The 115,343-nt window shown below is 74.1% G+C and carries 102 protein-coding genes and 3 pseudogenes (1 of these 105 running past the window's edge); 25 read left to right on the top strand and 80 right to left on the bottom strand.

Annotated elements, in window-relative coordinates; genetic code table 11:
• Both EFE23_RS02075 and EFE23_RS02070 read right to left on the bottom strand, forming a co-directional pair.
• A protein-coding gene (locus EFE23_RS02075) for a sugar ABC transporter substrate-binding protein (RefSeq protein WP_123239147.1) crosses the window boundary here: on the bottom strand, window positions 1-344 show its 5' end (the start). Its footprint begins 904 nt before the window's first position; 344 of the gene's 1,248 nt are visible here — the first part of the coding sequence; the start codon lies at window positions 342-344; its stop codon lies off the left edge, out of view.
• Between the two features lie 26 nt (window positions 345-370).
• Entirely contained in the window at window positions 371-1,348 is a 978-nt protein-coding gene (locus EFE23_RS02070) for a LacI family DNA-binding transcriptional regulator (protein ID WP_233600823.1), read from the bottom strand.
• Between the two features lie 158 nt (window positions 1,349-1,506).
• On the opposite strand from EFE23_RS02070, the gene EFE23_RS02065 reads away from it, so the two are divergent.
• On the top strand, window positions 1,507-3,639 hold the full coding sequence (locus EFE23_RS02065; protein WP_123239145.1) for an amylo-alpha-1,6-glucosidase: 2,133 nt from the start codon (window positions 1,507-1,509) through the stop codon (window positions 3,637-3,639).
• Between the two features lie 130 nt (window positions 3,640-3,769).
• On the opposite strand, the gene EFE23_RS02060 is transcribed toward EFE23_RS02065, so the two are convergent.
• The 8 genes from EFE23_RS02060 to EFE23_RS02025 form a co-directional block, all read right to left on the bottom strand.
• On the bottom strand, window positions 3,770-4,237 hold the full coding sequence (locus tag EFE23_RS02060) for a GNAT family N-acetyltransferase (protein ID WP_123239144.1): 468 nt from the start codon (window positions 4,235-4,237) through the stop codon (window positions 3,770-3,772).
• A 70-nt stretch (window positions 4,238-4,307) separates the two neighbouring features.
• Entirely contained in the window at window positions 4,308-5,081 is a 774-nt protein-coding gene (gene dapB / locus EFE23_RS02055; protein ID WP_123239143.1) for a 4-hydroxy-tetrahydrodipicolinate reductase, read from the bottom strand.
• 198 nt (window positions 5,082-5,279) lie between these two features.
• Window positions 5,280-6,647, bottom strand: a complete 1,368-nt coding sequence (locus EFE23_RS02050) for a M16 family metallopeptidase (RefSeq protein ID WP_123239142.1) — start codon at window positions 6,645-6,647, stop codon at window positions 5,280-5,282.
• Between the two features lie 170 nt (window positions 6,648-6,817).
• Complete coding sequence (locus EFE23_RS02045) at window positions 6,818-9,172, bottom strand: polyribonucleotide nucleotidyltransferase (protein ID WP_123239141.1); 2,355 nt, start codon at window positions 9,170-9,172, stop codon at window positions 6,818-6,820.
• 220 nt (window positions 9,173-9,392) lie between these two features.
• Window positions 9,393-9,659, bottom strand: coding sequence for a 30S ribosomal protein S15 (gene rpsO, locus EFE23_RS02040; protein WP_123239140.1), 267 nt, complete (start codon window positions 9,657-9,659; stop codon window positions 9,393-9,395).
• 195 nt (window positions 9,660-9,854) lie between these two features.
• A complete protein-coding gene (locus tag EFE23_RS02035) occupies window positions 9,855-10,781 on the bottom strand; it encodes a bifunctional riboflavin kinase/FAD synthetase (protein WP_123239139.1) in 927 nt (308 codons plus the stop codon).
• A gap of 44 nt (window positions 10,782-10,825) precedes the next feature.
• Entirely contained in the window at window positions 10,826-11,710 is an 885-nt protein-coding gene (gene truB / locus EFE23_RS02030; protein WP_123239178.1) for a tRNA pseudouridine(55) synthase TruB, read from the bottom strand.
• Window positions 11,711-11,841: 131 nt separating this feature from the next.
• The gene (locus tag EFE23_RS02025; protein WP_123239138.1) at window positions 11,842-13,167 is read right to left on the bottom strand and encodes an MATE family efflux transporter; all 1,326 of its coding nucleotides are present in this window, start codon (window positions 13,165-13,167) and stop codon (window positions 11,842-11,844) included.
• A gap of 104 nt (window positions 13,168-13,271) precedes the next feature.
• On the opposite strand from EFE23_RS02025, the gene EFE23_RS02020 reads away from it, so the two are divergent.
• Window positions 13,272-14,018, top strand: a complete 747-nt coding sequence (locus EFE23_RS02020; protein WP_123239137.1) for an MIP/aquaporin family protein — start codon at window positions 13,272-13,274, stop codon at window positions 14,016-14,018.
• 116 nt (window positions 14,019-14,134) lie between these two features.
• Here EFE23_RS02020 and EFE23_RS02015 read toward each other — a convergent pair whose 3' ends face one another.
• The 11 genes and pseudogenes from EFE23_RS02015 to rimP all read right to left on the bottom strand — a co-directional run bounded on the left by EFE23_RS02015 (window position 14,135) and on the right by rimP (window position 24,257).
• Window positions 14,135-14,653, bottom strand: a complete 519-nt coding sequence (locus EFE23_RS02015; RefSeq protein WP_123239136.1) for a P-loop NTPase family protein — start codon at window positions 14,651-14,653, stop codon at window positions 14,135-14,137.
• Window positions 14,654-15,168: 515 nt separating this feature from the next.
• Window positions 15,169-15,378, bottom strand: coding sequence for a DUF6186 family protein (locus EFE23_RS02010; RefSeq protein WP_199736891.1), 210 nt, complete (start codon window positions 15,376-15,378; stop codon window positions 15,169-15,171).
• Entirely contained in the window at window positions 15,378-15,785 is a 408-nt protein-coding gene (locus tag EFE23_RS02005; protein ID WP_123239134.1) for a hypothetical protein, read from the bottom strand. The genes EFE23_RS02010 and EFE23_RS02005 overlap by 1 nt, the downstream gene beginning before the upstream one ends.
• A 65-nt stretch (window positions 15,786-15,850) precedes the next feature.
• Window positions 15,851-16,897 carry a DHH family phosphoesterase gene (locus tag EFE23_RS02000; protein ID WP_123239133.1) on the bottom strand — a complete coding sequence of 349 codons (1,047 nt, stop codon included), beginning with the start codon at window positions 16,895-16,897 and terminating at the stop codon, window positions 15,851-15,853.
• Between the two features lie 92 nt (window positions 16,898-16,989).
• Window positions 16,990-17,454, bottom strand: a pseudogene (gene rbfA / locus EFE23_RS01995) (30S ribosome-binding factor RbfA); the annotation flags it as partial.
• 202 nt (window positions 17,455-17,656) lie between these two features.
• Window positions 17,657-17,950 carry a DUF503 domain-containing protein gene (locus EFE23_RS01990; protein WP_123239131.1) on the bottom strand — a complete coding sequence of 98 codons (294 nt, stop codon included), beginning with the start codon at window positions 17,948-17,950 and terminating at the stop codon, window positions 17,657-17,659.
• A 33-nt stretch (window positions 17,951-17,983) separates the two neighbouring features.
• Window positions 17,984-19,036 (bottom strand): TRM11 family SAM-dependent methyltransferase, encoded by a 1,053-nt coding sequence (locus tag EFE23_RS01985; protein WP_123239130.1) that lies wholly within the window; start codon window positions 19,034-19,036, stop codon window positions 17,984-17,986.
• Between the two features lie 79 nt (window positions 19,037-19,115).
• A complete protein-coding gene (gene infB, locus EFE23_RS01980) occupies window positions 19,116-22,124 on the bottom strand; it encodes a translation initiation factor IF-2 (protein WP_123239129.1) in 3,009 nt (1,002 codons plus the stop codon).
• Window positions 22,125-22,217: 93 nt separating this feature from the next.
• Window positions 22,218-22,553 (bottom strand): YlxR family protein, encoded by a 336-nt coding sequence (locus tag EFE23_RS01975; protein ID WP_123239128.1) that lies wholly within the window; start codon window positions 22,551-22,553, stop codon window positions 22,218-22,220.
• Window positions 22,554-22,569: 16 nt separating this feature from the next.
• Window positions 22,570-23,613 carry a transcription termination factor NusA gene (gene nusA / locus EFE23_RS01970; RefSeq protein ID WP_123239127.1) on the bottom strand — a complete coding sequence of 348 codons (1,044 nt, stop codon included), beginning with the start codon at window positions 23,611-23,613 and terminating at the stop codon, window positions 22,570-22,572.
• Window positions 23,610-24,257 (bottom strand): ribosome maturation factor RimP, encoded by a 648-nt coding sequence (gene rimP, locus EFE23_RS01965; protein WP_123239126.1) that lies wholly within the window; start codon window positions 24,255-24,257, stop codon window positions 23,610-23,612. Before rimP ends, nusA begins: the two co-directional genes overlap by 4 nt.
• Before the next feature lie 234 nt (window positions 24,258-24,491).
• Here rimP and EFE23_RS01960 point away from each other — a divergent pair, with 234 nt between their 5' ends.
• The 7 genes from EFE23_RS01960 (at window position 24,492) to EFE23_RS01930 (ending at window position 30,913) form a co-directional block, all read left to right on the top strand.
• Window positions 24,492-24,938 carry a hypothetical protein gene (locus tag EFE23_RS01960; RefSeq protein WP_233600826.1) on the top strand — a complete coding sequence of 149 codons (447 nt, stop codon included), beginning with the start codon at window positions 24,492-24,494 and terminating at the stop codon, window positions 24,936-24,938.
• Complete coding sequence (locus EFE23_RS01955) at window positions 24,938-25,390, top strand: ferritin-like domain-containing protein (protein ID WP_123239176.1); 453 nt, start codon at window positions 24,938-24,940, stop codon at window positions 25,388-25,390. Before EFE23_RS01960 ends, EFE23_RS01955 begins: the two co-directional genes overlap by 1 nt.
• A gap of 69 nt (window positions 25,391-25,459) precedes the next feature.
• A complete protein-coding gene (locus EFE23_RS01950) occupies window positions 25,460-26,041 on the top strand; it encodes a PadR family transcriptional regulator (RefSeq protein ID WP_123239125.1) in 582 nt (193 codons plus the stop codon).
• A gap of 43 nt (window positions 26,042-26,084) precedes the next feature.
• Entirely contained in the window at window positions 26,085-26,801 is a 717-nt protein-coding gene (locus tag EFE23_RS01945; protein ID WP_199736890.1) for an ABC transporter ATP-binding protein, read from the top strand.
• The gene (locus tag EFE23_RS01940) at window positions 26,798-29,497 is read left to right on the top strand and encodes an FtsX-like permease family protein (RefSeq protein WP_123239123.1); all 2,700 of its coding nucleotides are present in this window, start codon (window positions 26,798-26,800) and stop codon (window positions 29,495-29,497) included. The genes EFE23_RS01945 and EFE23_RS01940 overlap by 4 nt, the downstream gene beginning before the upstream one ends.
• A gap of 54 nt (window positions 29,498-29,551) precedes the next feature.
• Window positions 29,552-30,019 (top strand): nitroreductase family deazaflavin-dependent oxidoreductase, encoded by a 468-nt coding sequence (locus EFE23_RS01935; RefSeq protein ID WP_123239122.1) that lies wholly within the window; start codon window positions 29,552-29,554, stop codon window positions 30,017-30,019.
• Between the two features lie 156 nt (window positions 30,020-30,175).
• On the top strand, window positions 30,176-30,913 hold the full coding sequence (locus EFE23_RS01930) for a nucleotidyltransferase domain-containing protein (RefSeq protein WP_123239121.1): 738 nt from the start codon (window positions 30,176-30,178) through the stop codon (window positions 30,911-30,913).
• Window positions 30,914-31,078: 165 nt separating this feature from the next.
• On the opposite strand, the gene EFE23_RS01925 is transcribed toward EFE23_RS01930, so the two are convergent.
• Entirely contained in the window at window positions 31,079-31,795 is a 717-nt protein-coding gene (locus tag EFE23_RS01925) for a VIT1/CCC1 transporter family protein (RefSeq protein WP_123239120.1), read from the bottom strand.
• Window positions 31,792-32,649: a type I methionyl aminopeptidase gene (map, locus tag EFE23_RS01920; RefSeq protein ID WP_123239119.1), complete on the bottom strand. Its 858-nt coding sequence runs from the start codon at window positions 32,647-32,649 to the stop codon at window positions 31,792-31,794. The genes EFE23_RS01925 and map overlap by 4 nt, the downstream gene beginning before the upstream one ends.
• Window positions 32,650-32,744: 95 nt before the next feature.
• Here map and EFE23_RS01915 point away from each other — a divergent pair, with 95 nt between their 5' ends.
• Entirely contained in the window at window positions 32,745-33,059 is a 315-nt protein-coding gene (locus EFE23_RS01915) for an STAS domain-containing protein (RefSeq protein ID WP_233600822.1), read from the top strand.
• 13 nt (window positions 33,060-33,072) lie between these two features.
• On the opposite strand, the gene EFE23_RS01910 is transcribed toward EFE23_RS01915, so the two are convergent.
• The 13 genes from EFE23_RS01910 to pcaF form a co-directional block, all read right to left on the bottom strand.
• Window positions 33,073-36,729 (bottom strand): SpoIIE family protein phosphatase, encoded by a 3,657-nt coding sequence (locus EFE23_RS01910; protein ID WP_123239117.1) that lies wholly within the window; start codon window positions 36,727-36,729, stop codon window positions 33,073-33,075.
• A gap of 236 nt (window positions 36,730-36,965) precedes the next feature.
• Entirely contained in the window at window positions 36,966-37,670 is a 705-nt protein-coding gene (locus EFE23_RS01905) for a gamma-glutamyl-gamma-aminobutyrate hydrolase family protein (protein WP_233600821.1), read from the bottom strand.
• A 56-nt stretch (window positions 37,671-37,726) separates the two neighbouring features.
• The gene (locus EFE23_RS01900) at window positions 37,727-38,494 is read right to left on the bottom strand and encodes a 3-oxoacyl-ACP reductase (RefSeq protein WP_123239115.1); all 768 of its coding nucleotides are present in this window, start codon (window positions 38,492-38,494) and stop codon (window positions 37,727-37,729) included.
• Window positions 38,495-38,499: 5 nt separating this feature from the next.
• A complete protein-coding gene (locus EFE23_RS01895) occupies window positions 38,500-39,855 on the bottom strand; it encodes an aldehyde dehydrogenase family protein (RefSeq protein WP_123239175.1) in 1,356 nt (451 codons plus the stop codon).
• A 134-nt stretch (window positions 39,856-39,989) separates the two neighbouring features.
• Complete coding sequence (locus tag EFE23_RS01890; RefSeq protein WP_123239114.1) at window positions 39,990-41,354, bottom strand: glutamine synthetase family protein; 1,365 nt, start codon at window positions 41,352-41,354, stop codon at window positions 39,990-39,992.
• A 60-nt stretch (window positions 41,355-41,414) separates the two neighbouring features.
• The gene (locus EFE23_RS01885) at window positions 41,415-42,224 is read right to left on the bottom strand and encodes a FadR/GntR family transcriptional regulator (RefSeq protein WP_123239113.1); all 810 of its coding nucleotides are present in this window, start codon (window positions 42,222-42,224) and stop codon (window positions 41,415-41,417) included.
• A 71-nt stretch (window positions 42,225-42,295) separates the two neighbouring features.
• Window positions 42,296-43,861, bottom strand: coding sequence for an amino acid permease (locus tag EFE23_RS01880; protein WP_123239112.1), 1,566 nt, complete (start codon window positions 43,859-43,861; stop codon window positions 42,296-42,298).
• A gap of 349 nt (window positions 43,862-44,210) precedes the next feature.
• Window positions 44,211-45,125, bottom strand: a complete 915-nt coding sequence (locus tag EFE23_RS01875; RefSeq protein WP_123239111.1) for a UbiA family prenyltransferase — start codon at window positions 45,123-45,125, stop codon at window positions 44,211-44,213.
• Window positions 45,126-45,160: 35 nt separating this feature from the next.
• A complete protein-coding gene (locus EFE23_RS01870) occupies window positions 45,161-45,949 on the bottom strand; it encodes an MBL fold metallo-hydrolase (RefSeq protein WP_123239110.1) in 789 nt (262 codons plus the stop codon).
• A gap of 34 nt (window positions 45,950-45,983) precedes the next feature.
• Window positions 45,984-46,484: a DUF456 domain-containing protein gene (locus tag EFE23_RS01865; RefSeq protein ID WP_123239109.1), complete on the bottom strand. Its 501-nt coding sequence runs from the start codon at window positions 46,482-46,484 to the stop codon at window positions 45,984-45,986.
• Window positions 46,481-48,640 carry a putative bifunctional diguanylate cyclase/phosphodiesterase gene (locus tag EFE23_RS01860; protein WP_123239108.1) on the bottom strand — a complete coding sequence of 720 codons (2,160 nt, stop codon included), beginning with the start codon at window positions 48,638-48,640 and terminating at the stop codon, window positions 46,481-46,483. The genes EFE23_RS01865 and EFE23_RS01860 overlap by 4 nt, the downstream gene beginning before the upstream one ends.
• A gap of 6 nt (window positions 48,641-48,646) precedes the next feature.
• Complete coding sequence (locus tag EFE23_RS01855) at window positions 48,647-49,465, bottom strand: SAM-dependent methyltransferase (RefSeq protein WP_123239107.1); 819 nt, start codon at window positions 49,463-49,465, stop codon at window positions 48,647-48,649.
• 127 nt (window positions 49,466-49,592) lie between these two features.
• Complete coding sequence (gene pcaF, locus EFE23_RS01850) at window positions 49,593-50,798, bottom strand: 3-oxoadipyl-CoA thiolase (RefSeq protein WP_123239106.1); 1,206 nt, start codon at window positions 50,796-50,798, stop codon at window positions 49,593-49,595.
• Between the two features lie 108 nt (window positions 50,799-50,906).
• On the opposite strand from pcaF, the gene EFE23_RS01845 reads away from it, so the two are divergent.
• From EFE23_RS01845 to EFE23_RS01835, 3 genes are all read left to right on the top strand, one after another.
• Complete coding sequence (locus EFE23_RS01845) at window positions 50,907-51,872, top strand: glutathione S-transferase family protein (RefSeq protein WP_123239105.1); 966 nt, start codon at window positions 50,907-50,909, stop codon at window positions 51,870-51,872.
• A gap of 311 nt (window positions 51,873-52,183) precedes the next feature.
• On the top strand, window positions 52,184-53,482 hold the full coding sequence (locus tag EFE23_RS01840) for a dicarboxylate/amino acid:cation symporter (protein WP_199736889.1): 1,299 nt from the start codon (window positions 52,184-52,186) through the stop codon (window positions 53,480-53,482).
• 90 nt (window positions 53,483-53,572) lie between these two features.
• The gene (locus EFE23_RS01835) at window positions 53,573-54,640 is read left to right on the top strand and encodes an NADH:flavin oxidoreductase/NADH oxidase (protein WP_123239103.1); all 1,068 of its coding nucleotides are present in this window, start codon (window positions 53,573-53,575) and stop codon (window positions 54,638-54,640) included.
• Window positions 54,641-54,745: 105 nt separating this feature from the next.
• Here EFE23_RS01835 and EFE23_RS01830 read toward each other — a convergent pair whose 3' ends face one another.
• From EFE23_RS01830 to EFE23_RS01785, 10 genes are all read right to left on the bottom strand, one after another.
• Complete coding sequence (locus tag EFE23_RS01830; RefSeq protein WP_123239102.1) at window positions 54,746-58,243, bottom strand: ATP-binding cassette domain-containing protein; 3,498 nt, start codon at window positions 58,241-58,243, stop codon at window positions 54,746-54,748.
• Between the two features lie 76 nt (window positions 58,244-58,319).
• The gene (locus EFE23_RS01825; protein WP_123239101.1) at window positions 58,320-58,913 is read right to left on the bottom strand and encodes a TetR/AcrR family transcriptional regulator; all 594 of its coding nucleotides are present in this window, start codon (window positions 58,911-58,913) and stop codon (window positions 58,320-58,322) included.
• A 10-nt stretch (window positions 58,914-58,923) separates the two neighbouring features.
• Entirely contained in the window at window positions 58,924-61,074 is a 2,151-nt protein-coding gene (locus EFE23_RS01820) for a YhgE/Pip family protein (protein WP_123239100.1), read from the bottom strand.
• Window positions 61,071-61,790, bottom strand: coding sequence for an ATP-binding cassette domain-containing protein (locus EFE23_RS01815; RefSeq protein WP_123239099.1), 720 nt, complete (start codon window positions 61,788-61,790; stop codon window positions 61,071-61,073). The genes EFE23_RS01820 and EFE23_RS01815 overlap by 4 nt, the downstream gene beginning before the upstream one ends.
• Before the next feature lie 115 nt (window positions 61,791-61,905).
• Window positions 61,906-62,745, bottom strand: a complete 840-nt coding sequence (locus EFE23_RS01810) for a GNAT family N-acetyltransferase (protein ID WP_123239098.1) — start codon at window positions 62,743-62,745, stop codon at window positions 61,906-61,908.
• 66 nt (window positions 62,746-62,811) lie between these two features.
• Complete coding sequence (locus tag EFE23_RS01805; RefSeq protein WP_123239097.1) at window positions 62,812-64,038, bottom strand: MFS transporter; 1,227 nt, start codon at window positions 64,036-64,038, stop codon at window positions 62,812-62,814.
• A 156-nt stretch (window positions 64,039-64,194) separates the two neighbouring features.
• A complete protein-coding gene (ispG, locus tag EFE23_RS01800; protein ID WP_123239096.1) occupies window positions 64,195-65,367 on the bottom strand; it encodes a flavodoxin-dependent (E)-4-hydroxy-3-methylbut-2-enyl-diphosphate synthase in 1,173 nt (390 codons plus the stop codon).
• Between the two features lie 9 nt (window positions 65,368-65,376).
• Window positions 65,377-66,624, bottom strand: coding sequence for a M50 family metallopeptidase (locus EFE23_RS01795; protein ID WP_123239095.1), 1,248 nt, complete (start codon window positions 66,622-66,624; stop codon window positions 65,377-65,379).
• Window positions 66,624-67,835, bottom strand: coding sequence for a 1-deoxy-D-xylulose-5-phosphate reductoisomerase (gene dxr / locus EFE23_RS01790; RefSeq protein ID WP_123239094.1), 1,212 nt, complete (start codon window positions 67,833-67,835; stop codon window positions 66,624-66,626). Before dxr ends, EFE23_RS01795 begins: the two co-directional genes overlap by 1 nt.
• A gap of 133 nt (window positions 67,836-67,968) precedes the next feature.
• Window positions 67,969-68,508 (bottom strand): GNAT family N-acetyltransferase, encoded by a 540-nt coding sequence (locus EFE23_RS01785; protein WP_123239093.1) that lies wholly within the window; start codon window positions 68,506-68,508, stop codon window positions 67,969-67,971.
• A 51-nt stretch (window positions 68,509-68,559) separates the two neighbouring features.
• Here EFE23_RS01785 and EFE23_RS01780 point away from each other — a divergent pair, with 51 nt between their 5' ends.
• Together EFE23_RS01780 and EFE23_RS01775 are read left to right on the top strand one after the other, a co-directional pair.
• Window positions 68,560-69,441, top strand: coding sequence for a YhjD/YihY/BrkB family envelope integrity protein (locus EFE23_RS01780; RefSeq protein WP_123239174.1), 882 nt, complete (start codon window positions 68,560-68,562; stop codon window positions 69,439-69,441).
• Between the two features lie 11 nt (window positions 69,442-69,452).
• The gene (locus EFE23_RS01775) at window positions 69,453-71,054 is read left to right on the top strand and encodes a phytoene desaturase family protein (RefSeq protein ID WP_123239092.1); all 1,602 of its coding nucleotides are present in this window, start codon (window positions 69,453-69,455) and stop codon (window positions 71,052-71,054) included.
• On the opposite strand, the gene EFE23_RS01770 is transcribed toward EFE23_RS01775, so the two are convergent.
• Window positions 71,035-72,627: a Rieske 2Fe-2S domain-containing protein gene (locus EFE23_RS01770; RefSeq protein ID WP_123239091.1), complete on the bottom strand. Its 1,593-nt coding sequence runs from the start codon at window positions 72,625-72,627 to the stop codon at window positions 71,035-71,037. The two genes, EFE23_RS01775 and EFE23_RS01770, sit on opposite strands and share 20 nt — an antisense overlap.
• Before the next feature lie 272 nt (window positions 72,628-72,899).
• Here EFE23_RS01770 and EFE23_RS01765 point away from each other — a divergent pair, with 272 nt between their 5' ends.
• A complete protein-coding gene (locus EFE23_RS01765) occupies window positions 72,900-73,124 on the top strand; it encodes a DUF2631 domain-containing protein (protein WP_123239090.1) in 225 nt (74 codons plus the stop codon).
• A gap of 78 nt (window positions 73,125-73,202) precedes the next feature.
• Here the strand turns inward: EFE23_RS01765 and EFE23_RS01760 are convergent, their stop codons facing one another.
• The 8 genes from EFE23_RS01760 to EFE23_RS01725 all read right to left on the bottom strand — a co-directional run bounded on the left by EFE23_RS01760 (window position 73,203) and on the right by EFE23_RS01725 (window position 82,235).
• Window positions 73,203-74,387, bottom strand: a complete 1,185-nt coding sequence (locus EFE23_RS01760; RefSeq protein ID WP_123239089.1) for a DivIVA domain-containing protein — start codon at window positions 74,385-74,387, stop codon at window positions 73,203-73,205.
• 22 nt (window positions 74,388-74,409) lie between these two features.
• Entirely contained in the window at window positions 74,410-75,555 is a 1,146-nt protein-coding gene (gene rlmN, locus EFE23_RS01755; protein WP_123239088.1) for a dual-specificity RNA methyltransferase RlmN, read from the bottom strand.
• A 104-nt stretch (window positions 75,556-75,659) separates the two neighbouring features.
• Window positions 75,660-77,144, bottom strand: coding sequence for a phosphatidate cytidylyltransferase (locus EFE23_RS01750; protein WP_123239087.1), 1,485 nt, complete (start codon window positions 77,142-77,144; stop codon window positions 75,660-75,662).
• 261 nt (window positions 77,145-77,405) lie between these two features.
• Window positions 77,406-77,963 (bottom strand): ribosome recycling factor, encoded by a 558-nt coding sequence (gene frr, locus EFE23_RS01745; protein WP_123239086.1) that lies wholly within the window; start codon window positions 77,961-77,963, stop codon window positions 77,406-77,408.
• Between the two features lie 85 nt (window positions 77,964-78,048).
• Window positions 78,049-78,816 carry a UMP kinase gene (gene pyrH / locus EFE23_RS01740; protein ID WP_123239085.1) on the bottom strand — a complete coding sequence of 256 codons (768 nt, stop codon included), beginning with the start codon at window positions 78,814-78,816 and terminating at the stop codon, window positions 78,049-78,051.
• A gap of 165 nt (window positions 78,817-78,981) precedes the next feature.
• Entirely contained in the window at window positions 78,982-79,809 is an 828-nt protein-coding gene (tsf, locus tag EFE23_RS01735; RefSeq protein ID WP_123239084.1) for a translation elongation factor Ts, read from the bottom strand.
• A 135-nt stretch (window positions 79,810-79,944) separates the two neighbouring features.
• Window positions 79,945-80,772, bottom strand: a complete 828-nt coding sequence (rpsB, locus tag EFE23_RS01730) for a 30S ribosomal protein S2 (RefSeq protein ID WP_123239083.1) — start codon at window positions 80,770-80,772, stop codon at window positions 79,945-79,947.
• 464 nt (window positions 80,773-81,236) lie between these two features.
• Window positions 81,237-82,235, bottom strand: coding sequence for a hypothetical protein (locus EFE23_RS01725; protein ID WP_123239082.1), 999 nt, complete (start codon window positions 82,233-82,235; stop codon window positions 81,237-81,239).
• Between the two features lie 219 nt (window positions 82,236-82,454).
• On the opposite strand from EFE23_RS01725, the gene EFE23_RS01720 reads away from it, so the two are divergent.
• From EFE23_RS01720 to EFE23_RS01710, 3 genes and pseudogenes are all read left to right on the top strand, one after another.
• Window positions 82,455-82,814 (top strand): YraN family protein, encoded by a 360-nt coding sequence (locus tag EFE23_RS01720; RefSeq protein ID WP_123239173.1) that lies wholly within the window; start codon window positions 82,455-82,457, stop codon window positions 82,812-82,814.
• Window positions 82,815-82,816: 2 nt separating this feature from the next.
• Window positions 82,817-84,337 carry a YifB family Mg chelatase-like AAA ATPase gene (locus EFE23_RS01715; RefSeq protein WP_123239081.1) on the top strand — a complete coding sequence of 507 codons (1,521 nt, stop codon included), beginning with the start codon at window positions 82,817-82,819 and terminating at the stop codon, window positions 84,335-84,337.
• Window positions 84,334-85,528, top strand: a pseudogene (locus EFE23_RS01710) (DNA-processing protein DprA). Before EFE23_RS01715 ends, EFE23_RS01710 begins: the two are co-directional and overlap by 4 nt.
• Before the next feature lies 1 nt (window position 85,529).
• On the opposite strand, the gene EFE23_RS01705 reads toward EFE23_RS01710, so the two are convergent.
• On the bottom strand, window positions 85,530-85,871 hold the full coding sequence (locus tag EFE23_RS01705; protein WP_123239080.1) for a hypothetical protein: 342 nt from the start codon (window positions 85,869-85,871) through the stop codon (window positions 85,530-85,532).
• Window positions 85,872-86,596: 725 nt separating this feature from the next.
• Here EFE23_RS01705 and EFE23_RS01700 point away from each other — a divergent pair.
• Window positions 86,597-87,733 (top strand): annotated as a pseudogene (locus EFE23_RS01700) (tyrosine recombinase XerC); the annotation flags it as partial.
• Window positions 87,734-87,808: 75 nt separating this feature from the next.
• Window positions 87,809-88,990, top strand: coding sequence for an aminotransferase class V-fold PLP-dependent enzyme (locus tag EFE23_RS01695; RefSeq protein ID WP_123239079.1), 1,182 nt, complete (start codon window positions 87,809-87,811; stop codon window positions 88,988-88,990).
• Here the strand turns inward: EFE23_RS01695 and EFE23_RS01690 are convergent.
• Window positions 88,924-89,703, bottom strand: a complete 780-nt coding sequence (locus EFE23_RS01690; protein WP_123239171.1) for a murein hydrolase activator EnvC family protein — start codon at window positions 89,701-89,703, stop codon at window positions 88,924-88,926. The genes EFE23_RS01695 and EFE23_RS01690 overlap by 67 nt on opposite strands.
• Before the next feature lie 128 nt (window positions 89,704-89,831).
• Between EFE23_RS01690 and EFE23_RS01685 the strand changes: the two genes are divergently transcribed.
• Window positions 89,832-90,482, top strand: coding sequence for a methyltransferase (locus EFE23_RS01685; protein ID WP_123239078.1), 651 nt, complete (start codon window positions 89,832-89,834; stop codon window positions 90,480-90,482).
• A gap of 155 nt (window positions 90,483-90,637) precedes the next feature.
• Here the strand turns inward: EFE23_RS01685 and EFE23_RS01680 are convergent, their stop codons facing one another.
• From EFE23_RS01680 to proS, 12 genes are all read right to left on the bottom strand, one after another.
• Entirely contained in the window at window positions 90,638-90,961 is a 324-nt protein-coding gene (locus tag EFE23_RS01680) for a DUF2469 domain-containing protein (RefSeq protein WP_007075222.1), read from the bottom strand.
• Window positions 90,958-91,914: a ribonuclease HII gene (locus EFE23_RS01675; protein WP_123239077.1), complete on the bottom strand. Its 957-nt coding sequence runs from the start codon at window positions 91,912-91,914 to the stop codon at window positions 90,958-90,960. Before EFE23_RS01675 ends, EFE23_RS01680 begins: the two co-directional genes overlap by 4 nt.
• Window positions 91,908-92,378, bottom strand: a complete 471-nt coding sequence (locus EFE23_RS01670) for an NUDIX hydrolase (RefSeq protein WP_123239076.1) — start codon at window positions 92,376-92,378, stop codon at window positions 91,908-91,910. Before EFE23_RS01670 ends, EFE23_RS01675 begins: the two co-directional genes overlap by 7 nt.
• Before the next feature lie 48 nt (window positions 92,379-92,426).
• On the bottom strand, window positions 92,427-93,059 hold the full coding sequence (gene lepB / locus EFE23_RS01665) for a signal peptidase I (protein ID WP_123239075.1): 633 nt from the start codon (window positions 93,057-93,059) through the stop codon (window positions 92,427-92,429).
• On the bottom strand, window positions 93,056-93,937 hold the full coding sequence (gene lepB / locus EFE23_RS01660) for a signal peptidase I (protein ID WP_123239074.1): 882 nt from the start codon (window positions 93,935-93,937) through the stop codon (window positions 93,056-93,058). The genes lepB (EFE23_RS01665) and lepB (EFE23_RS01660) overlap by 4 nt, the downstream gene beginning before the upstream one ends.
• A 169-nt stretch (window positions 93,938-94,106) precedes the next feature.
• Window positions 94,107-94,466, bottom strand: coding sequence for a 50S ribosomal protein L19 (gene rplS / locus EFE23_RS01655; RefSeq protein WP_123239073.1), 360 nt, complete (start codon window positions 94,464-94,466; stop codon window positions 94,107-94,109).
• Between the two features lie 170 nt (window positions 94,467-94,636).
• Window positions 94,637-95,425, bottom strand: coding sequence for a tRNA (guanosine(37)-N1)-methyltransferase TrmD (gene trmD / locus EFE23_RS01650; protein ID WP_123239072.1), 789 nt, complete (start codon window positions 95,423-95,425; stop codon window positions 94,637-94,639).
• 15 nt (window positions 95,426-95,440) lie between these two features.
• Window positions 95,441-95,980, bottom strand: coding sequence for a ribosome maturation factor RimM (gene rimM / locus EFE23_RS01645; protein ID WP_123239071.1), 540 nt, complete (start codon window positions 95,978-95,980; stop codon window positions 95,441-95,443).
• On the bottom strand, window positions 95,980-96,240 hold the full coding sequence (locus EFE23_RS01640) for an RNA-binding protein (RefSeq protein WP_030500803.1): 261 nt from the start codon (window positions 96,238-96,240) through the stop codon (window positions 95,980-95,982). Before EFE23_RS01640 ends, rimM begins: the two co-directional genes overlap by 1 nt.
• Window positions 96,215-96,676 carry a 30S ribosomal protein S16 gene (rpsP, locus tag EFE23_RS01635; RefSeq protein WP_123239070.1) on the bottom strand — a complete coding sequence of 154 codons (462 nt, stop codon included), beginning with the start codon at window positions 96,674-96,676 and terminating at the stop codon, window positions 96,215-96,217. The genes EFE23_RS01640 and rpsP overlap by 26 nt, the downstream gene beginning before the upstream one ends.
• 239 nt (window positions 96,677-96,915) lie before the next feature.
• Window positions 96,916-97,536, bottom strand: coding sequence for a ribonuclease FAU-1 family protein (locus EFE23_RS01630; protein WP_123239170.1), 621 nt, complete (start codon window positions 97,534-97,536; stop codon window positions 96,916-96,918).
• Window positions 97,537-97,585: 49 nt separating this feature from the next.
• A complete protein-coding gene (proS, locus tag EFE23_RS01625) occupies window positions 97,586-99,001 on the bottom strand; it encodes a proline--tRNA ligase (protein ID WP_123239069.1) in 1,416 nt (471 codons plus the stop codon).
• A gap of 91 nt (window positions 99,002-99,092) precedes the next feature.
• Between proS and EFE23_RS01620 the strand changes: the two genes are divergently transcribed.
• The gene (locus EFE23_RS01620) at window positions 99,093-99,785 is read left to right on the top strand and encodes a TetR/AcrR family transcriptional regulator (protein ID WP_123239068.1); all 693 of its coding nucleotides are present in this window, start codon (window positions 99,093-99,095) and stop codon (window positions 99,783-99,785) included.
• A 186-nt stretch (window positions 99,786-99,971) separates the two neighbouring features.
• Here the strand turns inward: EFE23_RS01620 and EFE23_RS01615 are convergent, their stop codons facing one another.
• The 11 genes from EFE23_RS01615 to ftsY form a co-directional block, all read right to left on the bottom strand.
• The gene (locus EFE23_RS01615) at window positions 99,972-101,051 is read right to left on the bottom strand and encodes an amidohydrolase family protein (RefSeq protein WP_123239067.1); all 1,080 of its coding nucleotides are present in this window, start codon (window positions 101,049-101,051) and stop codon (window positions 99,972-99,974) included.
• Between the two features lie 104 nt (window positions 101,052-101,155).
• Complete coding sequence (gene ffh / locus EFE23_RS01610; RefSeq protein WP_123239066.1) at window positions 101,156-102,709, bottom strand: signal recognition particle protein; 1,554 nt, start codon at window positions 102,707-102,709, stop codon at window positions 101,156-101,158.
• Window positions 102,710-102,837: 128 nt separating this feature from the next.
• Window positions 102,838-103,494, bottom strand: a complete 657-nt coding sequence (locus tag EFE23_RS01605) for a response regulator transcription factor (RefSeq protein ID WP_123239065.1) — start codon at window positions 103,492-103,494, stop codon at window positions 102,838-102,840.
• Window positions 103,495-103,540: 46 nt separating this feature from the next.
• A complete protein-coding gene (locus EFE23_RS01600; RefSeq protein ID WP_123239169.1) occupies window positions 103,541-104,668 on the bottom strand; it encodes a sensor histidine kinase in 1,128 nt (375 codons plus the stop codon).
• Window positions 104,669-104,688: 20 nt separating this feature from the next.
• Window positions 104,689-105,510, bottom strand: coding sequence for an ABC transporter permease (locus EFE23_RS01595; protein ID WP_123239064.1), 822 nt, complete (start codon window positions 105,508-105,510; stop codon window positions 104,689-104,691).
• Entirely contained in the window at window positions 105,500-106,402 is a 903-nt protein-coding gene (locus tag EFE23_RS01590; RefSeq protein ID WP_123239063.1) for an ABC transporter ATP-binding protein, read from the bottom strand. Before EFE23_RS01590 ends, EFE23_RS01595 begins: the two co-directional genes overlap by 11 nt.
• Window positions 106,403-106,539: 137 nt before the next feature.
• A complete protein-coding gene (locus tag EFE23_RS01585) occupies window positions 106,540-108,963 on the bottom strand; it encodes a [protein-PII] uridylyltransferase (RefSeq protein WP_123239062.1) in 2,424 nt (807 codons plus the stop codon).
• A gap of 10 nt (window positions 108,964-108,973) precedes the next feature.
• A complete protein-coding gene (locus tag EFE23_RS01580; protein ID WP_013284578.1) occupies window positions 108,974-109,312 on the bottom strand; it encodes a P-II family nitrogen regulator in 339 nt (112 codons plus the stop codon).
• A gap of 25 nt (window positions 109,313-109,337) precedes the next feature.
• On the bottom strand, window positions 109,338-110,696 hold the full coding sequence (locus EFE23_RS01575) for an ammonium transporter (protein WP_123239061.1): 1,359 nt from the start codon (window positions 110,694-110,696) through the stop codon (window positions 109,338-109,340).
• A gap of 248 nt (window positions 110,697-110,944) precedes the next feature.
• Window positions 110,945-111,811, bottom strand: coding sequence for an aminoglycoside phosphotransferase family protein (locus EFE23_RS01570; RefSeq protein ID WP_199736885.1), 867 nt, complete (start codon window positions 111,809-111,811; stop codon window positions 110,945-110,947).
• Window positions 111,812-111,818: 7 nt separating this feature from the next.
• Entirely contained in the window at window positions 111,819-113,009 is a 1,191-nt protein-coding gene (gene ftsY, locus EFE23_RS01565) for a signal recognition particle-docking protein FtsY (RefSeq protein ID WP_123239059.1), read from the bottom strand.
• A gap of 147 nt (window positions 113,010-113,156) precedes the next feature.
• Between ftsY and EFE23_RS01560 the strand changes: the two genes are divergently transcribed.
• Together EFE23_RS01560 and EFE23_RS01555 are read left to right on the top strand one after the other, a co-directional pair.
• Window positions 113,157-114,869 carry an alkaline phosphatase D family protein gene (locus tag EFE23_RS01560; protein WP_123239058.1) on the top strand — a complete coding sequence of 571 codons (1,713 nt, stop codon included), beginning with the start codon at window positions 113,157-113,159 and terminating at the stop codon, window positions 114,867-114,869.
• A gap of 14 nt (window positions 114,870-114,883) precedes the next feature.
• A complete protein-coding gene (locus tag EFE23_RS01555; protein ID WP_233600819.1) occupies window positions 114,884-115,321 on the top strand; it encodes a MarR family winged helix-turn-helix transcriptional regulator in 438 nt (145 codons plus the stop codon).
• Window positions 115,322-115,343: the final 22 nt, after the last annotated feature.

Here is a 115,343-nt window from a genome sequence, read left to right as displayed (position 1 = left end):
GCGCCGACGCTGGCGTAGTCGGCGAAGCGGCTGGCGTCGACGTAGAAGACGTCCGGCGGGGTGCCGCCGGCGAGCGCCTGGCCGAGCTGCTGGACGAGGTCCTGCGCCGGGGTGACGGTGGCGGTGTTGCCGGTGGCGGAGGCCCACTTGGCGGCGGCGTCCTGGACCGCCTTGGTCTCCGCGTCGCCGGAGGAGCCGATCATGATCTGCAGGCTGGCCGGGCCGCTGGACTGCTTGGCGTCGCCGCCCTTGTCGTCGAAGCCGCTGCCGCAGGCCGCGGTGCCGAACAGGGTCACGGCGGCGAGTCCGGCGACCGCTGCCCGGGTGAGGGTGCGTGGTGTCATCTGATTCTCCTGGTGGGGGATGCGATTCACGCGGTGTGCCGGAGCACGAGCGTGGGGGTGAGCAGCACGTGGGGGTCCGTGGGCTGCCCGTCGAGCAGGTCGGTGAGCAACTCGACGCAGCGGGCGGCGGCCACCGCCAGGGGCTGGCTGAGGCTGGTCAGCCCGACCGCCGCGGCGACCGGGGTGTCGTCGAAGCCGATGACGGCGACCGGCGTCGCGGCGTCGCGGACCGCCTGGAGCGCGCCGAGGGCGAGCGAGTCGCTGGCGCAGACCACCGCGGTCGGCGGTCCGTCGTGCGCGAGCAGGTCGCGCATCTCGCGCTCGCCGTTCGTGATGCCGTCCTCGGTCTCGCGATCGAGGGCGGCACCGTCGAGGCCGGCCGCCGCCAGGGTGGTACGCCAGCCGGCGCGCCGGTCGTCGCCGACGCCGGAGCCCGCCGGCCAGCCGAGGAAGGCGATCCGGCGGTGGCCGGTGTCGAGCAGCCGCCGGGTGGCCTGGGCGGTGCCGGCGGCGCCATCCACGTCGACCCAGGGGTGTGCCTCGGGGGCGTCCCAGGGCCGACCGAAGGTCACGAAGGGCACCTCCCGCTCGGCGAGCCAGGCGGTGCGCGGGTCGCCGTGCTTGGTGCCGGTGAGCACGAACGCGTCCAGGTCGTACGCGCCGAGCAGGTCGTCGTAGGTGGCGATCTCGTGGTCGTCGTCCCGGGCGGTGTAGAGCAGGACCCGGTAGCCGGCAGCGTCGGCGGTCTCGGTGAGGCCGTGCAGGAACCGGTCGAGCACGGAGCCGTTGATCCCGTCCCGGGTGGGTTCGATGCGGACCGCGAGGAGCCGGGACCGGCCGGTACGCATCTGCCGGGCGGCCTGGTTGGCCCGGTAACCGAGCGCCGCGATCGCCTCCTGCACCCGCCGCCGGGTCTCCTCGCGGACGATGTGCGGCGCGTTGAGCACGTTGGAGACGGTCTGCCGGCTCACCTGGGCGTGCCGGGCCACCGTCGCGATGGTCACCTTTTCAGCCACTAAATCCCTCTCGAGGCCTTGAACGATCCAATTTGGATACGGCAGGATTGGATCGTTCAAAGTTTCTGGAATGTTTCGCACTCTGCACCGGGCCGGCGGCATCTGTCAAGACGTCGCGGGCCACCGATCAGCACCGGGAGTCCCCCTTGACCGAACGCCACCTGCAACCGCTGCTGCACGACCTGGTCGGGGTGGTGCACGCCCCCACGAGCGCGCTGGGCGACGCGGCGGGTCAGATCCGGCCGAGCGGCGTCCAGGGCGTCTTCCACGCCGACGCCCGGGTGCTCTCCCGCGCCGAACTGCGCGTCGACGACCGGGAACCGGAGGCGCTGACCCGCGGGGCGGCCGGGACGCACGGCGCCCGCTTCGTCGGCCTGGCCCGCTGGCTCGGCGACCCCACCCCCGATCCGACGGTCCGGATCGACCGCACCCGGCAGGCCGGCCCGCACGGCCTCACCGAGGAGATCCAGCTCTCCTCCACCGCCTCCGCGCCGGTGCACGCCACGGTCAGCGTCGACCTCGGCTGCGATCTGGCCCCGATCGAGGTGGTCAAGTCCGGCGGCGGCGGCGCACCGCTGGCCGCGGAGGCCGGCGAGCCAGGCCAGGTGCGGTGGGCCGCCGAGGGCGTCGCGGTGACGGTGACCGCGCCGGCCGCCACCGTGGACGCCGCCGGCGACCGGGCCACCGCACCCCGGTTGAGCTGGCCGGTCACCCTCGCCCCCGGCGAGTCGGCGACGCTGCGCTGGCGGCTCGCCGTCACCGACCCGAAGGCCGTGGTGGCCGCCCCGCCGGCCGGTCCCGAGTGGTCCGTGCCGGAGGTACGCGCCGATGACCGCCGGCTGGTCCGGCTGCTCGACCGGGCCCTGGCCGACCTGCGCGGCCTGCGGCTGGTCGAGCCCGCGCACCCCGGGGACGTCTTCCTCGGCGCCGGGGTGCCCTGGTTCCTCACCCTCTTCGGCCGGGACAGCCTCTGGGCCGCCCGGATGATGCTGCCGCTCGGCACCGACCTGGCCGCCGGCACGCTCCGGGTCCTCGCCCGCCGGCAGGGCGCCCGGGTCGACCCGGCCACCGGCGAGGCGCCCGGCAAGATCCTGCACGAGCTGCGCGGGCACGAGTTCGCCCTGGCCGACGGAGGGCTGCGCCTGCCGCCCGCGTACTACGGCACGGTCGACGCCACCATGCTCTGGGTCGGGCTGCTGCACGACGCCTGGCGCTGGGGGCTCCCCGCCGAGCAGGTCGAGCCCCTGCTGCCACACCTGGAGGCCGCGCTCGGCTGGCTCGGCGAGCACGCCGACGCCGACGGCGACGGCTTCGTCGAGTACGTCGACACCACCGGCCACGGCCTGGCCAACCAGGGCTGGAAGGACTCCGGCGACGCGGTGCGCTTCCGGGACGGCCGGCTGGCCGACCCGCCCATCGTGCTGGCCGAGGTGCAGGGGTACGCGTACCAGGCGGCGGTGAACGGGGCGGACCTGCTCGACGCCTTCGGCCGGCCCGGCGGCGACCGCTGGCGCGGGTACGCCGACCGGCTCGCCCGACGGTTCCGCGAGGCGTTCTGGGTCGACGGCCGGTACGGCCCCCAGCCCGCCCTCGCGCTGGACCGGGACAAGCGCCCGGTCGACTCGCTGACCAGCAACATCGGCCACCTGCTCGGCACCGGGTTGCTGTCGGACGCCGAGTCGGCGCAGGTGGCGGCGCTGCTCTCCACCGAGGCCCTGGCCGGCGGCTTCGGGCTGCGCACCATGTCCACCGGGGACGCCGGGTTCAGCCCGCTGTCGTACCACTGCGGCTCGATCTGGGCGCACGACACCGCGATCGTGCTGGGCGGGCTGGCCCGGGCCGGGCACCGGGAGGCGGCGCTCCGCCTGGCCGAGGGCCTGCTCGGCGCCGCCGAGGCGTTCGACTACCGCCTCCCCGAACTGTACGGCGGGGACGACCGGACGGCCCTCGGCCGCCCCGTGCCGTACCCGGCGGCGTGCCACCCGCAGGCGTGGTCGGCGGCGGCCGCGGTGCTGCTGCTCCAGGCCGGTGTCGGCCTCTACCCCGACGTCCCGGGCGGGCGGGTGCGTCTGGACCCGCTGGCCGGCCCCGAGTTCGGCGCCCTCGCCGCCGACGGCCTCCGGATCGCCGGCGCCCCGGTGACGGTGACCGTCGACCACACCGGCCACCCCACCGTCCGCAACCTCCCCCCCAACCTCACCCCCACCCACCCCACCCACCCCACCCACGTCCCCACCCCCCGCCCCCCGACCGAAACCCGGTCGCCCGCATCGAGTTGATCAAGGGGTTTGCGTCGCCCGAAGGCCGGATCCTGACGCAAACCCCTTGATCGACGCGCGGGCGTGGAGGGCGGCCGGGGTTTGGGTGCGTTTCTTGTCGCTGGGGCGACAAGAAACGCACCCGAAGGGGTCAGGCGGGGGTGAGTTCGGCGATCAGTTCGTCGTCCTCCATGAGGCCGGTGGGGTGGAAGCCGAGGGAGCGGTAGAGGGCGGCGGCCGAAGTGTTGTCGGGGTGGTAGCTGAGGCGGATCGGCTCACCCGCCGTGGCCAGCCAGTCCACGAGGGTACGCACAGCGGCCCGGCCGACCCCCCGGTCCTGCTCGGCGGCGTCGATCAGCATGCCGCCGATCCACCGGGAGGCGTCGTCGTCCACCCCCCACATGACGTGCCCGACCACCGTGTCGTCCGCGTACACGGCGAGCGAGGTCCACACCTCGGACCGCATGGTCAGCAGCAGGTAGCGGGCGGCCAGGGCCGGCACCCAGGACCGCTGGTCGTCGCGGGGCGCGACGTCCGCCACGGCCCGCCAGTTGTCGTCGTCCACCGGCCGCAGCGTCACGTGGCGACCGGCGCGGTCGCGCATCCCGGAATCGATCATGAAGCTGAGCCTAGGCGCGTCCCGTCCGCCCGACGACCGGTTTCCGCCGTCAGCCCGCCGTGCGGGACGGTCAGTCCAGCAGGGGGTCCAGGCCGACGGTGAGGCCCGGCCGGTTGCGCACCGCGCGCACGGCGAGCAGCACGCCCGGCATGAACGACGCCCGGTCCAGCGAGTCGTGCCGGATGGTCAGCGTCTCACCGGTGGTGCCGAAAAGCACCTCCTGATGCGCGACCAGGCCGGCCGCGCGGACCGCGTGCACGCGGATCCCGTCGATCTCGGCGCCGCGCGCGCCGGGCACCTCGTCCTTGGTGGCGTCGGGAGCGGGGCCGAGACCGGCCTCGGCGCGGGCCTGCGCGATCAGCCGGGCCGTGTGCGTGGCGGTGCCGCTGGGGGCGTCCAGCTTGCGCGGGTGGTGCTGCTCGATGATCTCGACCGACTCGAAGTGCCGGGCCGCCTTCGCGGCGAACTGCATCATCAGTACCGCGCCGATGCCGAAGTTGGGGGCGATCACGACGCCCACCCCGGGCTTGCCCGCCAGCCAGCCGCGCACCCGCTCCAGGCGGTCGCCGGTGAAGCCGGTGGTGCCCACCACCGCGTTGACGCCCTGGTTGACGCACCAGTCCAGGTTGTCCATCACGACGTCGGGAGTGGTGAAGTCGACGACCACCTCGGCGCCGGCGTCGGCGACCGTGGACAGCGGGTCGCCCTGGTCGACCATCGCGACCAGGTCCAGGTCGGCGGCCGCGTCGACCGCCTTGCAGACCTCCATGCCCATCCGGCCGCGGGCGCCCAGCACGCCGACCCGGATCGGCTCGGCCGGGTTCTTCTCCAGCTCGTCAGTCACGGGGCACAACCTATCCCAATCGGGACGCCCCACCCCTCGGGACCTCCGGCCGTCCCACCCGACGAGCGTGACCGACCCAGGCTGCGGCAACCCGGGCTCTTACCCGGCCACGGAGACACCGCTCTGCCGCATCCCGAGCCGAGCGCCCGAGCGGGACGAGCGGGACGAGCCAGGCGCCCGACGAGGACCGGCCGGCGGTCAGGCGGTGAAGGCGGACTCGTCGAACGGGCCGACCACCGCGAGGGACATCGGTCGGCCGAGCAGGTCGGCGGCGAGCGCGTTCACCTCGTCCAGGGTGACCGCGTCGACCCGGGCGAGCAGCTCGTCCACCGGCATCAGGTTGCCGTAGAGCAGCTCACCCTTGGCCAGCCGGCTCATCCGGGAACCGGTGTCCTCCAGGCCGAGGACGAAGGAGCCCTTGCTCATCCCCTTGCCCCGGGCCAGTTCATCCGCGGTGATGCCGTCGGCGGCCACCCTGGCCAGCTCGGCCCGGGTCAGCGCCAGCACCTCGTCCACCTTGCCCGGGGCGCAGCCGGCGTAGACGGCGAACAGCCCGCTGTCGGCGTACTGGCTGGCGTACGAGTAGACCGAGTACGCCAGGCCCCGCTGCTCGCGGATCTCCTGGAACAGCCGGCTGGACATGCCGCCGCCGAGCACATTGTTGAGCACGCCGAGGGCGAAGCGCCGCTCGTCGAGGCGGTCGATGCCGGGGCAGCCGAGGATGACGTGCGCCTGCTCGGTCTCCTTCGGCTCGACCAGCGTGGTGGCCGGCTTGGTGCGTACCGTCGGGGTGGCCGGCCGGTGGGCGGCCGGCGCCGCCGGGTCGGTGTCCAGCGGGGTGCCGCGCAGCGCCTGCCGGACCAGCTTGACCACGGCGGCGTGGTCGAGGTTCCCGGCGGCGGCGACGACGATCTGCGGGGCGGTGTAGCGGCGACGGTAGAAGCCCTGGATCTGCCGCCGGGTCATCGGGGTGACCGTCTCCTCGGTGCCGGAGATCAGCCGGCCGAGGGGGTGGTCGCCGTAGACGGCGGTGGCGAACAGGTCGTGCACCTCGTCGCCGGGCTCGTCGTCGTGCATGGCGATCTCTTCGAGGATGACCCCGCGCTCGGTTTCCACGTCGGCGGCGGCCAGCACCGAGTCGGCGACCAGGTCGCACATGACGTCGATGGCCAGCGGCAGGTCCTCGTCCAGCACCCGGGCGTAGTAGCAGGTGTATTCCTTGGTGGTGAAGGCGTTGGTCTCGCCGCCCACCGCCTCGATCTCGGAGGAGATCTCCAGTGCGCTGCGCTTGTTGGTGCCCTTGAACAGCAGGTGCTCCAGGAAGTGCGCCGCGCCGGCCTGGGGCCCGGTCTCGTCGCGGGAGCCGACGGCGACCCAGATGCCGAACGAGACGCTGCGCATCGCCGGGATCGCCTCGGTCAGCACGCGCAGCCCGCTCGGCAGCACGGTACGGCGGACGGTGCCGCCCAGCGGGTCCTCGCTGAGGGTGCGGGTGACCGCCCGCGCCGCCCCGCCCGCGGGCCGGGTGGTCGCGCTCGCGTGCCGGGCGGCACCGGACGGCGTCACCCCCCGTCGACCCGCAGGGAAAGACGAACGCCCGGTCCGGCTCACGAAAACCTGCTCTCCGTACGACGAGGGGTGGGTGGGGATGTGCGACGGCTCCAGCCCGCGCACGCGACCTGGAGCCGTGGACCGGCCCGGGGACGCCGTCGGCGTCACCCGGGCCGGTCGGTGGATCAGCTGTGCCGGGTCCGGCGACGCGGGCGGGACTCGCCGCCGCCCTCGCCACCCTCGCGCGGACCGCGGTCGCCGCCGCGCTCGCGGTCGCCCCGGTCGCGCGGGCCGCGGTCGCCGCGGTCCCGGCCGGCCGGACGCTCGCCACCGGCGGCCTCACCGGCGGCCGGCGCCTCGGCGCCCTCCGGGCGGACCTTGTCCAGGTAGATCTTGCCGCGCTGGTCGATGTCGGCGATCTCCACCTCGACCTTGTCGCCGACGTTGAGGAAGTCCTCGACCTTCTCGACCCGCTTGCCGTCGCCCACCTTGGAGATGTGCAGCAGGCCGTCACGGCCCGGCAGCAGCGAGACGAAGGCGCCGAACGCGGCGGTCTTCACCACGGTGCCGAGGAACCGGTCGCCCACCTTCGGCAGGGTCGGGTTGGCGATCGCGTTGATCCGCTCGACCGCGGCCTGGGCCGACGGGCCGTTGGTCGCGCCGACGTAGATGGTGCCGTCGTCCTCGATGGAGATCTCGGCGCCGGTCTCGTCCTGGATGGCGTTGATGGTCTGCCCCTTCGGGCCGATCACCATGCCGATCTTGTCGACCGGGATCTTGACGGTGGTGACCCGCGGGGCGTAGTCGCTCATCGCGGCCGGGCCCTCGATCGCGGACTGCATCACGTCGAGGATGGTCTGCCGGGCCTCGTGCGCCTGCTGGAGCGCGCCGGCCAGCACGTCCGACGGGATGCCGTCGAGCTTGGTGTCGAGCTGGAGCGCGGTGACGAAGTCCCGGGTGCCGGCGACCTTGAAGTCCATGTCACCGAACGCGTCCTCGGCGCCGAGGATGTCGGTCAGCGTCACGTACCGGGTCTTGCCCTCGACCTCGTCGGAGATGAGGCCCATGGCGATGCCGGCGACCGGCGCCTTCAGCGGCACACCGGCCGACAGCAGGCCCAGCGTGGAGGCGCAGACCGAACCCATCGAGGTGGAGCCGTTGGAGCCGAGCGCCTCGGAGACCTGGCGGATGGCGTACGGGAACTCCTCGCGCGACGGCAGCACCGGGATCAGCGCCCGCTCGGCGAGCGCGCCGTGGCCGATCTCGCGCCGCTTCGGCGAGCCGACCCGGCCGGTCTCACCGGTCGAGTACGGCGGGAAGTTGTAGTTGTGCATGTAGCGCTTGGACTTCTCCGGGGAGAGGGTGTCCAGCGACTGCTCCATGCGCAGCATGTTCAGCGTGGTGACGCCCAGGATCTGGGTCTCGCCCCGCTCGAACAGCGCCGAGCCGTGCACCCGCGGCAGCACGCCGACCTCGGCGGTCAGCGGGCGGATGTCGCGCGGGCCGCGGCCGTCGATGCGGACCTGCTCGCGCAGCACCCGGCTGCGGACCTCGGACTTGGTCAGCGAGCGGAACGCCGCGGAGAGCTCCTTCTCCCGGCCCTCGAAGCGCGGGCCGAGCTCCTCGGCGACCTTGGCCTTGACCCGGTCCAGGGCCTCCTCGCGGTCGTGCTTGCCGGCGATCTTGAGGGCCTCGGCGACCTCGGCGCGGGCCAGCTCGGCCACGGCGTCGTACGCGTCGTCCTGGTAGTCCAGGAAGACCGGGAACTCGGCGACCGGCTTGGCGGCCACCTCGGCCAGCTCGCTCTGCGCCCGGCACAGCTCGCGGATGGCCGGCTTGGCGGCCTCCAGGCCGCTGGCGACGACCTCCTCGGTCGGCGCGGGCGCGCCGCCGGCCACCAGCGCCACGGTGTGCTCGGTGGCCTCGGCCTCGACCATCATGATCGCGACGTCGCCGTCCGGCAGGGTCCGGCCGGCCACCACCATGTCGAAGGTGGCCCGGGCCAGCTCCTCGTGGGTCGGGAAGGCGATCCACTGGCCGTCGACGTGCGCCATCCGGGTGGCCCCGATCGGGCCGGAGAACGGCAGGCCGGAGAGCTTGGTGGACATCGAGGCGGCGTTGATCGCCACCACGTCGTACGGGTGCTGCGGGTCGAGCGCCAGCACGGTCTCGACGACCTGGACCTCGTTGCGCAGGCCCTTGACGAAGGACGGGCGCAGCGGCCGGTCGATCAGCCGGCAGGTGAGGATGGCGTCCTCGCTGGGCCGGCCCTCGCGGCGGAAGAACGAGCCGGGGATCCGGCCCGCGGCGTACATCCGCTCCTCGACGTCGACGGTGAGCGGGAAGAAGTCGAACTGCTCCCGCGGCTGCTTGCCGGCCGTGGTCGCGGAGAGGACGACCGTCTCGCCCAGCTGGGCGATGACGGAGCCGGCGGCCTGGCGGGCCAGCCGGCCGGTGGAGAAGGTGATCTCGCGGGTGCCGAACGACCCGTTGTCGATCACGGCGGTGCGGGATTCGGTGCCGAGGTTGGTCTCGGTCATGTGCTGTGGTGCTCCTTCGCGTCGTCGGCCGACGACACGGGGAACTGCTCAGGCGGCCGGTCTTCGATCGAAGCGCCCGGGTGGCCGGCATGATGCCGGGAGTCCCGGGGGCCACTACCGGAGACCGGTGCTGACCGGCTCCCTCTCGGGTTGTCGCGCGGCCGGGTTCTTCGGTGGTACTGGAACGGGGGAGCGGCCGAGCGGCCACTCCCCCGTCACGTCATCGGCGCAGGCCGAGCCGCTCGATGAGCGACCGGTAGCGGTTGATGTCCTTCTTCTGGACGTAGTTGAGCAGCCGACGGCGACGGCCGACCAGCAGCAGCCCGCGGCGGCTGTGGTGGTCGTGCTTGTGCACCTTCAGGTGCTCGGTGAGCTCGGCGATCCGCTTGGTGAGGACCGCGACCTGCACCTCCGGCGAACCGGTGTCGCCCTCGGCGGTCGCGTACTCCGCGCGGATCTTGGCCTTGGCTTCCTGGTCGAGCGCCATGTTCTCCCTGTTTCGTGGAACGTTGGATGGGGGCCGTCGGAGCGGTCGGAGCGACCGGGGGACGGACTGGTTCCTCGCACCCGCGGCGTCGTGCAGGCACGCGAGGCCCCGCGTCGGTCAGCCGACGTCCCTGCCAGACTACCAGCCCGGTCGGCCACCGCCCGGTGAAGGGCCGCGCCACGCCCCCGGAGGACCTCAGCCCAGCGCCCGGCGGGTCCGCTCGACGTCCTCGGCGATCTGGGCCACCAACGGTTCGATCGAGTCGTACGTCCGTTGTTCCCGCAGGTGCGCCACGAAGTCCAGGGCCAGCCGCTCGCCGTACAGGTCGCCGGTGAAGTCCAGCGCGTACGCCTCCACCCGGCGCTCCCGGCCGGAGAAGGTCGGGTTGGTGCCGATCGAGACGGCCGCGGCGAGCGGCTCGGCGCCCCGGCGGACCAGCCGGGCGGCGTAGACCCCGTCGGCCGGGACCGCCGCGTACCGGTGGCAGAGCAGGTTGGCGGTCGGGTAACCCAGCTCACGTCCGCGCTGGTCACCGCGGACCACCACGCCCTCCACCCGGTGCGGGCGGCCGAGCGCGGCGGCCGCCGCGGTCACGTCGCCGGCGTCGACGCAGGAGCGGATGTACGTCGAGGAGAAGACCGTCCCGGCCTCGGCGACCAGCGGCGCGCCCTGCACCGCGAAGCCGAAGGTGCGGCCGAGCCGCTCCAGCAGGGCCACGTCCCCGGCCGCCTTGTGCCCGAACCGGAAGTTGGCGCCGACCACCACCAGCGTGGCGTGCAGGTGCTCGACCAGGATGTCGTGCACGAACGCCTCGGCGGGCAGCCGGGAGAACTCCGGGGTGAACGGCACCACGCAGAGCACGTCCACGCCGAGCGCCTCGATCAGCTCCGCCTTGCGGGCCGGCTCGGTGAGCACCGCCGGGTGCGAGCCGGGCCGGACCACCTCGGCCGGGTGCGGGTCGAAGGTGACCACCACCGATTTGACCCCCAGCTCCCGGGCGCGCGCCACCGCGTGCCCGATGGTGGCCTGGTGCCCCTTGTGCACCCCGTCGAAGACGCCGATGGTGACCACCGAGCGGCCCCAGCCGCCCGGTGCCGCCTCGTACCCCCGCCACCGCTGCATTCCCAGCTCCTCCCCTGGTCGCCAAACGCTGTGCGCCACCGCCGTCAGGCCGGGGCCAGCACGATCTCCGCCCGGGCCCGCCCGTCCCGCTCGCTGACGATAGCGATCAGCCCGCCGCCGGGGCCGAAGACCGCGTACGGCCCGGTGATGCCGGCCGGGTCCAGCGGACCGCCGTGGGAGAGGACCTTCGCCTCGTCCGGCGTGGCGTCCCGGCGCGGGAAGAACCGGTCGGCGGCGGCGTCCAGCGGCAGGCTGACCACGTCGGGCGCGCGCTGCTCCAGCTCGTCGAGGGTGGCGGCCTCGGCCAGCCGGAAGCCGCCGACCGCGGTGCGGCGCAGCGCGGTCAGGTGGCCGCCGACCCCGAGCGCCAGGCCCGCGTCCCGGGCGATGGCCCGGATGTACGTCCCGGACGAGCAGGTCACGTCCACGTCCACGTCCACCACGTCCGGGGTGTCCCGGCGGACGGCCAGCACGTCCAGCCGGGAGACGGTGACCCGGCGGGCGGGCAGCTCGACGCTCTCCCCCTCGCGGACCCGCTTGTACGCCCGCACCCCGTTGATCTTGATGGCGCTCACCGCGCTCGGCACCTGGTCGATCTCGCCGGTGAGCCCGGCGAGCGCGGCCCGGACCGCCTCGTCGGTGACACCGACGGTGGATGCGGTGGCGATCACGTCGCCCTCGGCGTCGTCGGTGACCGTGGCCTGGCCGAGCCGGATCGTCGCGGTGTAGCTCTTGCCCGCGCCGATCACGTAGGTGAGCAGCCGGGTCGCCCGGCCCACCCCGATCACCAGCACCCCGGTGGCCATCGGGTCCAGCGTGCCCCCGTGCCCCACTCGCCGGGTACGCGCCAGCCGCCGGATCCGCGCCACCACGTCGTGCGAGGTCATGCCGGCGGGCTTGTCGACCACGATCAGACCGTCTGTGCTCACGACCGCCAAGCCTGCCAGACCCCGGCCGCCGCCCGGCCGCGACCTCCCCGCGGCCCGCGCCGCTCAGCGGACCGCGCCGCTCAGCGGACCGCGCCGCTCAGCGGACCGCGCCGCTCAGCGGACCGCGCCGCTCAGCGGACCGCGCCGACCACCGCCCAGCCGCCCGAGCGCAGCCGCAGCAGCAGCGCGACCAGCCGGAGCACCACGAACAGGGTCAGCCCGGCCCAGATCCCGCCGAGGCCGAGGTCGAACGCGTACGCCAGCCAGATGGCCGGCAGGAATCCGCCCAGCGCCGCCACGATGGTGAGGTTGCGCAGGTAGCGGACGTCCCCCGCGCCGATCAGCACCCCGTCGAGCGCGAACACCACGCCGCCGATCGGCTGGAGCGCGACGAACCAGGGCCAGGCGATCAGCGCCTGCTCGCGTACCTGCGGGTCGGAGCTGAACCAGGACGGCACCAGGCCGGCGCCGGCGGCGATCAGCACCGCGAAGGCCACACCGCACAGGCCGCCGAGCAGGGCGATCCGGCGGGCGAGGAACCGGGCGCCGGCCGCGTCGCCCGCGCCGAGCGCGGCGCCGATCAGCGCCTGCGCGGCGATCGCGAGGGCGTCCAGCACCAGGGCGGTGAAGAACCACAGCTGTACGGCGATCTGGTGGGCGCCGACCGCGGCGGCGCCGAACCGGGCCGCGACGGCGGTGGCGGAGAGGAAGCTCGCCTGGAAGGCGACGCCCCGGACGAGCAGGTCCCGACTGAGCACGAGCTGCTGGCGGATCATCCGGGGGCGGGGCCGCAGGGACACCCGCTCGCGCACCAGCGCCGCCGCGAAGAGGCCGCCGGAGAGGGTCTGCGCGACGGCGTTCGCCACCGCCGAGCCGGTCAGCCCGAGCCCGGCCGGATAGACCAGCAGCGGGCAGAGCAGCGCGGAGAGCAGGTTGGGCGCGAGCACGAAGAGCAGCGGGCGGCGGGTGTCCTGGATGCCGCGCAGCCAGCCGTTGCCGGCGGCGGCGAGCAGCAGGCCGGGCGCGCCGAGCGCCGCGATCCGCAGCCACGCCGCGGCCGCGTCGGCCACCGCGCCGGGGCCGCCGACGAGGGTACGCGCCAGCCAGCCGCCGCCGACCCCGATGGCGAGCGCCACCAGCACGCCGACGCTCACCGCCAGCCAGGACGCCTGCACGCCCTCGGCCACCGCGGCGGCCCGGTCCCCGGAGCCGAACCGGCGGGCCGACCGCCCCGTGGTGCCGTACGCGACGACGGTGCCGAGCCAGGCGGTCAGCGTCATCACCGTGCCGCCGACGGCGAGCGCGGCGAGCGGGACGCGGCCCAGGTGCCCGACGACCGCGGTGTCGACCAGCACGTAGAGCGGCTCGGCGGCGAGCACCACCAGGGCGGGCAGGGCGAGCGCGGCGATCCGGCGGGGTCCGGCGGCGGTGGGGGCGGCGGTGGCGGTCTGGCTCATCGACGCCGATCCTGGCACGCGTTCGGTAAGGGACGCAAGCACCTGCGTCACTTACGCAGCCGTACCGGGCCGGGGCGGCGTCCCGACGTCGTACGGTGAGGGCCATGAGGGCCAACGGCGACCCGATCGTCGGCGGCGCCAGCCCCGCCTGGTGGCGCCGGGTCTTCGGCGAACTGCTCGGCACGTTCTTCCTGGTGCTGGTCTCGGTCGGCCCCGGGGTGGTCAACCAGCGGATCGACGCCGAGGCGGTGAGCCGGACGGCCGCCGTGGTCGCCCCGGGGCTGATGGTCGCGTCGATCATCCTGTTCATGGGGGCCGTCTCCGGCGCCCACCTGAACCCGTCGGTCACCCTCGCCTTCGCGCTGCGCCGGGACTTCCCCTGGCGGCGGGTGCCCGGCTACCTGATCGCCCAGTTCACCGGGGCGGTGGCCGCGGCCAGCCTGTTGGCCGGGACGCTCGGCGGGCACGGCACCGCCGGCCTGACCCTGCCCGGCCCCGGCGTCGACGCCCCGCTCGCCCTGCTCTGGGAACTGGTCCTGACCGTCGGGCTGATCAGCACCATCCTCGGCACCGCCTCGGGCTCGCAGAACGTGGGGCCGCTCGCCGCCGTCGCGGTCGGCGGCTACCTGGCGCTCGCCGGGCTCTGGGCCTCACCGCTGACCGGGGCGTCGATGAACATCGTCCGCTCGCTCGGCCCGGCCCTGGTGTACGGGCAGCCCCGCGCCTGGTGGGCGTACCTGCTCGGCCCGCTCCTCGCCGTCCCGGTGGCGGTCGGCTTGGCCGCCCTCCTCCGTGGCCCCGGCGGCGGCCGCATCAGCCGCCGGGTGGCCCAGGGCACGGTCCGCCACTGACCCCCCACCCCACCCCCGCTCGCCGCCGTCGATCATGAAGTTAACGGCGGTGTCGATCTCCGAAACTGCCGCAAACCTCATGATCAACACCAGGGCGGGGGTGGGGGTGGGGGTGGTCAGGGCGGCGGGGTGGGGAGGGTGGCCAGGAAGCGGCGGGTGTCGGCGGGCGTGCGGAGGCGGACCACCGGGAGGTCGGGCGCGATCGTGGCGGCCGCGGTCAGCACCCGGGGCCGGGAGCGGCGGGGATAGCTCCAGAGGTAGCGGAGGAACTGGAGGTCGAGCTGCTCGGGGCAGCCCGGCGGGAGGTCCGGCCGGGGCGTGGCGCGGCCGGCCCAGCGGCGGCGGAGCACCCGGGCCAGGCAGCGCAGCCGGGGCGGGTCACAGAGGATCAGCAGGTCGGCCCGGGGCAGGCGCAGATCGAGGGTGCTGGCGTAGTTGCCGTCCATCACCCAGGCCGGGCGAGCGGCGAGCGCGGTCACCTCGGCGCGGAAGTCGGCCTCGGCGGGGGCGGTCCAGCCCGGGCGCCAGTAGTGCCGGTCGAGGTGGATCAGGGGAAGGTCGAGCCGTCGGGCGAGCTCACGAGCGAGGGTGCTCTTGCCGGCACCCGAGCTGCCGACGACCAGGATGCGGCGCACCGGGCGACGGTAACGCCGGGGACGTCCTACGGGAAGGTGGGCGACCGGTGCGGCGGTGACGTCGGTGCGGCCCGCGTCACCGCCGCGCGGTCGGCTGCGACGACTTCAGCTCGGCGCGCCTGGTGCCGCGCGGCGACCTGAAGCCCGTCGTCACTGACGGGTGTCCATCGACGTCTGCAGCGCGCGGCGCATCTGCTCGCGCGCCTCGTCGGTGGTGGTGTCGGTCTGCGGCTTGTGCTTGGTCGCCATCGGAGTTCCCTTCCAGGGTGCGCGGACCACCGGCACGGTGGCCCTCACGGGCGTGTGGAGGACGCCCGGCAGCGGTCCGGGATCACCGGAGCGGCTCGCCTGGCAGCGTGAGCCCGGGTCGGTCCGACCCTGGAGGGAGGCGGCACCGGGTGTGGCGCCACCGCCCGTGACCAGCGCCGGAGAGCGCCGGTCACGCACCCAAGTTAACGTTCATTTTCCACCTGGTGCCCACTGTTCCCGCCATCCGGACACGCGGCGGTGACGGGTCACCGGGCCAGGAAGTGCCAGCCCAGCCACCACCAGAAGCCGAACAGACCGATCCGGCCCACCGGCACCGGACCGACCTCGTAGCGCATCACGAAGGCGCAGACCTCGGCGAGGGACGGGATCCGCGACCCCTCCCGCCGGGCGGCCCACTCCACGGCCGCGAAGAGCAGCAGCGCGGTCAGGAATCCACCGATCGCCAGGGCGCGCATCATCGGCGGGCCAGTCCCCAGAACGCGGACAGCCAGCCGAACCAGGCCGCCGAGCGGACCAGGTGGTCCTCCAGCAGCGGGTCGGCCAGCCGGGAGAAGGTGGGGAACTCGTCCCCCACCGCCAACACGAAGGTCACCCCCTCGAACACCCCGAAGACGGTGACCGGCAACAGCCACCAGACCGCGCCCCGGGGCAGCCGGCGGGGGGCGGCCCGGCGGGGCACCCGGTTGCTGAGGCCGATCCAGATCAGCGCGCCACCGGTGCCGAGCGTGTAGAGGTTGGCCTGCGCGGAGAAGGACGGGAGCTGGCCACCCACCAGGGAGAGGCAGACCAGCACCGGCACGGAGACGATCGGACGGTCCCAGGCTCGGGGCGCCTCGACGGTGAGCTCTCGGGGGTGATCCATCTCCCGATTGTCCTCAGCGTCACGGAACGCGGGAAGAGCGGCACGCCCCGGAGTAATCCCTGATCTCAGCCGGTCAGCAGGGCCCCGCCCAGTTCGGCGCGGATCCGGTCCACCACCTCGTCGACGCTGCCCCGCCCGGTGAACCCGGCCGCGAACCGGTGGCCACCGCCGCCGAGCGCCACCGCCACCGCGCTGACGTCCACCGCGCCCTTGCTGCGCAGCGAGACCGCCCACTCGGCGTCAGCCACCTGCTTCACCACGCAGCTCACGTCGGCCTCGGCCGTGCAGCGAACGGAGTCGATCAGCGCCTCCAGGACGTACGCGGGCTGGTCGTGCCGGGCCAGGTCCTCCCGGGTGGCGTACGTCCAGACCAGCCCGCGCCCGGCGGCGGCCGCCCGCTCCAGCCGGGCGCGGACCAGCACCTCGCCGAAGAGCCGGACCGCGCCGAACGGCCGGGTGTCGAAGATCAGCCGCGAGATGTCCCCGGGGCGGATGCCGGTCGCCAGCAGCCGCGCCGCCATCTCGTGCACCGCGGGGGTGGTGGCCTCGAAGCGGAACGAGCCGGTGTCGGTGCTCAGCGCCACGTAGAGGCAGGCCGCGATCTCCGCGTCCAGCGGCACCCCGAGCCGGTCCAGCAGCCCTTCGGCGACCACCGAGGTGGCCGCCGCGTGCGGGTCGACCAGGTGGATGCCGCCGAACCGGGTGTTGGAGGCGTGATGGTCCAGCACCAGCGCCGCCCCGGCCTTGTCCAGCCGGTCGACCAGGTCACCCAGCCGCGACTCGCTCGCCGCGTCGAAGCAGATCACCAGATCCGGATCCAGGTACGCCTCGTCCTGCGGAACCAGCAGCTCCAACCCGGGCAGCCAGCGGAACGGCTCGGGCACCCCGGGCGGCCCGGGGAAGGTCGCCTGGAGATTCCGTACGCCGAACCGGCGCAGGCCCAGCCCGAAGCCGAGCATGCTGCCCAGCGCGTCGCCGTCCGGGTTGACGTGGCAGATCAGCAGCACTCGGGCGGCGGCGGGGAGCGCGCGTACCGCCGCGACGGCGGCCGCCCAGTCGGCGTCGGTGGGGCCGGCGCCGGCCGGCGCGCCGCCCTCGGCGGGAGCGGTCACCGGCCGACGCCGCCGCGCGGCTCGTCGTCGCCCTCGGCACCCTCGCCCTCGGCACCGTCGCCCTCGGCACCCTCGCCCTCGGCACCGTCGCCCTCGGCACCGTCGCCCTCGGCACCGTCGCCGGCGTCCTCGGCGTCCTCAACGTCCAGCCGGTACGGCTGGGCCTCGCCGGCGTACTGCGCGCCGGCGGCCAGCCGCTGCACCTCGGCGTCGGCGGTCCGGGCCGCGGCGAGCAGGTCGTCGATGTGCTTGACCTGGTCCTGCACGTCGTCGAGGACGAAGGTCAGGGTCGGCGAGTGGCGCAGCCCGAGCGCCTTGCCGACGGTGCTGCGCAGCATGCCCTTGGCGCTCTCCAGGGCGGCGGCCGTGCTGGCCTGGGCCGCCGCGTCGCCGAGCACGGTGTAGAAGACGGTGGCGTCGCGCAGGTCGGCGGTGATCCGGGCGTCAGTGATGGTGATCATCCCGAGCCGGGGGTCCTTGATCTGGCTCCGCACCACCGACGCGACCAGCTCACGGATGCGCTCCGCGTGCCGGCGTACCTTGGCCGGATCCGTCATGTCCCCCACCTCCAGGATCACCCTGCTACCCACGACGGCCGGGCACGACGGCGCGGGCGCCGCCGGGTCCGACCGCCCAACATCTCGAACACTACCCGCGCCGCCCCGCCACCCGCGCAGGGCCGCCGGGTGTAAGGAAGGGCCCCCTGTTAACGCCTCATGCGGGTAAAGGGCCCCTTCCTAACCGCTTGGGCGGCGCGGCTCAGTCCTCCGCGCCGTAGAGGCGGCGGCGGACGGAGAGCAGCTCGGTCTCCGGGCGGGCGGCGACCAGCCGCTCGCACGAGTCGAGCACCTCGCGGACGTGCGCCGCCTCGGCGGCCACCACGGCCACCCCGATCTGGGCCCGGCCGTGCAGGTCGAGCGCCCCGACCTCGGCGGCGGACACCTCGAACCGGCGCAACGCGGCGACGATCGGCCGGACGTACGACCGCTTGGCCTTCAGGGACCGGGAGTCCCCCGGCAGCAACAGGTCGAAGTGCGCGGTTCCCGTGTACACGGCGAGCAACGGTACGGCAGCGGCGCGCCCCGGTCACCCGTTTTCCGCCGCCACGGCCACCAGCACGTCCCGCTCGATCGCCTGGTCCACCCGGTGCGCCAGGCCGAGGTAGCCCGGCCCGTCCACCACCCGCAGGCCCGCTCCGGTCAACACCGCCTCGGCGGCGGCCCGGGGTGCCACGTGGGTGTTCCAGGACAGCCCGAGCGCCCCGCCGGGGCGCAGCAGTTCCCGCCAGACCGGCACGGCGGCGGTGAGCAGGTCGAGCGGGCTGCGGGACAGGCCCTGCCCGGTACGGCTGCCGTGCGCCACCCCGTACGGGGCGTCGGTGACGATCACGTCGGCGCAGCGGGGCCGGAGCACCTCCCGGGCCCGGGTGGTGTCGGTGTGCAGCACGGTGACCCGCTGGGTGGCTCCGGCCCGGTGCGCGTCGTGGGAGGGGGCGAGCACCGCCTCGAAGCGCCGGGCGACGAGCTTGCGATCCCGGCGCACCGGCACCGTCTCGGCGGTGTGCTTGTGCCGCTTGCGCCGCAGCCAGGTACGCAGGAACGCCGCGTACGCGTCCACGTCCTTGCCGTCGTGCTCGACGCCGATGCCGTCGTAGCCGTACATCAGGGCCTGGTTGAGGGTGGTGCCCCGGCCGCAGAGCGGGTCGAGGACCACCAGCTGCCGGTCCAGCATCGCGCCGGCCGACGCGGAGGCGAGCACCGTGGCGTTGAGCAGCAGCCGGGTGAACTGCTCGTTGGTCTTGCCGGCGTACTTCGGGATGGTGATCAGATCGGAGTCGTACCGGGCGAGCGGGTGCAGCGGCACCGGCCGCAGCAGGTCCTCCCCGACCCGCTCGAACAGCGCGTACGCCGCCGACAGGTTGGCCAGGTAGGCCAGGTCGCGCCGGCCCGGGCCGGGCTCCGGGGCGGCGAAGGTCAGGTACTCCACCCCGCCGATGCGCTCGACCGCGGCGTCCACCGGAGCCGTGTCGAGCACTCCCGCCCCGGCGAAGATCTCCAGCTCGGCGCGGGCCAGCCGGCCGGCGGCGTCGGCGTAGACCCGGTTGGCGGACGGGGCGAGAAGCAGCGCGTACCTGAGCACGTCGGAGATTGTTCCAGCCTGCGGAAACGGCGACGGCCGGGGCCCGGAGGCCCCGGCCGTCGCCGGTCGTTCACGCCGCTCAGGCGCGCGGCTTCTCGCGCATCTCGAAGGTCTCGATGATGTCGCCGACCTGGACGTTGTTGAAACCGCCCAGCGTCAGACCGCACTCGAAGCCCTCGCGGACCTCCGTCGCGTCGTCCTTGAACCGCTTCAGGGAGCTGATCGTGAGGTTGTCCGCCACGACCGCCCCGTCCCGCAGCAGCCGCGCCTTGGCGTTGCGGCGGATGAGGCCGGACCGGACGATGCAGCCGGAGATGTTGCCGATCTTGGACGAGCGGAAGACGTCGCGGATCTCCGCGGTCCCCAGCTCGACCTCCTCGTACTCCGGCTTGAGCAGACCCTTGAGCGCGGCGTCGATCTCCTCGATGGCCTGGTAGATGACCGTGTAGTACCGGATCTCCACGCCCTCGCGGTCGGCGATCTCGCGGACCTTGTTGGCGGCCCGCACGTTGAAGCCGATGATCGTGACCGCCTCCGACGAGGCGCTCGCGAGCATGACGTCGCTCTCGGTGATCGCACCCACGCCCCGGTGGATGATCCGAAGCTGGACCTCCTCCGGGATGTCGAGGTTGAACAGCGCGTCCTCGAGGGCCTCCACGGAACCGGAGACATCGCCCTTGAGCACCAGGTTGAGCGAGGTCTTCTCGCCCTCCTTGAGCTGCTCCATGAGCGTCTCGAGGGTCGCCCGGCCACGGGAGTTGGCGAATGCCGCCGCCCGCCGCCGCGCCTGCCGCTGCTCGGCGATCTGCCGCACGGTCCGGTCGTCCTCGGCGGCCAGGAAGGTGTCACCCGCTCCCGGCACCGTGGTCAGACCGAGCACCATGACCGGACGCGCCGGACCGGCCTCGTCGACCGGCTTGCCGTTCTCGTCGAGCATGGCCCGGACCCGGCCGTGCGCCCCACCGGCGACGATCGAGTCGCCGGCCCGGAGGGTGCCCTTCTGCACCAGCACCGTCGCCACCGCACCGCGGCCCTTGTCCAGGTGCGCCTCGATCGCGACACCCTGCGCCGGCCCGTCGATCGGAGCGGTCAGCTCCAGCGACGCGTCGGCGGTCAGCAGCACGGCCTCGAGGAGGTCCTCGATGCCGATGCCGGGCTTGGCCGCCACGTTGACGAACATGGTGTCGCCGCCGTACTCCTCGGCGACCAGGCCGTACTCGGTCAGCTGCTGGCGGACCTTGTCCGGGTTCGCCTCCGGCTTGTCGACCTTGTTGACCGCGACCACGATCGGCACGTCCGCCGCCTTGGCGTGGTTGAGCGCCTCGATGGTCTGCGGCATCACGCCGTCGTCGGCCGCCACCACCAGGATCACGATGTCCGTGACCTGGGCACCACGGGCACGCATGGCGGTGAACGCCTCGTGACCCGGGGTGTCGATGAAGGTGACCGCGCGGTCCACGCCGTCGTGCGGGACGTGCACCTGGTAGGCACCGATGTGCTGGGTGATGCCGCCCGCCTCGCCGGCCACGACGTTCGCCTTGCGGATCGCGTCGAGCAGCTTGGTCTTACCGTGGTCGACGTGACCCATGACGGTCACCACCGGCGCACGGCTGACCAGGCGGTCCGCCGCCACCTCGGCGTCGAGGTCGATGTTGAACTGCGCGAGCAGCTCGCGATCCTCGTCCTCCGGGCTGACGATCTGCACGTCGAAACCGAGGTGCTCACCCAGCAGCAGCAGGGTGTCGTCGGAGCACGACTGGGTCGCGGTCACCATCTCGCCCAGGTTGAACATCTCCTGGACCAGCGAACCCGGGTTGGCGTTGATCTTGTCGGCGAAGTCCGACAGCGAGGCGCCACGGGACAGCCGGACGACCTGACCCTGGCCCCGGGGAGCACCCGAGGACATGGTCGGGGCCGACAGGTTGTCGAACTCCTGTCTGCGCTGCTTCTTGGACTTGCGACCGCGGGTCGGCCGACCACCCGGACGCCCGAAGGCACCCGCGGCGCCGCCGCCACGGCCACGACCGCCACCACCCGGACGGCCGGCGCCACCGGCCGGACCACCCGGACGGAAGCCACCACCGGCACCGGCACCGCCGCCACCGCCGGGGCCGCCACGGTAGCCACCGCCACCGCCGCCACCACCGCCGGGACCGCCACGGTAGCCACCGCCACCGCCGCCACCACCGGGACCGCCACGGTAGCCACCGCCACCGCCGCCGGGACGACCCGCGCCGCCACCGGGACCGCCACGACCACCACCGGGGCCGCCGGGGCGACCCGTGGTCGGACGCTGGCTCGGCATCGACGCCGGGCTGGGCCGCGGCGGCATGGAGGCCGGGCTGGGCCGCGGCGGCATGCCGGCCGGGCTGGGACGGGGACCGCCCGCACCGGCGGCCGGCGGCCGCTGCTGGCCACCCTGGATGCCGAACGGGTTGTTGCCGGCGCCGCGCGCCGGCGGACGGCCACCCGGACGTCCGCCCGGACCCGGGCTCGGCGCGCCGGGACGACCGGCGGCCGGGGTACCCGGACGCGGCGGCACGGCGTTCGGGCCGGGACGCGGACCGGGACGGGGACCGCCCTCGGTCGGCGGCTCCCGGCGGACGTTCTCGCGCTGCTGCTGGCGGGCGGCCTGAGCGGCCTTCACCGCGGCCTCCTGCTCAGCCTTCAGCGCGGCGGCGCGTGCCTCGGCGGCCGCCACCTCGATGTCGTGCGCGCTCGCCGGCTTGGCGACCGGGGTCGCCGGCTGCGGCGGGCCGGGGACCGGGCCCTTGGGCTTCGGTCCAGGGGTCGGCGCGGCCGGCCGCCGGGGCGGCATCGGCTTGGCCGAGACCCGGGGGGCACCCGGGGTCGGGGTCGGCGTCGGGGTCGGTGCCGGGCTCGGGGCGGCCGCCGGCGGGGCGGTCGGCGCCGAGGAACCACCGGCGGATGCGACGAAAGCGCCACGCAGCCGTCGGGCGACGGGCGCCTCGACGGTGCTGGACGCGGACTTCACGAACTCGCCCATCTCCTTGAGCTTGGCGAGAACGGTCTTGCTTTCGACCCCGAGCTCTTTGGCAAGCTCGTGTACGCGGGCCTTACCTGCCACTGCACTCCTCACTCCGAGGTCGTGCGGGCAGCACCCGCAGCGACCTCACTCGTGCACTTGAAGCCTGGTCATTTCAGGGACTTCATCGTGTGCTCATGTCGGTCGTCCTACCTTGCTAGCGACCCTCGACCGGTCGGGTTGACCGGTCGTCGGGGGTTGCGCGTCAACGTGCTCCGCCAGCGCACCGTGATCGACGATCCCGGTGACACGCAGCGCCCGCCCGAAGGCGCGGCGCCGCACCGCTTGCGCGAAGCAGGCCGGATCCGGGTGCATGTTCGCTCCCCGACCCGGCAGTCTGCGGGCCGGATCGGCCCGGAGGCTGTAATGACCAGCCTCGTCGCCGACCGCGACGATCCGCAGCAACTCGCTGGCCGGCGCCCGCTTCCGGCAGCCCACACAGGTGCGTTCCGGTAGCGCGCGTCGTGCCACTGGAGGAAGTCTACCCCTAGCTGTTCGAGATCGCGCCGCCCGGCTCGGGTACGTGATCAGCTCCGCTCCGCGCGGCCCCACCCGGCTGCTCGGCGTCGGAGCGGATGTCGATCCGCCAACCGGTCAACCGCGCAGCAAGCCGGGCATTCTGCCCTTCCCGCCCGATCGCCAGCGACAGCTGGAAGTCCGGGACGGTGACCCGGGCGGTCCGGCTGGCCAGGTCGACCACCTCGACCCGCAGGGCCTTGGCCGGCGAGAGCGCGTTGCCGACGAAGGTGGCCGGATCGTCCGACCAGTCGATGATGTCGATCTTCTCGCCGTGCAGCTCGCTCATCACCGCGCGCACCCGCTGGCCCATCGGGCCGATGCAGGCGCCCTTGGCGTTCACGCCGGGAGCGGTCGAGCGCACCGCGATCTTCGTCCGGTGACCCGCCTCACGCGCGATCGCCCCGATCTCCACGGTGCCGTCGGCGATCTCCGGCACCTCGAGGGCGAAGAGCTTCTTCACCAGTGCCGGGTGCGAACGGGACAACGTGATCTGCGGGCCGCGCATTCCCTTGGCCACGTGCACCACCACGCAGCGGATCCGCTCGCCGTGCGCGTACCGCTCGCCGGGGACCTGCTCGGACTGGGGCAGGACGCCCTCGAGCTTGCCCAGGTCGACGCTGACGATGCCCTTCTCGGCCCGCGCCTCGTGCGCCTGCACCACGCCGGTGACCAGGTCGCCGTCGCGGCCGACGTACTCACCGAAGTGCACCTCGTCGGTGGCCTCCCGCAGCCGCTGGAGGATCACCTGCTTCGCGGTCATGGCGGCGATCCGGCCGAAGTCGTGCGGGGTGTCGTCCCACTCCCGCACCACGGTGCCGTCGGCGTCCACTTCCTGGGCGTAGACCGAGGCGGCCCCGGTCTTGCGGTCGATCTCCACCCGGGCGTGCGGCTCGGCGCCCTCGGTGTGCCGGTAGGCGGTCAGCAGCGCGGTCTCGATCGCCGCGAGGATGGTGTCGAACGGGATCTCCCGCTCGCGCTCCAGTGCGCGCAGCGCCGCGAGGTCGATGTTCACCTCTCCTCGTCCTCCACATCATCTTCGTCGTCGTCACCGAACTCGTCCGCCTCGTCGATCTCGTCGAGGCGGCTGAACTCCACCTGGACCCGGCCGGGTCCGAGTTCGGCGTAGGAATGGTCCACGCGGCCGGCGTCGGTCTCCAGCGCCACGTGTTCGTCGTCCGCCCCGGCCACCCGGCCGGTGAGCTGCCGGTCCCCCTCGGGGCCCCGCACGGTCACCTTGACCAGCCGGCCGACGTTGCGCCGCCAGTGCCGGGGCAGGGTGAGCGGCCGGTCCACGCCGGGCGAGCTGACCTCCAGCTGGTACTCCCCGGCCACGATGTCGCCACCGGCCTCCTCGGCCGCGTCCAGCGCGGCGGAGACCGCCCGGGAGACGTCGGCGACGGCGTCCAGGTTGATCCCGCCGTCGGCGTCCACGATCACCCGGACCACGTGCCGGCGACCGGCGCGGGAGACGGAGAGGTCCTCGAGGTCGTACCCGGCGGCGGTGACCACCGGCTCGATCACCTCGCGCAGCCGGGCCCGGCGGGCGGCCAGGTCACCGCGGGGCGCGCCGCTCGGGTCCCCGGTACGGGGCCCGGCGGACCGGCGGGGTCGCCCGGAGGGCCCCGTCGGCCTGGTGGCACGGCCACGCTGCGTCATCTGCGCACCCTTCTGGTGTTCCGACGGGCCGATCGGCCCGCCATGCCGGCACGCCACCGGGGCGAATGCGCCCGGTGGCTGCGCAGAGCGTAACGCGCGGGCCGGCCGGTGGACCCGGCGGCGCACCGACGCCGATGGGCCCACGACCCGGCACGGATGGTGTTGACTTGTCCGGTGGCGACCGGCAGAACGACACGATCTCAGGAAGCAGCGGGACATACCCGGCGGAATCTCCTGCGCGCCGGGGCGCTGGTCGCGCTCGGCGGCGCCGCCGCGCCGCTGACCGGCTGTGATCTTCTGGACCGCGACGACGACTCCCGCGGACCGGACCCCCTCGAACCGCTCGCCGCGGAGTCGCTCGCCCTGGAGGCCCGCCACCGGGCCGCGGTCGCCGCCGCACCGGACCTGGCCGACCGGCTCACCGCGATCGCCGACGCCCATCGCGCGCACGCGGAGGAACTGCGCAAGGTGATCGGCCGGCCGGCACCCAGCGGCTCCCCCGCCGCCACCCCGACGCCGGCCGGGACCGACCCGGACGGCCTGGTGGCCGGGCTGCGCCAGGCGGAGCAGCAGGGCCGGGCGAACGCGGCGAAGGCGTGTGCCGCCGCGCCGGCCGAGCGGGTCGCGCTGCTCGGCTCGATCGCCGCCGCCCGGGCGACCCACGTGGAGGCGCTGAAGTGATCCCGCGCACCGCACCGACCGGCGGCGGGCCGGCCCAGGCCCGGGCGGACGCGCTCACCGCCGAGTACGCGGCGATCTGGGCGTACGGGGTGATCGGGGTACACCTCGCCGACGACGACCGGCGGGCCGCCCGCAGCGCCGAGGCGGCCCACCGGTCCCGCCGGGACGCCCTGATCCTCCAGCTCAGCACGGGCGGCGGTCAGGTTCCCGCCGACCGGGCCGGGTACGCCCTGCCCTACCCGGTGACCGACCGGGCGAGCGCGGTGAAGCTGGCGGTCGAGATTGAGGAGCGCACGGCCGGCCACTGGCGGGCGGCGCTGCCGCACAGCACCGGCGCCGACCGGAATCAGGCCCTCGCCGCGCTGACCGACTGCGCGCTGCGGGCCACCCGCTGGCGGCGCGCCGCCGGCGTGAGCCCGATCACGATCCCGTTCCCCGGCCGGCCGGTCTGAGCGGCGGCCCGGTCACCCCGCGGATCGCTCCGGTTGCGGTCCGCATACCAGGTATGCATACTCCTCGCCATGTCCATCCGTCACGGCCTGCTCGCCCTGCTCGAACGCGGCCAGATGTACGGGTACCAGTTGCGCGCCGCGTTCGAGGAGTCCACGGGCGCCACCTGGCCGCTGAACATCGGGCAGGTCTACACCACGCTCGCCCGGCTGGAACGCGACGGCCTGGTCCGCCCGCTGCCGGAGAGCGAGGCCGGGCAGCGGCCGTACGAGATCACCGACGCCGGCCGGGCGGACCTGGCGCTGTGGTTCGCGACCCCGATCAGCCACGCCGACCGCCCCCGGGACGAACTGTCGATCAAGCTGGCCCTGGCGCTCACCACCCCCGGCGTGGACGTGCGCGGGGTGGTGCAGACCCAGCGCAGCGCCACCATGCGCGCGCTGCAGGAGTTGACCCGGTTGAAGTACGCCAGCGACAAGCCGGAGGATCTGCCCTGGCGGCTGGTGCTGGACGCGATGATCTTCCAGGCCGAGGCGGAGATCCGCTGGCTCGACCACTGCGAGACCAGCCTGGTCCGCTACCGTCCCGCGACCGGCCGGCCGACCGGCCGCCCCGAGGCGGTGGACCGGACCGACGAGGCGGCCCGCCGGTGAGCCGGGGGCCGGTCCGGCGGGAGACGGAGGAACCGCGGTGAGCGTGGTGCTGGAACTGCGGGAGGCGCACCGGACCCACGGCGCGGGCGCGGCGGCCGTGCACGCGCTGCGCGGGGTCAGCCTGGCCGTCCGGGCCGGCGAGCTGGTCGCGGTGATGGGCCCGTCCGGCTCGGGCAAGTCGACCCTGCTGGCGCTCGCCGGCGGGCTGGACCGCCCGACCGGCGGAGAGGTCCTGGTCGAGGGGGAACCGCTCGGTGGCCTGGGCGCGCGGGAGCTGGCCCGGCTGCGGCGCCGCCGGATCGGGTACGTCTTTCAGGATTTGAACCTGCTCGGCAGCCTCACCGCGGTGGAGAACGTCGCGCTGCCCCTGGAACTCGACGGCGTCGGCGTCCGGGCCGCCCGCCGGGCCGCGCTGGCCGCGCTCGACGAGGTGGGCGTGGCGGGGCTGGGCGACCGGTTCCCCGACCAGATGTCCGGCGGCCAGCAGCAGCGGGTGGCGATCGCCCGGGCGCTGGTCGGCGATCGCCGCCTGGTGCTCGCCGACGAACCCACCGGCGCGCTCGACTCGCAGACCGGGGAGGCGGTGCTGCACCTGCTGCGCCGCCGGGTGGACGCCGGCGCGGCCGGGGTGCTGGTCACCCACGAGGCGCGGCACGCCGGCTGGGCCGACCGGGTGGTCTTCCTGCGGGACGGGGATCTGGTCGACGCGACGGCGCCGCTGCCCGGCGTCGAGCAGCTGCTCAGCGGCAGCGAACGGTGAGCCGGGGCCGGCTCGCCGCCGCGCTGGGCTCCTGGCGCGCCGCGCTGCGGATCGCCCGGCGCGAGGCCCGCCGGGCCCGGGGGCGTACGGCGCTGGTGCTGGCGATGATCACGCTGCCCGTGCTGGGCCTCACCTTCACCGCCGTGAGCTACGACATGGCGCAGCTGACCCGGGCGGAACAGCTGGACCGGCGGCTCGGCGCGGCCGATGTCGAACTGCGCTGGGTGGCCGACAGCGCCCAGCAACAGGACGCCTGGGGCAGCAGCTACTGGCCGGCCGGCGAGGCGGAGAGCGTGCCGCTGACCCGGGCGGTGACGGCAGACCAGGTCACGAGCCTGCTGCCGGCCGGCAGCCGGGTCACCCGGGTCCGCTGGTGGATGTCGTTCGAGGTGCCGTTCGGCAACCGGATCAGGTCGCTCAACGCGCGCGCCCTCGACCTCACCGACCCGCTCGCCCGGCCCCTCGCCAGGCTGCGCGAAGGCCGGCGGCCGACCGCCCCCGACGAGATCGCGGTCAGCCCGCGGGCCCAGCGCCGGCTGGACGTACGCCTCGGCGAGCCGGTGCGCACCGCCGACGGCACGAGCTACCGGGTGGTCGGCGTGGTGGAGTTCGCGGACGACCTCGGGGAACTGGTGGTGCTGCCGCCGGCGGCGCTCCGCGGGCCGGCCGGGCCGGTGGACGACAGCTGGCTGGTGGACCTGCCCGGACCGGCGGACCGGGCCCTGCTGGACCGGCTCAACCAGCGCGGGATCGTGGTCGCCGGCCGGGTCCCGCTGCCCGGCCGGGAGGAGACCGTCACCGGACGGGGCCTGCCCGACCCCGAGCAGGCGGGCAACAGCCTCCTCGTCGGCGGGCTGGGCCTGCTGGAGGTGGTGCTGCTGGTCGGCCCCGCCTTCGCGGTGGGCGTACGCCGGCGGCGGCGGGACCTCGCCCTGGTCGCGGTGGCCGGCGGGGACGCCGCGCACCTGCGCCGGATCGTGCTGGCCGACGGCGTGGTGCTCGGGGCCGGTGGCGCGGCGCTCGGGCTGCTGCTCGGGGTGGGTGCCGCGTTCGCCGGGCGGCCCCTGGTCGAGCAGTACCTGATGTCCGCCCGGTCCGGCGGGTACCGGGTCTTCCCTTCCGCCCTGGCCGCGATCGCCGCGGTGGCGGTGCTGGCCGGCGTGCTGGCCGCGCTCGCCCCAGCGTGGACCGCGGCCCGGCAGGACGTGGTCGCCGGGCTGGCCGGGCGGCGCCAGCCGCCCCGGCACCGCCGCCGCTGGCTGGTACTCGGGGTGCTGCTCACCGCCGCCGGGGCCACCGTCGCCGCGCTCGGCTCCGCCCGGACCTCCCCGACCGTGGTGCTGGCCGGCCTGATCCTCGGCGAGCTGGGCCTGGTCTTCGCCACCCCGACGCTGGTCGGGCTGCTCGCGCGGGCCGGGCGGCTGCTGCCGCTGGCGCCCCGGCTCGCGCTGCGCGACGCCAGCCGCAACCGCTCCTCCGCCGCGCCGGCCATCTCCGCCGTGATGGCGGCGGTCGCCGGCAGCGTGGCCCTGGGCGTCTACGTGGCCGCCGACGACGCCCGCGGGCGGGCGCAGTGGCAGCCCGGCATGCCCCCGGGCAACGTGCTGCTGCTGCGCGGCGGCGACCTGGTCGACGGTGCGCTGCCGCCGGTCCGGGAGGTCGCGGACCGGGTGCGGGCGGTGCTGCCGGACGCGACCGTCGCCCCGCTCGCCGTACCGGACTGCGCGAAGCGGCTGTCCAAGCAGGACTTCTGCCTGGCCTCGGCGGTGCTGCCAGCCGAACGGCGCTGCCCGTACCGCCCGGGCGACACGCTCACCGAGGCCGACCGCACCCGCGCCCTGGCCGACCCCCGCTGCGTCCGGCCGTTCCGCGACCCGACCGGCCTCTACCAGCCCACGTCGGTGGACGACGGCACCGCGCTGGCCGCGCTGACCCACGCCCCCGCCGCGGAGATCGCCGCCGCGACCCGGGTGCTCGGGGCGGGCGGCGTGGTGGTCACCGACCCCCGGCTCCTGGTGGACGGCCGGGTCACGGTCGCCGTCAGCCACGCCGCGCCCGCGGCCACGGCCACGGCCACCTTCCCCGGGTACCTACTGCGCGGTGGGCTGCCGGTCGACCGGCTCGTGCTCTCCCCGCCGGCCGCGGCCGCCGTCGGACTGGTCGGCGGGCAGCTCGGCTACGTGATCGACACCGCCGGGCCACCCACCGCGCCGGAGCGGGAGCGGCTCGCCGTCGAGCTGGCCCCGCTCGCCGCGCTGAACGTCGAGGTGGAGGAGGAGCACCGCACCGACCAGCGGCCGTTGCTGCTGCTGCTCTCCGCCGGCGCCGGGCTGATCACGCTCGGCGCGGCCGGGGTGGCCACCGGCCTCGCCGCCGCCGAGGGCCGCCGCGACCTCGCCACGCTCGCCGCGGTCGGGGCCGATCCCCGGGTACGCCGGCTGCTGTCGATCTGCCAGGCCGGGGTGATCGCCGTGCTCGGCTCGGTGCTCGGGCTGGCCGCCGGCCTCGGCTCCGCGGCCATCATCCTGGTCTCGCTCAACAGCCGGTACGCGCAGGCGTGGCCGGCGCAGGAGCCGTACCCACTGGTGGTGCCCGGGCTGACCGTCGCCGTGCTGGCGGTGGTGCCGCTGGTGGCCATGCTGGGCGCGGGACTGTTCACCCGGTCCCGGCTGCCGGTGGAACGCCGGCTGGACTGAGCGCGGGACGCACAGGGGGTGTCGCGCCGGGGCCGGGGCCGGCACACTGGGCGGGTGTCCGCCCTGGGAAGCCTCACCCGCCGCCTCGGCCACCAGAAGTGGTTCGCCGCCACCATGCGCCTGCTCGTCCCCGCCGACCGGCTGGTCGGCCGGCTCACGAAGGGCCGGGTGATCGCGTTCGGGCTGGTGCCCTCCCTGGTCCTCACCACCACCGGCCGCCGCTCCGGCAAGCCGCGCAGCAACCCCCTGCTGTACGTGCCGGACGGCGACGCGTACGTGGTGATCGGCTCGAACTGGGGACAGCAGCACCAGCCGGCGTGGTCGTTGAACCTGCTCGCCCAGCCCGCCGCCGAGATCGACGTGCGGGGACGCCGGGTCCCGGTCCGCGCCGAACTGATCAACGGCGACGAGCGGGAGCGGCTCTTCGCCCGCCTGGTCGACGAGTGGCCGGCCTACCGGACGTACGTGGAACGGGCCGGCGGCCGCGAGATCCGGGTCTTCCGCCTGGTCCCCACCCCCTGACCGCCCTGGTCCGCGCCCCGCCGCGGCGCAACCGTCCGGGACGTGACCGAGACCGGCCGGGCGAGGCGAACGGGTGGGTCCGCGCCGCCTGGATAGGCTGGTCGACGTGCGCCGGGCCGCCGTCGGGCCGCCCGGTCGCCGGACCGGAGGTGGACCGTGGACACCGGCGGCACCGAGTTGGAGACCGACCGCTACCTGGACGACCCCCGCTGGCGCGTCGCCGAGCGGGTGAGCGACGGGGCGCTGCGCCGGTTCCCCGCGGACATTCTCGCCGTGGCGGTGCACGGGCCGCTCGCGCACGGCGACGACGACGGTGGCGGGGACGGCGAGGTGAGCCTGCTGCTGGCGACCTACCGAGCGGGCGGTGGACCGGCCCCGGCCACCCGGCGGGTGGCCGGGGTGCTGGTCGACCTCACCGTCGCCGGCGCCGACGACTACCTGCGGCAGGCCCGGACGATCACCCCGCTCTGGCCGCTGGCCGCCGACCGGTACGTCACCACCCGGGCGCTGCACGACCCGACCGGCTGGCTGCGCACGCTGCGCGACGAGCACCTGGCCCGGCTGGCCCGGGCCCGCCCGGCGGAGTTCACCGCCGCCGCCCGGCAGGCGTGGTACCGGGGCAGCGCGGCGCACGCCCGGGCGCTGCGGCTCGCCGAGTGGTACGAGACGGATCAGGCGCTGCTCATGCTCGGCGAGGCCCGCCTCGCGGCGGCCACCGTACAGGGGCTGTTCAGCCGCACCTACTTCCGCGACCCGGGCGACGCGGTGCGGCGTACCGGGCTGGCCGGCGCCGACATGACCGAGGTGGGCGCGGTGCTGACCCGGCAGGCCGAGGAGCTGGCCGCCCGGGGCCGCCCGGTCGACGGCACCGTCGACGATCTCCTGAACGGCTGACGCCGTCCCTCGCGCACCCCGCCCTCCGCTGGCTGCTCGGTCAATGCAGGGGAGCACGCCCGATCCTGGATGTGGTGGCCTCGGCGCGGCGCGAGGCCACCACATCCTGGGTTCAGCACGATCTTGGTCGACGGTGCCCGGCGCTCACGGTCACCTGCAGCGTGGTCAGCCGAGGCCGCCCTGGACTCCGATCAGAGTGCCGACCAGGTAGGTCGCGGCGGCGGCCAGCGCCCCGAGCAGGAACTGGCGCAGCCCACTGGACCACCAGGGGCGGTGGGTGAACCGGGCGACGATCGCGCCGGCCACGAAGAGGCCCACCCCGCCGACCCCGAGCGCCAGCCAGAGGCTGGTGAAGCCGAGCAGGTAGGTGATCAGGGGCACCAGCGCGCCCAGCGAGAAGCAGAGGAACGAGGAGACGGCCGCCGCCCAGGGGCTCGGCTGCTCGTCCGGGTCGATGCCCAGCTCCTCCCGGACGTGCATCCGCAGCGCCTCCTCGGGGTTGCGCCGGATCTCGTTGGCGACCTGCAGGGCCAGGTCCCGGGGCAGGCCACGGGCCACCCACGCCTCGGCCAGCTCGCGGGCCTCCGCCTCGGGGTGCCGCTCCAGCTCGCGCCGCTCCTTGGCCACCTCGGCGGCCACCTGCTCGTTGGACGACCGGACGCTGGTGTACTCCCCCAGCCCCATCGAGATCGCCCCGGCGACCAGGCCGGCGGTGCCGGTGAGCACGACGCTGCGCGGGGAGACGCCCCCGCCGCCGACGCCGGCGATCAGGGCGATGTTGGTGACCAGGCCGTCCATCGCGCCGAACACGGCCGGCCGGAGCCAGCCGCCGGCCACGTCCGCGTGGTGCGCCTCGCGCAGCGCCGCCGGGGTCTCGGTCACGGCAGGGTCAGGATCTCGTAGCCGTCGTCGGTCACGACGATGGTGTGCTCGAACTGCGCCGTCCACCTGCGGTCCTTGGTGACCACCGTCCAACCGTCGTCCCACATGTCGTACTGGTGGGTGCCGAGGGTGATCATCGGCTCGATGGTGAAGGTCATGCCGGGCTCCATCACGTCCGTGGGCCGCGGGCTGTCGTAGTGCGGCACGTACAGGCCGCTGTGGAAGGACTCGCCGATGCCGTGACCGGTGAAGTCGCGGACGACGCCGTAGCCGAACCGCTTCGCGTACGACTCGATGACCCGGCCGATGACGTTGATCTGCCGCCCCGGCGCGACCGCCTTGATGCCGCGCATCATCGCCTGGTGGGTCCGCTCCACCAGCAGGCGGGCCTCCTCGCTCACCTCGCCCACGCAGAAGGTGGCGTCGGTGTCGCCGTGCACTCCGCCGATGTACGCGGTGACGTCGACGTTGATGATGTCGCCGTCCTGCAGCACCGTCGAGTCCGGGATGCCGTGGCAGATCACCTCGTTGAGGCTGGTGCAGCAGGACTTCGGGAAGCCCTTGTAGCCCAGCGTCGACGGGTAGGCGCCGTGGTCGCAGAGGAACTCGTGGACCACCTTGTCGATCTCGTCGGTGGTCACCCCCGGCTTGCAGTGCTCGCCGGCGAGCTGGGTGGCCTGGGCGGCGAGCCGGCCGGCGACCCGCATCTTCTCGATGGTCTCCGGCGTCTGCACGTGCGAGCCCCGCCACTCCTGTGGGCGCTTCTTGCCCACGTACTCGGGGCGCGGGATGTGAGCGGGCACCGCTCGCCACGGGGAGAGCGTGCCGGGGGTCAGCGGCGCACGGACGGTCATGGGCACAGCCTATCGCCGCGTGCCGGGGTGACCCCCGCCACGGCCCGCTCGGCCGGGTTGTTGCCGTGCCCCAAGCGCTGTGCCATTGTTGCTCCGTGGATCAAGAAGGCGCATCTTCCGTCTTCTCCGCGACCGCGGAGGTCGACGGTGACCACCTCCGTGTCACCGTGGCCGGCGAGGTCGACATGGCCACCGCCGACACCATGTTCCAGACCGTCCTCCGCGAGCCGGCCCGGCGGGTCACGCTCGACCTGCGCGCGGTCACCTTCTTCGACTCGGCGGCGATCCACGCCGTGGTCCGGCTGGCCCAACGGTTCCCGGGCGCGCTCACCGTGCTGCCGTCCCGCCAGGTGCACCGGGTGCTGGAGATCTCCGGCCTCGGCGGGCAGGACTGGCTGGCACCCGCCTGAGCGGCGGGGTGGCTCAGTCCGCCAGCCGGCGGCGCAGCGTCACCGTGGTGCCGTCGGCCGTCCGGGTGACCGAGAGCTCGCCGAGCGCCTCGATCAGCGCGAGGCCACGACCGCGGAAGCTGGAGCCGCTCGACTCCCGCCACCGCCCGGTGTCCCGGACGGTCGCGATCACCGTCCGGTCCTCGATCGTCACCTCGACGGCGATCACCGCCTCGACCGGGGAGACCGGGTGTTCGATGGCGTTCGCGGCGGCCTCGGAGATCGCCACCGTCAGGTCGAACAGGTCGGTCTCGCCGACGTGGTGCGCGACGAGGAAGTCCTCCAGCCGCTTGCGCAACACGCTCAGCCGGGTCGGATCGGCCGGCAGCCGCAGCGCGAAGCGGTTCAGCTCGGCCGCCTCCAGCGCCAGCACCGCCACATCGTCGTGCCGGGCCCGCCCGGCCACCCGCTCGACCACCGCGTCGACCAGGTCGGCCACGTGCTCGCCCCGGGTGGCCGCGTCGCGCCGCAGCTGGTCGAGGCCGGCGTCGACGCCGAGCCGCCGCTCCTCGACCAGGCCGTCGGTGTAGAGCAGCAGCCGGTCGCCGGGGGCCAGCTCGCCCTCGACGGTCGGGTACTCGGTCTCCGGGATCGCGCCGACCGGCGGCCCGAGGGCGCGGTCGTGCAGCAACGTCACGTCGCCTTCCCGGATCAACAGGGGCGAGGGGTGGCCCGCGCTGGCGTACCGGAGCCGGCCGGTGCGCGGGGCGAACCAGAGGCACAGCACGGTGGCGAAGGAGCCGCCCTCGGTGGAGCCGACCAGATGGTTGAGCCGGGTCAGCGCCGCTCCCGGGGGGAAACCCTCCAGCACGTACGCCCGCAGTGCGTTGCGGAGCTCCCCCATCGCGGCGGCCGCCCGGACCCCCTTGCCCACCACGTCGCCGATGACCAGGACCAGCTCGTCGTCCGGGGTGCGGATCACGTCGTACCAGTCGCCGCCGACCTCGACGTCGGCGCTGCCGGGCAGGTAGCGGCTGGCCACCAGCGCGCCGGGCAGCTGCGGCAACGTCCGGGGCAGCAGGCTGTGCTGGAGCGTCGTGGCGATCCGGTGCTCGGCCTCGTAGAGCTGGGCGTTCTCCAGCCGTACGCCGACCAGCCGGGCCAGCTCGGTGAGCGCGGCCTGCTCGGTGCCGCCGTCCTCCCGGCGCCAGACCCGCAGCTCGCCGAGCTGCTCGCCGGTGGTCCCGGTCAGCGGCAGCACCGCCGACGGCTCGAGCGGAGCGTCCCCGCCGCCGTCCGCCTCGTACCGGGCGCCGGTGGCGGTGACCACCACCCGGACGGCCTCGGCGAGGCTGAGCGCGTGCCGGGCGGCGACCTGCACCACGTCGGCGGTGGACCGGGCGGTGTTGATCGCGACGGCCGCGTCGGCGAGGGCGCGCAGGCGGCGGATGATCTGCCCGCGCAGCTGGCCCAGCTCGACGTTGGCCCGGACCCGGGCGATCAGCTCCTGGCTGGAGAAGGGCTTGGTCAGGTAGTCGTCGGCGCCGGCGGCGAGCCCGGCGACCTCCTCGGCCGAACCGGCCCGCGCGGAGAGCATCACGATCGGCACTCCCCGGGTGACCGGGTTGGCCCGCAGCGCGGTGACCAGACCGAAGCCGTCCAGCCGGGGCATCATCACGTCGGTAAGCACGAGGTCGAACGGCGAGTCGACGGCGAGCCGCAGGGCCTCCACCCCGTCCGGCACGGCAACCACCTGGTAGGCGGGCGAGAGCAGCCGGCTGACGTGCTCGCGCAGGTCGGCGTTGTCGTCGGCGAGCAGGATCCGGCCCGACCCGGCCGGCCCGGCGGTCGGCTCGGGCAGGTCGCCGGGGGACGTGGCCTCGTCGGTCCAGAGCGCCGTCTCGGCCACGTAGAGCCGCGCCTGTTCCGACTCGCTCAGCGGCACCGGCGCGAGCGCGGCCACCCGGTCGGCGGGCAGGTGGCCGTACCCGAACGGAACGGTCACCGTGAACGTGGTGCCCCGGTCCACCGCGCTGTCCGCCCGCACCGTGCCGCCGTGCATCTCCACCAGCTCGCGGACCAGGGCGAGCCCGATGCCGGTGCCCTCGTGGGTACGCGAGCGGGCCCCCGGCACCCGGTGGAACCGCTCGAACACCTGCGGCAGCTCGTCCGGCGCGATGCCGACCCCGGTGTCGGCGACCGACAGGACCGCGGCGCCCTCGTGGGCGCGGATCCGGACCCGGATCTCGCCGTCGAAGGTGAACTTCACGGCGTTGGAGACCAGGTTGAGGACGATCTTCTCCCACATGTCCCGGTCGACGTAGACCGGCGCGGGCAGCGGCGGGCAGTCAACGACCAGGCGCAACCCGGCCCGTTCGGTGGCCGAGCGGAAGGTGCTGGCCAGCCGGGAGGTGTAGTCGGCCAGGTCGGTGGGCTGGTAGCGGGCGGCCAGCCGGCCGGACTCCAGGCGGGAGAAGTCCAGCACCGTGTTGACCAGCTTGAGCAGCCGCAGCGCGTTGCGGTGCATCATGCCCAGCCGCTCGGTGTACGGCGCCGGCAGCGCGGGGTCGGCGAGCAGGTCCTCCAGCGGGCCGAGGACCAGGGTGAGCGGGGTGCGGAACTCGTGGCTGACGTTGGCGAAGAAGTTGGTCTTGGCCCGGTCCAGCGCGGCCAGTTCGGCGGCGCGGACCCGTTCCTGCTCGTACGCGCGCTGCTGGCCGACCGCCCGGGACACCTGGGCGGCGACCAGCTCGACGAAGTCCCGGTAGTCGTCGCCGAACGGCAGCCGACGGGCCACGCCGAGCAGCAGCACGCCGGCCGGCTCGTTGGTGGCGGTGAGGGGCAGCACCAGGGCCTGGTCGGCGGCGTCCGGCGGCACCTCGCCGAGCAGGTCGGCGACGGACACCCAGCGGGCGCCGCTCTCCGCCGGGCCCGGCTCCGGCGGCCCCCCGGACAACGCGCCCGGCGCCACACCCGCGCAACCGGCCAGCGCCGCGCTGCCGTCCCCGTCGTTCAGCCAGATCGCGCTGAACGGCACGTCGGCCCGGTGCGCGTCGAGCACCCGGGCGACGGTCCGGCCCAGCTCGACGGTGCTCTGCACATCGGCGAGCGCGGTGCCCAACTCGGCCAGCGCGCGCAGCCGGCGCTCGCCGAGCACCCGCCCGGTGGTCTCGTTGACGAAGCAGAACACGCCGTTGACGCCGCCGTCGGCCTCGCGGATCGGGTCGTACGAGATGTCGAAGTAGACGTCCTCGAGGAAGCCGTGCCGGTTCAGCACGAAGGGATGGTTCTCGCCCCGGTAGGGCACGCCAGTGCGGTGGACCCCGTCCAGCAGCGGCCCCAGCACGTCCCAGGTCTCCGCCCAGTGCTCGCGCGCCGCCCGGCCGATGACCGCCGGGTGCTTGTCGCCGATGGTCGGCCGGTAGGCGTCGTTGTAGAAGGCGAGGTGGTCCCGGCCCCAGAAGACCACCATCTGCGCCCGGGACGAGAGCATGGTGCTCATCGCGTGGGAGAGCGCCGGCGGCCACGAGTGCGGCGGGCCGAGCGGGGTGGTCGACCAGTCGAAGGCGCGCAGCCGTTCGCCCATCTCGCCGCCGGCGGCGAACGCGGCGGCCAGCAGCGGTGGGAGTCCCGCCTCGCCGGTCCCCGAGGACGCCCGAGTGCCGTCCTCGCCCCCCTGGGCCGAGCCCATGCAGCCTCCTGCTCCGGCCTTGTCGACGACGCCCGGCGCGGGCACGCCGGGCATCCCCGTCTCCTACCCCGACGGAAAGGCAACGTAACGCAGTGCGGCCGGCCGTCGCTGGTTACCTGGGCCTCAACCTGACCTAACCGTCCCCCGCCGGCGAGTCGGGCAGCGCCGCTGATCGGGGGCCGGCCGGCCCGGAAACTACCGCTTCCATTTCACGAAAACCCGATCTGTGATCTGCGCTACACCACGCCCCGGTCGCCGGCCGCGGCCCGGACCAGGGCGGTCACCGGGCGGGGATCCCGGTCGTTCTCCGGATGCCACTGCACCCCGAGCAGGAACCGCCGCGTCGGATCCTCGACGGCCTCGACCACCCCGTCGTCGGCCCAGCCGGTCACGGTCAGGCCGCCCGCGTCCGCCACCCCCTGATGGTGGTACGAGTTGACCCGGTCCACCCCGGCCATCACCGCCCCCGCCCGGCTACCGGCGGCGAACCGCACCGGGTGCGAGCCGTAGACGCCGGGGGCGGGGCGGTGGCCGTCGTGACCGACCACGTCCGGCAGGTGCTGGTGCAGCGTGCCGCCGTACGCGACCGCGAGCAGCTGCATCCCCCGGCACACCCCGAGCACCGGCAGGTCGGCGGCGAGCGCGGCGGCCAACAGCGTCAACTCCCCGGCGTCCCGGTCCGGCCGGCTCTCGGTCCGCGGGTCCGGCGGCTGGCCGTACCGCTCGGGGCCGACGTCGGCGCCGCCGGCCAGCAGCAGCCCGTCCAGCACCCGCAGCACGTCCGCGTCCGCGTCGTCCGGGGGCAGCACCACGGCCCGGCCGCCGGCCGCCGTCACCGCCCGGACGTACGCCTGCGGCACCAGCGTCGCCGGCACGTCCCGCCACACCGCCCAGCCGGCCGGCTCGACGTACGCGCTGATCCCGATCAGCGGCCGACTCACCAGGCCGGTCTCCGTTCGCGACTGCGGGGCTCGCAAACCCGGCTCACTCCTCGCGCTCACAGGGGGGTGACGTACGCGCCGGTGATCCCCCCGTCCACCACGAACTGCGCGGCGGTCATGAACGAGGCGTCGTCGCTGGCCAGGAAGGCGACCGCGGCGGCGATCTCCGCCGGGTCGCCGAACCGGCCCATCGGCACGTGGACGAGGCGGCGGGCGGCCCGCTCCGGGTCCTTGGCGAACAGCTCCAGCAGCAGCGGCGTGGCGACCGGGCCGGGGCAGAGCGCGTTCACCCGGATGCCCTCGCGGGCGAACTGCACGCCCAGCTCCCGGGTCATCGCCAGCACCCCGCCCTTGCTCGCGGTGTACGCGATCTGCGACGTCGCCGCGCCCATCAGCGCCACGAACGACGCGGTGTTGATGATCGAGCCCTTGCCCTGCCGGCGCATGTGCGGGATGACGTGCTTGCAGCAGAGGTAGACGCTGGTGGTGTTGACCCGCAGCACCCGTTCCCAGGCGTCCAGCCCGGTCTCCAGGATGGAGTCGTCGTCCGGCGGGGAGATGCCGGCGTTGTTGAACGCCACGTCCACCCGCCCGTGCCGGGCGACCACCCCGTCGAAGAGGTCCCGGACGGCCGCCTCGTCGGCCACGTCGGCGACCACGAACTCCCCGCCCACCTCCCCGGCGGCCCGCTCACCGGCGTCGGCGTCGATGTCCACGCAGACCACCCGCGCCCCCTCGGCGGCGAAGCGCCGGACCGTGGCCAGCCCGATCCCGCTGCCCGCGCCGGTCACCACGGCCACCCGGTCCGTCAATCGACCCTGCACTCTGCTCACTCCTCCGTGCTGATGAACACGTTCTTGACGTCGGTGAAGGCGTGCAACGCGTCCGGGCCCAGCTCGCGGCCCAGGCCGGAGCGCTTCATGCCGCCGAACGGCGTCCAGTAGCGCACCGAGGAGTGCGAGTTGACGCTGAGGTTGCCGGCCTCCACCGCCCGGGCCACCCGGACCGCCCGGCCGACGTCCCGGGTCCAGATCGAGCCGGAGAGGCCGTACTCGGTGTCGTTGGCCAGCCGGATCGCGTCCGCCTCGTCGTCGAACGGGAGCACCGAGACCACCGGGCCGAAGATCTCCTCGCGCCAGTGCCGGTCGGCCGGGCCGTCGGCGAGCAGCACGGTCGGGGCGTACCAGAAGCCGGGGCCGTCGGGGCGGGAGCCGGTGAAGGCCACCTTCGCCCCGTCGACGTACCCGGCGACCCGGTCCCGGTGACCGGCGGAGATCAGCGGGCCCATCTCGGCGCTCTCGGCCGCGGGGTCCTCGACCCGGAACGCGCGCACGGCCGGTTCGAGCAGCTCCAGGAAGCGGTCGTACACCGGGCGCTGGACCAGGATCCGGGAGCGGGCGCAGCAGTCCTGGCCGGCGTTGTCGAAGACCGCGTACGGCGCGGTGGCTGCCGCCCGCTCCAGGTCGGCGTCGGCGAAGACCAGGTTCGCCGACTTGCCGCCCAGCTCCAGGGTCACCCGCTTCACCTGCGCCGCGCAGCCGGCCATGATCCGGGTGCCGACCTCGGTGGAGCCGGTGAAGCAGACCTTCCGCACGGCCGGGTGCGTGACGAACCGCTCGCCGACCACGTCGCCCCGCCCCGGCAGCACGGTGAACACGTCCGGCGGAAGACCCGCCTCCAGGGCCAGTTCGGCCAGGCGCAGCGCGGTCAGCGGGGTCAGCTCGGCCGGCTTCAGCACCACGGTGTTGCCGGCCGCGAGGGCCGGGGCGAACCCCCAGCCGGCGATGGGCATCGGGAAGTTCCACGGCACGATCACCCCGACCACGCCGAGCGGCTCGTGGAAGGTGACGTCGAGCCCGCCGGGCACCGGGATCTGCCGCCCGGTCAGCCGCTCCGGCGCGCCGGCGTAGTAGTCGAGGACGTCCCGGACGTTGCCCGCCTCCCAGCGCGCGTTGCCGATGGTGTGCCCGGCGTTGCGCACCTCCAGCAGCGCCAACTCCTCCAGGTGCGCGTCCACCACCCCGGCGAACCGCCGCAACAGCCGCGCCCGATCCCCCGGCCCCACCTGCCGCCACGCCTCGAACGCGTCAGCCGCCCGTTCAATGGCCGCGTCCACCTCCCCGACCGTGGCGGGTGCCACCTCGGCCAGCACCTCCCCCGTCGCCGGGTTCACCACCTCACTCACGCCCACCCCTTCCCCAACCCCGACCCGCCCTGGCGATCTTGCACTTGCCGCCCCGACAAAAGCCGCTCATCACCCGCACCGTGGGCCGAAAGCGCAAGATCGCGGAAGCGGGGCGGGGCGGGTGGGAGGCCGGGTCAGAGGCGTTCGAAGCCACGGGTCAGCTCCCAGTCGGTGACGGCGGCGTCGAAGGCGGCTAGCTCGACTCTCGCGTGGTTGGCGTAGTGGGCGACGACGTCCTCGCCGAAGGCGTCCACGGCGAGCGTGGAGCCCTGCCAGAGGGTGAGGGCGTCCCGGAGGGTGCCGGGGACCCGCTCGGCGGTCGCGTCGTCGTACGCGTTGCCCGTGCACTCGTCGTCCAGCTCCAGCTCCCGCTCGATGCCGTGCACCGCGCCGGCCACCAGCGCGGCGATCGCCAGGTACGGGTTGACGTCCGCCCCGGGCACCCGGTTCTCCACCCGCATCCCCTGGCCGTGGCCGACCAGCCGCAACGCGCAGGTGCGGTTGTCGGTGCCCCAGCGCAGCGCGGTCGGGGCGAACGAACCCGGCTGGTAGCGCTTGTAGGAGTTGACGTTCGGGGCGAAGAAGAGACTGAACTCGCGCATGGTGGCGAGCAGCCCGGCCAGCACCCGCTGCCCGGTCACCGACAGATTCGCCGGCCCGTCGCCGAGCATGGCCGAGGAGCCGGAGGCGTCGCGCAGCGAGAAGTGGATGTGGCAGGAGTTGCCCTCCCGGGCGTTCGGCTTGGCCATGAACGTGATCGACATGCCCTCCTGGGCGGCGATCTCCTTCGCCCCGTTCTTGTAGATGACGTGGTGGTCGGCGCAGGCCACCGCCTCGTCGTAGCGGAAGGCGATCTCGTGCTGGCCGAGGTTGCACTCGCCCTTGGCGCTCTCCGGCGTCAGCCCCGCCCCGGCCATCTCGGTGCGGATCCGGCGCAGCAGCGGCTCCACCCGGGCGGTGCCGAGCAGCGAGTAGTCCACGTTGTACTGGTTGGCCGGGGTCAGCTCGCGGTAGCCGCGCCGCCACGCCTCCTCGTACGAGTCGCGGTAGAGCACGAACTCCAGCTCGGTGCCGGCGTACGCGGTCAGCCCGTGGGCGGCCAGCCGGTCGAGCTGCCGGCGCAGGATCTGCCGGGGTGAGGCGACCACCGGACCGGAGCCGTCCAGCCACTCCAGGTCGGCCAGGAGCAGGGCGCTCCCCGGCTGCCAGGGCATCCGGCGCAGGGTGGCCAGGTCGGGCCGCATCGCGAAGTCGCCGTACCCGCGTTCCCAGCTGGACATCGCGTACCCGTCGACGGTGTTCATGTCGACGTCGACCGCGAGCAGGTAGTTGCAGCCCTCGCTGCCGTGCCCGACCACCTGGTCCAGGAAGTAGGGGGCGTGGAACCGCTTGCCCTGCAACCGGCCCTGCATGTCGGTGAGCGCCAGCACCACCGTGTCGATCTCGCCCTCGGCGACCGCGACCCGGAGCTGTTCGAGCGTCAGCGGAGCTTTCCTCATCGGGCCTCCCTAGGAAAGGTCTACTACCAGACCTTTGCATCCGTCAATGGTCGGTCCGGCTCACCCGAGCAGCCCGCGCAGCAATTCCGCCGTGCCGTCGCAGTGCTCCTCCATGGCCGAACGCGCACCCTCCGGGTCGCCCCCCAGGATCGCATCGACGACCCGGATGTGCTGGGCGTCGGAGTGGTCGAGATTGCGGTCGATCACCGGGATCGCGGCGAGCAGCCGGTCGAGGGCCAGCTGCACGTCGGCCACGGCGGCGGCCAGCGACGGCGAGCCGCTGGCCGCGGCGATCGCCAGGTGCAGACGGGAGTCCGAGACGCGCCGGGTGAGCGGGTCCCGGTCCCGGGAGGCGGCCAGCGCGGCGACCAGGTGCTGCCGCTGCGCGGCCGACAGGCTCCGGTTGGCGGCCAGCCCCGCGGCGCCCGATTCCAGCACCCGCCGGAAGTCCAACGCGTCGTGCAGGCGGTCACCCATCTCGCGGGCCAGCTCTCCCGCGTCCGGGCGGCCGTCACCGGCGCCGGGTGCGGGCCGCGCCGACACGACGAAGGTGCCGCCGGTCCGGCCGCGGCGGGACTCCAGGTAGCCGGCGTCCCGCAGGGCCGCGATCGCCTCCCGCAGCGTCACCCGGCTGACCTGGAGCCGGTCGGCCAGCTCGCGCTCGGCCGGCAGCCGCTCGCCGACCCGTACCATGCCGAGCTTGATGGCCTGGACGAGCCGGGCGACGGTGATCTCGAAGGCGTTGCCGCCGCGCACCGGACGCCACACCGGCAGGGCTGGCACGGTGCCGGCGTCCCCCGTCCACAGCCCGTCCCCGCCCGCCGCGCGGGCGGCGGCGGGCGGCCCGGCGGTCCCGGCGTCGGTCCCCATCGGCCGTCCCCTCCCCGCGTCCGGTCGGCGTGGCGGGCGCGCTCCGGCGCCCGCCCGCCACGCCCGGCAACCTACTCGGCGGTGGCCTCGCTGACCGGTTCGGCACCCGCCGCCGGCCGGGGGATCACCGGGTCCGGCACGTTGTGCCGGGGGCCGGTGAACCAGCGCCGGGCACTGAACACCCACCAGAGCCAGGCGCCACCGAGCACGACGCCGACCGCGACGATGGTGTAGTTGAAGGTGCTGGCGGTGACGGGGCTGCTCGTGGGCAGCACGAACAGGACGCAGATGATCGCGACCCAGACGATCGCCGTCCACCCGACCGGCGCGCTCCACCGGCCGAGGTTCCACGGGCCCACCGCGAGGTCCGCCGCGCGCCGGCGCAGGAAGACCGGGGCCACGTACGCGATGTAGAGGCCGATCACGGCGATCGAGGTGGCCGCCAGGTAGGCGGTGGTGTTCCACAGGGACGGCAGGACCAGCAGTGCGGAACACGCCACGCAGAGCCAGATGGAGTTCGTCGGCGTGCCCGTGCGCGGGTTGACCCGCTTCCAGATCCGCGAGCCGGGCAGGGCGCCGTCCCGGCTGAACGCGTACGCCATGCGGGAGTTCGCCGTGACCGACGCCATGCCGCAGAAGAACTGCGCGACCACGCAGATGAAGAGCAGGAACGTGCCGAGGTCGCGGCCGGCGGCGTCGATGAAGATCTGCGCCGGGGGCAACCCCAGCTCCGTCGTGCGCTCCGCCTGGTAGTCCTGGATGGACCAGGTGATGGCGAACAGGAGCACGAAGCCGGCGATGACCGAGACCACCACCGACATGACGATGCCGCGCGGCGCCGAGCGGGCGGCGTCGTGCGTCTCCTCCGCCACGTGCGCGCTCGCGTCGTAACCGGTGTAGGTGTACTGCGCCATCAGCAGTCCGATGAGGACGGCGTACCCGGCCGCGCCGGCGAAGGTGAAGCCGGTCTCGTTGCGTACCTCGAGGAAGACCTCGGAGATGGGCTTGTGCTGGTCGGGCACGATCGCGAGGACGACCACGATGACCGCCACGCCGACGAGGTGCCACCAGGCGCTGATGTCCGACAGGACCCGCACGAGATTGACCCCGAAGGTGTTGAGCAGGCCGTGGGCGACGATGATCAACAGGAAGATCAGGAAGGTGCGTCCGGCGGTCACCTCCATGTCGAAGGCGAGGCTCAGGAAGGCCGCCGTGGTGATCGCGGCGCCGAAGTCGATCGCGGCGGTCACCGCCACCTCGCCGAGGAAGTTGAACCAGCCGACGAACCAGGCCCAGGCGGCCTTGTTGCGCTTGGCCAGTGCGGCGGCCCACCAGTAGAGGGCGCCGGCGGTGGGATAGATCGAGCAGATCTCGGCCATGGCCAGCGCGACGAAGACGACCATGACGCCGACGAAGAGCCAGCCGAGCGTGATGGCCAGCGGGCCGCCCGCCGTCATGGCGATGCCGTACGACGTGATGGCGCCGGCCAGGATGGAGATGATGGAGAACGAGACCGCGAAGTTGGAGAAGCCGGACAGCTTTCGGCGGAGCTCCTGCTGGTAGCCCAGCTGGGCGAGCCGATCCTCGTCGGAGATCGGGGTGGGTCGGGGTACTCCGTCCTCAATCGTTGAGCTCATCGTGTCTCCCTTGGACGGGCGGAGACTGTGACCTGCGTCACCGTCTGACGGGATAATGCGGCCACGGGTAGAACCAGGTCAATGGAGGTCGCCCGAAAAATTCGACCGGGACCAGACCATTGACCGACGCCGGTGTCGCGCCTCCCGGGCCGGCGTCAAATCCGGTTGCCGGACCGGGCGGTCCGCCGGCATGCTTGAGCCCGTGACCAGGCCCGATCGCGACGGGCCGACACCGGGCGCTCGGCAACGCCCGGTCCGCGCCGGCGCGGGGCGTCCACCTCTCTCTCACTGACGTACGGCGATCCGCCGTACCCTTCGGACGCCCCGCGCCGCCGCTCTCTGCCGATCGTCAGGACGGCCCGCCGGCGGCGACCCAGGCCAGCAGGAAGTCCGCGGCCGGCACGGCGAAGAGCAGGCAGACCGCGGCCAGCCGCGGGATGGACGGCCGCCGGACGGCGACCACGTACCCGGCGACCAGCACCGGCGCCCAGACCGTCTGCAGCAGCCAGGAGTTCCGCCGGACCAGCAGGTCCAGGTGGCAGCTGACCAGCCACAGCGCCGTCGCCGCCACCCAGAGGGCGATCCCGGCCCGCCGGCACACCCGGGGCGTCCAGCGGACCGCCGCGGTGGTGTCACCGGCCGCCGCGTCGGCGTCGGCGTCCAGCACCGTCGTCGGCAGATAGAGCGCAGCCACCAGGAGCAGGCCCAGCAGCGCCACCGGGACCGGGTAGTCGGTGACCGGCCGGTGCAGCGACCAGCCCGCCACCGGCGCGAGCACGCCGACGGTGACAGCGTTGGCGGCGACGTCGAGGCCGGGCCGGGCCTTGAGACGGACCGGCGGGGCACTGTAGAGCCAGCCGAGCAGCAGCACCGCGGCGGTGCCGGCGGCGAAGTCCGGCCCGACCGCCGCCGCCACGCCGAGCGCCGCGACGGAGGCGCCGATGTGCCAGCGGACCAGGTCCGCCTCGGTGAGCAGAGCGGTGACCAGCGGCGCGGTGGACTTGCGCGGGTTCCGCCGGTCGCTGGGCAGGTCGTGCAGATCGTTGACCGCGAGGACGGAAGCCCAGACCAGCGGCCCGAGCACGACCAGCGCGGCCAGCGACCGCGGCACCGCCTCGGCGGGTGGCCACCAGCCGCGCGTCGCGAGCACGGAACCGGCGTAGGCGGCCGCCCAGCCGAGCGGCCAGAACCACGGGCGGGTCAGGCGCAGCACCGCCCAGGCCCGGGCCGCTCGCGGGCGGGCGGCGGGACGCAGGAGGACCATGGACCCGACGTTAGGATCCGGCCGGACGGCCGCCCTCACGCTCGCGGGTCGGTCGCCTCCCCCGGCGGAGGGAATTCCGGCTCCGGCACCCGCAGGACCAGACCGGGCTCGGCGACCTGGACCGGACCCGGGTACGACCGGCGGGCCGCCGCGACCGCCGGGTCCGGCGGTGATCCCGGCCAGAGGTGGGTGAGCAGCACTCGCCGTACCCGGGCCGCCGCCGCGTAGCGGCCGACCTCCGCGGCGCTGGACAGGTTGCCGGCGTGCCGCTCGGGAATCTCCTCGGGGTACGTCGCGTCGGCGATCAACAGGTCGGCGTCCCGGGCCAGCCCGACGAGGTCCGGGCTGGACCCGGTGTCCCCCGTGTAGGCCAGCACCGCGTCCCGGCCGGCGAACCGGGCACCGGCGTTGGGCACCCAGTGCGGCAACGACCAGGTGTCCACCCGGAACGGCCCGAGCCCGAACGCGTCTCCCGGGACGAAGGCTCGCAACCGGTACGCCGGCTCCACCAGGCCCGGCTCGTCGATGGCGAGCAGGCGGTCCAGGCTGCCGGCGGGCGCGTGGACGGGCAGCGGGGGGCCGGAGCGGTCGGCGAGCACCCGGGCCCGCAGCAGCGGTTGCAGGTCGGCACAGTGATCCGGGTGGCCGTGGCTGACGTACACGGCGTCCACCCGGTCGGCCGGGACGCGCGCCAGCAGCGGTTGCAGGGTCGCGTAACCGGGGTCGATCAGCAGCCGGAAGCCCTCGTGTTCGACCAGGAAGCCGGAGCAGGCCTGCTCGGCGGTGGGCCACGCGCCGAGGCCGCCGAGGACGGTGATCCGCATGGGACCACCCTAGCGTCGTCCGCGGCCGTGCCCCTCAGGCGAACAGCAGGCCGGCCACCCAGAGGGCGGCGATGACCACGCCGGCCAGGAACTCCACCAGCATGGACAGCCCGGCCGCCTTGAGCGCCTGCACGGTGGCCGGCCAGGCGAGCTGGTTGCTGCCCAGCCGGAGCCGTTCGGCACCCCAGATCCCGCCGACGAAGCCGATCGGCAGGCCGACCACCGGGATGACGAAGAACCCGATCAGCCCGAGCAGGCCCCCGGCCAGCAGGGACGACGTCGGCACCCCGGTGCGCTTCAGGTTCCGCCCCGGCCAGGCGTACTTGACGACCGCGCCGCCGGCCGCGACCACGGTGGCGGCGGCGAGCACCGCCCAGCGGCCCGGGCCGGCCCCGCCGAACAGCGCCCACACCAGCACCCCGCCCCAGCAGAGCGGCAGCGCCGGCAGCCCGGGCACCACCACCCCGGCCAGCCCGGCCAGGATCGCCAGCGCGGCGACCAGGGACACCACCGCCTGCGTGTCGGTCAGACTCATGCCGCCTTCCCGCCGCCGGCCAGCCGGGCCCGGATCCGGTCGGCCGGCATCGGGGCGCCGAACCAGCGGCCCTGCCCGGTGTCGCAGCGCAGCGCCCGCAGCCGCTCGGCCTGCGCCTCAGTCTCCACCGCCTCCGCGGTTACCCAGAGCTCCAGGGCGTGGGCCAGCCGCACCAGCGCGTCGACGATCCGTTCGTCCCGGTGGTCGCCGTCCGTCCCGTCGGCCCGGATCCCCTCGACGAACGGGCCGGCCAGCTTGAGGCAGTGGATCGGCAGCCGCCGCAGGTACGCCAGGTTGGAGTAGCCGGTGCCGAAGTCGTCGATGGCCAGCCGGACGCCGAGGCCGGCGAGGCGGCGCAGGGAACGCAGCGGCTCGCCGGCGGTGCCCATCACGGCGCTCTCGGTCAGCTCCAGTTGGAGCAGCTCGGCGGGGAGCCCGGTGTGCTGCAACGCCTCGGCGACGGTCTCCACGATGCCCGGGTCGTCGGCCTGCCGGGCGGCCAGGTTGACGCTGACCACCAGCCGCGTCGCGGGATACGCCCGCCGCCAGCTCTCGGCGTCCCGGCACGCCTGCTTCAACACCCAGGCGCCGAGCCGGACGATCAGGCCGGTCTCCTCGGCCAGCCCGATGAACCGGTCCGGGCCGATCAGCCCCAGCTCCGGGTGCTGCCAGCGGACCAGCGCCTCGACCGCCACCATCGACTCGTCGAGCAGGGACACGATGGGCTGGTAGTGCACCACGAACTCGCCCCGGTCCAGCGCGGCCGGCAGCCCGGCGGCCAGGGCCGAACGGGCGATGTCGGCGGCGCTGCGCTCCGGGTCGTAGACCGCCCAACGGCCCCGCCCCTCGGCCTTGGCCCAGTAGAGGGTGATGTCGGCGGCCTTCATCAGCTCCGAGACACTGGTCTCCGCCGCCGGGCACTCCACGATGCCGATGCTGGCCGACACGGCGAGCTGCTGGTCCCCGACATGGACCGGGGCGGAGACCGCCGCGAGCGCCAGCTCGGCCACCTCCACCGCGTCGTCGAGGCCGCCGTCGGAGTCGACCAGGATGACGAACTCGTCGCCGCCCATCCGCGCCACCAGATGCCCCTGGCCGGACACGGAGTCGGCCAACCGCCGGCCGATCACCTTGAGCAGCCGGTCCCCGAGGTCGTGGCCGAGGCTGTCGTTGATCGCCTTGAAGCCGTCCAGGTCGATGAAGCAGATCCCGACCCGCTGCTCCGGACCGGCGGTGCCGAAGACCCGGCCCAGGGTCTCGAAGAAGAGCGTCCGGTTGGGCAGGCCGGTGAGCGGATCGTGCAGCGCCTGGAAGCGCAGCCGCTGCTGGAGCTCGTACCGCTCGGTGATGTCCTCGATCATGGCGACGGTGAACCGGGGGCGGCCGTCGTCGTAGCGGATCAGCGAGACGGCGAGATCGGTCCAGACGGTGCTGCCGTCCTTGCGGTAGTAGCGCTTCTCCACCCGTACGCTGTCGTGCTTGCCCTCGATCAGCTCCTGGTAGAGCTCCCACATGCCGGCCGCGTCGTCGGCGTGGAACAGCGCGGCGACGTTGATCTCGCGCAGCTCCTCGGCGGAATAGCCGAGCATGTCCGCGAAGGACTGGTTGACCTCCAGGATGGTGCCGTCCATGTCGGCGATGCCGATCCCGATCGCGGCGCCGGTGAACACCGCGCGGAACCGGGCCTCGCTGTCCCGTAGCGCCTGCTCCACCGCGTCCCGGGCCTGCCAGGCGGAGCGGGCGATCCGCTCCTGCTGGCTGAAGGTCCGGTCGCGCAGCGCCCGGGCGAAGCCGGCCGCGAGGGCGCCCTGCAGCGCGGCGACCCGCTCGCGAGCCTCCGGCTGCTCCGCCCGGGAGGCCACCACCCAGGGCAGGAACCGGTCGCCGAGCGCCTGGACCGACCAGTCCAGCACGCCCGGCTCGGTCAGGTGCGCCTCCACCAGGGCCCGCCCGACGTCCTCGGCCGCGTCGGCGGAGAACGCCGGGGCGAGCAGGGCCTGCCCGAGGCGTACGGTGTGCACCAGCAGCAGCCGCTCGGTCTCGGCCGCGCTGAGCGGCACGAATCCGATGCGCCGCACGGCCCGGGCCCACTCGGCGGCGTACGCCTGGGCGCCCGGTCGACTGAACCCGCCCCCGTCGGGGTCCGGGGCGCGCATGTCGGCTCAGCCGGCGGGCCGGTCGTACCGGGCGACGCCGCCGAACGCCCCGAACCGCTCGGGGTGCTCGTCCACGTCGGACGGTGAGTCGGGCCGCCACAGCGGCATGTGCACCACGCCCGGTTCGAGGATCGTCCAGTCGCCGAAGTAGCCGGTGATCTCGGCGCGGGACCGGAGGGTGATCTCCGTGGCGGTACGCGCGGAGAGCCGCTGCGCGTCCAGCATCTCCTGCGGCTGGTCCTCGAAGGTCGAGTGGGAGATGACCAGGAAGCTGCCGGGTGCGGCGGCGGCCCGCAGGGTGGCCAGGATGTCGCCCGGCCGGTCGGCGTCGGGGATGAAGTGCACCACCCCGGCGAGCAGGATGCCGAGCGGGCGGTCGAAGTCGATCAGGCCGCCGGCCCGGGCGTGGTCCAGGATCAGCTTCGGCTCGCGCAGGTCGCCGTGCAGGGCGACGGCCCGGTCGTTGCCGGCGAGCAGGTCCTTGCTGTGCGCCACCGCGACCGGGTCGATGTCGACGTAGACGATTCGCGCCTGCGGGTTGGCCGCCTGGGCCACCTCGTGCACGTTGCCCACGGTGGGAATCCCGGAGCCGATGTCGAGGAACTGGTCAATACCCGCGTCGAGCAGCGCCCGCACCGCCCGGCGCAGGAACTCCCGGCCGGCACGCATGGTGGCGGGCAGGTTCGGGGTCATGGCCGCGATCTGCTCGGCGAGCTGCCGGTCGATCTCGAAGTTGTGCGCGCCGCCGAGAAAGTAGTCGTAGACCCGGGCCGCGCTCGGTCGGCTCAGGTCGATCTCGGCGGGAAGTCCGTCCGGCGTCTGCATCGCTCGGTCCCCCAGGTCGTCACCGCGTAGCTGTGGTCGACACCACTCTATGCGCGCGCTCCCAGATCCGGGATATCCACTTTCGACGGACGGCCCGGCGGTGGGCCGCCGGGCCGTCCGGCCCCGGTCAGCCGACCGACTCCAGCAGCAGCGAGATGCCCTGCCCGACGCCGATGCACATGGTGGCCAGGGCCCGCAGGCCGCCCCGGCGGCGCAGCTCCAGCGCGGCGGTGAGGGCCAGCCGGGCACCGCTGGCGCCGAGCGGGTGGCCGAGGGCGATCGCCCCGCCGTTCGGGTTGACGTGCTCGGCGTCCTCGGGCAGCCCCAGCTCGCGCAGCACCGCGACGGACTGGGCGGCGAACGCCTCGTTCAGCTCGATCACGTCGACGTCGGCCAGGCCCAGGCCGTACCGGTCGAGCAGCTTGCGGGTGGCCGGCACCGGCCCGATCCCCATGATCCGCGGCGCGACGCCAGCCGCCGCCGCGCCGGTGACCCGGGCCAGCGGGGTGAGCCCGTACCGGGCGACGGCCGCCTCGGAGGCGACCAGCAGGGCCACCGCGCCGTCGTTGACGCCGGAGGAGTTGCCGGCGGTCACCGTGCCGCCCTCGCGGAACGGGGTGGGCAGCGCGGCGAGCTTCTCCAGCGAGGTCTCCCGGGGGTGCTCGTCGACCTCGACCAGCTTCGTCTCGCGCTTCCCGGCCGGCACGGTGACCGGCACGATCTCCTCGGCCAGCCGGCCGTCGGCCTGCGCCTTGGCCGCGCGCTGCTGGGAGCGGAGGGCGAACTCGTCCTGCGCCGCCCGGTCCACGCCGTAGTCGGCGGCGACGTTCTCCGCCGTCTCCGGCATCGAGTCGATGCCCCAGCCCTGCCTCATCAGCGGGTTGACCAGCCGCCAGCCGATGGTGGTGTCGTAGACCTCGGCGGTGCGGGCGAACGCGGTGGTCGCCTTCGGCATCACGAAGGGGGCGCGGCTCATGCTCTCCACCCCGCCGGCGACCACCAGGTCGGCCTCGCCCGCCACGATCGACCGGGCGGCGGTGGCCAGGGCGTCCAGGCCGGAGCCGCAGAGCCGGTTGACCGTGCTGCCGGGCACCTCCTCGGGCAGCCCGGCGAGCAGCGCCGCCATCCGGGCCACGTTGCGGTTGTCCTCGCCGGCCTGGTTGGCGCAGCCCAGGATCACGTCGTCGGTGCGGGCCCAGTCCACGCCGGGGTGGCGGGCGACCAGTTCGCGGATCACGTGGGCGGCCAGGTCGTCGGGGCGGACCCCGGCGAGGGCGCCGGCGTACCGGCCGATCGGGGTACGGACTCCGGCCACGAGGTATGCCACGGTCATCGACGCACGTCCTTCGGGGGTGGGAAGGGGCTGGCGGCGGGTCGCCCACCGGGTCACGGGGACGCCCGGCGCCAGGATATCCACGCCCGGAACGGCTAGGTTGGCGGCATGGCCCGGGCTCAGTTCAGCGCAGAGAGCACCCGCAGCGGCGAGTTCGTCCGCCAACCCAACCGGTTCACCGGTCGGGTCACGCCGCACTCCACCTCGCCGGAGGGTGGCGGCCCCGACGAGGCGGACCGCTGGCCGCTGGAGGCCGGGCGCTACCGGCTGATCTGGTGCCGGGCCTGCCCCTGGGCGCACCGGGCCCGGATCGTCCGCGGCCTGCTCGGCCTGGACGAGGTGATCTCGCTGGGCACGGTCGACCCGATCCGGGACGAGCGAGGCTGGCGGTTCGCCCTCGACCCGGACGGCTTCGACCCGGTGCTGGGGATCGGCTTCCTCTCCGACGCGTACCTGGCCACCGACCCGGACTACACCGGCCGGGTGACGGTGCCGGCGCTGGTCGACACGCGCACCGGCCGGGTGGTGACCAACGACTATCCGCAGCTCACCCTGGACTTCTCCACCGAGTGGCGGCGGTTCCACAAGCCGGGCGCGCCGGATCTCTACCCGGTCGAGCTGCGGCCGGAGCTGGACGCGCTGATGGCGGAGATCCACCGGGACGTCAACAACGGCGTCTACCGGTGCGGCTTCGCCACCTCCCAGGAGGCGTACGACGAGGCGTACCGGGCGCTCTTCGCCCGGCTCGACGCCCTGTCCGAGCGGCTGGCCGGGCAGCGCTACCTGATGGGCGACCGGATCACCGAGGCGGACGTGCGGCTGTTCACCACCCTGGTCCGCTTCGACGTGGCCTACCACGGGCACTTCAAGTGCAACCGGCAGAAGCTGACCGAGATGCCGGTGCTCTGGGCGTACGCCCGGGACCTGTTCCAGACCCCGGGCTTCGGCGAGACGGTGGACTTCGACCACATCAAGCGGCACTACTACGCCACCCACGAAATGATCAACCCGAGCCGGATCGTGCCGCTGGGTCCGGACCTGTCCGGTTGGACCACGCCGCACGCGCGGGGCTGAGCCGGGCGGCGGCACCGCCGCCGCGAATGATCGGACCGCCTTGACGTTCCGGAACGCCCGACCGACCGCTGCGGCCGACGGCGGGGAGACGGGCGGGCACCCTGTAAGGATCGTCACGCAGATCGCTCCTTCCACCTGGGAACCGGCTGGGAGTAGCGTCGGCAGGCGATGACCAACGTCTGGCACCTCACCGTGCGCCTGTACGTCGACCTCCGACGGCAGGCCAGCGGCATCTGTCCGGCGCAGCTCCGCCCCTGACGCTGCCCGTTCACCCGCACCCAGACCTTGGACAGATCATCATGGCTTCCGCCCTGCGCAAGTTCCCCTTCTCCGTGCAGATCCTGCTCGGCCTCGTGCTCGGCGTGGCGCTCGGCTTCCTCGCCCGCGCCAACGACCTCGCCTGGCTGACCAGCACCCTCGACACCGTCGGCCACCTCTTCGTCCAGCTGCTCAAACTGGCCGTGCCGCCGCTGGTCTTCACCGCCATCGTGGTCAGCGTGGTCAGCCTGCGCGGCGTGGCCAACGCCGCCCGGCTGGCCGTCCGGACCCTGCTCTGGTTCGGCATCACCGCCCTGATCGCGGTGAGCATCGGCATCGGCCTCGGCCTGCTCACCGACCCGGGCAAGGGGGTGACGCTCGACCTGGCCGGCGCCACCGCGCCGAAGAAGACCGGCTCCTGGACCGACTTCCTCGCCGGCATCGTCCCGACCAACCCGGTCGGCGCGTTCGTCGAGGGCAACGTCCTGCAGATCGTGTTCCTCGCCCTGGTCGTCGGCGCCGCCGCGCTGCTCATCGGCGAGGCCGCCGAGCCGTTCGTGACGCTCAACCGCTCGGTGCTCGCCATCGTGCAGAAGGCGCTCTGGTGGGTCATCCGGCTCGCCCCGATCGGCACCCTCGGCCTGATCGGCAACGCCGTCGCCTCGTACGGCTGGGACCTGCTGGCCCCGCTCGCCAGGTTCACCACCGCCGTCTACGTCGGCTGCGCGATCGTGCTGTTCGTGGTCTACCCGGTGCTGCTGGTCGCCGCCGGCCGGCTCAACCCGCTGCGCTTCTTCGCCGGCGCCTGGCCCGCCATCGAGCTGGCCTTCGTCTCCCGCTCCTCGGTGGGCACCATGCCGGTGACCCAGCGCTCCGTCGAGCGGCTCGGCGTCCCCCGCGAGTACGCCTCGTTCGCGGTCCCGTTCGGCGCCACCACCAAGATGGACGGCTGCGCGGCCGTCTACCCGGCCCTCGCGGCGATCTTCGTCGCGCAGGTCTTCGGCATTCACCTCGGCGTCACCGACTACCTGCTGATCGCCTTCGTCTCGGTGGTCGGCTCGGCGGCCACCGCCGGCCTCACCGGCGCGATCGTGATGCTGACCCTGACCCTGAGCACGCTGGGCCTGCCGCTGGCCGGCGCCGGTCTGCTGCTGGCGATCGACCCGATCCTGGACATGATGCGTACCGCCACCAACGTGGCCGGCCAGGCGCTCGTGCCGACCATCGTGGCGGCCCGGGAGGGCACCCTCGACCGGGCGGCGTACGACTCGGCCGGCAGGCGCGACCTGGTCGACGCCGACGCGCTGCGGCCGACCCGCTCCGACGAGGAGTTGGCGCCCGTCCCCGCCTGACCCGCACGTCCGGGTGCGTCTCCGGTCGCTCCGGCGGCAGGAGACGCACCCGGACCTCCGGCCCGCCGCCCCTCCCGGGAGGATCACCGCATGAGTGCCCTGTTCACCCCGCTCACCCTGCGCGGCGTCACCCTGCCCAACCGGGTGGCGCTCGCCTCGATGTGCCAGTACAGCGCCGGGCCGGACGGCCTGCCCACCGACTGGCACCGGATCCACCTCGGCTCCCGCGCGGTCGGTGGGGCCGGCCTGATCCTCACCGAGGCCACCGCCGTGGTGCCCGAGGGGCGGATCAGCCCGCAGGACGTCGGGCTCTGGTCCGGCGCGCACGTCGACGCGTGGCGGCCGATCACCGCGTTCGTCGCCGCGCAGGGCGCGGTGCCGGCCGTGCAGCTCGCGCATGCCGGGTTCAAGGCCTCGACGTACCGGCCGTGGGCCGGGCACCGGGGCGGCGTGCCGGACGCCGAGGGCGGCTGGACCCCGGTCGGCCCCGGCGACGACCCGTTCCTGCCCGACTACCGCCGGCCAGCCGCGCTGGACGAGGCCGGGATCGCCGCGGTGGTCGAGGCGTTCTCCGCCGCCGCGGCCCGGGCCCTCGACGCCGGTTTCGCCGCGGTGGAGATCCACGCCGCGCACGGCTACCTGCTGCACGAGTTCCTGTCCCCGCTGACCAACCACCGCACCGACGGCTACGGCGGCGACCGGGCAGGCCGGATGCGGTTCACCCTGGAGGTGGCCCGCGCGGTCCGCGCCACGGTCGGCGAGGCGGTGCCGGTGCTGACCCGGATCTCCGCCACCGACTGGGTGGACGGCGGTTGGACCGTCGAGGACAGCGTGGCCCTCGCCGCCGAGCTGGCCGGCGCCGGGGTGGACCTGGTGGACACCTCCACCGGCGGCGTCTCGCCCGCGGCGGGCATCCCCGTCGGCCCCGGCTACCAGGTGCCCCTGGCCGCCCGGATCCGGCGCGACGCGGGCATCCCCACCGGCGCGGTCGGCCTGATCACGGAGCCGGAGCAGGCCGAGCAGATCGTCGCCGGCGGCGAGGCGGACCTGGTGCTGCTCGGCCGCGAGCTGCTGCGCGACCCCTACTGGCCGCGCCGCGCCGCCGCCAAGCTCGGCGCCGAACCCCACTGGCCCAACCAGTACACCCGCGCCCTCTAACCCACCCCCCCAACCCCCCCAACCCCCCACCCAGGGGGTCGATCATGAAGTTGGCGGCGACAATCCGGACGGAAAGCGCCGCCAACTTCATGATCACCGGGCGGGTCAGCCGGCCAGGTGGTGCCAGCGGGGCTCCAGGTCGTGCCAGGGGCCCTGGGCGGCCACCGTGCCGTCGACCAGGACCACCACGTGGTCCGCGCGGACCAGGGCGGCCCGTTTGGCGGTCGACCCGACCACGGTCACGCCGTGCTCCCGCAGGGCGGCCCAGAGCGCCAGCTCGGTGGTGACGTCCAGCGCCGACGACACGTCGTCGGCGACCAGCAGCTCGGTACGCGGCGCGAGCGCCCGGGCCAGCGCCAGCCGCTGGAGCTGGCCGCCGGAGAGCCGGGTGCCCTTGTGCCCGATGAGCAGCCCGAGCCCACCGCCCGCCGCCGCCAGGTCGTGGTCGAGCTGGGCGGTGGTGACCGCCTCGGCGGCGTCCACCTGGTGCCCGAGCGCGATGTTGTCGGCCACCGTCCCGGAGAGCACCCGGGGCAGCTGCCCGACGTAACCGACCTGGCCGGGGCGGAGGAACAGCTCCGGCTCGGTGACCGGCTCGCCGTTCCAGCGCAGCGCGCCGGTGTGGTGGACGATCCCGGCGAGCGCCCGCAGCAGCGACGACTTGCCGGACCCGACCGGCCCGACCACCAGCACCAACTGCCCCCGCTCCACGGTGAGGTCGACGTCCCGGACCGCGAGGGTGCCGTCGGTGTGCAGCGCCCCGAACCCGGCGAGTTCCAGCCGGCGCAGCGGGCGCCGGGGCGGCGGCTCCGGCGCCGGCGCGGTGCCGGCGGCCAGATCCACCCCGGGGATCGCCGCCGAGTACACCGCCGCCCCGCTCATCGCCACCGTCCGCCGGGTCCACACCCGGGCCGACGGGTAGTTGGAGACCAGCGACGCGGTGGTCCAGGCGAACCAGCGGGCCGCGCCCAGGGTGGAGACGGCCACCAGGGTGGCCCCGGCGGAGAGCCCCCCGGCCAGGTAGAGCGCCCAGGCCCCGATCGGCAGCAGCCCGCTGGTCAGGGACGGCGTGGACCGCGCCCACACCTGCATGGCGATCTCCCGGCGCTGCCGGTCGCTGCGCACCGTGTCCAGCGCCGCGAGATGGTCCAGCACCGGCCGGGTGGCGCCCGCGAGCTTCACCGTACGGGCGGCGGAGAGCGAGGAGACCAGGGCGGTGGCGAACGCCGCACGGGCCTTCACCGTGCCCCGGGCGGTCCGTTCCAGCCGGGGCGCGAACAGCGTCGCGGCCAGCCCGGAGACCACCATGGTGCCGAGGAAGAACAGCGCCGGCACGAAGCTGCCGGTCACCACGGTCATGGTGAGCAGGATGGCCAGCGAGATGAACTGGTCCATCAGGTTGTCGGCCAACTGCACCACCCGGTCCGTGTCCCCGCCCTGCGCCACCACCTCGGCCGGGGTGTGCCCGCTGACCCGGCGCGGGCCGGTCTGGCCGTACACCAGCCGGGCGCTGATCCGCAGCATCTGCCGGATCCACCACTGCGGGAACCAGAGGTTGGTCAGGTAGGGCACCGGCAGCACCACCAGCAGCGCGGCGGCGATGCCGAGCGCCGCCAGCCAGGGGTCTCCCCCGCCGACCACCTCGGCCCAGAGCCAGGGCAGCACCGCGCCGTCCAGCCCGAGCAGGGTCATCACGATGAACAGCCCGACCGAGAGCAGGCCGTACCGGGGGTCGTTGGTGCCCAGCCGGAGGATCTCCCGCAGCGTCCGCGCGGGCGGCGGGTCGGGCACCGGCGGCGGGTCGGTGCGCGCCACGGCGACCTGGCGGGGGACGTCGCTCCGGGCGGCCTCCGCCGCCGGTTCCCCGTCCCACGCCTCGGGCGGCCCGTCGAGCAGGTCCAGCCCGCCACCCCGGGCGCCCGCACCGGCGTACGCGGTGGCGTGGCTGGTGGCGAGCAGCTCGGCGAAGCGGACCGACTCGCTCAGCGGCGCGGCCTCCAGCACCGCGCCGTCGCCCATCACCACCACGTCGTCGCAGCGGCGCACCGAGGAGAGCCGGTGCGCGATGACGATGCCGATCCGGTCGGTGAGCAGCCGCTCGGTGGCCTGGCGTACCCGGGTCTCGGTGACCGGGTCGAGCCGCGCGGTCGCCTCGTCGAGGATCACCACGCGGGGGTCCCGGACCAGGATCCGGGCGAACGCCACGAGCTGCTCCTGCCCGGCGGAGAGCACGTGCCCGCCCTCGCCCAGCCGGGTGTGCACCCCGTCGGGCAGCTCGGCGATCCAGCCGGCCAGCCCCAGCTCCTCCAGCGCCCGGGTGGCGTCGTCGAGCAGGGCGGGGTCGAAGAGGGCGACGTTCTCGGCGAGGGTGCCGGCGAGGATCTCGGTGCGCTGGGGGACCACGGCGATCCACCGGCGCAGCGCCTCGACGTCCAGGTCGACCAGGTCGGTGTCGCCGAGGAAGACCGTGCCGCGCGGCACGTCCACGGCCCGGGTGAGCACCTTGGCCAGCGTCGACTTCCCGGAGCCGGTCCGCCCGACCAGGGCGTACGACCGGCCCCGGTGGAAGCTGAGCCGCACGTCGCGCAGCGCCGGTCCGCGGTCGTCGTCGGTGCTCGGGTAGCGGAAGGTGAGCCCGCGGACGGTGAGGTCGCCGTCCACCGGGGCGACGCCGCCGGCCGGTTCCTGGCGGGAGCCGGCGAGCAGCTGCACCCGCGCCCACGCGCCGAACGCCTGCTGCAGGTGCGGCACCCAGCGGGCGATGTGCTCGACGGTCGCCCCGAAGGCGAGCACGAGCAGCCAGATGGCGGTGAGCCGGGCGGCGTCCACCCGGCCGGTGGCCAGCGCCCAGGCCCCGGCCAGCACCACGCCGACGATGCCGAGCCGGACCCCGCCGGCGGCCAGCGCGGTGACCCGGGCGGACAGCCGGAACACCGTGCCGCCCCGGCGGATCACCGCGGCCGCCCGCCGCGCGTAGAGGCGCAGCACGTACGGCCGGGCCAGGCTGGTCCGGACGTCGTCCTGGCCGTGCACCGCCTCCTCCATCACGGCGGCGAGGTCGGACCAGGCCTCCTCCTCCGCCATCCGGGCCGGGGCGATCCGGGTGGTGGGTCGGCGCAGCAGCACGCCGAGCAGCGCGGTCAGCAGGATCATCCCGACGCCGGCCGGCCACCAGACGACCAGCGCGCTGACCGTGGCGAGCAGGCAGACGGCGACGCCCTGCACCAGGCGTACGCCGGTGTTCCGCAGCTCGGAGCCGACCTGGTAAACGTCGTTGTCGATCCGGTCGAGCAGTTCACCGACCGGGGTGGTCTCCAGGGTGGGCAGGTCCTGCCCGAGCGCCACCCGGCACAGCCGGCGGCGCACGTCGGCCGACCAGTCGGCGGTGAGCCGGGCCATCACCAGCCCGACCACCAGGTCGGTGCCGACGGCGGCGACCAGCGCGGCGGCCAGCAGCACGAACCAGCCGGTGGACCGGTGCACGAGGACCGGCCCGGCCAGCGCGGAGGCGGCGGCCTGGCCGGCGGCGCCCAGAACGATCAGGAGCCCCACCAGGGCCAGGCGGCGAGGTGCGGTGGCCCACAGATCTCGGAGCAGGCGCATGGCAGGTCCTCCGGACTCGGATCGGTGGGGGCGGTGCTCCCAGCCTCGCCGGTCGGGGCGGTACGGCTCAAACGATTTACGTCTGCGCGACCCGGCGGACGATGCCGAGCAGCGCCTCCTGCACGTCCTCGATCGGCCGGTCCGGCTGGAACACCAGCCAGTCCACGGCCACCACCAGGCCCACGCCGAACAGCGCCGAACTGGCCGTCCGCACGTCCAGGTCGGCGGGGAGGTCGCCGCTGGCCACGCCGGACCGGACGGTCTCGGCGATCACCTCGATCGCCTCGCCGCGCAGCAGCCGCAGGGTCTGCTGCCACTCCCGGTTGGTGCGCCACATCTCGGAGAGCAGCAGTTGGGCGAAGGCCCGGTAGCGGCGGATGTACTCCAGCTCGGCGCGGACCAGCGCGGCGAGCGCCTCGCGGGGCGGCAGCCCGTCGACGGCGGCCCGGAAGTCGGCGGTGAGCAGGCCGATGCCGTGTCGCAGCAGCTCCTCGAAGAGCACCGTCTTGGACTCGAAGTTGTAGTAGACGGTGCCCTTGGCCACCCCGGCCCGGGCCGCGATGTCGTCCACGGTGGTCGCGGAGAAACCCTGCTCGGCGATGAGTTCCACCGCCGCCACGAAGAGGCGCTGGCGGGTGTCCTCCCGCCGGCGCGACCGTCCGTCCGTCACCCGCCCATCCTCACATGGTCAGTTCGGGGTGCAGCTTGGCCGGGGTGAGCCGGCGGGAGCGGCGCGCCGCGCCGACGGCGAGCACCATGGCGCCGGCCCCGAAGGCGAGCAGCACCAGGGCGCCGGTGACCACCGGAGCGGCGGGGCCGCCGTTGATCGTGTGCCGCAGTCCGCCCACCACGTACGTCATCGGCAGCCAGGGGTGGATCGCCTGGAAGAAGCCGGGCGAGGTCTGCACCGGGTAGGTGCCGCCGGAGGAGGTGAGCTGGAGCATCAGCAGGGCCAGCGCGGCGAGCCGGCCGGCCGGGCCGAGCGCCACCCCGAGCAGCTGCATGATCGCGGTGAAGGCCAGTGCGGCGAGCGCCAGCAGCCCGAAGGTCGCCACCGGGTGCGTCGGGTCGAGGCCGAGCGCCAGGGTTACCACGGTGAACAGGACCGTGACCTGGGCCAGCCCGATCGCGGCGGCGGGCAGCCAGCCGGCGAGCACGACCCGCCAGCCGGGCGCGTCGGACATCACGTGCCGCCGGTTGACCGGACGCAGCAGCATGTACGTGATCATCGCGCCGACCCAGAGGGCGAGGGCCAGGAAGTACGGGGCGAAGCCGACGCCGTACGAGCCGGCCGGGTGGTGCGACGTGCGGAGCAGGCCGACCGGGTCGCCGAGGATGTCGGAGCGGCTGTCGGCGTCGTGGTATCCGGGCAGCTTGTCGGCGCCGGCGGCGAGCCCGTCGGCCAGGTCGCCCGCCCCGCCCTCCAGCTTGGTGAGGCCGCTGACCAGCCGGTCGCTGCCGCTGCCGAGCTGGGCCAGCCCGCCGTCGAGCTGCCGGGCGCCGGTGGCGAGCCGGTAGAGCCCGCCGCGGAGCTGGTCGGCGCCGTCCGCGGCGTCGCCGAGGCCGTCGCGCAGCTTGGCGCTGCCCTGGGCGAGGGTGCCGAGCCCGGTGGCCAGCTCGTCGACCTTGGCCCGGGCGGAGGCGACGTCGTCGGCCAGGTGCGGGGCGGCGGCGGCCACCTCGCGGGCGGTCTGCGCGACCTCGGTCATCTGCTTCTTCAGGGCGGCCAGGTCGGTCCGGTCCAGCGCGGCGGCCATCGCCCGGGCGGTGCTCGCCGCCTGGTCGGCGGCCCGCTGGGCGGCCACCACGTTCGGGTCGTCGGCCAGCTCGGGGTGGGCCTGGACCAGCGCGTCGAGGCGGTCGCTGACCTCCTCCGCCTGGGTGACCACCGCGTCGGCCTTGGCGGGCAGCGTGTCGATGCCGTCGGCCAGCGCCTGCGCGCCCTCGGCCACGAGGGTGGCGGCCCGCTGGATGTCGTCGGCGTTCTTGCGCAGCAGCGGCTCGTACCGGTCGGCGGCGGCGTCCACCTTGGCGGCGGCGGCCTTCGTCTCGATGGCGGCCCGGCTCGCGCCGTCGGCGATCTGCGCGGCGCCGGTGTAGAGCTGGTCCAGGCCGCTGGCCAGCTTGTCGGCGCCCTGCGCGGACCGGTCGAGGCCGCCGGCGAGCTGCCCGGCGCCGTCCTCGGCGCTGTCCAGCCCGTCGGCGATCTTCCCGGCGCCCTGCTCCGACGCGCCGAGCCCGTCGTGGATCTTCCCGGCCCCGTCGGCGGCCCGGCCGGTCTCGGCCTTGGCGTCGGTGAAGCCGATCAGCATCTTGTCGAAGTACGAGGCGGCGGTGCTCTCCGCGGCGGCGGCCCGGATCTCGCTGAACGCGGAGCGGGCGAGCAGCCCGGAGAGGTAGTTGGTGGCGTCGTCGTTGACCACCTTCAGCTCGCCCCGGCGGGCCGGCTGGTCCGGCTCGGGGCTGGCCGCCAGGGTGGCGGAGAAGTCGGCCGGGATGGCGAAGACGAGGTGGTAGCGGCCGTCGCGGAGCCCTTCGGTGGCGTCGTCCTGGTCGGTCACCGTCCAGCCGAAGACCTTGCGGTGCAGCAGCTCATCGGTGAGGTCCCGGCCGGCGTGCACCTCGCTGCCGTCGGCGGCCTTCGCCGGCCGGTCGGCGTTGACCAGGGCGACCGGGATGCGGTCGAGGTTCCCGTACGGGTCCCAGAAGGCGTAGAGGTAGAGCGCGCCGTAGAGCAGCGGGATGACGGTGAGGACGGCGAGCGCGGCGCGGGGCAGCCGGCCCCGGGTCATCCGGCGCAGCTCGAACAGCGCGAGTCGGAGAACGCTCATGCGTGCACCTCGGGGGTCTGATCGTCCGCCGCAGGCGGCGCGACGAGGGCGGGGGTGGGCAGGGTGGGGTCACCGATGCGGTGCACGACCGCGGTGGCGCCGGGCTCGACGGCGCGGGCGCTGGCGACCACCGCGTACCCCTGGTCGGCGAGGCGGGCCAGGGCGGCCCAGATCCATTCCCGCTCGGGGGCGTCGGAGCCGGCGTCCACGTCGTCGGCGACGATCAGGCTGGGTCCGCTCAGGCTGGCCAGCACCAGGCCGAGCACCTGCCGCTCGACCGGGGTGAGGTCGCGGCCGTACCGGTCGGGGTCGAGCGGGGCGTCGGTGAGGCCGGCGCCGGCGATGGCGGCGGCGAAGGCGTCCCGGCGGTAGGCCCGGCGGGCCCGCACCGCGGCGACCGGGACGAGCTGGCGACGGCGGCGCGGCACCGGCCCGAGCAGCAGCAGCCGCTCCTGGATGTGCTCGGCGACGGTCAGTGTCGGGTCGGGCTCGTGCACCCCGGCGACCTGGCCGAGCGCGGCCGGGCCCCGGCGGCGCAGCTCGCCGTCGGTGTGCGGGAAGCGCCCGGCCAGGGCGAGCAGCAGGGAGGTACGGCCGCTGCCCGGCGGTCCGGTGACGGCGTGCAGCTCCCCGGTCTCGGCGGTGAGGTCGACGTCCCGGTACACCCAGCCGCGGCGGGTCCGCAGACCCAGCCCGCTGGCCTCGACGATCTTCACGGTTCCTCAACTTCTAAACTGACCGGTCAGTATAAAAACATGGCCAGCATAGCGCCGACTGTCCGGTTCGGCGCAATTCGAGGCGACGTGATCCCGGCCATGCCGGGGGACGGGTTCAGAACAGCACGGTGGCGAGCGTGCCCACCGGGCGGAAGCCGCAGCGCTCGTAGACCCGCCGGGCGGGCAGGTTGAAGTCGTTGACGTAGAGGCTGACGGTCGGCGCGAACCGGGCCAGGGCGTCGCGGACCACCGCCGCCATCGCCGCGGTGGCGATCCCCCGCCCCCGCCACTCCGGCGCCACCCAGACCCCCTGGACCTGCGCGGTGCGCCGGGTCACCACCGCCAGCTCGGCCTTGAAGATCACCTTGCCGTCCGCGAACCGGGCGTAGGCCCGCCCGGCGCGGACCAGATCGGCCACCCGCCGCCGGTAGCCGCGCCCGCCGTCCTCGACCAGCGGCGACACCCCGACCTCCTCGGTGTACATCGCCACCGCCGCGGGGAAGAGCTGGTCGATCTCGTGGCCGCACACCCGGCGCACCTCGGGGTCGGCCGCCACGTCGGGCAGCGCGTCCGTGGCCAGCAGCGGCTGGTTCGGGCGTACGTCCCGGGCCGGCCCCCAGTGCGCGGAGAGGCGGTCCCAGAGGCCGAGCACGGCGTCGGCGCGGCCCACGATCGAGGAACAGAGCCGCTCCTCCGCGCTCAACTGCTCGGCGAAGGCGGCCACCGCCGGCGCGGAGGCGAGCACCGGGGTGAGGTTGCCGCCCAGCCAGCAGATCGACTCCAGGTTGCGCCGGGCGCCGTAGCCCAGGATCCGCCCCTCGGCCCGCCACCAGGCCAGGCCCCGGGCGGCGACCCGCTCGGCGACCTGCGCGCCGGCGTACGGGTCGAGGTCGAGCAGCCGTTCGACCGCACGGCGCTCCGACTCCCCGAGTTGGCGTACCGGCACCGTGAGCACGGATACCAGCCTGCCAGATGCGCCGGGGGGCGCGCGGGCCGACCTGAGGACCCGGTGAGCGGCGGCTCAGCCCACCGGCACCGGCGCCCCGACCGGCTCGGTCGGGCGCGTCCGGGCGGCCCACCGCACCACCGGGGGCACCAGCAACCCGAGCACGAGGAACATCCCGCCGAGCAGCAGCCAGCCGGGGACGCCCCAGCCAACCGCCAGGGTGGTCACCACCACCGGGGCGACCATCGAACCGAGCTGCATGCCCATCCCGTACGCGCCCTGGTACTGGCCCTGCGCGTGGGCCGGGGCGAGGCCGAACGAGATGCCCCAACCGGCGGCGGCGTGCCACAGCTCCCCCACCACGTGCACCAGCGCCCCGCCGAGCAGCAGCGGCACGGCCACCGCGGCCGACACTCCGCCGCTGGCCGCGAAGAGCGCGCAGGCCACGGCGATGACCGCGCCGGCCCGGCGGGCGGCGCGACCGGCACCGGCCAGTTCCTCGGTGCCGCGCGAGGCGCGCACCTGGAAGAGCACCACCATCACGGTGTTGACCAGCAGGCACGCCGAGATCAGCCAGCGCGGCGCGGTGGTGTGCTCGGCGATCCAGAGCGGCAGGGCGATGTTGAGCAGCCCGAAGTGCATCGACATCAGCCCGTCGAGCACCGTGAAGGCGAGGAACGGCCGGTCCCGCAGGGCGATCAGCCGCGGCCCGTGCGTCGGGGCCGGGACCGGCGGCACGGCCGGCAGCCGGAGCAGCACCGCCGCCGCGAGCAGGTAGGTCAGGGCGTCGAGCAGGATCAGTGCCGCGTACGCCGCACGGGTGTCGGCGGCGAGGCCGACGCCGGCGAGCACCGCTCCGACGGAGATCCCCACGTTGGTCACCGCCCGCAGGTAGGCCCGGGTGCGGACCCGCTGGTCCGGCGGGACCGCCCCGGCGATCAGCGCCCCGCGTGAGCCGCGGGAGGCGGCGTCGACGAGGGCCATCAGGGCCCCGATCAGGAGGAACGTCGCGAACGACCCGACGGCCAGCAGCGCGGCGGTGCAGACCGCCGAGGCGAGCAGTGCGCCGAGCTGCAGGCCACGCGGGCCGTACCGGTCGGCGAGGTAGCCCATCGGCGCGCTGGCCACGAGGCTGACCAGCGCGGTGAGGGTGAGGCCGAGGCCGACCTGGGAAACGGACAGCCCCACCGACCGGGTCAGGAACAGCGCGCTGGCGGTCAGCCAGGTGCCCCGGCCGATGGTGTTGACCAGGGTGGACAGGGCGAGGGTCCGGGCCGGGCCCGGTTCGGGAAGCAGCCGCACGGCAGGATCCTACCAAGACGTACGTACGGTTTGTGTCCCGCCCAAGGACCGTGACCTCTCCGAAGCGCCTCGTACCGAGAAAGAGTGGCCATTCCACGTGGAATGGCCACTCTTTCCGTGCATCAGCGCCCGTGGGACGTGGGGCGGGATGGTGGGTCAGTGCACGGTCACGGTGGCGCCGGGGACCAGGTCGCGGAGTTCCTCGGGGATCTCGGCGCCCATCTCGTCGGCGATCCGGAGCGCCTCCTCGATCAGCGTCTCCACGATCTGGCCCTCGGGCACGGTCTTGACGACCTGGCCCTTCACGAAGATCTGGCCCTTGCCGTTGCCGGAGGCGACACCGAGGTCGGCCTCGCGCGCCTCACCCGGGCCGTTCACCACGCAGCCCATGACCGCGACGCGCAGCGGCACCGGCAGCCCCTCCAGGCCGGCGGTGACCTCCTCGGCCAGCTTGTAGACGTCCACCTGGGCCCGGCCGCAGGACGGGCAGGAGACGATCTCCAGGCCCCGCTCGCGCAGGCCCAGCGACTCCAGGATCGCGGCGCCGACCTTGATCTCCTCCACCGGCGGGGCGGACAGGGAGACCCGGATGGTGTCGCCGATCCCCTCGGCCAGCAGCGCGCCGAAGGCGACCGCCGACTTGATGGTGCCCTGGAACGCCGGGCCGGCCTCGGTGACGCCCAGGTGCAGCGGGTAGTCGCACTTCTCGGCGAGCTGCCGGTAGGCCCGGATCATCACCACCGGGTCGTTGTGCTTGACCGAGATCTTGATGTCCCGGAAGCCGTGCTCCTCGAAGAGCGAGCACTCCCAGAGCGCCGACTCGACCAGCGCCTCGGCGGTGGCCTTGCCGTACTTGGCGAGGAGCCGCTTGTCCAGCGAGCCGGCGTTCACGCCGATCCGGATCGGCACGCCCGCGTCACCGGCGGCCTTGGCGATCTCCTTGACCTTGTCGTCGAACTGGCGGATGTTGCCCGGGTTGACCCGGACCGCGGCGCAGCCGGCGTCGATCGCGGCGAAGACGTACTTCGGCTGGAAGTGGATGTCGGCGATCACCGGGATCTGCGACTTCCTGGCGATCGCCGGCAGCGCCTCGACGTCGTCCTGGGACGGCACGGCCACCCGGACGATCTGACAGCCGGCGGCGGTCAGCTCGGCGATCTGCTGGAGCGTGGCGTTCACGTCGGCGGTCAGGGTGGTGGTCATGGACTGCACGGAGACCGGCGCGCCCCCACCGACCGGCACCGGGCCGACCATGATCTGGCGGCTGGCCCGGCGCGGGGCGAGCGGCGGCGGCGGTACGGGGGGCATACCGAGACTGACAGCGGTCACTTCAGGCACTCACCTTGAGAAGAGCGTGATCGGGTTGACGACGTCCGCGGTGACGGTCAGCAGCGTGAACGCGCCACCGATGAGGATCACCGCGTACGTGATGGGCATGAGCTTGAGGTAGTCGACGCGGCCGGGGTCGGGGCGGCCGATCCGGGCGTAGACCCAGGAGCGGGCCCGCTCGAACCAGGCGATGGCGATGTGACCGCCGTCCAGCGGCAGGAGCGGCAGCAGGTTGAACACGCCGATGAAGAAGTTCAGCGAGACGAAGAGCATGAAGAACACCAGCCAGGCGCTGTTCTCCACCGCCTCGCCGCCGAGGCGGCTGGCCCCGACCACGCTGATCGGGGTGTCCGCGTCCCGCTCGCCGCCGGTGATCGCGGTCCACAGGGCCGGCACCTTCTGCGGGATCCGCTGCAGGGCGTGCGCGGTCTGCACCGCCATGTTGCCGGTGAAGTCGGCGGTGGCGCCGAACGCGTCCACCGGACCGTACTGGACCAGGGTCGGCGTGCTCGGCCGGAGCGCCACGCCGAGCGCGGAGACCGCCGAGGTGGCACCCTTCGGGTCGGTCAGCGGCGGGCGCTGCACGGCGGCCAGGTCGACGGTGGCGGTGGCCGTCCGGCCGTCGCGGACGTACTCGACGGTGGCCGTGCCCGGCTTGGTGGCCCGGACCACGTCCAGCATGTCGCCCCAGGTGGAGACCGGCCTGCCGTTGACGGCGGTGATCCGGTCGCCGTCCTTGAGCTGGGCCCGGGCGGCCGGGCTGGCCGGGTCACCGGCCTGGCAGCCCCGACTGACGTTCTCCACGACGACGCACGGGGCCAGGGCGATCACCGCGGGCTCGGCCTTGTAGCCCTCCTCGGTGCTCGGGAACTTCGGGTTGGGCAGGCCGGCGGAGACCGCGAGGATCCAGAGCGTCACCAGGGCCAGGGCGAAATGGGTGATGGAGCCCGCCGACATCACGATCGTCCGCTTCCACACCGGGTACCGCCACATGGCGCGCGGCTCGTCGCCGGGGTCGACGTCGTCGTCCTGCGGGGTCATCCCGACGATCTTGCAGAAGCCGCCGAGCGGGATGCCCTTCACGCCGTACTCGGTCTCGCCCCGCTTGAACGACCAGAGGGTCGGGCCGAACCCGACGAAGTAGCGGGTGACCTTCATCCCGAAGCCCTTGGCGGTGAGCATGTGCCCCGCCTCGTGCAGGCTCACCGAGATGAGGATCGCGAGGGCGAAGAGCACCACCCCGAGCAGGTAACCCATCAAGCTCCTTCCACCGACCCGACGATGATCTCCTGGGCGTGCGCCCGTGCCCACGACTCGGCGGCGAGCACGTCCTCGACGGTACCTGGTTCGGCGAAGTCGGGAGCGTCCTCCAGCACGCGCTGGAGGGTGTCGACGATGCCGAGGAACGGCAGCCGCCCGGCGACGAACGCCGCCACGCACTCCTCGTTCGCCGCGTTGTAGATCGCCGGCCGGCACCGCCCGGCCTCGCCGGCCGCCTTGGCGAGGGCGACCGCCGGGAAGGCGGCGTCGTCGAGCGGGAAGAACTCCCAGGTGTGCGCCTTCGCCCAGTCGACGGCCGCGGCCGCCGCGGGCACCCGGTCCGGCCAGCCGAGGCCGAGGGCGATGGGCAGCCGCATGTCCGGCGGGCTGGCCTGGGCGAGGGTGGAGCCGTCGGTGAACTCGACCATCGAGTGGATCACCGACTGCGGGTGCACCATCACCTCGATGTCGGCGTACGGCACGTCGAACAGCTCGTGCGCCTCGATCACCTCCAGCGCCTTGTTGACCATGGTGGCGGAGTTGATGGTGACGACCGGACCCATGTTCCAGGTGGGGTGCGCCAGGGCCTGCTCGGGCGTGACCTCGATCAGCTCGTCGCGGCGCCGGCCCCGGAACGGGCCGCCGCTGGCGGTGACCACGAGCCGACGGACCTCGCCGCGGGTGCCGCCCCGCAGGCACTGCGCCAGCGCCGAGTGCTCGCTGTCCACCGGGACGATCTGCCCCGGCCGGGTCACCGCGGCCTTGACCAGCGGGCCGCCGGCCACGAGCGACTCCTTGTTGGCCAGGGCGAGGGTACGCCCGGCGCGCAGCGCGGCCAGCGTCGGCGCCAGCCCGAGCGAGCCGACCACCCCGTTGAGCACCACGTCACCGGGCCACCCGGCCAGCTCGGTCATGGCGTCCGGGCCGGCCACGATCTTGGGAAGCTTGAAGTCGCCGGTGGCCCAGCCGCGCCGGCTCGCCTCGCCGTAGAAGGCGAGCTGCAGATCCTGGGCGGCGGACGCCTTCGCCACGCCGACCACCTCGACCCCCAGCTCGAGGGCCTGGGCGGCGAGCAGCTCCACGTTGCCGCCGCCGGCACCGAGCGCCACCACCCGGAACCGGTCCGGGTTGCGCCTGACGATGTCGATGGCCTGGGTGCCGATCGAGCCGGTCGAGCCGAGCAGGACGAGGTCGCGGGGAGACGTCACCCGCCCATTCTTCCCCAGCGCCCCTGAGCGCCCGCTGGGAGCCTCGCTCCCCCGCTGTCCGGTTCCGCCACCGGGCCGGCTCGGCGCGGCCCCGGCGGCCTCGCCGGCACGACGGCCACGACTGCCACGCCCGTCACTCCGCCCGCAGCACGAAGGTCTCCAGGTCCATGCCGTACCAGTCGGACCGGACGCCGAGGTGGGTCATGCCGAGCCGCCGGGCCACCGCCATCGACGCCTCGTTGCCGGCCATCACCACCGCGTAGACCTGCCGGGTGCCGGTGGCGAACTCCCGGTCCAGCACCGCCCGGGCGGCCTCGGTGGCGTAGCCGTGGCCCTGCGAGTCGGGATGCAGGTGCCAGCCGACCTCGAGATCGTCGGTCGGGGTCACCCCGTCCCGTCCCGGCAGCGGCTTCAGCAGGACGCTGCCCGCCGCCCGGCCGCTGTCCCGCGGCTCGATCGCCCAGATCCCCCAGCGGCCGGCGTACGGTTCGTAGCGGTCCCGCCAGGAGCGCACCCGCTCCCGCGCCTCGGCCGGGTCGGTCAGCCGCCCCTTGCCCCCGCCCAGCCAGCGCATCACCTCGTTCCGGGAGTAGATGTCGTAGACCCGGTCGAGGTCCGCCGGCGTCTCGGTCCAGTCCCGGACCAGCAGGCGGTCCGTCGAGGCGATCATCATGCCGCCGGATCGTAATGCGTGCCGCCGGGCAACCCGGGGAAGGAGGTCCCGGTGGGTACGGGATGGCAGCGGACGAAGCGGATCGCCGGCGCGGCGTTCCGGCCGGTTCGCGGGCGGGACCTGTCGCTGCACGCGGCCGCGATCACCTTCTACGGGGCGATCGCGGTGGTGCCGGTGGCGCTGCTGGCGATCTGGCTCACCGGGCTGGTCGCCGGCGACGACCACGTCCGCCGGCTAACCTCGTACGCGATCAACACGCTGCCCACCGACATCGGCGCCAACCGGGCGGTGGCCGCGCTGGTGGAGGCCGGGCTGGGGCTCACCCCGCTGCTCGCGCTCTCCTCGCTGCTGCCCGCGTCGCTGTACGGGGAGGGGCTGCGCCGCGCCTTCGTCTCGGTGGCCGAGCCGGGCGGCGGCGAGTCCGGCGCGCTGGTGGGCTGGCGGGGCCGGCTGCTGCTGCTCCCGCTGCTCGCCCCGGCCCCCGCGCTGCTGCTGTCGATCCTGGTGGCGCTGCCGCTGACCACCCGGCTGGTCCGGCAGGGCGGCTGGGCCGGGGCGCTGGGCGTGGTGCTGTCGTTCCTGGCGGTGTGGCTGGTGCTCACCCCGGTGCTGATGTGGGTGTTCCGGGTGGTCGGTCCGGCCTCCCCCGACTGGCTGGCCACCCTCGGCATGGGCTCGTTCACCGCCGCCAACCTCTCCGGGTTCCTGCACGGCTTCGTGCTGTTCTGCTCGCTGCCGCTGAACCTGGGCCTGCCGTTCGGCGGGTTCACCGCGATCGGCGCCGGGGTGGCGGTGCTCCTCTGGCTCTACCTGTTCCACGTGATCGTCCTGGCCGGCTACTCCGCCACCCTGGCCCTGAGCCGCTGGCGCGCCGTCCGCCTCGCGGCACGCAGGTCAGCGGAGGGACTGCCGGGCGGCGGCGGGCGGGGCTAGGGTGCGCGGGTATGAGCGAAGCGAGTGAGCTGCCGGGCCGCGCCGACGTCGTCGTGGTCGGCTCCGGGCACAACGGGCTGGTATCGGCGATCCTGCTGGCCCGCGCCGGGCTGGACGTGCTGGTGCTGGAGGCCGCCGAGGTGATCGGCGGGGCCACCCGGACGGAGAATCCGTTCCCCAAGGTGCCGGGGCTGCGGCACTCCACCGGCTCGTACCTGCTCGGGCTGATGCCGCCGGAGCTGCTGGCCACGCTGGAAGTGAAGATCCCGGTGCTGCGCCGCGACCCGCACTACTTCCTGCCCACCCCGGGCGGGCCGGGCTCGCCGTACCTGCTCTTCGGCAGCGACACCGCGGCCACCCGGCGGCAGCTCGCCGAGTTCTTCTCGCCCGAGGACGTGGCCGCCGACGACGCCCTCCAGGCCGAACTGGCCCACCTCCGGGCGGACCTGGCCCCGGCCTGGCTGGCCGAGCCGCTGCCGGTGGAGGAGACCGCCGAGCGGTACGTCCGCCCCGCCCTGCGGCAGGTCTTCGTCGACCTGGTCCGCGGTTCGGTCGTCGACTACCTGGCCCGCTTCGACTTCCGCTCCGAGCTGCTGGTCAGCATGTACGCGGTCACCGACGGCCTCTCCGGCCTCAACGCCGGGCCGGACGACCCCGGCACCGGGCACAACTTCCTGGTGCACAACATGTGCCGGCTGCCCGGCTCGGACGGCACCTGGATGATCGCCCAGGGCGGGATGGGCACGGTCTCCCGGACCTTCGCCGAGGCCGCCCGCGCCGCCGGGGCCCGCATCGTGACCGGTACGCCGGTCACCGCGATCACGCTGGACCACGGCGCGGCCAGCGGGGTGGTGCTCGCCGACGGCCGGGCGGTGGCCGCCTCCGTGGTGCTGGGCGCCTGCGACCCGTACCGGCTGATGGGGCTGTTGCCCGACGGCGCGCTCCCGGCGGCCCTCACCGACCGGATGGCGGCGGTCCGCCGCCCCGGCACCACGCTCAAGCTCAACCTGGCGCTGACCGGGCTGCCCCGCTTCTCCTGCCTGCCGGCGGACGCGCCGAGCCCGTTCGGCTCGACCATCCACCTGCTCCCCGGCTCGGCCTCGCTGGTCGGCGCCGGCGGCGAGCCACCGCTGGCCGCGCTGCGCGCGATGTGGGCGGACGTGCAGGCCGGGCGGCTGCCCGAGGAACCCACCATCGAGTGGTACCTGCACACCACGGTCGACCCGTCGCTCTCCGACGGTGCGGGGCACCACTCCTCGGCGCTGTTCGTCCAGTCGGTCCCCTACGAGCTGGCCGGCACGACCTGGGACGCGGCGCTGCCCGGCTACGCGGAGAAGCTGATCGCCATCTGCGAGCGGTACGCCCCGGGGAGCGGGGACCTGATCGCCGACGCGGTGCCGCTGCCGCCGCCCGGCATCGAGGCGCACTTCGGCATCACCGGCGGGCACATCCACCACGTCGACAACACCGTCTCCTTCACCGACCGGATGCCCTACGCGACCGGGGTCGACGGCGTGTACGCGGGCAGCGCCGGCTGCCACCCGGCGGGCAGCGTGATCGGCGCCGCCGGGCACAACGCCGCCCAGCGCATCCTCAGCGACCTGGGCCGCTGACCGCCTCTCCGGCGGGGGCCGGGTTGTCCGCGTCCGCGCGGTGGGCGCGGATCTTGTGGCCGACACTGGTCAGGCAGCGGCCGCTGGCCAGGTCGAACTTCCAGCCGTGCAACTGGCAGGTGAGCTGGTCGCCGTCGACGATGCCGAACCGGCTCAGGTCCGCCTTCAGGTGCGGGCAGCGGCGCTGCACCACCCAGCCGTCCAGCGTGATGTCCTCGGCGTCGACCGCCCGCTCGTGCTCGTCGTACCAGCCCTCGGCGTACTGGAGGCGCTCCTCGGAGAGGCACTTGAAGAAGGCGTAGACGAACTCGTTGTACTGCCCGATCCGGGCCGCGGAGAACCGGCAGGACAGGAAGAGCGAGTTGACCCAGTCCACCTCGCCGATGTGCAGCAGGTGCTCGATCAGCGCCCGCTCGGTGCGGAACCGGTAGCGGACCTTCTCGTCCGCGTACGGCCGGACCTCCTTGCCCGGGAAGTCGACCACGATGGATTCGACGCTCTCCCCGTCGTACCCCACCAGGTCGAAGCGGACCGGGCCGCCGACCCCCTTGGCCAGGTAGATCGACTCGTCGAGCAGCGGCTCGATCCGGCGCTTCATCTCGCCGAGCACGTCGACCTCGGGGTGCCGCCAGGACGCCTTCTCGGCCTCGATGATCGGGCGCTTACGCTCCCGCATCTCCTCCAGGTGGGCGACCTTGTTCGCGAAGAACTCCTCGACCGGCACCGGGTGGGTGGTGGTCGTGCCCTCGGTGGTGACCTCCGCGACGCTGCCGGGCAGGAGCACGATGCCGTTGGTGCCGCCGACCTTCGCGTACTCGGCGAGGAAGACCGACTGGTCGGGGAAGATGTTGCCCTCGTCGCCGAAGATGTCGTTGAACTGCCACAGCTCGTCGTCGAGGAAGCACGGCGGCCCGGCGATCGGGAAGACGTGGTCCGCCTTCAGGTCGTCGATGTACCGCCAGGTGCGGTCGAACTGCCGGTCCCGCTTCTGCTTGCCGAACGCGGTCTTCGCCGCCTGCGGCAGCTCGTAGACCATCGGATACCAGATCGCGCCGGAGAACTGGAGCATGTGCGCGTGCACGTGGCCCAGCTCGGCGAAGACGCTCAGGTCGGTCGGGCGGGCGTCGTTCTGGTTGAGCAGCCGGACCCCGTCGTACTCCACCCAGAGCGAGGAGTCGCCGATCGGCCCGTCGGTGGGGCTGGTGAGCGCCTGGATCATGATCTTCAGCCCGCCGGGCAGCTCCACGACCTGCTCGTTCGGCGCCTTGAGGAACTTGGTGAAGCCCAGCGCCCGCAGCTCGTCCTCCATCTCCGAGGTGGGGAACTCGGGCAGCAGGACGGTGGCGTCCTTGGACACGAAGTCCCGCAGGTGCTTCGCGTCGAAGTGGTCCCGGTGCAGGTGCGACACGTAGAGGTAGTCGACCTGGCCCAGGCTCGCCCAGTCGAGGCGGGAATTGTCCGGGAAGGGGAACCAGGAGGCGAAGTAGGCGGGATTGACCCACGGGTCGCACAGGATGCTGCCCGCGGCCGTGTCGATCCGCATGCTGGCATGTCCCGTACCGGTCACTCGCACCGCAGTCCCCCTCAAAAAGACAATCAGGCGTACGTGAAGACGCTACCGGAGGCAGTGTGGTCGGCGTCCCGCGACGCCGGTAGTGCCCTTCCGCCCGGCCGGGAACGGGACCAACGGCCCCGGCGCCCCGGCACCCGCCTCGTCCCGACGGCCCGCTTGGTCCCGACGGCCCGATCTCGTCCCGACGGCCCGATCAGGGCGGACCCCGCACCGGGGCCGCCGCGGGGCGTGCCAGACTAACCGGAGATCCGATCGCGAGGGAAGGACCGACAGTGGCAGGAAGCGAGCCGGTAACCGCGCCAGATCAGCACAAGCCCGGACACCGCAAGTCCGGACGGATCGGTGCGGTGCTGTCGGCGGTGGTGTTGGTGATCATGGCGTTCTGCGGCAACCACGAGGGCAAGGTCGAGGACATCTGGCTGATCGGGCTCGCCGCGCTGCTGCTGGCCATCGTGATCGGCGACAGCGTGCTGCGGCGCAACGGCCTGCGGTCCTGACCTTCGATCGCGCTCGACCGCCACGTGCGAGGGCCCGCCCCCGGCCGGGGGCGGGCCCTCGTCGTCGTTCCCGGTCGGTCAGCGACCCAGGAGGATGTCCTGCACGTCCTTGAGCGCGGCGTCGACCTCGGCCTCGAAGTAGCCGCCGGGCACCAGGCCGAAGCGCAGCGTGTCCAGGTCGTTCGGGTTCACCGGCATCGGGTTGCGGCCCTGCATCCCGCCGAGCAGGGTCTCGAAGAACCGGTCGACCTGGTCGGGGTCGTACCCGCTGCCGAAGCGGCGCACCTGGAAGCTGCGGCGGATCTGGTCGACCCGGTAGAGGTCGCTGCCGGGCGGGCCGGCCATCGGCGGACCCACCATCGGCGGGCCGGCCATCGGCGGCGGGCCGGGCATGCCGGGACCGGGGCCGTAGCCCTGGTCCGGGCCCGGACCGTAGCCCTGGTCGGGGCCGCCACCGAAGCCCTGCTGCGGCAGCGGCGGCGGGCCGGCCGGACCACGACGCAGGTCACGCAGGTCCCGCTCGGGCATCCGGATCTCGGCCGTCATGTCGGTCCGGCCACGCCGGCCGGCCTCGAACCCGTCGAACCGTTCGTCCGGGCCGTAGCCACCCGGGCGATCGTCCTGGCCGTAACCGGCCGGGCGATCGTCCTGGCCGTAACCGGCCGGGCCGGGCGGAAGGCCCCGCGACGGTGGGCCGCCGTGGCCCATCGGGCCGGGACCACCCGGACCACCCGGGCCCATCGCGCCGGGGCCACCCGGGCCCATCGGGCCGGGGCCGCCCGGGCCGCGCGGCGGCTCGTAGTTCACCCGGCGGCCCTCGTACCCACCCGCGGCGAAGGCGCCGGTGGGCTCGTCGTAACGGTTCCCGTAGCGGTCCGCGGGCGGGCCGGCCTGCGCGGGCATCTGCCGCGGCGGCATCGGGGGCTGCGGCACGGGCGAGAGCCCGCGGTCGTCGCGCATCGGCGGGCCCATCCGGTCCGCCATGCGCGGGTCACCGCCGCGCCCGCCAGCCGGGCCGCCGCGCTCCTCGAGCTCGGCCAGCTGCCGCTCGACCCGGTCGAGGTGCAGGTCGACCTGCCACTCGTCGTAGCCGTTGAACCGGACCCGGAAGACGACGTCGTGGACCTCCTGGGAGGCCACGGGCGCGCCGACCGGCTGACCGGCGAGTGTCGCCTCGACGCGGTCCAGGAAGGCGTCGACCTCGTCGACCTTGTATCCCCGGCGGAGCGCCTTACGCCGGAAACGCTGACCCTGACTCGCCACTATGTCTCCTGGTCTCGTACCGCTACGCCGTCGCGGTGCGCGGGTCGATGTCCCTGTCCTCGGCGGCGGCCAGCTGCCCACACGCGCCGTCGATCTCGCGCCCCCGGGTGTCCCGCACCGTGGTCGACACCCCGGCGTCGCGCAACCGCCGGACGAACTCCCGCTCGACCGGCTTCGGGCTGGCGTCCCAGCGGCTGCCCGGAGTCGGATTGAGCGGGATGAGGTTCACGTGGGCCAGCTTGCCGGCCAGCAGCCGCCCGAGCAGATCGGCTCTCCACGGCTGGTCGTTCACGTCCTTGATCATCGCGTACTCGATCGACACGCGACGGCCCGTCGAGTCCGCGTAGTCCCATGCCGCGTCCAGCACCTCGGACACCTTCCAGCGCTGGTTGACCGGGACGAGTTCGTCGCGCAGCCCATCATCGGGGGCGTGCAGCGACAACGCAAGGGTCACCGAGAGGTCTTCGCTGGCCAGTCGGCGGATGGCCGGCACCAGGCCGACCGTGGAAACGGTGATGTGCCGTTGCGACAGGCCCAGCCCCTCCGGGGCCGGCGCGACCAACCGGCGGATCGCCGCCACCACCCGGGAGTAGTTGGCCAGCGGCTCGCCCATGCCCATGAAGACGACGTGCGACAGGCGCGACGGCGAGCCGGCCACCGCGCCCGAGGCGGCCACCCCGGCGAGATAGACGGCCTGGTCGACGATCTCCGCGGTGGAGAGGTTGCGGGTCAGCCCGGCCTGGCCGGTGGCGCAGAACGGACAGGCCATGCCGCAGCCGGCCTGGCTGGAGATGCAGACGGTGACCCGGTCCGGGTAGCCCATCAGCACGCTCTCCACCAGCGAGCCGTCGTGCAGCCGCCAGAGCGCCTTGCGGGTGGCGCCGTCGTCGCAGGCCAGCTCGCGTACCGGGGTGAGCAGCGTGGGCAGCAGCGAACCGGCCAGCCGCTCCCGGGTGGCCGCCGGCAGGTCGGTCATCCGCCCCGGATCGCGCACCAGCCGACCGAAGTAGTGGTTGGAGACCTGCTTGGCGCGGAACGCCGGCTCGCCCAGCTCGGTGACGAGCGCCTGCCGGCCCGGCAGGTCCAGGTCGGCGAGGTGGCGGGGCGGCATCGCGGGTCGGCGGCCGCGGGCGTCGGGGTCCACGGGGATCACGGGGAGGCTCGTCATGGCGCGTCCAGTCTGACACGCCCGGAGCGGGACGCACCCGTCCGTAGGTGCCGAATCGGCCCCGACCGGCCGGCGGATGCGCGCCCGCGCAGGTGATTCATCCCTCAGCCCGCCGACGGGACGAAGACCGCGAGCAGCAGGTACGCGGTCGGCACCGCGAACAGGATCGAGTCGAGCCGGTCCATCAGGCCACCGTGCCCGGGGAGCAGGTTGCTCATGTCCTTCACCCCGAGGTCCCGCTTGATCATCGACTCGGCGAGATCACCGAGGACGGCCGCGCAGGAGATCGCGACACCGAACAGCGCGCCCCACCAGGGGACCACGTCGAGCAGCAGCCAGAGCAGCAGGGCGCTGCCGGCGGCGGCCGCGGTCACCGACCCGGCGAAGCCCTCCCAGGACTTCTTCGGGCTGATCGTGGGGGCCATCGGGTGCTTGCCGAAGGCGACGCCGGCCGCGTACCCGCCGGTGTCGGAGAGCACCACGGCGACCAGGGTGACCAGCACCCGCAGGTGCCCGTCGCCGGGCGCGGCGGCCAGCATCGCCGCGAAGCCGCCGAGGAAGGGCACGTAGACCGCGATCAGGGTGGCCGCGGTCAGGTCGCGCTGGTAGTTGCCGGGGCCGTCGCCGAGCCGCCAGATCATCGTGCCGAGCACCGTGACCAGCAGGCCGAGACTCAGCGCGTCCGGACCGGCGAACCAGCCCAGGCCGACGGTGATCACGCCGCCGGCGATCAGCGGCACCAGCGGCGGGTGGGCGCCGCTGCGGCGGACCGCGCGGGCCATCTCCCAGACCCCGATCGCCACCGCGGCGGCGATCACGGCCAGGAACGCCGGCAGGTAGAAGAAGAGCGGTACGACGATCGCCGCGCCGAGAGCCAGCCCGACGCCGATCGCGGCCGGCAGGTTGCGGCCGGCCCGCCCCGACGCCGCCTGGACGGTCGGCGGCCGGTCCGCGCTGGCCCGCCGCCGGCCCCGCGTCCGGCGCCCGGCCGGCGGCTCCGGGTCGGGCTCGCCGGGGACCGCCGCGAGTTGGGCGGTCGGTTCGTCCCGGACCGGTGCGATCTGCGCCGTCGGGTACTCGTCGTCCCCGCCGCGCGGATCGAGCCGGTGGCCGAGGTCGCGGGAGTCCTCGTGACCCCGGTCGTGCGGACCCGGGCCGTAGCCCCGGTCGCGCCGGTCGACGGCGTAGCCGGGGTCGAGGTCGCGCTCGCGCGGCCCCGGGTCGTAGCCCCGGTCGCGGGGGTCGTCGTGGCCCGGGTCGTAGCCCCGGTCGCGCGGCCCGCGGTGGCCGGCGTAGGCCCGGTCCGCGTCCCGGGGGCCGCGCTCCCGGCTCCGCGCGTCGTCCCGCCGCCCGGAGGCCGGAAATTCGTCGTACGGGCCGCGGTCACGCGGCCCGGCGTACCCGTCACCGGGCCGCCCGTACGGGTCGGCGGTGGGCTGGGGACGGCCGTACGGTCCGGCGTACGCCTCAGCGCCGCCCGACCGCTGCCAGGGCCCGGGCTCGATGTCGGTCTCCGGCCAGGGCAGCGGGCGCTCGGGACGGTCCCAGCCGCGCGGCTCGGTGGTGCCGTAGGGTTCGGGGTGGGACATCACGCACCGGGAAACGGTACGAGTGCCACCACGAGACGCAAGACCAAGACCATCCCCTACAGGCGCGACTGCTCTGGTTGACCGACCCGCCGGCCGGCTGATTCCCGTCGTTCACCCGGTGGTGGTCGGGAATCGTGCCGAGCCTACTGCACCCGGGAACCCGGCACGGCGGACGATGGCCCCGGATCGACGACGGCACCGGGCCCGCCGGCCCGGACGGGGCGGCGGCACACCGGTGCCGTGCCGGGTACAACCGGCCGCTCAGACCTCGAGCAGCTCGTTCTCCTTGTGCTTGACCAGCTCGTCGACGGTGCCGACGAAGCGCTGGGTCAGGTCGTCCAGGTCCTTCTCGGCGCGGCGGCCCTCGTCCTCGCCGACCTCGCCGTCCTTGACCAGCCGGTCCAGCTCTTCCTTGCCCTTGCGGCGGATGTTGCGGACGGCGACCTTGGCCTCCTCGCCCTTGTGTCGGGCGACCTTGATCATCTCGCGGCGCCGCTCCTCGGTCATCTGCGGGAGCAGGATGCGCAGCTGGTTGCCCTCGTTGTTCGGGTTCACGCCGAGGTCGGAGTCGCGGATCGCCTTCTCCATGGCGCCCAGCTGCGAGTTGTCGTACGGCTTGATGATCACCATGCGCGGCTCGGGAACCGCGATGGACGCCATCTGGGGCAGCGGGGTCGGGCTGCCGTAGTAGTCGATGACGATCCGGGAGAACATCGCGGCGTTGGCCCGACCGGTGCGGATCCCGCCGAACTCCTCCTTGGCGTGCTCGATGGCACGCTCCATCTTCTCCTCTGCCTCGAGGAGGGTGTCGTCGATCACCGGTCTCCTCGCCTCCTTCTGTCGCTCGTCGTGGCTGTGCTGGTGCTGCTGGGCCGGAGGACCGCTGCGGCTCGGACGGGGCCGATCAGGCGGTGATCAGCGTGCCGATCTTCTCACCGCCGACGGCGCGGACGATGGTGTCGTCGCCCTGGGCGCCGAAGACCAGCATCGGCAGGCCGTTCTCCATGCAGAGGCTGAAGGCCGCGGCGTCGGCGACCCGCAGGTTGCGGCGCAGCACTTCAGAGAAGGTGATGGAGTCGAGCTTGCTCGCCGTCGGGTCGACCCGGGGGTCGGCGGTGTAGACCGCGTCCACCCCGTTCTTGCTCATCAGCACCACGTCGGCGCGGATCTCCAGCGCCCGCTGGGCGGCGACGGTGTCGGTGGAGAAGTACGGCATGCCGGCGCCCGCGCCGAAGATGACCACGCGGCCCTTCTCCAGGTGCCGGATCGCCCGCAGCGGGATGTACGGCTCGGCGACCTGGGCCATGGTGATCGCGCTCTGCACCCGGGTCTCGATGCCCTCCTTCTCCAGGAAGTCCTGGAGGGCCAGGCAGTTCATCACCGTGCCGAGCATGCCCATGTAGTCGGCCCGGGCCCGGTCCATGCCGCGCTTCTGCAGCTCGGCGCCGCGGAAGAAGTTGCCCCCGCCGACCACCACGGAGACCTGCACGCCCCGGCGTACCACCGTGGCGATCTGCCGGGCGATGGCCTGCACGACGTCCGGGTCGACGCCGATCGCGCCGCCGCCGAAGACCTCGCCGGAGAGCTTCAGCACCACCCGGCGGGCCCGACCGGGCGGCGGGGCGGTGGGGTCATCCACCGCCAGGCTCCGGTCACTCACAACCTGCGTCATCCGCCCCGCCCCTTCCGTCGCGCACCCCGTGGGCGCCGCGTACCGCGTAACTGCCGTTGCCGACCCTATGTGACGAGGAGGCCGCGGTGCCTGTCACGTACACCGGCGGCCTCCTCGTCGACGTTCTTCCCTGCCCCGGGCGCGTCCTGCGCCCGGGGCGGCGGCTCAGGCCTGGCCGACCTCGAACCGCAGGAAGCGGGTCACCTCGATGCCGGCCTCGGCCAGCACCTGCTTCACCGTCTTCTTGTTGTCGGCGACCGAGGACTGCTCGACCAGGACGTAGTCCTTGAAGAAGGCGTTGACCCGGCCCTCGACGATCTTCGGCAGCGCCGCCTCGGGCTTGTTCTCCTCGCGGGCGGTCTGCTCGGCGATGCGCCGCTCCGACTCGACGACGTCGGCCGGAACCTCGTCGCGGGTCAGGTACTTCGGCCGCATGGCGGCGATCTGCATGGCCACGCCACGGGCGTCGGCGTCGGCGGCCTCGTCGGTCTTGCCGGCGTACTGCACCAGCACGCCGACGGCCGGCGGCAGGTCCTGGCTCTTGCGGTGCAGGTAGACCGCGGTGGTGCCGTCCAGCTTGGCGAAGCGGTTGAGCACCAGCTTCTCGCCGATCTTGGCGGACTGCTCCTGGATCAGGTCGGCCACCGGCTTGCCGTCGAGGGTGCTGGCGAGAAGCTCCTCGGCGTTGGTCGCGCCGCTGTTCTCGCCGTGCTCGACCAGCTGCTGGGCCAGGGCGATGAAGGCGTCGTTCTTGGCGACGAAGTCGGTCTCGCAGTTGAGCTCCAGCAGCGACGTGCCGGAGTGCGCGATCAGACCGTTCGCGGCGGTGCGGCCGGCCCGCTTGCCGACGTCCTTGGCGCCCTTGACGCGCAGGATCTCGATGGCCTTGTCGAAGTCGCCCTCGGCCTCGGTCAGCGCCTTCTTGGAGTCCATCATGCCGGCGCCGGTGAGGTCGCGGAGCTTCTTGACGTCCGCGGCGGTGAAGTTGGACATGACTCTCTCTTCGGTGGTTGAGACTGCGGTGGGATGGTCTGGCTGCCGGTTACCCGGATCCGGGCCGGTTGTGCCCGGCGTACCCGCCGCGCCCCACCGGCCGGGAAATCGGACGGTGGGGACGCGACGGCGCGATCACTCCGCGGCGGCGGTCGCCGGCTGCTCGTCGCCCTTCTTGGGCTCCTCGAGCAGCTCGCGCTCCCACTCGGCCAGCGGCTCGTCGGCGCCGACCTGGCCCGGCTCGGGCTTCTCCTCGGCACCGCGGCCGCGGCCGGAGCGGGCGATCAGACCGTCGGCGACCGCGGCGGCGACGACCTTGGTCAGCAGCTCGGCCGAGCGGATCGCGTCGTCGTTGCCGGGGATCGGGAAGTCGACCTCGTCCGGGTCGCAGTTGGTGTCGAGCACGGCGATCACCGGGATGCCCAGCTTGCGGGCCTCGTCGACGGCGATGTGCTCCTTCTTGGTGTCCACCACCCAGACCGCGGCCGGGAGCTTCTGCATGTCGCGCAGACCACCGAGGGTCTTGGTCAGCTTCTCCTTCTCACGGGAGAGCTGCAGGGTCTCCTTCTTGGTGTAACCGGCGGCGGTGCCGCTCAGGTCACCCAGGGCCTCCAGCTCCTTCATCCGCTGCAGCCGCTTGTAAACCGTCTGGAAGTTGGTCAGCATGCCACCGAGCCAGCGGTGGTTCACGTACGGCTGGCCGACCCGGGTCGCCTGCTCGGCGATGGCCTCCTGGGCCTGCTTCTTGGTGCCGACGAAGAGGATGCTGCCGCCCCCGGCCACCGTGGTGCGCACGAAGTCGTACGCCTTCTCGATGTAGTCGAGGGTCTGGCGCAGATCGATGATGTAGATACCGTTGCGCTCGGTGAAGATGAAGCGCTTCATCTTCGGGTTCCAGCGCCGGGTCTGGTGCCCGAAGTGGACACCGCTCTCCAGCAGCTGACGCATGGTCACGACGGCCATGGTGGGTACTCCTAGTCGTCCCTGGTTGTCCGTCCGGCCGGCGGCCGGACGCCTGGCGCCCGGTCGCCGGCCATGATGGGCCCGATCAAGATCGGGACCAGGGAGGCCGTCGCCCCACGAGAGGTCCGTGGAGAGGGCACGCGAGGTCGACCGCACGAGGCGGTCGCCAGTCGACCAGTGTACGCCCCTTCCCCGCGCCCCGGCCCCGGGGTGCGGGGACGCCCCATTCCGGCCACGCCACCCGCCCTCGGGTCGCCCGGCTGGCCCGGCTGGCCCGGCTGGCCCGGCTGGCCCGGCTGGCCCGGCTGGCCCGGCTGGCCCGGCTGGCCCGGCCTCATGATCGACTCCGGATGCCGCATCTCGGGCCGTCCGCGCCCGGCGACACCGCCACCTGCCGCAGGTCGAGTGGATCATCACCCGGTGCGTGGCCCGCGCCGGCGCGACGGGTGCGGGGCCGGCGGGGTTCAGCGGGCGGCGAGCGCGGCGGCCACGAAGAGGACCAGGCCGACGGTCAGGTACGCGGTCGGCGGCCGCAGCCAGCCCCGGCTGCCGTCGGCGAGCGCCAGCCCACCGGTGCGCAGCCCGTACAGGCCGGTGCCGAAGATCGGCAGCCCGACCACCAGGAACATCCCCACCACCACGTGCGCGGCGGAGACCGGGTCACCGGTCAGGCCGTACGCCAGCACCCGCAGCGCCGGGACCTCCAGGATCAGCACCATCACCGCCAGCAGCACCGCGAGCGCGGGCCGGCGGGTCCGGTAGACCCCGTCCCCCGGCGGCGGCACGTCCAGCCGGGGCGCCACCGACGGCATCGGCCCGGTCGGCATCTCCAGCGGATGCGGCGCGAGCCCCGGCTCGCCCGGCTGCGGCCGCTCCCCCACGGTCAGCGGGGCGGCCGCACCGTGGCCCGTACGGTCACCGACGGTGACCGGTGCCGGAGCGGCGAAGGCCGGCTCGGCGGAACGGACCGGCTCGACGACCGGATAGCCGCCCACCGGGCCGGAGCCGGCCGGTTCGGCGGAGCGGCCGGGCTCGACGACCGGGTAGCCGCCCATCGGGCCGGAGTTGGCCGGTTCGCTGGGACGGCCGGGCTCGACCACCGGGTAGCCGCGCAGCGCATCCGCACCGCCGTCCCGCGCGACGCCGCCGTGCGCGTCACCGGTCTCGCGGGCCGCCCGGCGGCCGACCCGCTCGCCCGGCAGCTCGCCGGAGATCTCCGAGGGGTCGTCCGCCCGGCGCGACCGCCAGCCGTCGCCGTCGTCGCCCAGCGGGTCGGCCGCCCCGAACCGCCCGGCGTCGCCGTGCCGGCCCTCTCCGGTGCGCTGCTCCGGGAGGCGGAAGTCGTCGTCGCGGTAGCGCGGCTCGCCGGCCGCCCGCCAGTCCGGTTCGGCGTACCCGTGATCGCCCCAGCGCGACCCCTGCTGATCCTCGGGAAAGCTCCGTCGTCCGTCCACGACCGGCACGGTATGCCACCGGACCCACCCGCGCCATCCGGTCCCGGGCCACGTCGGCGCTGGTCGATGCGGGTGTGCCCGGCGACCGGCAGGGCGGAGCGTGGCGCCGTCCGCGCCGGGTAGCACAGCGGACCCATGATCGTCCGCCCGTCCACAGGCGCCCCCGTCGTCCACAGGACGCGGGTCCGGGACGGTGACGCCGGCCCGACCGGGCGCACCGTGACGGGCATGACGAAGCGGAACCAGGCCGTCGGCGCGTACGGCGAGCGGTGCGCGGTCCGATACCTGATCGAGACGGGGCTGCGTCCGGTCGCGCGGAACTGGCGCTGCCCCGACGGGGAGATCGACATCATCGCCTGGGAGGGCTCGGTGCTCGCCTTCTGCGAGGTGAAGACCCGCCGTACGGACGAGTTCGGCACCCCGGCGGAGGCGGTGGTGCCGGCGAAGGCCCGACGGCTGCGCGGCCTCGCCGCGCGCTGGCTCGCCGAGACCGGGACCACCGCCGACGAGGTCCGCTTCGACGTGCTCTCCGTCCGGCTGTCCGCCGCCGGTTCGGCCCGGGTGGAGCACCTGAAGGGCGCGTTCTGACCATGAGCTACGCGAAGGTGCTCTGCGTCGGCCTGGTCGGCGTGACCGGCCACGTGGTGGAGGTGGAGGCCGACCTCGCCCCCGGGCTGCCCGGGGTGGTCATCTCCGGGCTGCCCGACACGGCCCTGCACGAGGCCCGGGACCGGGTCCGGGCCGCCATCGTCAACTCCGGCCAGAAGTGGCCCAACCGGAGGATCACCCTCAACCTGCTCCCGGCCACCCTGCCCAAGTACGGATCGGCGTTCGACCTGGCCATCGCGGCGGCGGTGCTGGGCGGCTCGGGCGAACTGCCGCTGCTGCCGCTGGACCGGACGGTGGTCCTCGGCGAGCTCGGCCTCGACGGCACCGTCCGGCCGGTACGGGGCGTGCTGCCGATGGTCGCCGCCGCGGCGCACGCCGGACTGGACCGGGTGGTGGTGCCGATCGGCAACGCGGCCGAGGCGGCGGTGATCCCCGGTGTCCGGGTCCGGGCCGTCGACACCCTGCACCGGCTGGTCGCCTTCGTCCGCGACGGCACCCCGCTGCTGCCACCGCCGGAGGCCGAGCCGACGCCCGCCCCGGACGGGCCGGATCTGGCCGAGGTGGCCGGTCAGCGGCTGGGTCGCCGGGCCCTGGAGGTGGCCGCGGCGGGCGGGCACCACCTGGCGCTGCTCGGGCCGCCGGGCGCCGGCAAGACCATGCTGGCCGAGCGGCTCCCGTCGATCCTTCCCGAGTTGGACGACGAGCCCGCCCTGGAGGTCACCGCACTGCACTCCATCGCCGGCCTGCTCCCGCCCGGAGGGCGGCTGCTGCGCCGCCCGCCGTTCCAGGCGCCGCACCACACCGCGACGGTGCCGTCGCTGGTCGGCGGTGGATCCGGTCTGGCCCGCCCGGGGGCGGTGTCGCTGGCGCACCGTGGCGTGCTCTTCCTCGACGAGGCGCCCGAGTTCAGCAAGGCGGCCCTGGAGGCGCTGCGCCAGCCGTTGGAGAGCGGCCGGGTACGGGTCGCTCGGACCGGCGGCGCCACCGAATACCCGGCCCGGACGCAACTGGTGCTGGCCGCCAATCCCTGCCCGTGCGCGAAGCCGTCGGGGGACGTCGACTGCGAGTGCACTCCCCTGGCGCGGCGGCGCTACCTGGGCCGGCTCTCCGGGCCACTGCTGGACCGGGTAGACGTCCAGGTTCGGCTGCTGCCCGTACGCGCCGCGGAACTGCTGGAGACCGGTGCGCCGAGCGAGCCCTCCGGGCTCGTGGCCAGCCGGGTGGCGGCCGCCCGCCGGGCCGCCGCGGCGCGGTGGGCGGACACCGGCCACGGGGTGAACGCCGACGTCCCCGGCCCGTACCTGCGCCGACCGCCCTGGCGGCTGCCCGGGCGGGACACCCGGGAGCTGCGCAGGCGCCTCGACTCCGGGTCGCTGTCGGCGCGGGGCTTCGACCGGGTCGTCCGGCTCGCCTGGACCATCGCCGACCTGGACGGCCGGGACCGCCCGGACGGCGGGGACATCGCGGAGGCCATCCACCTACGGATGGGAGAGGGCGCATGACCGCCACGGCAGCGGTGCGGGTGGCCCGGGTGGCGCTCACCTGGCTCGCCGAGCCCGGCACCTGGGCCGTGCACCGGCTGGTCGACGAACTCGGGCCGGTGGCCGCACTGGACCTGCTCCTCGACGGCGGGGCACCGGACCGGGCGCTCCGGACGGCGGTGGCGGCCCGGTCCGCCGACGCGGACGTCCGGGCGGTGGCCGAGCAGGCGCTGGCCCGGACCGAGCGACTCGGCGCGCGGCTGGTCACACCCGAGGACGACGAGTGGCCCGGCCGGGTCGCGGAGCTGCGGCGGCTCCGGCTGTCCGGGACCGGGCGCAAGGTCGACCTGAACACGGCTCCTCCGCTCTGCCTCTGGGCCCTGGGCGCGTGGCCGCTGGCGGAGGCGTTCGACCGGTCGGTGGCGGTGGTCGGCGCCCGGGCGGCCACCCCGTACGGCACGCACGTCGCCACCGAGCTGGGCTACGGGCTGGCCGACCGGGACTGGACGGTAGTCTCCGGCGGGGCCTTCGGCATCGACTCCGCCGCGCACCGGGGCGCACTCACCGCCGGAGGGCTCACGGTGGCGGTGCTGGCTTGCGGCCTGGACCGTCCCTATCCGGTGGGCAACACCGCGCTGTTCGACCGGATCGCGGAGACCGGGTTGCTGATCAGCGAGTGGATGCCGGGGGGCCGAGCCGCTGCGGCCGCGGTTCCTCATCCGCAACCGGGTCATCGCGGCCGCCACCCTGGGCACCGTGCTGGTGGAGGCGGCGGCCCGCAGCGGCGCCACCCAGACCTTGAACCGGGCGCTCGGGGTGGGCCGACCCGGAATGGTGGTGCCCGGGCCGGTCACCTCGGCCATGTCGGTGGGGGCGCACGAGCTGCTGCGAGCGCAGCCCGGGGCCCGGCTGGTCACCGGCATCGCCCATGTGCTCGAGGAGGTGGGACGGATCGGCTACGACCTCGCCCCACCGGCCCGGGCGCCGGAACGTCTGCGCGACCGGCTCGACGACGAGGCGACCCAGGTGCTGGAGGCACTGCCCCGGCGCAAGGCACTCGCCGTGGAGAGCGTCGCCTCGCGCGCCGGGGTGGCCCTGCGCACCGCGATGCGGAAGCTGTCCATGCTGGAGGAACTGGGCCTGGTGGTCCGCCGCGACGACGGGTACGCCCTGGCACCGTCCGGGTCGGCGCGGTCGGGTGGGCGTGGTTGAGTCAGTCGCTCTCGAAGCGGATCTCGACGTCGCGGGTGTTCAGGCAGCGCCGGGCGAGCGATGCGAGCCGCCGGATACGCTCCATCTCCGCCGGCGCCCGGGCCACCTCGGCGAGGCAGCGCAACTCGGCGAGCAGCTGCGGCGCGGACCCGGGGCTCACCACCAGCTCGCCGAGCGGGTCGACGCGATCCAGCAGGGGCGTCCGTCCCCCGCCGCATACCCGCTTGAGCAGGTCCAGCAGCACGTCGTCGGGATCCGCCACCACCTCCGACGCCACGTACGACGGCCGGCGACGGGCAGGTCCGGCGCGCACCAGCCGGTATAGGACGGCATCCACACCCACGTCGAGTCCCCTCCTCCCGTGAGCGCCGCTTCCCCGGGGCCGACGCCCGCTCCGTCCGACTCGCGAATCGCCCTTCCGCGCCACCGCCCCGGGGCACGTCTCTCGCCCACCGCTCCCGACCGCTCCCACGGTGCGGGAGCCGCCTGTCCCGGCAGCGCGGGCTGCCGGGACATCCTCACACCCGGCCCGGTCGCCACCGTCCTTTTCGTAGGAACAGTTTCTCCTGTCCAGGCCCGGTTCGGCCACCCCGCGCGGCGTGCCGCCGGCCAGCGACGGCGGGGACCGGGCCCCGGCTGGCCGGACGGCGACGGCTGAGTCGCCACGCGGCCCGTATGCCGGGACGTGTGCCGCCGCCCGCGTCGCCCGACGAGGCTCGCACCGGGAACGGTTCCACTGGGGACGTCATGCCGGATGTGAGCGCGCCGACGTGGCAGCCGCACCGGCTTTCCGCGATCCCCGCGTCGGCGATCGGCCGAACCGACGTCCGCGCCGTAGGCTGGGAAGATGTCCGCCGACAGCAGCGTCCGCCCCGGCCCGGGCGGCCGGTCCCCCGGCGCCGGTACGGGCGCACGGACCAGCCGGCGCCTTGGCCACGGCTCGGGTGCAGGGAACAGCCGGTGCCGCCGGTTCCCCGGCATTCGCCCAGAGGCGCGGTCCGGCCGGTCCGGCCGCTGGTCGCCCGTGACGGGCGGCGGGGGGTGCCGGTGAGCGGCACCCGGGCGGCGCACGCGGCGCTGCCGCCCGAGATGCGGGAGGCGGTGGACGACTTCGCCGACCACCTGGCCCGGGTGCGTAACCGGTCGGCGCACACGGTGCGGGCGTACGTCACCGATCTGGTCTCCCTGCTCGACCACGCCGTGCGGATGCGCTGCGCCGACCTGGCGGAGCTGGACCTGACGGTGCTGCGGAGCTGGCTGGCGAAACAGCGGACCATGGGTGCCGCCCGGACCTCCCTGGCCCGTCGGGCCGCCTCGGCGCGCACGTTCACCGCGTGGGCGCATCGCGCCGGTCTGCTTCCCACCGACGTGGCCGCCGCCCTGGCCAGTCCCCGGGCCCGGCGTGAACTGCCCACCGTCCTGCGAGCCGACCAGGCCGCCGCGCTGATGGAGGCACCGCTCCGCACCGCGGCCCGGACGCCGGAGACCGCCGCGCTGATGGAAGGTCACCGCCGGACCGAGGACGCAACGTCGGACGCCGCGGCGTTGCTGGCGGCTCCACGCCGGACCCGCGGTGGGGCGTCGCCGGGAGACGGGAACGCCGCGCCGGCCGGGACCCCGGACGCGGACCACAGGCCCGGCCAGGGGCCCGCCGCGGACCGCGGGCCGGACGGGACGCCGCTGACCGCGCGCAGCGACGAGGCCGTGGTGCTGCGCGACCGGCTGCTGCTCGAACTGCTCTACGGCACCGGGGTACGGATCAGCGAGGCGTGCGGCCTCGACCTCACCGACGTCGACCACGCCCGCCGGGTGGTGCGCGTGCTCGGCAAGGGCCGACGGGAACGGGCGGTGCCGTACGGGGTGCCGGCGCAGCGCGCGTTGGACGCGTGGCTGGACCGGGGCAGGCCGGCCCTGACCGCTCCCGGCTCGGGCTCGGCGCTGCTGCTCGGAACGCGGGGCGGGCGGCTCAACCCGACCACTGCCCGCCGGATCGTCGCCGGATACGCCGCGGCCGCCGGCCTGCCCCGGACGACGCCGCACGGCCTGCGGCACTCGGCCGCCACCCACCTGCTGGAGGGGGGCGCGGACCTGCGGGCCGTCCAGGAGTTGCTCGGGCACTCCTCGCTGGCCAGCACCCAGATCTACACCCACGTGTCGGTGGAACGGCTGCGTGCGGCGTACCGGCAGGCGCACCCGCGGGCCTGACCAGTGCGACCGCCGCCGGGTGGGCAGGGTGGAAGAACCGCGAGTTGATGATCCACGGCGGGCTACGATCGGCCGATGACGGTCCCGCAGCCGCCCGAGCCGATTCCCGGGGCTCGACTGCTCTTCTCGCTCGACCCGTCGGTCAGCCACCTCAACCACGGGTCGTTCGGCGCGGTGCCGATCGGCGTACAGCGCGCCCAGCAGCGGCTGCGTGACGAGATGGAGTCGAACCCGCTCCGCTTCTTCACCCAGGGCCTCGTCGACCGGATCACCCACACCCGGCGGCATCTGGCCGGGTTCCTGGGCACGGACCCGGACGGTACGGCGCTGGTGGGCAACGCCACGACGGGTGTGGCGATCGTGCTCCAGTCCCTCGGCCTGCGCCCCGGCGACGAGGTGCTCAGCACCGACCACGGGTACGGCGCGGTCGCGTTCTCGGTGGCGCGGGAGTGCCGGCGGACCGGGGCGGTGTCCCGGACTGTGCCGGTGCCGCTGGCCGCCACCGACGAGGAGATCGTCGAGATCATCCGGGCCGGGCTGCGGCCGGGGCGTACCAAGCTGCTGATCGTCGACCAGATCACCTCACCCACGGCCCGGCTCTTCCCCACCGCCGCGATCGTCGGGGTGGCCCGGGAGCAGGGGGTGCCGGTGCTGGTCGACGCGGCGCACGCCCCGGGCATGCTGCCGATCACGGTCGCCTCGGTGGGCGCCGACTTCTGGGTCGGCAACCTGCACAAGTGGGCGTACGCGCCCCGGGGCACCGCTGCGCTGGTGGTGGCCGAGCCCTGGCGGGAGCGGATCCAGCCGCTGGTGGTCTCGTGGGAGCAGGACACCGGCTTCCCGACCCGGGTCGAGTGGCAGGCGACGCTGGACTACACCCCCTGGCTGGCCGCCCCGGTGGGGCTGTTCACCCTGCGCAGCCTCGGCCTGGACCGGGTACGCGCACACAACGCCGCGTTGGCCGCGTACGGGCAACGGGTGGTCGGGGACGCGCTCGGGGTGGCGCCCGCCGACCTGCCGGAGCCCGGCGGACCGACGGTCGCGATGCGACTGGTTCCACTGCCGCCCGGGGTCGCCACCACGATCGACGCGGCACGGGCGCTGCGCGCCCGGATCGCCGAGCAGCTCGCCGCCGAGGTGTCGGTGGCCGGTTGGAACGGCCGGGGCTGGTTGCGCCTGTGCGGGCAGGTCTACAACAACCCGGACGAGTACGACCGGCTGGCGGTCCGCCTCCCCGCGCTGCTCGCCCAGGGCTGACCCGGGTCGGGGGCCACGGCGGCCGGGTCGAGTGGGAGCAACCGCACCCGACCGAGACCGAGCAGGGCGAGCGGGTCGAGGTACTCGTCACCCCGGCGCAGCCCCCAGTGCAGGCAGGCCGCCGCCGGGCAGCCGGGGTGGCCGGCGAGCAGGGTGCCGGCCGGCGTGCCGGTCGCCACCCGGGCACCGACCGGCAGCCCGGCGCGGACCGGCTCGTAGGTGGTCCGCAGGCCGCCGCCGTGGCCGATGGTGAGCACCGGACGGCCGGCTACCGGGCCGGCGAAGAGCACGACGCCGGGGCCGGCGGCGCGGACCGCGAGCCCCGGGGTGGCAGCGAGGTCCACCCCGCGATGCCCGGGCAACCACCGCTGCGGCGGCGGGTCGAAGGGGCGCACCGGCCGGGGCGGGCCGGCCAGCGGCCAGTCGAACCGCGCGGCCGGGCCGCCGGCCGCCGGCGTGCCCGACGATCCGACCCCGGCGCGATCGGCACCGTTGGCATCGGACAGACGGTCGACCGGACGCCTCGCGCCGACCGACGCGGGGCCGGCAAGAGGCGAGGCGGGGTGCGCGGACGCCCGGGCGGGACGGGCAGAGGCCGGGGCGGAGCCGACGAACGCCGGAGCGGAACGGGCCGCGGCCGACCCGGCGGAGGTCGGGCCGACGAGCAGCAGCACGCAGAGGGCCGGGACGGTGGAACGAAGGAGCTTCGGCATGGCCGCACCCTGCCCCACGGCCAGCACCGGTGACCAGCGCCCGATACACGCACTGTGGACAGCGGCCCGGCTGTGCACGGGCACCGCGCGGGGCGCTGATCTGCTATGTGCCCGCCTATGCTGGCCGCGTGACAAAGGACTGGTACGCCTGGCACGCCGACTACGACCAGCCGGAATCGGCCCTGTCCCGGCGGCTGGCCGAGATACGGCTCCGCGTCCGGGAGGCGCTGGACCGGGCGCCGGCCGGTCCGTTGCGGGCGATCAGCCTCTGCGCCGGTCAGGGGCACGACCTGATCCCGGTGCTCGCCGCCCACCCCCGGCGCGACGACGTGACCGCCCGCCTGGTCGAGCTGGACCCGCGTAACGCCGAGGTGGCCCGCCGGGCCGCCGCCGAGGCCGGCCTGAGCCGGGTGGAGGTGGTGGTCGGGGACGCGGCAGGCACCGACCGGTACGCGGACCTGGCGCCGGCGGACCTCGTGCTGGCCTGCGGCATCTTCGGCAACATCATCGACGCTGACATCCGGAACACCGTCCGGCACTGCGCCGCGCTCTGCGCCACCGGCGGCACGGTTTTCTGGACCCGGCACCGCCGTGAGCCGGACCTGGTGCCCACCATCTGCGAGTGGTTCGCCGAGGAGGGTTTCGTGCCGGTCATGGTGAGCAGCCCCGCGGACGGGGTCGGGGTGGGGGTGCACCGCTTCACCGGCCCGCCGCGCCCGCTCGAGACCGGGGCGACGATGTTCGAGTTCGTCGGCTACGACCGGCTCACCCACCCGTGACGCCCATGCGAGGGACAGCCGGCTAGCCCGTCAGCAGCCGTGGAACCGGGGCGGGTCCGCCGACAACCTGGTGCGGCGGGTCGAGGTGGTCGTGCTCGCGGGGTGATTCGCCACCGGCGGCCGGGGCGCGGAGCCGCCGCGGCGCCGGGACCGGGTCAGCCGCCGAATCCGGAATCTGCGGGAAGGGAGATGTCGGGCTTTTCGAGCTCTTCCACGTTGACGTCCTTGAATGTCATCACTCGGACATTCTTGACGAAGCGGGCGGGGCGGTACATGTCCCACACCCAGGCGTCGTGCATCTCGACCTCGAAGTAGACCTCGCCGTCTGAGTTGCGGACGTGCAGATCGACCTGGTTCGCGAGGTAGAACCGGCGCTCGGTCTCCACCACGTAGGAGAACTGGCGGACAATGTCGCGGTACTCCCGGTAGAGCTGCAGCTCCATCTCGGTCTCGTACTTCTCGAGATCTTCCGCGCTCATCGCACTCCGCCCTCCATGACCACATCTTCCCCCACCGGCGCCGGGGGTCGCGGCTGCTCGCCCAACGCCACGCCGACGGTACCCCCTGACGCGCCGGAGCGCTCCATCGGCTCGTCCGGGCCGCCGCGCTGAAGCTCGTCCGGGCCGCCGGGCGAAAGCCCGTCCGGGCCGCCGGGCGAAAGGCCGCCCAGCCCGGGCCCGTCGGGGACATCCAACGGAAGCTGGTCCGGGACCCCGGACGCACGTCCGCCGGGGCCGGCCGGGCCGGCGGCCACCGGCCGGCGGGAGCGCGGGGGCGCACCGTCCCGACCCGAGACGGCCGCCACGTTGACGTACGAGAAGCGGTGCTCCTGGCACGGCCCGAGCGCCCGCAGCGCGGCGGTGTGCTCGGTGGTGATGTAGCCCTTGTGCTCGGCGAAGCCGTAGCCCGGGTACCGCTCGTCCAGCTCCACCATGATCCGGTCCCGGGTCACCTTGGCCAGCACGCTGGCCGCCGCCACGCAGGCGGCCACCCGGTCGCCCTTCCACACCGCCAGCCCCGGCACGTCCAGACCGTCCACGCCGAAGCCGTCGGTCAGCACGTACTCGGGTCGGGTGGTCAGCGAGGCGAGCGCCCGGCGCATCGCGGCCAGGTTGCACACGTGCAGCCCGCGCGCGTCGACCTCCTCGGCGGGGATGACCACCACCGCGTACGCCAGGGCCCGCGCCACCACCTCGTCGTAGATCCGCTCCCGGCTGGCCGGGGTGAGCAGCTTCGAGTCGGCCAGCCCCTCGATCTCACCGCGCCGCCCCTCGGGCAGCACCGCGGCGGCGGCGACGAGCGGGCCGGCGCAGGCGCCCCGACCGGCCTCGTCGGCCCCGGCCACGTGCCGGAAGCCCCGCCGTTGCAGCGCGCGTTCCAGGGCGTAGAGGCCGGCCTCGCGGCGGACCACCGTACGCGGAGGGGTCAGCACGGCGCACCTCCGGCGGCCAGCACGGCGGCGAGCCGGTCCGGCAGGTCGGGCGGATAGTACCGCTCGGCGGTCGCGGTCAGCTCGTCGAGCGACCACCAGCGGTGGCCGTGCACGCTGGCCCGTTCGACCTCGTCGAACCCCGCCGTGTCGACCTCCCAGGAACCCACCCGGACCAGGAAGAACTCCTGCTCCTGGCGGTACCAGACGCCGTCGAACGGGAACTCGGCCGTCTCGGCCCAGACCGGCGCGCCGAACTGCGCCGGGGCGAGCCGCAGGCCGGTCTCCTCGGCCAACTCCCGGGCCGCGCCTTCGGCCGGGGTCTCCCCGGCCGCGAGCCCGCCGCCAGGGGTGAACCAGTAGGAGTGGTCGGGTCGGCCCGGATCGGTGCCGGCGAAGAGGAGCACCCGGTCGGACGCGTCAACGAGCAGCACCCGGGCCGCGCGACGAGGGGTGTAGACGGTCACCGCCCAAGCCTGCCAGACGCCTCCGACGAACGCCCACGGCCTCCCGGGTCAGGGATTCGGAATCCCGTCGAACTGCTTCGGCACGGTGAGCCAGGTCGCCCGGTCGACCGGCCAGAAGATCGTGAAGGCCCGGCCGACCACCTGATCCTCGGGGATGGTGGCCTCGTTGATGTCCTCACCGGACTGCTGCCAGTGCTCCAGCGAGTCGCCTGAGGCCTCCCGGTGGTCACCCATCACCCAGAGCCGACCCTTCGGCACGGTGATGTCGAAATCCTGGTCCGCCGGCTTGTTGCCGGGGAAGATGAACGGCTCGTCGATCGGCTTGCCGTTGATGATCAGCCGCTCCTGGGAGCCGCTGCGGTCACAGCAGACCACGTGGTCGCCGCCGACGCCGATCACCCGCTTGATGAAGTCCTCACCCTCCGGGTTGCCGCTCCACTCGGTGGGTGCCTTGAAGACGATCACCTCACCGCGGTGCGGCGAGCGAAAGTCGTAGACCAGCTTGTTGACCAGCACCCGATCGTCGATCTTGAGAGTGTTCTCCATGGACGGGGACGGGATGAAGAAGGTCTGCAGCACGAAGGCACGCACCAGCACTGCGACCAGGATCGCCACGCCCAGGAGAATGGGGAGCTCCTTCCAGAAGGAGCTGCTCGGCTTTTCGGTCTGCTCGTCGATCACGGGAGGAGCCTACGTCCCCGGCCGTGGCGCAGTCGCCCCGAACGCGCGAGAACGGACGCCGCGGCCGTGACCGGGAGAACCAGCACCACACCGCCCGTCGGGTCCGGATCGACCGGCACCGGCCCGGCCGGCGCCGCGTTGGGCTGCGGCAGGCTCGTGAAGGTCTTCGGCACCGGCAGGGTCGTCCACCGTTGCTGCGGCCACACGATCATGAAGGCCCGGCCGACCACGTTGTCGATCGGCACCGGGCCCTGGCAGCGGGCGTCCTGGGAGACCAGCCGGTGGTCACCCATCACGAAGATCTGCCCCGGCGGTACGACCACCTCGGTGAACTGCCGGGAGCGGCACTCCTTTGGGTTCGGTGGCAGCTCGACCGGCGAGTCCTCGGAGACGTACGCCTGCTCGTCCAGCGGCACGCCGTTGACCACGACCCGGCCCTTGTCGCAGCACCACACGTGGTCGCCGGGGACGCCGATCACCCGCTTGATGAAGTCCTTCTCGCCGGGCCGGCTGACCCCGACCAGGTCACCGAAGGTGCGCGCGACCTTGCCGGCGAAGTTGGTCGGCGGCGCCGGCGCCTCCTGGGCGACCCACTTGTCGGTGCCCCGGAAGACCACCACCTCGCCCCGGACCGGGTCGCGGACGTCGTAGACGACCTTGTTGACCAGCACCCGGTCGCCGATGAGGAGGGTGTTCTCCATCGACCCGGAGGGGATGAAGAAGGCCTGGAGCAGGAAGGTGCGGATCAGCACGGCGAGGCAGAAGGCGACGATCAGGAGCAGCGGCAACTCCTGCCAGAGGGGCATCTGCCGGCGGGTGCGCCGGGCCCGCCGGCGCCACGGGTCGACGGTGCCGTCCTCGTCAAGCATCTGCACCATGCCACTCTCCGGTCCGCAGAAACGACACTACCGCCCGGGAGTCCCCTCGGAGACCCCACGGGCGGCAGTGGACCGCCTCACGCCGTCCGCCCGCGCCCGTACCGACCAGGGTAATGCGATCTGGTCGATACGACATACGCGCAGCTCGGGCGGCGTGGCGAACGGAAATTCAGCTCGCCGGCTGCTTCTCGCGCAGCTCCTTGATCTTGGCCTTCTTACCGCGCAGCTCGCGCAGGTAGTAGAGCTTGGCCCGGCGCACGTCACCGCGGGTCACGACCTCGATCCGGTCGATCGCGGGGCTGTTGAGCGGGTAGGTCCGCTCCACCCCCACGCCGAAGCTGACCTTGCGGACCGAGAAGGTCTCGCGCAGACCGTCACCCTGGCGGCGGATGACGACGCCCTGGAAGATCTGGACCCGGGACCGGTTGCCCTCGACGACGCGGGCGTGCACCTTGACGGTGTCACCAGCCCGGAAGTCGGGGATGTCAACGCGCTTCGACTGGGCGTCAAGGGCGTCCAGGATGTTCATCGCTGCGTCCTCGTGAGGCTCACGGCGCACCGTCAGTCGATGCGCGGATGGGTGATTCTGACCCCCGGGTGGCCGCCGGCCGGCACCGACCCCGGTTGGGGATCCGCGCGGCCGACCCCGGTCGAGGGTCCTCGCAGCCGCCCACGGCGTGGACGGATGCGGCAACCCCTCTACTTTGCCACATCCCCCGCCGGCAGCTGAAATCCACCCCGGTCCAACGCCGCCCGGTCGCGCTTGTCCAGGCTCTCCGGCGGGAGCGCGGCGATCAGGTCGGGCCGGCGGGCCGCCGTACGCAGCAGCGACTCGTCGCGCCGCCAGCGGGCGATCCCGCCGTGGTCGCCGGAGCGGAGCACCTCCGGCACCTCGTGCCCGCGCCAGCTCGCCGGTTTGGTGTACATCGGCGCCTCCAGCAGCCCGTGGGCGTGCGACTCCTCCTCCAGCGAGCCGGCGTTGCCGAGCACCCCGGGCAGCAGCCGGGTGACCGCCTCCAGGATCACCAGCACCGCCACCTCGCCGCCGAAGAGCACGTAGTCGCCGAGGGAGACCTCATTCACCCGCATCCGGGTCGCCGCGTGGTCGAGCACCCGCTGGTCGATGCCCTCGTACCGGCCGCAGGCGAAGAGCAGGTGCGACTCGGCGGCCAACTCGTGGGCCATGGCCTGGGTGAACCGGTCCCCGGCCGGCGAGGGGACGAGCAGCCGGGGCAGGGTGTGCCCGTCCGGGCTGAGCTCGTCGGGGGCCAGGGCGTCCAGGGCCTCGCCCCACGGCTCGGGCCGCATCACCATGCCGGGACCGCCGCCGTAGGGCGTGTCGTCGACGGTGCGGTGCACGTCGTGGGTCCAGGTCCGCAGGTCGTGTACGGCCAGCCGCAACGTGCCGTTGGCACGGGCCTTGCCGATCAGCGACAGGTCCAGCGGGGCGAAGTACTCGGGGAAGATCGACACGATGTCGACGCGCATGCGGTCGCTCTCCAGCTACACGTCGAGCAGGCCGCCGGGCAGATCGACGACGACGCGGCCGCCGGCGAGATCCACCTCGGGCACGATCGCCTTGACGAACGGGATCAGCGCGGTCCGCCCCTCGGGGCGGCGCAGCACCAGCAGGTCCGACGCGGGCGCGTGGTCGATTCGGGCCACCTCGCCGAGGCGCTCCCCGTCCCGGGTGACCACGGCGAGCCCGACCAGCTGGTGGTCGTTGAACTCCTCGGGATCCTCCGGCGGAGCGACGTCCGCGCTGTCGACGCCGACCAGGGTGTTCCGCAGCGCCTCGGCCACGTCGCGGTCCAGCACGCCCTCGAAGGCGACCAACAGCCGCCCCTGGTGCCAGCGCGCCGACTCGACGGTCAGCTTCTCCGGCACCCGCCAGGCACCGGGCTCGGACGGGACCGCACCCGGCTCGGTAACCAGTACCGAGCCGGGCGCGAATCGTGCTTCGGGTTCATCGGTCCGCACCTCCACGGTGACCTCACCGCGGACGCCGTGCGGCTTACCGATCCGGCCGACGATGAGAAGCATCAGTACGAGTCGACGATGTCGACGCGCACCCCGCGCCCACCGATGGAGCCGATCACCTGGCGCAGCGCCTTGGCGGTCCGGCCGGACCGCCCGATCACCGTGCCGAGGTCCTCCGGGTGCACGCGGACCTCGAGCCGCTTGCCCCGACGGGAATCGACCATCCGCACCCGGACGTCGTCCGGGTGGTCGACGATCCCCTTGACCAGGTGCTCCAGGGCGGGACGCAGCGCCATGTCAGGCCTGCTCGCCGGACTCGGCACCGGTCTGCTCCTCGGCCTTCGGCTCCTCGGCCTTCGGCGCCTCGGCCTCCGGCTTCGCGGCCTTCTTGGCCGGCTTGGCCGGGGTCTCCGCCACACCGGCGGCGGCCTTCGCCTCGGCCTCGTACGCCGCCTTACGGTCGGCCCGCTCCGGAGCGACCTTCAGCGGCGGCGGGGCCGGCAGGCCCTTGAACTTCTGCCAGTCACCGGTCAGCTCCAGCAGACGCTGCACGGCCTCGCTCGGCTGGGCGCCGACGGACAGCCAGTACTGCACCCGCTCCGACTTGACCTCGATCACCGAAGGGTCCTCCTTCGGCTGGTACACACCGACGAACTCGATCGCGCGACCGTCGCGCTTGGTGCGCGAGTCGGCGACGACGATGCGGTACTGCGGGTTGCGGATCTTGCCCATCCGCAGGAGCCGGATCTTTACGGCCACAGTTGTTTCGCTCCTGTTGCGATCTCACCGGCCCGGTACGGGCGGTGTGCGGGTGAGCGCCGACCGGCACAGTGGGGTTGGGCCGGAGACTGCTCGGTGGACTGGCGACGCGCCCGGGTTAGAGGGCGCCGGACGCGCGCCGGATACCAGCGGACCATTCTGCCAGATCCGACCCGGATCTTTGACACCGGACCCGGACACGTCACCCGGGCCGGGTGCGAGGTGACGCGGAACACCCGTCAGCGGACCGGCGGGCGGTCCCAACCGATCGGCATTTTGTCCGGTACGTCCCAGCCCGCCGGCGGGATGAAGTCGCACCAGGTGCCGTCGAACGGGAACTGGCCGGCCTCGGCGATCCGGATCACCCGCTCCCCCTCGGCGCGGACCGGCTTCTCGTCCGGCACCCAGTAGTGCTCCGGGAAGGCGAGGCGCTCGACGAACTCCTCCTCGTCCTTCCACTCCCAGCTCAGGTCGGGGTGCACCACCACGTCGAGATCCTGGTCCACCATGTCGACGCCGGCCACCGGGCCGTCGTCCCAGCGGACGGCGGGCTCCTCCAGATTGACGTACCAGTTCTTGAACCGGCCCCGGTCGTCGCGGAACCACCAGACCGAGTGGGCGGCCCCGGCGGGCAGGAACTTCAGCAGTCCCGGGCCGTGCCACCGGACGACCGCCAGGCGGTAGGAGAGGTCCACCCACTCGGCGAACGGCATGGCCCGCATGCCCCGACCGTCGGCGGCCACCTCGTGAGCCACCGGCGAGCCCGCGGCCAGCCACAACAGCAGGCCACGGTCGTCGTCGAGGACCACCCGGGCCGGCCGGACCCACCCGATCCGGCCGTGCCGCACGTTCCGGTGCATGATCAACCGGCCCGGCGCGAACCGGCCGACGGGACCGCCCGGTCGCACGTCAGTAGGCGCGGGCGAGGATGGCGACCAGGTCCGGCTCGTCCTCGGAGTCGGGCACCGAGCCGTCGGCCCGGAGCAGGCACCGGACGGTGACGCCCTGGGCGTTCGCCTCCGCCTCGCCCTGGACGCCGACCGCCGACCACGGCACCCGGGCCCAGCCGGTGGCCGCCGCCTCGATCGCCTCGGCCAGGGTCGCGACCTCGGTGGTGCGGGACTCGCGGTTGGCGAGCGCCTGGTCGTGCAGTGCCTGCTGGTCCGCCTCCAGCGCGGCGAGGACCGCGCCGACCACGTCCGCCACCGGCGTCGCGGCCTTCGAGCCGTCCGTACGCCGGACCACGACTGCGTTGCCGGCGGCCAGGTCACGGGGGCCGACCTCGACGCGGACCGGATAGCCGCGCAGCTCGGCGTCGACCGCGCGGCGGCCGAACGCGGTGTCGGTCCGGTCGTCCAGCGCGACCCGGACGCCGGCGTCGCGCAGCGCGTCGTAAAGCTTTCGCGCCGCCTCGGCAGGGCCGCCAGGACCCTCGCCGTCCTTGACGATCATCACGTACGCCTGGACCGGCGCCAGCTTCGGCGGCACCCGCAGGCCGTTGTCGTCGCCGTGGCACATGATCAGCCCGCCGAGCATCCGGGTCGAGGTGCCCCAGGAGGTGGTCCAGGCGTGCTCCCGGCCGCCCTCGGCCGAGGAGAAGCTGATGTCGAACGCCTTGGCGAAGTTCTGGCCCAGCTCGTGGCTGGTGCCCATCTGCAGCGCCTTGCCGTCGCCCATCATGCCTTCGCAGGTGTACGTGGCGGTGGCCCCGGCGAAGCGCTCCCGGGCGGTCTTCAGGCCGACCACCACCGGGATGCCCAGCACGTTGACCATCAGGTCCTCGTACGCCTCGTGCAGGATCCGCCGGGCGTAGGCGCGCGCGTCCTCCCGGGTGGCGTGGGCGGTGTGGCCCTCCTGCCAGAGGAACTCGCTGGTGCGCAGGAAGATCCGCGGGCGCAACTCCCAGCGGACCACGTTGGCCCACTGGTTGAGCAGCAGCGGCAGGTCCCGGTACGAGTCGATCCACTTCGCCATGAACTCGCCGATCACCGTCTCGCTGGTGGGGCGCACCACCACCGGCTCGGCGAGCTGCTTGCCACCGCCGTGGGTGACCACGGCCAGCTCCGGCGAGAAGCCCTCGACGTGCTCGGCCTCGCGCTTGAGGTAGCTCTCCGGGATGAAGAGCGGGAAGTACGCGTTCTCCGCGCCGGCCGCCTTGATCCGGGCGTCCATCTCGGCCTGCATCCGCTCCCAGATGGCGTAGCCGGCCGGTCGGATGACCATGGTGCCCCGCACCGGGCCGTTGTCGGCCAGCTTCGCCTTGGCGATCAGGTCCTGGTACCAGCGGGGAAAGTCCTCCGCACGGGGAGTGAGCACGCGTGCCATGACCGCACATCCTATGCGTCGCCCACGCTCCCGCCGCGCCCGGGCGGCGTCCCCGCCGTGTCGTGCCGGCCGACCGTAGACTTCGACCACCATGGGTGAGCTTTCTCCCGACGGCTCCGGCCCGCCGCCCGACGCCGGACCGGCCGAGCCGGAGTCGTCGAACGACGGCTCCGGGTCGTCGCGCGGCATCAGACGCGCCGAGCTGGAGTGGTCGAAACAGCGGCTGCGGGACGCGATCGTGGACGCCGCCCGCGCGCAGACGGTGGCGACCGGCTGGGACGGCGTACGCATGGGCGGGGTGGCGACGGCCGCCGGGGTGAGCCGGCAGACCGTCTACAACGAGTTCGGCAGCAAGGCCGGCCTGGCCGAGGCGCTCGCCCGGCGCGAGGTGGACCGGTTCGTCGGCGAGGTCCGCGCGGCGCTCGACGCGCACGGCGCCGACGTGCGCGCCGGGGCGTACGCGGCGATCCGGCACACCCTGGCCTCGGCGGCGGACAACCCGCTGATCAAGGCGATCCTGACCAGCGCCCGGGGCGGCTCGGACGAGCTGCTGCCCTTCCTGACCACCCGGGCCGGGTTGGTGCTGGCCGAATCCACGGCCGCGCTGCGGGAATGGGCGGACCGGCACCTGCCCGCGGCCGACCCGGCGGCCCTGGCCTTCGCCGCGGACACCATCGTCCGCCTGGTGGTGAGCCACATCGTGCTCCCCCAGGCCCCCGTCGACGACACCGCCGAGCAACTCGCCGACCTCGCCGTCCACCTCTTCCTCACCGCCACCACCTGACCCCCGCCCCCACCTGACCCACCCGGCCCGAGATCCGCCCCGCCCGAGATCCGCCCTGCCCGAGATCCGCCCTGATTCACGGAAAGAGCGGTCAACCGGGGCGGAGAAGGCACTCTTTCCGTGAATCAGCGGCTTCCGCGCGGCGCCCGGGCGGGGCGGGGTGGGGTGGGGTGGGGTGGGACAGGGTCAGCGGAGGACGCGACCGCGGAGGACGATGCGGGACGGGGCGCGCACCACGCGCAGGTCGCGGCGGGGGTCCTCGGGGTAGACGACGAGGTCGGCGAGGCCGCCCTCGACCAGGCCGGGGAAGCCGAGCCACTCCCGGGCCCGCCAGGAGGCGGCGGCGAGCACGTCCTCGGCGGACATGCCGGCCCGCTGGTGCAGCAGCAGCATCTCCTCGGCGGCGAGCCCGTGGTCGATGCCACCGCCGGCGTCGGTGCCGACGTAGATCGGCACCCCGGCCTCGTGGGCGGCCCGGACCACCTCGGGGAAGCGGTCGCGCAGGGCCAGCATGTGGTCGGCGTACCCGGGGAACTTCGCACGCGCCTGATCGGCGATGCCGCCGAAGGTCTGGATGTTGATCATCGTGGGCACCAGCGCGGTGCCCTGCCGGGCCATCAGGTCGATCAGGTCGAGGCTGAGTCCGGTGCCGTGCTCCACCGAGTCCACCCCGGCCCGCACCATGATCTCCACGGCCGACTCGGAGAAGGTGTGCACCGCGGCGCGTACCCCGGCGGCGTGCGCGGCCGCGACGGCGGCGGTCATGGTGTCGGCGTCCCAGGCCGGCGCCAGATCGCCCACGCCGCGGTCGATCCAGTCGCCGACCAGCTTGACCCAGCCGTTGCCGGCGGCGGCCTGGGCGGCCACCGTGGCGGCCACCTCGGCCGCGCCGACCTCCACCCCGATGTCCCGCAGGTAGCGCTTGGGCGGGGCGACGTGCCGGCCTGCGCGGGCCAGTCGCGGCAGGTCCGGGTCGTCGTCGAGTTCCGGGTACGGGTACGGGGAGCCGGCGTCGCGGATGGCCAGCACCCCGGCGTCCCGGTCGATGCGGGCCAGCTCGCGGGCCTCGTCGAGGGTGGTGATCGGGGCGCCGCCGCGGGCGATTCCGATGTGGCAGTGGGCGTCGGTCAGGCCGGGCAGCACGTAGCCGCCGTCGGCGACCGTCTCCGCGCCGGGCACCGGTTCGAAGGTGACCCGATCGCCGACCAGCCAGACGTCCCGGACCTCGTCGTCCGGCAGGAGCACACCGCGCACATGCAGAGCCATGTGCACAGTCCTACCCGATCGACATCGGTGCGCGACATGCGGCATGTCGGGGCGTCAACGAGGGCTGGCAGCCCGGCATGCCGCAGGTCGAGCTGAGGCGGCGGTCAGCGCGGGCCCTTCTCACCGCCCTTGCCGAGCTTGTTGAAGTCGATCTTCGGCAGCTTGAAGCCCGGCGGCAGGCCCTGGCCACCGGCCAGGTCCCCCGGGTCCAGGCCCGGCGGGAGCTGCGGCATGCCGCCTGGGAAACCACCCGGCACCCCGGCGCCGGTACGCGGCCGCCCGCCGCCCTTGGTGCCCTTGCGCTTGTTCTTCGGCGACTTGGTCGCCTTGCGCCGGCCACCGCCGGGCAGGCCCATCATGCCGCCCATCTGCTTCATCATCTTCTGCGCGTCGGCGAAGCGGTTGAGCAGCTGGTTGACGTCCATCACGGTGACGCCGGAGCCGTTGGCGATCCGGGCCCGCCGGGAGCCGTTGATGATCTTCGGGTTGGTGCGCTCGCCCGGGGTCATCGACCGGATGATCGCGGTGACCCGGTCGAAGTGCTTGTCGTCCAGCTCGGCGAGCTGGTCCTTCATCTGCCCCATGCCCGGCATCATGGCCAGCACGTTGGCGATCGGGCCCATCCGACGAACCGCGATGAGCTGGTCGAGGAAGTCCTCCAGGGTGAAGGTCTCGCCGCCCATCAGCTTGGCGGTCATCTTCTCCTTCTGATCGGCGTCGAAGGCCTGTTCGGCCTGCTCGATCAGAGTGAGGACGTCGCCCATGCCGAGGATCCGGCTGGCCATCCGGTCGGGGTGGAAGACGTCGAAGTCCTCCAGCTTCTCGCCGGTGGAGGCGAACAGGATCGGCTGGCCGGTGACCTCCCGGACCGACAGCGCGGCGCCACCGCGAGCGTCGCCGTCGAGCTTGGAGAGGACCACGCCGGTGATGCCGACGCCGTCGCGGAACGCCTCGGCGGTGCGGACCGCGTCCTGGCCGACCATCGCGTCGATGACGAAGATGACCTCGTCGGGCTGGACCGCGTCGCGGATGTTCGCGGCCTGCCGCATCATCTCGGCGTCGATGCCCAGCCGGCCGGCGGTGTCGACGATGACGATGTCCCGGGCCGCCCGCTTGGCGTGCTCGATCGAGTCGCGGGCCACCTGCACCGGGTCGCCCACGCCGTTGCCGGGCTCCGGGGCGTACACCTCGACGCCGGCCCGGCCGCCGAGCACCTGGAGCTGCCCGACGGCGTTGGGGCGCTGGAGGTCGGCGGCGACCAGCAGCGGCTGGTGGCCCTGGGCCTTGAGCCAGCGGGCCAGCTTGCCGGCGAGGGTGGTCTTACCGGAACCCTGGAGGCCGGCCAGCATGATCACGGTCGGCGGGTGCTTGGCGAACTGGAGCCGCCGCCCCTCGCCGCCGAGGACGTTGATCAGCTCCTCGTTGACGATCTTGATGATCTGCTGGGCCGGGTTGAGCGCCTGGGAGACCTCGGCGCCGCGCGCCCGCTCCTTGACGTTCGCGATGAAGCCCTTGACCACCGGCAGGGCGACGTCGGCCTCCAGCAGCGCCATCCGGATCTCGCGGGCGGTGGCGTCGATGTCGGCGTCGGTGAGCCGACCCTTGCCGCGGAGCTTCGTGAAGATCCCGGACAGGCGGTCACTCAAGGTGTCAAACACGCGAACATCCCGTTTGTCGTTTTCGGCGGGCACAGGGCGGCCGGGCAGGCTGTCCAGCCACCGCTAGGGTAGCCCGCCGCCCACACCCGCGCTCCCGGCTGGCCCCGCGCCCGCGGCCGCCGACGCCGTCACCCCTCCACCAGCCCCGACTGGTACGCGAAGACGACCAGTTGGGCGCGGTCACGGGCGGCCAGCTTCACCATGGCCCGGCTGACGTGGGTACGCGCGGTGGCCGGGCTGACCACCAGCCGCTCGGCGATCTCGGCGTTGCTCAGCCCCTCGCCGACCAGCCCGACCACCTCCCGTTCCCGGTCGGTGAGGGTGCCGATCCGGGGGTGTGGCCGGGGCACCCGGGCCGGCCGGGTGGCGAACTCCCGGACCACCCGCCGGGTCACCGACGGCGACAGCAGCGCCTCCCCCTCGGCGACCAGCCGGATCGCCCGGAGCAGCTCCGCCGGGCGGGTGTCCTTGGTCAGGAAGCCGCTGGCGCCGTGCCGGAGCGCGTCGAAGACGTACTCGTCCAGCTCGAAGGTGGTCAGCACGACCACCCGGGTGCCGCCCAGCTCGGGGTCGGCGACGATCCGCCGGGTCGCCTCGATGCCGTCCACCCCGGGCATCCGGACGTCCATCAGCACCACGTCGGGGCGCTCCCGGTGGGCCAGCTCGACCGCCCGCAGCCCGTCGGCAGCCTCCCCCACCACCGCGAGGTCGTCCTCGCTCTCCACCAGCGCACGCAGCCCGATCCGGACCAGGTCCTGGTCGTCCGCGAGCAGCACTTTGATCATGCGTCCTCCTTGCGGTGTGGGGCGGGAGACCCGGCCCGGGCGGGCCTCATGGGACACGCCCCGACGGCAGGGTGGCGTGCACCCGGAAGCCGCCGCCCGGGACGGGGCCGGCGGTGAACGAGCCGCCCAGCGCGGTGACCCGCTCCCGCATCCCGGCGAGGCCGGACCCGGAGGTCCGGGCGGGACCGGCGGCGGCGCCGCGACCGGTGTCGGTCACCTCCACGGCGACCTCGTCGGGGGCGTACCGGATCCGGACGGTCGCGGTGGCCGGGCCGGCGTGGCGCAGCACGTTGGTCAGCGCCTCCTGCACCACCCGGTACGCGGCCAGGTCCACCGCCATCGGGAGGGCGCGCGGCTCCCCGTCGACCTCGACGGTGACCGGGACGCCGGCGCCGGCCAGTCGCTCCCGCAGCTGCGGGAGCTGGGCGAGCCCGGGAACGGGGGCCCGCTCGTCGGCCACCTCGTCGCGGCGTACCACGGTCAGCGTGACCCGCAGCTCGTCCAGCGCCTCCTTGCTGGTGCGGCTGATCGCGGTAAGCGCCGCCTCGGCCTGCTCCGGCTTGCGGGCGAGCAGGTGCAGGGCGATCTCGGCCTGCATGTGGATCGCGGCCAGGCCGTGCCCGACCACGTCGTGCACCTCCCGGGCGACCCGCAGCCGTTCCGCGTCGGCCAGCCGGCGCGCCTCGTCGACCCGGCCGCGGGCGGCGTTCTCCCGGACCAGCCGCACGGTGGTGCCGACCGCGAACGGCACCACCACCCAGGCGGCGGCCGGCATCAGGCCGATCAGCCCGAGCGGGTGCGTCCCGACGAGCACGTGGGTCACCACCGCCACCAGCGCGCCGGCCCCGGCCAGCGCCGCCGTCCGCACCGGCCGGTACGCGGCGACCGTGTAGACCGCGACCAGGAAGGAGAGCAGGATCGGCCCGTACGGGTAGCCGAGCACCAGATAGGCGGTGACCGCGACGGTCACCACCGCCAGGGTGGCCAGCGGCCAGCGCCGGCGCACCGCGAGCGCCAGCGCGGCCACCGCGACCAGCGGATAGGTGGCCCGGCCGGTCGGCACGCCCTCGTTGAGCCCGGCCGGCGCGGTGCCGACCAGCCCGATGGCGAGCAGCGCCAGGGCGACGGCGGCGTCGAGGGCGACGCCGCTCCACCCGGTCCGGTCCCGCTCCACCCGCGCCTCCCCCACCCGGCTCAGCCGATGTCCCGCCGCCGCAGCAGCACCGCGCCGACCACCGCGAACGCGATCAGGTACGCCGCCACGACCACCGCCGCCTGCCCACCGCCGACGGTCGCCGCCACCCCGGGGGTGTCCCCGGGGGCGCCGAGCGCGGCGACCAGCGACCCGGCGTTCGGGCCGGGCAGCCCTTTCTGCGCCTGCGCCACCCAGTCGAGCAGGGGCGCGGCGATCGCGGCGAGCAGGTTCTGCACCGCGAGCATCCACACCAGGCCCAGCCCCACCGGCAGGGCCACCGCGCGGAGGGCGACGGCGAGCACGGCACCGAGCATCGCCCACATCGTCGCGATGAGCCACCCCGCCCCGATCCCGACGAGCAGGTCGCCCGGTCCGGGCCAGCGCACCGGCTGGGACTCGGCGACCGCGATGAGCACGCTGGCCACCGCCCCGACCGCGAAGACCGCCAGCACCACGGCCAGCGCCGCGGCGGTGAGGGCGAGCAACTTGCCGGCGTACACCTCCAGCCGGGAGGGGCCCTGGGTGAGGACGGTCTTCCAGGTGGCCCAGCCGTACTCGCCGCCGACGGTGAGCACCCCGAGGATCAGCACGATCGACCCCAGGAAGACCGGCAGCCCACCGAGCGAGTTCCCGACCAGCTGGTCGGGCAGCAGCATGGGCAGGGTGCGGTCGTTGTTCGGCCCGTCGGTGCCGCCGGCGATGCTGGCGTACGGGAACAGGTAGGTGAAGATCAGCGCGAGGGCGAGCGTGATGGCCAACAGCAGCCAGCTCGCCGGCCGGCGGACCAGCTTGATCGTCTCGGCGCGGAAGCTACGCGACATCGGCTGTTCCCTTCTCGATGAGGTCGAAGAAGACCTGTTCCAGGTCCCGCTCCCGGGGCCGCAGCTCCCGCACGGCGAGCCCGGCGGAGACCAGTTCGGCGTTGAGCCAGGCGGCCCGCTCGGGTGCCACCGCCAGCTCCAGCCCGCCGTCGACCACCCGGACCCGGTCGTCGCCGACCAGCGCCCGGGTCCGGGCCGCCGCCTCGTCCAGCGGGTCGGCGAGCACCCGCAGCCCGGCCGTGCCGCGCAGCTCGGCTACGGTCCCCTCGGCGATCAGCCGTCCCCGGGAGATCACCCCGACCCGGTCGCAGATCTGCTCGACCTCGCCGAGCAGGTGGCTGGAGACCAGCACGGTGCACCCGCCGGCGCCGAGCCGGCGGATCAGGGTCCGCATGTCCGCCATGCCGGCCGGGTCGAGGCCGTTGGTCGGCTCGTCCAGGATCAACAGGCGCGGGTCCTTGAGCAGGGCGGCGGCCACGCCGAGCCGCTGCTTCATGCCCAACGAGTAGCCGGCGTACCGGTCGCCAGCCCGGTCGGTGAGGTCGACCAGGTCGAGCACCAGCGCCACCCGGTCGGCGCCGACCCCGGCGTAGCGGGCCAGCACCCGCAGGTTGTCCCGCCCGGAGAGGTACGGGTAGAAGGCCGGTCCCTCGATCAACGCGCCGACGCCGGTCAGCCGCCCGGCGCCGGGCGGGCGGCCGAGCAGCCGTACCGTCCCGGCGGTGGGGCGGACGAGCCCGAGCAGCATGCGCAGGGTGGTGGTCTTCCCGGCTCCGTTGGGGCCGAGGAAGCCGTACACCTCCCCGGCCCGGACGGTCAGGTGCAGGTCCTGCACGGCGGTCAGGCCGCCGTACCGTTTGGTGAGCCCTTCGGTCTGCACTGGCAGGTTCATGCCCCGAGGGTCCCGCCGCGCGGGCCCCGGCACGTCGCCCCGCAGGCGGCTCCCCGCCTACGTCACGGGACGTAGCCCTGGACGGCGGTTGTCAAGCGGGGCCCATGCCTAACGGAGGCGTTGCGAAGGGGCCTTCCTCACACCGCGGCCAGCACGGCGGCCTCGATGCGGTCGCGGTCGGCGGCGGGGGGCCAGCCGCCGGTCAGGTAGAAGGCGTCCACCACGTCGCCGCCGAGGGTGGAGATCCGGGCCGCCCGGACCTGCGCGCCGGCCTCGTCGAGCGCGCAGGAGACCCGGTACAGCAGCCCGGCCGCGTCGGCGGCGCGCAGTTCCAGCAGGACCGCGTCGGTGGCCGCCTCCCGGTGCCAGACCACCCGGGGCGCGGCGCCCTGCCCGCGGGCGGCGAGCGCGCGGCCGCGCAGCCGTTGGGTGACCGACACGTCGCCGGCGACCGCGCGGCGCAGGTCGGCGGTGAGCGCGATCGGGTCGGGCGACAGCCCGTAGCGGGGCTGCACCCGGCACTCGACCAGGGCCCGGCCGTCGACCGTGGAGGCGTCCGCGGAGATCACCTCGAGCCGGTGCAGGGCCAGGCAGCCGGCCACCGTCGCGAGCAGGCCACGCCGGTCGGCCGCGGCCACCGAAACCCGGTCCTCCCGCAGGTGTACGACCGGCAGCGGCCCGGCGACCAGCGCCGGGTCGGGGGCCGGCGGGGCGGGCAGCACGCCGGTGTCCAGCGCGGTCCGCACCCGGGCCACCAGCTCGGCGACGAGCCGCCCCTTCCAGTCCGACCAGGCGGCCGGCCCGGTGGCGGCGGCGTCGGCCCGGACCAGGGCGTGCAGCAGGTCCAGGGTGAGGGTGTCGCCGACCCGCTCGGCCACCCCGGCGATGGTCTTCGGGTCGGACAGGTCGCGCCGGGTGGCCACGTCGGGCAGCAGCAGGTGCAGCCGGACCAGCGTGCCGATCAGGTCCGCCTCGGCCTCGGGCAGCCCGATCCGGGTCGCCACCGCCGCCGCCAGCGGCGCCCCCACCACACTGTGATCGACGAAGGTGCCGGCGGGCTCGTGCCTGCCGGCCCGCCCGGCGGCACCTTCGCCCGGCAGCCCCTTCCCGATGTCGTGCAGGAACGCGCCGAGCAGCAGCAGGTCCGGCCGGTCCACCTCGCGGGTGTGCCGGCTGGCCTCGTACGCGGTCTGCACCAGGTGCCGGTCGAGGGTGAACCGGTGCACCGGGTTGTGCTGGGGCAGGCTGCGCAGCCGGGTCCACTCGGGCAGCCAGCCGTCGATCAGGCCGTACCGGTCGCAGGTCTCCCAGGCGGGCACCAGCCCCGGGCCGGCGCCGAGGAGGGTGATCAGGGCGGCCCGGGCGGCCGGCGGCCAGGGCGCGGGCAGCGGCGGGCAGTACGCGGCCAGCCACTCGCAGGTGGCCCGCGCGATGGGCAGCCGGGTGGTGGCCGCGGCCGCGGCGACCCGCAGCGACAGGCTGGGGTCGGGGCGGGCGCCGATGGCGGTACGGGCGAGCACCAGCTCGCCGTCGTGTTCGACGACGTCCCGGGCGACCGGTCGGCGCAGCGGCCGGCCGTCGGCGCCCCGGCGGCGGCCGGAGCGGAGCCGGTCGGCGGCCCGCCAGGCGTCGTCGAGGGCGTGGCTGACCGTCCGGGCGTCCCCGGCGACCCGCCGGAGCAGCGCGTCCCCGTCACCGGCGTCGGTTTCAGGTCGCGGCGCGGCGTCCGACGCGCCGTGCTGCTGAAGGTGTCGGGGCTGTACGGCGTCAGCCGCGCCGAGCTGAAGTTGGCGCAGCCCGAGCAGGGCGGCGACGCCGTCGCGTTCCTGGGCGACCAGCCGGTCGACCCGGCGGCCGACCTGCTGGTGCAGGGCGTCGCGGGTGTCCAGCAGCCGCCGGTGGGCGGCGTGCACGGCCGGGCGCAGCGCGTCGGTGATCCCGGCGGTGGCGATGGCGCGCAGGAGGCCGACGTCACGCAGCCCGCCGGCGGCCTCCTTGAGGTCCCCTTCGAGGAGGAAGGCCAGTTCGCCGTGGGCCGCCCAGCGGGCGTCGGTGATCTCCCGCAGCTTCGGCAGTTGCCGGACGGCGGTGCGCCGCCAGTGGTCGGCGGCGGTGTGGCTGAGCTGGTCGGCCAGGGCCGGGTCGCCGGCGATGTGGCGGGCGTCGAGCAGGCCGAGGGCGACCTTGACGTCGTCCTGTGCCACGGAGAGCGCCTCGGCGACGGTGCGTACCGAGTGGTCCAGCCGCAGCCCGGCGTCCCAGATCGGATACCAGAGCGAGGCGGCCAGCTCGTCGGTGCCGGGCACCCCGGCGTGCAGCAGCACCAGGTCGAGGTCGCCGTAGGGCGCACACTGCCGCCGGCCCAGCCCGCCGACGGCGACCAGCGCGATCCCCTCCCGCCCCGGAAAGATCCCCCGCAACCAGGCCTCGAGCACGTCGGCCCGGCGGGCCCGGGCCTCGGCGCCGATCCCGCCCGGCAGGCCGACGACCTCGTTGATCAAGGGGTTTGCGTCACCGGCACCGGGGTGTCCTGACGCATTCTCCTTGATCAACGAGGTCATCGAGACGTCCTCAGAGGGCGTCGAGGCCGCGCTCGCCGGTACGGACCCGGACGACCTCCTCGACGCCGGTCACCCAGACCTTGCCATCGCCGATCTTGCCGGTCCGGGCGGCGCCCACGATGGCGTCGACGATCTTGTCGACGTCCATCTCGTCGGTGAGCACCTCGACCCGGATCTTGGGCAGGAACTCGACCGTGTACTCGGCACCCCGGTAGACCTCGGTGTGCCCCTTCTGCCGGCCGTAGCCCTGGACCTCGCTGACGGTCAGGCCGGCCACGCCGAGGGCGTGCAGGGCCTCCTTCACCGCGTCCAGCTGGTACGGCTTGATGACCGCGGTCACCAGCTTCATGTCCAACCCCTCCATCCCAGGAACGTTAACCGGCGACCTTCTCGCTGACCGGCTCGGCGGGCTCCTCCGCCGCGTCGGTGGGCTCCGGGGCCGGCCTGGTGGCGCCGATCCCGGCCATCGCGAACGCCCCGCCGCTGCTGCCCGTGGTGGGCGACAGGTCGTACGCGCTCTCCGCGTGCTCGGCGACGTCGATGCCCTCGATCTCCGCCTCGGCGGACACCCGGAAGCCGATCGTCTTGTCGATCACGAAGCCGAGGGCGTAGGCGATCACGAAGGAGTAGACGGTCACGATCAGCGCGCCCAGCGCCTGCTTGCCGAGCAGCGTGGCGTCGCCGCCGACCAGCAGGCCGTCGCTGGCGACCAGCGAGCTCACCGAGGCGGTGCCGAACAGGCCGATCCACAGGCAGCCGATCCACCCGCCGACGAAGTGCACGCCGACCACGTCCAGCGAGTCGTCGTACCCGAGCCGGTACTTCAGGCCGACCGCGACGGCGCAGACGGCACCGGCCACGATACCCAGCAGCACCGATGCGGCCGGGGTGATGAAGGCACAGGCCGGGGTGATCGCGACCAGACCGGCCACCGCGCCGGAGGACGCGCCGACCAGCGTCGGCTTGCCGTCGCGTACCCACTCCACCACGATCCAGCCCAGCAGGGCGGCGGCGGTGGCCACCTGGGTGTTGACGAAGGCCAGCGCGGTGACCCCGTCGGCGGTCAGCTCGGAGCCGGCGTTGAAGCCGAACCAGCCGAACCAGAGCAGGCCGGCGCCGAGCGCGACCAGCGGGACGTTGTGCGGCTTGGCGCTCTCCCGGGGCCAGCCGACCCGCTTGCCGAGGACCAGCACCAGGGCGAGGGCCGCCGCGCCGGCGTTGATGTGCACCGCGGTGCCACCGGCGAAGTCGAGCGCGCCGATGTCCCCGCCGATCAGGCCGCCGCCCCAGACCATGTGCGCGACCGGGAAGTAGACCAGCGTGGCCCAGCCGAAGGCGAACACCAGCCAGCCGGCGAACTTCGTCCGGTCGGACAGGGCGCCGCTGATCAGGGCGACGGTGATGACCGCGAACATCATCTGGAAGGCGATGAAGACGTAGAGCGGGATACCGGTCTCGCCCCACAGGTCGCTCTCGCCGACGAACGTCTTGGTGCCCAGGTACTGCCCGAGGTCACCCCAGAACTTGCCGCCCTCCCCGAAGGCGACGGTGAAGCCGTAGAAAAGCCACAGGATGCTGACGAGCCCGATGGACGAGAAGCTCATCATCATCATGTTCAGGACGCCCTTGGACCGGTTCAGGCCGCCGTAGAACAGCGCGAGACCGGGCGTCATGAGCAGCACGAGCGCAGTCGAAACAAGCAGCCAGGCAGTGTTCCCGGTATCGATCTCCACGCTGCCTCCTCTCGGTGTCGAATTCCTCCCTCCGACTGAGACCTGGCAGCATCGCCCGTCAGCCGGTTGGGCGGAAGCTTGCTCGGCGGCTGTTTCCTTCACCGACACCGCTCGATTTCCGACGCGTGACGGGTTGTTTCCGGCGTGTGAAGTCCTCCGCACAACCGCCCTGCCCCCGCTGTACGGAAAGAGTGGTTGTTCCGCGCGGAACAACCACTCTTTCCGGAAGAGCGCCTACTGGAGGTGGGTCAGCGGAGCGCGTACTCCAGGGCGTGCCGCTCGTAGTCGAGCAGGCGCAGGTCGCGCATCGGGCGCCGGAGGTGGCCCTTGTGCACGATCCGGACGAACGCCGGCTCGCCGGCCGCGGCCATCCGGCGGATGCCCTCGACGTGGTCGACGATCCGCTTGCGGATGGTCCGGATCAGCCGGTGCCGGTCGCGCGGGATCAGCCCGTACGCGTCGGCGAAGAGCCGCAGCCGGCGCGGCCGGTCCGGGTTCCTCCAGCCGAGGGTGATCGAGTCCCGGTCGGAGAAGATCGGCACCCAGGTCCACGCCGCGTACGCCACGTCGTAGATCCGGGCGCCGGGTGAGGCGAGGTCGAAGTCGATCAGGCTGAGGGTGCCGTCGGGCCGCCAGATCACGTTGTGCGGGGCGGCGTCGTGGTGGCAGATCACCTCGGTGTCCGGCGGGGGCGGGCCGAACGATCGCCAGACCGCCCCCGGCGGCGGGGTGAAGCCGTACTGGGCGTCATGGAACATCCGCAGCATGGTCGCGACGGTGACCAGGGCCTCGTCGGTGACCCAGTGCGGGGCCAGCGGGTACTCCCCGCACTCCCCCTCCAGGTACGACAGGACCTCCCGGTTGCGCTCGTCCATGCCGAGCGCGCGGGGGGCGCCGGTGAAGCCGACGTACTCCAGGTGGCGCAGCAGCGCGTGCACCGAGGGGGTCCAGGGGCCTGCGTTGCGCCGGACCGTGTCCCCGACCCGGACCACGGTGCTGACGTTCCCGCCGTGCAGCGGGATCTCCTGTGAGGTCACGTACGGCCTCCCGAGGCGCGGCGCCAGGTGGTGGCTGGGGTCGCGCCACCCCGCGTAGGCGCGATCGTCAGTCGTCACGTCGAGGCTACGCGTCCCGGGCGAGCGGCTCGGTGCCGAGCAACGCGTCGACGAACTGCGCCGGGTCGAACGGGGCCAGGTCGTCCGGGCCCTCGCCCAGGCCGACCAGCTTGACCGGGATGCCCAGCTTGCGCTGCACGGCGATCACGATGCCGCCCTTGGCCGTCCCGTCGAGCTTGGTCAGCACCACGCCGGTCACGTTGACCACCTCGGTGAAGACCCGGGCCTGCTCCAGCCCGTTCTGGCCGGTGGTGGCGTCGAGCACGAGCAGCGTCTCGTCGATCGGGCCGTGCTTCTCCACCACCCGCTTGACCTTGCCCAGCTCGTCCATCAGGCCGATCTTGTTCTGCAGCCGGCCGGCGGTGTCGACCAGCACCGTGTCGACCCCGGTGTCGATGCCCCGCTTGACCGCGTCGAAGGCGACGCTGGCCGGGTCGGCGGCCTCCGGCCCGCGGACGGTCTCCGCGCCGACCCGGCCGCCCCAGGTCTCCAGCTGGTCGGCGGCGGCGGCCCGGAAGGTGTCGGCCGCGCCGAGCAGCACGGTCCGGCCGTCGGCGATCAACACCCGGGCGATCTTGCCGCAGGTGGTGGTCTTGCCGGCGCCGTTGACCCCGACGACCAGCAGCACGGCGGGCACGCCCTCCTTCGGGGCGGTCTTCAGCGACCGGTCGAGGTTCGGGTCGAGGGCGTTGACCAGCTCGGCGGCGAGCAGCGCGCGCAGCTCCCCGGCGGTGCGGGTGCCGAGCACCCGGGTCCGCTCGCGGAGCCGGTCGACGATCTCCCGGGTGGCCTCGATGCCGACGTCGGCGGTGATCAGGCTGTCCTCGATCTCCTCCCAGGCGTCCTCGTCCAGGTGCTCGCGGCTGAGCAGGCCGAGCAGGCCCTTGCCGAAGACGTTCTGCGAGCGGGACAGCCGGGAGCGCAGCCGGACCAGCCGGCCGGCGGTGGGCTCGGGGACCTCGATGGTGGGGGCCGGCGCCTCGATCACCGGCGGCGGCTCGACCAGCACGCCGGTGGAGAGGTCCGCCTCGGCCGCCTCGACCGGCGGCCCGGCCAGGTCCTCCTCGGCCCGGGTCTCGACCTCCGTCTCCGGCAGCGGCGGCTCGGGGCGCCGGCGCAGGCGGGGCACCACGAGGCTGAGGCCGCCGAGGATCAGCGCCACGAGCAGGGCGAGTGCGACGAGGAGGTATTCCTTCATGCCCGAAATCCTGTCAGATGGCGGCGACGACGTCCCACTCACCGCCTCGGCACGCGAGCGAGCTGCGGGTACGCTCGCCGCAGCCAGGCGTGCCGAACCCGCCGGCCGGGTAGAGAAGCTGAACCGTTTCCGCCTCGGAGGTGCCCCGTGCCCAGCTCCCGCCTGCTCATCGGTCCGCTGCTGCGGCGGGTCGTCGGCACGCGGGCGACCGTCTGGGTGGAGACCAGCGCCCCCGCCGTGGTCGCCGTCCGCACGGCCGACGGGGCCCGGGGCAGTGCGCCCACCTTCACGGCGTACGACCACCACTACGCGCTGGTGGTGGTGGAGGGGTTGGCCCCGGACAGCACCACCAGCTACGAGGTGCTGATCGACGACGAGGTCGCCTGGCCGGTGCCGGAGAGCGGCTTCCCGGCCAGCGTGATCCGGACCCGGGCGGCGGACGACCGGGACCAGCCGGTCCGGCTGATCTTCGGCTCCTGCCGGGAGACCACCCAGCACGCCACCGCCCGCAAGCTGCCGCCGGACGCGCTCGACGCGTACGCCCGGCGAATGATGGCCGATCCGGACCCGGCCACCTGGCCCGACCTGCTGGTGCTGCTCGGCGACCAGGTCTACGCCGACGTCACCTCGCCGACGGTGCGCAAGCTGCTCAAGCGCCGCCGGCGCCGGCCGAAGGACGCCCCGGCGACCCAGGTGGTCAGCTTCGACGAGTACACCAAGCTCTACCTGGAGTCCTGGCGGGACCCGGAGATCCGCTGGCTGCTCTCCACCGTGCCGAGCGTGATGATCTTCGACGACCACGAGGTGATCGACGACTGGAACACCTCGGCGTCCTGGCGGGCGGACATGCGCGAGCAGGCGTGGTGGGCGGAGCGGATCCGCAGCGGCCTCGCCTCGTACTGGGTCTACCAGCACCTGGGCAACCTCGCGCCGGACGAGATCGCCGCTGACCCGGTGTACGCGAAGGTGACGGCCGCCGAGGACGCCACCTCCGTGCTGCACGAGTTCGGCGAGCGGGTGGACAAGGAGGCCGACGTCGCGCACGACACCGAGCGCTGGCGGGCCGTGCAGTACCAGTGGAGCTACGCCCTCGACCTGGGACGGACCCGCCTGGTGATGCTGGACAACCGGTCCAGCCGGGTGCTGGAGCGGGGCAACCGGGCGATGCTGCCGGCGGGCGAGTGGTCCTGGTTCGTGGACCGGGCGCACGGCGTCTACGACCATCTGGTGGTCGGTGCGTCGCTGCCCTGGCTGCTGCCGCCCGGCATCCACCACGTCGAGGCGTGGAACGAGAAGCTGGCCGACTCGGACCGGCCCTGGGTCGCGAAGGTCTCCGAGCAGCTCCGCCGGACCCTGGACCTGGAGCACTGGGCGTCGTTCCGGCGCTCCTTCGACGCCCTCGGCGAGCTGTTCGCCCGGCTGGGCAGCGGCCGCACCGCCGGGCAGGGCGACCGGGTGGGCGCGGGTCCGGCGTACGCGGCGCCGGCGTCGATCAGCGTGCTCTCCGGGGACGTGCACCACTCGTACGTGGCCCGGGCCCGGTTCGCCGACCGCAGCGTCCGCACCCCGGTGCACCAGCTCACCTGCTCACCGATCCACAACCAGGTGCCGGCCGCGATGCGCCCGCTGATGACGCTCGGCTGGAACCCGGGGCCGGCCGGCGCGGCCCGGGCCCTGGCCCGCTCCGCCGGGGTGCGCCGCCCCTTCGTCCGGTGGAAGAGGCTGGCCGGGCCGTACTTCGGCAACGCCGTCGCCACGCTGACCCATCGGGGGCGGTCCGCGGATGTGCTCATCGAGGGCACCACCAGCGACGGTCACCTGCGTACGGTGGCGCGGCAGCAGCTCAGCGACGAGGTGTGAGTACCCTCTCACCCGTGGACGACCACCTGCCGGAGAGCCTGCGCGCCGTGGAGCACGAGCTGACCGCGCTGCTGCGCCGCGGTCGCGCGCTGTCCTGGGAGATCGCCCGGGAGGTGCATCCCCACCTCGAGCCGAACGCCTACGGGCTGCTGCTCTGGCTGCGCCGCTCCGGCTCGACCCGGCTGACCGACCTCGCCGTCAAGCTCGGCATCGGCAAGGGCACCCTGAGCCGGCAGATCCACGGCCTGGAGTCGCTCGGCCTGGTTCGCCGCGACCCGGATCCGACCGACCGGCGGGCCGCCCAACTCAGCCTCACCGAGGAGGGCACCCGCCGGTTCGACGCCGCCCGGGCCGCCCGGCTCGGGCAGATCCGGCGTACGCTCGAAAGCTGGCCGAAACAGGACGTCGAGGATTTCGCCCGGCTGATGCACAAGTTCAACGAGACGTTCTGACCTGCCGGGCGGCGCCGGAATA

Source organism: Micromonospora solifontis, assembly GCF_003725545.1.
Classification (GTDB): domain Bacteria; phylum Actinomycetota; class Actinomycetes; order Mycobacteriales; family Micromonosporaceae; genus Micromonospora; species Micromonospora solifontis.
This window is presented reverse-complemented; position numbering and strand designations above follow the sequence as displayed.

Excerpts from the sequence above, each read along its gene's own strand:
- EFE23_RS01695 (WP_123239079.1), top strand. The coding sequence starts at position 87,809 with ATGACGGTCCCGCAGCCGCCCGAGCCGATTCCCGGGGCTCGACTGCTC.
- EFE23_RS01630 (WP_123239170.1), bottom strand. The coding sequence starts at position 97,536 with ATGCACCGGAACGTGCGGCACGGCCGGATCGGGTGGGTCCGGCCGGCC.
- EFE23_RS01615 (WP_123239067.1), bottom strand. The coding sequence starts at position 101,051 with ATGGCTCTGCATGTGCGCGGTGTGCTCCTGCCGGACGACGAGGTCCGG.
- EFE23_RS01585 (WP_123239062.1), bottom strand. The coding sequence starts at position 108,963 with ATGACCTCGTTGATCAAGGAGAATGCGTCAGGACACCCCGGTGCCGGT.
- EFE23_RS01605 (WP_123239065.1), bottom strand. The coding sequence starts at position 103,494 with ATGATCAAAGTGCTGCTCGCGGACGACCAGGACCTGGTCCGGATCGGG.
- ftsY (WP_123239059.1), bottom strand. The coding sequence starts at position 113,009 with ATGAAGGAATACCTCCTCGTCGCACTCGCCCTGCTCGTGGCGCTGATC.
- pcaF (WP_123239106.1), bottom strand. The coding sequence starts at position 50,798 with ATGACCGTGGCATACCTCGTGGCCGGAGTCCGTACCCCGATCGGCCGG.
- EFE23_RS01885 (WP_123239113.1), bottom strand. The coding sequence starts at position 42,224 with ATGGGGACCGACGCCGGGACCGCCGGGCCGCCCGCCGCCGCCCGCGCG.
- rimM (WP_123239071.1), bottom strand. The coding sequence starts at position 95,980 with ATGCTTCTCATCGTCGGCCGGATCGGTAAGCCGCACGGCGTCCGCGGT.
- EFE23_RS02010 (WP_199736891.1), bottom strand. The coding sequence starts at position 15,378 with ATGCGCGCCCTGGCGATCGGTGGATTCCTGACCGCGCTGCTGCTCTTC.
- EFE23_RS01680 (WP_007075222.1), bottom strand. The coding sequence starts at position 90,961 with ATGAGCGCGGAAGATCTCGAGAAGTACGAGACCGAGATGGAGCTGCAG.
- EFE23_RS01860 (WP_123239108.1), bottom strand. The coding sequence starts at position 48,640 with ATGCGCGCCCCGGACCCCGACGGGGGCGGGTTCAGTCGACCGGGCGCC.
- EFE23_RS01855 (WP_123239107.1), bottom strand. The coding sequence starts at position 49,465 with ATGCAGACGCCGGACGGACTTCCCGCCGAGATCGACCTGAGCCGACCG.
- EFE23_RS01690 (WP_123239171.1), bottom strand. The coding sequence starts at position 89,703 with ATGCCGAAGCTCCTTCGTTCCACCGTCCCGGCCCTCTGCGTGCTGCTG.
- EFE23_RS01830 (WP_123239102.1), bottom strand. The coding sequence starts at position 58,243 with ATGCGCCTGCTCCGAGATCTGTGGGCCACCGCACCTCGCCGCCTGGCC.
- EFE23_RS01775 (WP_123239092.1), top strand. The coding sequence starts at position 69,453 with ATGAGCGAAGCGAGTGAGCTGCCGGGCCGCGCCGACGTCGTCGTGGTC.
- map (WP_123239119.1), bottom strand. The coding sequence starts at position 32,649 with ATGACCGTCCGTGCGCCGCTGACCCCCGGCACGCTCTCCCCGTGGCGA.
- pyrH (WP_123239085.1), bottom strand. The coding sequence starts at position 78,816 with ATGACGCAGGTTGTGAGTGACCGGAGCCTGGCGGTGGATGACCCCACC.
- EFE23_RS01835 (WP_123239103.1), top strand. The coding sequence starts at position 53,573 with ATGAGTGCCCTGTTCACCCCGCTCACCCTGCGCGGCGTCACCCTGCCC.
- lepB (WP_123239074.1), bottom strand. The coding sequence starts at position 93,937 with ATGGTGCAGATGCTTGACGAGGACGGCACCGTCGACCCGTGGCGCCGG.
- EFE23_RS01820 (WP_123239100.1), bottom strand. The coding sequence starts at position 61,074 with ATGAGCGTTCTCCGACTCGCGCTGTTCGAGCTGCGCCGGATGACCCGG.
- EFE23_RS01875 (WP_123239111.1), bottom strand. The coding sequence starts at position 45,125 with ATGGTCCTCCTGCGTCCCGCCGCCCGCCCGCGAGCGGCCCGGGCCTGG.
- rplS (WP_123239073.1), bottom strand. The coding sequence starts at position 94,466 with ATGAACATCCTGGACGCCCTTGACGCCCAGTCGAAGCGCGTTGACATC.
- EFE23_RS02025 (WP_123239138.1), bottom strand. The coding sequence starts at position 13,167 with ATGAGCCAGACCGCCACCGCCGCCCCCACCGCCGCCGGACCCCGCCGG.
- rpsO (WP_123239140.1), bottom strand. The coding sequence starts at position 9,659 with ATGGCGCTCGACCAGGAAGCCAAGGCCAAGATCCGCGCGGAGTACGCG.
- rlmN (WP_123239088.1), bottom strand. The coding sequence starts at position 75,555 with ATGACGAGCCTCCCCGTGATCCCCGTGGACCCCGACGCCCGCGGCCGC.
- rpsB (WP_123239083.1), bottom strand. The coding sequence starts at position 80,772 with ATGGCCGTCGTGACCATGCGTCAGCTGCTGGAGAGCGGTGTCCACTTC.
- EFE23_RS01950 (WP_123239125.1), top strand. The coding sequence starts at position 25,460 with ATGTCCATCCGTCACGGCCTGCTCGCCCTGCTCGAACGCGGCCAGATG.
- EFE23_RS02020 (WP_123239137.1), top strand. The coding sequence starts at position 13,272 with ATGAGGGCCAACGGCGACCCGATCGTCGGCGGCGCCAGCCCCGCCTGG.
- EFE23_RS01785 (WP_123239093.1), bottom strand. The coding sequence starts at position 68,508 with ATGATGATCGCCTCGACGGACCGCCTGCTGGTCCGGGACTGGACCGAG.
- EFE23_RS01595 (WP_123239064.1), bottom strand. The coding sequence starts at position 105,510 with ATGTCGCGTAGCTTCCGCGCCGAGACGATCAAGCTGGTCCGCCGGCCG.
- EFE23_RS01620 (WP_123239068.1), top strand. The coding sequence starts at position 99,093 with ATGGGTGAGCTTTCTCCCGACGGCTCCGGCCCGCCGCCCGACGCCGGA.
- EFE23_RS01795 (WP_123239095.1), bottom strand. The coding sequence starts at position 66,624 with ATGGGTTACCTGCTCGGGGTGGTGCTCTTCGCCCTCGCGATCCTCATC.
- EFE23_RS01880 (WP_123239112.1), bottom strand. The coding sequence starts at position 43,861 with ATGAGCTCAACGATTGAGGACGGAGTACCCCGACCCACCCCGATCTCC.
- trmD (WP_123239072.1), bottom strand. The coding sequence starts at position 95,425 with ATGCGCGTCGACATCGTGTCGATCTTCCCCGAGTACTTCGCCCCGCTG.
- EFE23_RS01865 (WP_123239109.1), bottom strand. The coding sequence starts at position 46,484 with ATGAGTCTGACCGACACGCAGGCGGTGGTGTCCCTGGTCGCCGCGCTG.
- EFE23_RS01720 (WP_123239173.1), top strand. The coding sequence starts at position 82,455 with ATGACGAAGCGGAACCAGGCCGTCGGCGCGTACGGCGAGCGGTGCGCG.
- tsf (WP_123239084.1), bottom strand. The coding sequence starts at position 79,809 with ATGTCCAACTTCACCGCCGCGGACGTCAAGAAGCTCCGCGACCTCACC.
- EFE23_RS01715 (WP_123239081.1), top strand. The coding sequence starts at position 82,817 with ATGAGCTACGCGAAGGTGCTCTGCGTCGGCCTGGTCGGCGTGACCGGC.
- EFE23_RS02035 (WP_123239139.1), bottom strand. The coding sequence starts at position 10,781 with ATGCAGCGGTGGCGGGGGTACGAGGCGGCACCGGGCGGCTGGGGCCGC.
- EFE23_RS02045 (WP_123239141.1), bottom strand. The coding sequence starts at position 9,172 with ATGACCGAGACCAACCTCGGCACCGAATCCCGCACCGCCGTGATCGAC.
- EFE23_RS01910 (WP_123239117.1), bottom strand. The coding sequence starts at position 36,729 with ATGGGCTCGGCCCAGGGGGGCGAGGACGGCACTCGGGCGTCCTCGGGG.
- EFE23_RS01890 (WP_123239114.1), bottom strand. The coding sequence starts at position 41,354 with ATGAGGAAAGCTCCGCTGACGCTCGAACAGCTCCGGGTCGCGGTCGCC.
- EFE23_RS01845 (WP_123239105.1), top strand. The coding sequence starts at position 50,907 with ATGGCCCGGGCTCAGTTCAGCGCAGAGAGCACCCGCAGCGGCGAGTTC.
- EFE23_RS01870 (WP_123239110.1), bottom strand. The coding sequence starts at position 45,949 with ATGCGGATCACCGTCCTCGGCGGCCTCGGCGCGTGGCCCACCGCCGAG.
- proS (WP_123239069.1), bottom strand. The coding sequence starts at position 99,001 with ATGGCACGCGTGCTCACTCCCCGTGCGGAGGACTTTCCCCGCTGGTAC.
- rimP (WP_123239126.1), bottom strand. The coding sequence starts at position 24,257 with ATGACGCAGCGTGGCCGTGCCACCAGGCCGACGGGGCCCTCCGGGCGA.
- EFE23_RS01580 (WP_013284578.1), bottom strand. The coding sequence starts at position 109,312 with ATGAAGCTGGTGACCGCGGTCATCAAGCCGTACCAGCTGGACGCGGTG.
- EFE23_RS02060 (WP_123239144.1), bottom strand. The coding sequence starts at position 4,237 with ATGATCGATTCCGGGATGCGCGACCGCGCCGGTCGCCACGTGACGCTG.
- EFE23_RS02005 (WP_123239134.1), bottom strand. The coding sequence starts at position 15,785 with ATGGATCACCCCCGAGAGCTCACCGTCGAGGCGCCCCGAGCCTGGGAC.
- EFE23_RS01750 (WP_123239087.1), bottom strand. The coding sequence starts at position 77,144 with ATGTCCCACCCCGAACCCTACGGCACCACCGAGCCGCGCGGCTGGGAC.
- EFE23_RS01590 (WP_123239063.1), bottom strand. The coding sequence starts at position 106,402 with ATGAACCTGCCAGTGCAGACCGAAGGGCTCACCAAACGGTACGGCGGC.